The 111,727-nt window shown below is 35.1% G+C and carries 135 protein-coding genes, 6 pseudogenes and 2 riboswitches; of the genes and pseudogenes, 105 read left to right on the top strand and 36 right to left on the bottom strand.

Features of this window, described 5'->3' with window-relative positions; translation table 11 throughout:
- Positions 1-265: 265 nt before the first annotated feature.
- Positions 266-829 (bottom strand): hypothetical protein, encoded by a 564-nt coding sequence (locus PI85_RS22245; protein WP_036126415.1) that lies wholly within the window; start codon positions 827-829, stop codon positions 266-268.
- Positions 830-1,149: 320 nt separating this feature from the next.
- Here PI85_RS22245 and PI85_RS24560 point away from each other — a divergent pair, with 320 nt between their 5' ends.
- The 4 genes from PI85_RS24560 (at position 1,150) to PI85_RS22230 (ending at position 3,025) form a co-directional block, all read left to right on the top strand.
- Positions 1,150-1,311, top strand: a complete 162-nt coding sequence (locus tag PI85_RS24560; RefSeq protein WP_158499487.1) for a hypothetical protein — start codon at positions 1,150-1,152, stop codon at positions 1,309-1,311.
- Positions 1,312-1,638: 327 nt separating this feature from the next.
- Positions 1,639-1,845, top strand: a complete 207-nt coding sequence (locus PI85_RS22240; protein WP_036126411.1) for a hypothetical protein — start codon at positions 1,639-1,641, stop codon at positions 1,843-1,845.
- 299 nt (positions 1,846-2,144) lie between these two features.
- Entirely contained in the window at positions 2,145-2,426 is a 282-nt protein-coding gene (locus tag PI85_RS22235) for a hypothetical protein (RefSeq protein ID WP_036126410.1), read from the top strand.
- A gap of 293 nt (positions 2,427-2,719) precedes the next feature.
- A complete protein-coding gene (locus PI85_RS22230) occupies positions 2,720-3,025 on the top strand; it encodes a hypothetical protein (protein ID WP_036126407.1) in 306 nt (101 codons plus the stop codon).
- Between the two features lie 233 nt (positions 3,026-3,258).
- Here the strand turns inward: PI85_RS22230 and PI85_RS22225 are convergent, their stop codons facing one another.
- A complete protein-coding gene (locus PI85_RS22225) occupies positions 3,259-4,614 on the bottom strand; it encodes a lytic polysaccharide monooxygenase (RefSeq protein WP_036128042.1) in 1,356 nt (451 codons plus the stop codon).
- A gap of 906 nt (positions 4,615-5,520) precedes the next feature.
- Between PI85_RS22225 and PI85_RS22220 the strand changes: the two genes are divergently transcribed.
- Positions 5,521-5,985, top strand: coding sequence for a DUF2243 domain-containing protein (locus tag PI85_RS22220; protein ID WP_200886593.1), 465 nt, complete (start codon positions 5,521-5,523; stop codon positions 5,983-5,985).
- A gap of 13 nt (positions 5,986-5,998) precedes the next feature.
- Entirely contained in the window at positions 5,999-6,799 is an 801-nt protein-coding gene (locus tag PI85_RS22215; protein WP_036126404.1) for a cytochrome c oxidase assembly protein, read from the top strand.
- A 17-nt stretch (positions 6,800-6,816) separates the two neighbouring features.
- Here the strand turns inward: PI85_RS22215 and PI85_RS22210 are convergent, their stop codons facing one another.
- The gene (locus PI85_RS22210) at positions 6,817-7,338 is read right to left on the bottom strand and encodes a hypothetical protein (RefSeq protein WP_036126402.1); all 522 of its coding nucleotides are present in this window, start codon (positions 7,336-7,338) and stop codon (positions 6,817-6,819) included.
- A 194-nt stretch (positions 7,339-7,532) separates the two neighbouring features.
- Here PI85_RS22210 and PI85_RS22205 point away from each other — a divergent pair, with 194 nt between their 5' ends.
- From PI85_RS22205 to PI85_RS22190, 4 genes are all read left to right on the top strand, one after another.
- Positions 7,533-8,027, top strand: a complete 495-nt coding sequence (locus tag PI85_RS22205; RefSeq protein WP_036126400.1) for a GbsR/MarR family transcriptional regulator — start codon at positions 7,533-7,535, stop codon at positions 8,025-8,027.
- Between the two features lie 65 nt (positions 8,028-8,092).
- Positions 8,093-8,545, top strand: coding sequence for a GNAT family N-acetyltransferase (locus PI85_RS22200; protein ID WP_036126399.1), 453 nt, complete (start codon positions 8,093-8,095; stop codon positions 8,543-8,545).
- A 69-nt stretch (positions 8,546-8,614) separates the two neighbouring features.
- The gene (locus tag PI85_RS22195) at positions 8,615-9,118 is read left to right on the top strand and encodes a GrpB family protein (RefSeq protein WP_036126397.1); all 504 of its coding nucleotides are present in this window, start codon (positions 8,615-8,617) and stop codon (positions 9,116-9,118) included.
- A gap of 69 nt (positions 9,119-9,187) precedes the next feature.
- The gene (locus PI85_RS22190; protein ID WP_036126395.1) at positions 9,188-9,736 is read left to right on the top strand and encodes a GNAT family N-acetyltransferase; all 549 of its coding nucleotides are present in this window, start codon (positions 9,188-9,190) and stop codon (positions 9,734-9,736) included.
- 140 nt (positions 9,737-9,876) lie between these two features.
- On the opposite strand, the gene PI85_RS25305 is transcribed toward PI85_RS22190, so the two are convergent.
- A complete protein-coding gene (locus tag PI85_RS25305; protein WP_081937132.1) occupies positions 9,877-9,942 on the bottom strand; it encodes an S-layer homology domain-containing protein in 66 nt (21 codons plus the stop codon).
- Positions 9,943-10,232: 290 nt separating this feature from the next.
- Here PI85_RS25305 and PI85_RS22185 point away from each other — a divergent pair, with 290 nt between their 5' ends.
- Positions 10,233-10,952, top strand: coding sequence for a hypothetical protein (locus PI85_RS22185; RefSeq protein ID WP_036126394.1), 720 nt, complete (start codon positions 10,233-10,235; stop codon positions 10,950-10,952).
- A 179-nt stretch (positions 10,953-11,131) separates the two neighbouring features.
- Here the strand turns inward: PI85_RS22185 and PI85_RS22180 are convergent, their stop codons facing one another.
- Positions 11,132-11,671: a hypothetical protein gene (locus tag PI85_RS22180; RefSeq protein ID WP_036126392.1), complete on the bottom strand. Its 540-nt coding sequence runs from the start codon at positions 11,669-11,671 to the stop codon at positions 11,132-11,134.
- A gap of 658 nt (positions 11,672-12,329) precedes the next feature.
- Between PI85_RS22180 and PI85_RS22175 the strand changes: the two genes are divergently transcribed.
- Entirely contained in the window at positions 12,330-12,593 is a 264-nt protein-coding gene (locus tag PI85_RS22175) for a hypothetical protein (RefSeq protein ID WP_144422581.1), read from the top strand.
- A gap of 278 nt (positions 12,594-12,871) precedes the next feature.
- A complete protein-coding gene (locus tag PI85_RS24120) occupies positions 12,872-13,015 on the top strand; it encodes a RusA family crossover junction endodeoxyribonuclease (RefSeq protein WP_082011625.1) in 144 nt (47 codons plus the stop codon).
- 39 nt (positions 13,016-13,054) lie between these two features.
- Here the strand turns inward: PI85_RS24120 and PI85_RS22170 are convergent, their stop codons facing one another.
- Complete coding sequence (locus PI85_RS22170; RefSeq protein ID WP_036126388.1) at positions 13,055-13,768, bottom strand: stalk domain-containing protein; 714 nt, start codon at positions 13,766-13,768, stop codon at positions 13,055-13,057.
- Between the two features lie 446 nt (positions 13,769-14,214).
- Positions 14,215-14,337: a hypothetical protein gene (locus PI85_RS25140; protein ID WP_255350118.1), complete on the bottom strand. Its 123-nt coding sequence runs from the start codon at positions 14,335-14,337 to the stop codon at positions 14,215-14,217.
- A gap of 444 nt (positions 14,338-14,781) precedes the next feature.
- On the opposite strand from PI85_RS25140, the gene PI85_RS22165 reads away from it, so the two are divergent.
- The 8 genes and pseudogenes from PI85_RS22165 (at position 14,782) to PI85_RS22135 (ending at position 21,558) form a co-directional block, all read left to right on the top strand.
- Positions 14,782-15,165 (top strand): hypothetical protein, encoded by a 384-nt coding sequence (locus PI85_RS22165; protein ID WP_036126386.1) that lies wholly within the window; start codon positions 14,782-14,784, stop codon positions 15,163-15,165.
- A 369-nt stretch (positions 15,166-15,534) separates the two neighbouring features.
- Positions 15,535-15,669: a hypothetical protein gene (locus PI85_RS25135; protein ID WP_255350117.1), complete on the top strand. Its 135-nt coding sequence runs from the start codon at positions 15,535-15,537 to the stop codon at positions 15,667-15,669.
- A 506-nt stretch (positions 15,670-16,175) separates the two neighbouring features.
- A pseudogene (locus PI85_RS24970) lies at positions 16,176-16,368 on the top strand (phage terminase large subunit); the annotation flags it as partial.
- A gap of 120 nt (positions 16,369-16,488) precedes the next feature.
- Complete coding sequence (locus PI85_RS22155; protein WP_036126381.1) at positions 16,489-16,914, top strand: thioesterase family protein; 426 nt, start codon at positions 16,489-16,491, stop codon at positions 16,912-16,914.
- Between the two features lie 11 nt (positions 16,915-16,925).
- Positions 16,926-17,300, top strand: coding sequence for a DUF423 domain-containing protein (locus tag PI85_RS22150; RefSeq protein ID WP_036126380.1), 375 nt, complete (start codon positions 16,926-16,928; stop codon positions 17,298-17,300).
- A 146-nt stretch (positions 17,301-17,446) separates the two neighbouring features.
- The gene (locus PI85_RS22145; protein ID WP_036126377.1) at positions 17,447-18,778 is read left to right on the top strand and encodes an SPFH domain-containing protein; all 1,332 of its coding nucleotides are present in this window, start codon (positions 17,447-17,449) and stop codon (positions 18,776-18,778) included.
- Between the two features lie 14 nt (positions 18,779-18,792).
- Positions 18,793-19,896 carry a hypothetical protein gene (locus PI85_RS22140; RefSeq protein WP_036126376.1) on the top strand — a complete coding sequence of 368 codons (1,104 nt, stop codon included), beginning with the start codon at positions 18,793-18,795 and terminating at the stop codon, positions 19,894-19,896.
- Positions 19,897-20,352: 456 nt separating this feature from the next.
- Complete coding sequence (locus PI85_RS22135; RefSeq protein WP_036126374.1) at positions 20,353-21,558, top strand: EAL-associated domain-containing protein; 1,206 nt, start codon at positions 20,353-20,355, stop codon at positions 21,556-21,558.
- A gap of 87 nt (positions 21,559-21,645) precedes the next feature.
- Here the strand turns inward: PI85_RS22135 and PI85_RS22130 are convergent, their stop codons facing one another.
- Entirely contained in the window at positions 21,646-21,954 is a 309-nt protein-coding gene (locus tag PI85_RS22130; protein WP_082011622.1) for a tyrosine-type recombinase/integrase, read from the bottom strand.
- 881 nt (positions 21,955-22,835) lie between these two features.
- On the opposite strand from PI85_RS22130, the gene PI85_RS24480 reads away from it, so the two are divergent.
- A complete protein-coding gene (locus PI85_RS24480) occupies positions 22,836-22,988 on the top strand; it encodes a hypothetical protein (RefSeq protein WP_158499488.1) in 153 nt (50 codons plus the stop codon).
- A 112-nt stretch (positions 22,989-23,100) separates the two neighbouring features.
- Positions 23,101-23,439, top strand: a pseudogene (locus tag PI85_RS22125) (RusA family crossover junction endodeoxyribonuclease); the annotation flags it as partial.
- Positions 23,440-23,767: 328 nt separating this feature from the next.
- On the opposite strand, the gene PI85_RS22120 reads toward PI85_RS22125, so the two are convergent.
- Positions 23,768-23,974, bottom strand: a complete 207-nt coding sequence (locus PI85_RS22120) for a hypothetical protein (protein ID WP_036126368.1) — start codon at positions 23,972-23,974, stop codon at positions 23,768-23,770.
- Between the two features lie 230 nt (positions 23,975-24,204).
- On the opposite strand from PI85_RS22120, the gene PI85_RS22115 reads away from it, so the two are divergent.
- Positions 24,205-24,924: a DUF421 domain-containing protein gene (locus tag PI85_RS22115; protein ID WP_082011621.1), complete on the top strand. Its 720-nt coding sequence runs from the start codon at positions 24,205-24,207 to the stop codon at positions 24,922-24,924.
- Positions 24,925-25,248: 324 nt separating this feature from the next.
- A pseudogene (locus PI85_RS24965) lies at positions 25,249-25,691 on the top strand (transposase); the annotation flags it as partial.
- 93 nt (positions 25,692-25,784) lie between these two features.
- Here PI85_RS24965 and PI85_RS24555 read toward each other — a convergent pair.
- Complete coding sequence (locus PI85_RS24555; protein WP_036126365.1) at positions 25,785-26,384, bottom strand: hypothetical protein; 600 nt, start codon at positions 26,382-26,384, stop codon at positions 25,785-25,787.
- Between the two features lie 179 nt (positions 26,385-26,563).
- Positions 26,564-26,824, bottom strand: a complete 261-nt coding sequence (locus PI85_RS22100) for a hypothetical protein (protein ID WP_036126363.1) — start codon at positions 26,822-26,824, stop codon at positions 26,564-26,566.
- Positions 26,825-26,962: 138 nt separating this feature from the next.
- Between PI85_RS22100 and PI85_RS22095 the strand changes: the two genes are divergently transcribed.
- The 4 genes from PI85_RS22095 (at position 26,963) to PI85_RS22080 (ending at position 30,682) form a co-directional block, all read left to right on the top strand.
- The gene (locus PI85_RS22095) at positions 26,963-27,295 is read left to right on the top strand and encodes a hypothetical protein (RefSeq protein ID WP_144422582.1); all 333 of its coding nucleotides are present in this window, start codon (positions 26,963-26,965) and stop codon (positions 27,293-27,295) included.
- Between the two features lie 23 nt (positions 27,296-27,318).
- Positions 27,319-27,681 (top strand): hypothetical protein, encoded by a 363-nt coding sequence (locus tag PI85_RS22090; RefSeq protein ID WP_036126358.1) that lies wholly within the window; start codon positions 27,319-27,321, stop codon positions 27,679-27,681.
- Between the two features lie 671 nt (positions 27,682-28,352).
- Positions 28,353-28,493, top strand: a riboswitch (cyclic di-AMP (ydaO/yuaA leader).
- A gap of 169 nt (positions 28,494-28,662) precedes the next feature.
- On the top strand, positions 28,663-30,000 hold the full coding sequence (locus PI85_RS22085) for a TrkH family potassium uptake protein (RefSeq protein WP_036126355.1): 1,338 nt from the start codon (positions 28,663-28,665) through the stop codon (positions 29,998-30,000).
- 22 nt (positions 30,001-30,022) lie between these two features.
- Positions 30,023-30,682, top strand: coding sequence for a TrkA family potassium uptake protein (locus PI85_RS22080; protein WP_036126353.1), 660 nt, complete (start codon positions 30,023-30,025; stop codon positions 30,680-30,682).
- An 86-nt stretch (positions 30,683-30,768) separates the two neighbouring features.
- Here the strand turns inward: PI85_RS22080 and PI85_RS25130 are convergent, their stop codons facing one another.
- Positions 30,769-30,903, bottom strand: a complete 135-nt coding sequence (locus tag PI85_RS25130; RefSeq protein ID WP_255350116.1) for a hypothetical protein — start codon at positions 30,901-30,903, stop codon at positions 30,769-30,771.
- Between the two features lie 122 nt (positions 30,904-31,025).
- Entirely contained in the window at positions 31,026-31,193 is a 168-nt protein-coding gene (locus PI85_RS24475) for a hypothetical protein (RefSeq protein WP_158499489.1), read from the bottom strand.
- Positions 31,194-31,373: 180 nt separating this feature from the next.
- Between PI85_RS24475 and PI85_RS22070 the strand changes: the two genes are divergently transcribed.
- Positions 31,374-31,637, top strand: a complete 264-nt coding sequence (locus tag PI85_RS22070) for a hypothetical protein (RefSeq protein WP_036126348.1) — start codon at positions 31,374-31,376, stop codon at positions 31,635-31,637.
- 403 nt (positions 31,638-32,040) lie between these two features.
- Here PI85_RS22070 and PI85_RS22065 read toward each other — a convergent pair whose 3' ends face one another.
- Positions 32,041-32,673 (bottom strand): hypothetical protein, encoded by a 633-nt coding sequence (locus PI85_RS22065; RefSeq protein ID WP_036126346.1) that lies wholly within the window; start codon positions 32,671-32,673, stop codon positions 32,041-32,043.
- A 144-nt stretch (positions 32,674-32,817) separates the two neighbouring features.
- Here PI85_RS22065 and PI85_RS22060 point away from each other — a divergent pair, with 144 nt between their 5' ends.
- Together PI85_RS22060 and PI85_RS24100 are read left to right on the top strand one after the other, a co-directional pair.
- Positions 32,818-33,288, top strand: coding sequence for a hypothetical protein (locus tag PI85_RS22060; RefSeq protein WP_036126344.1), 471 nt, complete (start codon positions 32,818-32,820; stop codon positions 33,286-33,288).
- Between the two features lie 350 nt (positions 33,289-33,638).
- Complete coding sequence (locus tag PI85_RS24100; protein ID WP_235318528.1) at positions 33,639-33,785, top strand: hypothetical protein; 147 nt, start codon at positions 33,639-33,641, stop codon at positions 33,783-33,785.
- A gap of 349 nt (positions 33,786-34,134) precedes the next feature.
- Here the strand turns inward: PI85_RS24100 and PI85_RS22055 are convergent, their stop codons facing one another.
- The gene (locus PI85_RS22055; protein ID WP_036126342.1) at positions 34,135-34,533 is read right to left on the bottom strand and encodes a hypothetical protein; all 399 of its coding nucleotides are present in this window, start codon (positions 34,531-34,533) and stop codon (positions 34,135-34,137) included.
- A 192-nt stretch (positions 34,534-34,725) separates the two neighbouring features.
- Positions 34,726-35,046 carry a DUF4183 domain-containing protein gene (locus tag PI85_RS22050; protein WP_036126339.1) on the bottom strand — a complete coding sequence of 107 codons (321 nt, stop codon included), beginning with the start codon at positions 35,044-35,046 and terminating at the stop codon, positions 34,726-34,728.
- Between the two features lie 1,378 nt (positions 35,047-36,424).
- On the opposite strand from PI85_RS22050, the gene PI85_RS22040 reads away from it, so the two are divergent.
- The 3 genes from PI85_RS22040 (at position 36,425) to PI85_RS22030 (ending at position 38,597) form a co-directional block, all read left to right on the top strand.
- Complete coding sequence (locus PI85_RS22040; protein ID WP_036126338.1) at positions 36,425-37,186, top strand: glycosyltransferase; 762 nt, start codon at positions 36,425-36,427, stop codon at positions 37,184-37,186.
- Positions 37,187-37,382: 196 nt separating this feature from the next.
- Entirely contained in the window at positions 37,383-37,769 is a 387-nt protein-coding gene (locus PI85_RS22035) for a VOC family protein (protein ID WP_036126335.1), read from the top strand.
- 72 nt (positions 37,770-37,841) lie between these two features.
- A complete protein-coding gene (locus PI85_RS22030) occupies positions 37,842-38,597 on the top strand; it encodes a class I SAM-dependent methyltransferase (RefSeq protein ID WP_036126333.1) in 756 nt (251 codons plus the stop codon).
- Between the two features lie 110 nt (positions 38,598-38,707).
- Here the strand turns inward: PI85_RS22030 and PI85_RS24550 are convergent, their stop codons facing one another.
- Positions 38,708-38,989, bottom strand: a complete 282-nt coding sequence (locus PI85_RS24550; protein ID WP_036126330.1) for a hypothetical protein — start codon at positions 38,987-38,989, stop codon at positions 38,708-38,710.
- 169 nt (positions 38,990-39,158) lie between these two features.
- Positions 39,159-41,513: a M13-type metalloendopeptidase gene (locus PI85_RS22020; protein WP_036126327.1), complete on the bottom strand. Its 2,355-nt coding sequence runs from the start codon at positions 41,511-41,513 to the stop codon at positions 39,159-39,161.
- A 447-nt stretch (positions 41,514-41,960) separates the two neighbouring features.
- A riboswitch (PreQ1 riboswitch) is annotated at positions 41,961-42,007 on the top strand.
- Positions 42,008-42,132: 125 nt separating this feature from the next.
- Here PI85_RS22020 and queF point away from each other — a divergent pair.
- The 7 genes from queF (at position 42,133) to PI85_RS21990 (ending at position 46,715) form a co-directional block, all read left to right on the top strand.
- Positions 42,133-42,633 carry a preQ(1) synthase gene (queF, locus tag PI85_RS22015; protein WP_036126325.1) on the top strand — a complete coding sequence of 167 codons (501 nt, stop codon included), beginning with the start codon at positions 42,133-42,135 and terminating at the stop codon, positions 42,631-42,633.
- Positions 42,634-42,752: 119 nt separating this feature from the next.
- Complete coding sequence (gene queC / locus PI85_RS22010) at positions 42,753-43,412, top strand: 7-cyano-7-deazaguanine synthase QueC (RefSeq protein WP_036126322.1); 660 nt, start codon at positions 42,753-42,755, stop codon at positions 43,410-43,412.
- A gap of 2 nt (positions 43,413-43,414) precedes the next feature.
- Positions 43,415-43,888 (top strand): 6-carboxytetrahydropterin synthase QueD, encoded by a 474-nt coding sequence (gene queD, locus PI85_RS22005; protein ID WP_036126320.1) that lies wholly within the window; start codon positions 43,415-43,417, stop codon positions 43,886-43,888.
- Positions 43,881-44,609 carry a 7-carboxy-7-deazaguanine synthase QueE gene (queE, locus tag PI85_RS22000; protein ID WP_036126318.1) on the top strand — a complete coding sequence of 243 codons (729 nt, stop codon included), beginning with the start codon at positions 43,881-43,883 and terminating at the stop codon, positions 44,607-44,609. Before queD ends, queE begins: the two co-directional genes overlap by 8 nt.
- 45 nt (positions 44,610-44,654) lie before the next feature.
- Positions 44,655-45,194 (top strand): VUT family protein, encoded by a 540-nt coding sequence (locus PI85_RS21995; RefSeq protein ID WP_036126316.1) that lies wholly within the window; start codon positions 44,655-44,657, stop codon positions 45,192-45,194.
- Positions 45,195-45,351: 157 nt separating this feature from the next.
- A complete protein-coding gene (locus tag PI85_RS24545) occupies positions 45,352-45,522 on the top strand; it encodes a hypothetical protein (protein WP_162482993.1) in 171 nt (56 codons plus the stop codon).
- A gap of 800 nt (positions 45,523-46,322) precedes the next feature.
- Entirely contained in the window at positions 46,323-46,715 is a 393-nt protein-coding gene (locus PI85_RS21990; protein ID WP_036126314.1) for a RidA family protein, read from the top strand.
- A 191-nt stretch (positions 46,716-46,906) separates the two neighbouring features.
- Here PI85_RS21990 and PI85_RS21985 read toward each other — a convergent pair whose 3' ends face one another.
- The 3 genes from PI85_RS21985 to PI85_RS21975 form a co-directional block, all read right to left on the bottom strand.
- Entirely contained in the window at positions 46,907-47,152 is a 246-nt protein-coding gene (locus PI85_RS21985) for a hypothetical protein (protein ID WP_036126311.1), read from the bottom strand.
- Positions 47,153-47,385: 233 nt separating this feature from the next.
- A complete protein-coding gene (locus PI85_RS21980) occupies positions 47,386-48,423 on the bottom strand; it encodes a DUF418 domain-containing protein (RefSeq protein ID WP_039392468.1) in 1,038 nt (345 codons plus the stop codon).
- A 94-nt stretch (positions 48,424-48,517) separates the two neighbouring features.
- Positions 48,518-49,462, bottom strand: coding sequence for a YafY family protein (locus PI85_RS21975; protein WP_036126307.1), 945 nt, complete (start codon positions 49,460-49,462; stop codon positions 48,518-48,520).
- Positions 49,463-49,563: 101 nt separating this feature from the next.
- On the opposite strand from PI85_RS21975, the gene PI85_RS21970 reads away from it, so the two are divergent.
- Positions 49,564-50,094: a dihydrofolate reductase family protein gene (locus tag PI85_RS21970; protein WP_036126305.1), complete on the top strand. Its 531-nt coding sequence runs from the start codon at positions 49,564-49,566 to the stop codon at positions 50,092-50,094.
- A gap of 104 nt (positions 50,095-50,198) precedes the next feature.
- Here PI85_RS21970 and PI85_RS21965 read toward each other — a convergent pair whose 3' ends face one another.
- Together PI85_RS21965 and PI85_RS21960 are read right to left on the bottom strand one after the other, a co-directional pair.
- Complete coding sequence (locus tag PI85_RS21965; protein ID WP_200886592.1) at positions 50,199-51,221, bottom strand: serine hydrolase; 1,023 nt, start codon at positions 51,219-51,221, stop codon at positions 50,199-50,201.
- A 57-nt stretch (positions 51,222-51,278) separates the two neighbouring features.
- Positions 51,279-52,031 carry a bifunctional 2-polyprenyl-6-hydroxyphenol methylase/3-demethylubiquinol 3-O-methyltransferase UbiG gene (locus PI85_RS21960; RefSeq protein WP_036126303.1) on the bottom strand — a complete coding sequence of 251 codons (753 nt, stop codon included), beginning with the start codon at positions 52,029-52,031 and terminating at the stop codon, positions 51,279-51,281.
- 83 nt (positions 52,032-52,114) lie between these two features.
- Here PI85_RS21960 and PI85_RS21955 point away from each other — a divergent pair, with 83 nt between their 5' ends.
- Positions 52,115-52,654 (top strand): AAA family ATPase, encoded by a 540-nt coding sequence (locus tag PI85_RS21955; protein WP_036126301.1) that lies wholly within the window; start codon positions 52,115-52,117, stop codon positions 52,652-52,654.
- Positions 52,655-52,671: 17 nt separating this feature from the next.
- Here the strand turns inward: PI85_RS21955 and PI85_RS21950 are convergent, their stop codons facing one another.
- Entirely contained in the window at positions 52,672-53,493 is an 822-nt protein-coding gene (locus tag PI85_RS21950; protein WP_008177468.1) for a Ku protein, read from the bottom strand.
- Positions 53,494-53,601: 108 nt separating this feature from the next.
- Here PI85_RS21950 and PI85_RS21945 point away from each other — a divergent pair, with 108 nt between their 5' ends.
- A complete protein-coding gene (locus PI85_RS21945; protein ID WP_036126299.1) occupies positions 53,602-55,419 on the top strand; it encodes a DNA ligase D in 1,818 nt (605 codons plus the stop codon).
- Positions 55,420-55,482: 63 nt separating this feature from the next.
- Here the strand turns inward: PI85_RS21945 and PI85_RS21940 are convergent, their stop codons facing one another.
- On the bottom strand, positions 55,483-56,445 hold the full coding sequence (locus tag PI85_RS21940) for an MBL fold metallo-hydrolase (protein ID WP_039392467.1): 963 nt from the start codon (positions 56,443-56,445) through the stop codon (positions 55,483-55,485).
- A 136-nt stretch (positions 56,446-56,581) separates the two neighbouring features.
- On the opposite strand from PI85_RS21940, the gene PI85_RS21935 reads away from it, so the two are divergent.
- From PI85_RS21935 to PI85_RS21910, 6 genes are all read left to right on the top strand, one after another.
- Complete coding sequence (locus tag PI85_RS21935) at positions 56,582-58,057, top strand: methyl-accepting chemotaxis protein (protein WP_036126297.1); 1,476 nt, start codon at positions 56,582-56,584, stop codon at positions 58,055-58,057.
- A gap of 188 nt (positions 58,058-58,245) precedes the next feature.
- A complete protein-coding gene (locus PI85_RS21930; protein ID WP_036126295.1) occupies positions 58,246-58,719 on the top strand; it encodes a GNAT family N-acetyltransferase in 474 nt (157 codons plus the stop codon).
- A 46-nt stretch (positions 58,720-58,765) separates the two neighbouring features.
- Positions 58,766-59,425, top strand: coding sequence for a hypothetical protein (locus PI85_RS21925; RefSeq protein WP_036126293.1), 660 nt, complete (start codon positions 58,766-58,768; stop codon positions 59,423-59,425).
- A 94-nt stretch (positions 59,426-59,519) separates the two neighbouring features.
- Positions 59,520-60,275: an SDR family oxidoreductase gene (locus PI85_RS21920; protein WP_036126292.1), complete on the top strand. Its 756-nt coding sequence runs from the start codon at positions 59,520-59,522 to the stop codon at positions 60,273-60,275.
- A gap of 37 nt (positions 60,276-60,312) precedes the next feature.
- Complete coding sequence (locus PI85_RS21915) at positions 60,313-61,305, top strand: DUF1835 domain-containing protein (protein ID WP_036126290.1); 993 nt, start codon at positions 60,313-60,315, stop codon at positions 61,303-61,305.
- A 55-nt stretch (positions 61,306-61,360) separates the two neighbouring features.
- Complete coding sequence (locus PI85_RS21910) at positions 61,361-62,377, top strand: serine hydrolase (protein ID WP_036126288.1); 1,017 nt, start codon at positions 61,361-61,363, stop codon at positions 62,375-62,377.
- A gap of 603 nt (positions 62,378-62,980) precedes the next feature.
- Here PI85_RS21910 and PI85_RS21905 read toward each other — a convergent pair.
- Positions 62,981-63,370: a hypothetical protein gene (locus PI85_RS21905; RefSeq protein WP_036126286.1), complete on the bottom strand. Its 390-nt coding sequence runs from the start codon at positions 63,368-63,370 to the stop codon at positions 62,981-62,983.
- Positions 63,371-63,699: 329 nt separating this feature from the next.
- Here PI85_RS21905 and PI85_RS21900 point away from each other — a divergent pair, with 329 nt between their 5' ends.
- The gene (locus PI85_RS21900; RefSeq protein WP_036126284.1) at positions 63,700-64,248 is read left to right on the top strand and encodes a hypothetical protein; all 549 of its coding nucleotides are present in this window, start codon (positions 63,700-63,702) and stop codon (positions 64,246-64,248) included.
- Positions 64,249-64,529: 281 nt separating this feature from the next.
- Here the strand turns inward: PI85_RS21900 and PI85_RS21895 are convergent, their stop codons facing one another.
- From PI85_RS21895 to PI85_RS24755, 3 genes are all read right to left on the bottom strand, one after another.
- Positions 64,530-65,069: a hypothetical protein gene (locus tag PI85_RS21895; protein ID WP_036126281.1), complete on the bottom strand. Its 540-nt coding sequence runs from the start codon at positions 65,067-65,069 to the stop codon at positions 64,530-64,532.
- 222 nt (positions 65,070-65,291) lie between these two features.
- The gene (locus PI85_RS21890; protein ID WP_036126279.1) at positions 65,292-66,509 is read right to left on the bottom strand and encodes a type I restriction endonuclease; all 1,218 of its coding nucleotides are present in this window, start codon (positions 66,507-66,509) and stop codon (positions 65,292-65,294) included.
- Between the two features lie 344 nt (positions 66,510-66,853).
- Positions 66,854-67,498, bottom strand: coding sequence for an SHOCT domain-containing protein (locus PI85_RS24755; RefSeq protein WP_036126278.1), 645 nt, complete (start codon positions 67,496-67,498; stop codon positions 66,854-66,856).
- 1,094 nt (positions 67,499-68,592) lie between these two features.
- Here PI85_RS24755 and PI85_RS21880 point away from each other — a divergent pair.
- The 5 genes from PI85_RS21880 to PI85_RS21855 all read left to right on the top strand — a co-directional run bounded on the left by PI85_RS21880 (position 68,593) and on the right by PI85_RS21855 (position 74,308).
- Positions 68,593-69,813, top strand: coding sequence for a stalk domain-containing protein (locus PI85_RS21880; RefSeq protein ID WP_036126275.1), 1,221 nt, complete (start codon positions 68,593-68,595; stop codon positions 69,811-69,813).
- 583 nt (positions 69,814-70,396) lie between these two features.
- Positions 70,397-70,684: a hypothetical protein gene (locus tag PI85_RS21875; protein WP_036126274.1), complete on the top strand. Its 288-nt coding sequence runs from the start codon at positions 70,397-70,399 to the stop codon at positions 70,682-70,684.
- A gap of 11 nt (positions 70,685-70,695) precedes the next feature.
- Positions 70,696-71,418 (top strand): hypothetical protein, encoded by a 723-nt coding sequence (locus PI85_RS21870; RefSeq protein ID WP_036126272.1) that lies wholly within the window; start codon positions 70,696-70,698, stop codon positions 71,416-71,418.
- Positions 71,419-71,641: 223 nt separating this feature from the next.
- On the top strand, positions 71,642-72,097 hold the full coding sequence (locus PI85_RS21865; RefSeq protein ID WP_036126269.1) for a GNAT family N-acetyltransferase: 456 nt from the start codon (positions 71,642-71,644) through the stop codon (positions 72,095-72,097).
- 900 nt (positions 72,098-72,997) lie between these two features.
- Complete coding sequence (locus PI85_RS21855; RefSeq protein ID WP_235318527.1) at positions 72,998-74,308, top strand: IS1182-like element ISBsp5 family transposase; 1,311 nt, start codon at positions 72,998-73,000, stop codon at positions 74,306-74,308.
- A gap of 550 nt (positions 74,309-74,858) precedes the next feature.
- On the opposite strand, the gene PI85_RS21850 is transcribed toward PI85_RS21855, so the two are convergent.
- The 5 genes from PI85_RS21850 to PI85_RS21830 all read right to left on the bottom strand — a co-directional run bounded on the left by PI85_RS21850 (position 74,859) and on the right by PI85_RS21830 (position 79,959).
- On the bottom strand, positions 74,859-76,037 hold the full coding sequence (locus tag PI85_RS21850) for a site-specific integrase (RefSeq protein ID WP_042737456.1): 1,179 nt from the start codon (positions 76,035-76,037) through the stop codon (positions 74,859-74,861).
- A 138-nt stretch (positions 76,038-76,175) separates the two neighbouring features.
- Positions 76,176-76,676: an ImmA/IrrE family metallo-endopeptidase gene (locus PI85_RS21845; RefSeq protein WP_036126267.1), complete on the bottom strand. Its 501-nt coding sequence runs from the start codon at positions 76,674-76,676 to the stop codon at positions 76,176-76,178.
- Between the two features lie 82 nt (positions 76,677-76,758).
- Entirely contained in the window at positions 76,759-77,610 is an 852-nt protein-coding gene (locus tag PI85_RS21840) for a DNA adenine methylase (RefSeq protein WP_036126265.1), read from the bottom strand.
- A 56-nt stretch (positions 77,611-77,666) separates the two neighbouring features.
- Entirely contained in the window at positions 77,667-79,439 is a 1,773-nt protein-coding gene (locus PI85_RS21835) for an AAA family ATPase (protein WP_036126263.1), read from the bottom strand.
- Between the two features lie 154 nt (positions 79,440-79,593).
- Positions 79,594-79,959 carry a helix-turn-helix domain-containing protein gene (locus PI85_RS21830; RefSeq protein WP_036126260.1) on the bottom strand — a complete coding sequence of 122 codons (366 nt, stop codon included), beginning with the start codon at positions 79,957-79,959 and terminating at the stop codon, positions 79,594-79,596.
- Between the two features lie 144 nt (positions 79,960-80,103).
- On the opposite strand from PI85_RS21830, the gene PI85_RS21825 reads away from it, so the two are divergent.
- The 16 genes and pseudogenes from PI85_RS21825 to PI85_RS21750 all read left to right on the top strand — a co-directional run bounded on the left by PI85_RS21825 (position 80,104) and on the right by PI85_RS21750 (position 88,086).
- Entirely contained in the window at positions 80,104-80,325 is a 222-nt protein-coding gene (locus PI85_RS21825; protein WP_036126257.1) for a helix-turn-helix domain-containing protein, read from the top strand.
- A 165-nt stretch (positions 80,326-80,490) separates the two neighbouring features.
- Positions 80,491-80,787 (top strand): hypothetical protein, encoded by a 297-nt coding sequence (locus PI85_RS21820; protein ID WP_036126256.1) that lies wholly within the window; start codon positions 80,491-80,493, stop codon positions 80,785-80,787.
- 220 nt (positions 80,788-81,007) lie between these two features.
- Positions 81,008-81,283, top strand: a complete 276-nt coding sequence (locus tag PI85_RS21815) for a helix-turn-helix domain-containing protein (protein ID WP_036126254.1) — start codon at positions 81,008-81,010, stop codon at positions 81,281-81,283.
- Positions 81,271-81,537 carry a hypothetical protein gene (locus tag PI85_RS21810; protein WP_036126252.1) on the top strand — a complete coding sequence of 89 codons (267 nt, stop codon included), beginning with the start codon at positions 81,271-81,273 and terminating at the stop codon, positions 81,535-81,537. Before PI85_RS21815 ends, PI85_RS21810 begins: the two co-directional genes overlap by 13 nt.
- A gap of 282 nt (positions 81,538-81,819) precedes the next feature.
- Positions 81,820-82,029 carry a hypothetical protein gene (locus PI85_RS21805; protein ID WP_036126250.1) on the top strand — a complete coding sequence of 70 codons (210 nt, stop codon included), beginning with the start codon at positions 81,820-81,822 and terminating at the stop codon, positions 82,027-82,029.
- Positions 82,026-82,256: a hypothetical protein gene (locus tag PI85_RS21800; protein WP_036126249.1), complete on the top strand. Its 231-nt coding sequence runs from the start codon at positions 82,026-82,028 to the stop codon at positions 82,254-82,256. Before PI85_RS21805 ends, PI85_RS21800 begins: the two co-directional genes overlap by 4 nt.
- 68 nt (positions 82,257-82,324) lie before the next feature.
- Entirely contained in the window at positions 82,325-83,218 is an 894-nt protein-coding gene (locus PI85_RS21795) for a hypothetical protein (protein WP_042737457.1), read from the top strand.
- On the top strand, positions 83,169-83,972 hold the full coding sequence (locus PI85_RS21790; protein ID WP_036126248.1) for a PD-(D/E)XK nuclease-like domain-containing protein: 804 nt from the start codon (positions 83,169-83,171) through the stop codon (positions 83,970-83,972). The genes PI85_RS21795 and PI85_RS21790 overlap by 50 nt, the downstream gene beginning before the upstream one ends.
- Before the next feature lie 267 nt (positions 83,973-84,239).
- Positions 84,240-84,794 (top strand): hypothetical protein, encoded by a 555-nt coding sequence (locus PI85_RS24750; RefSeq protein ID WP_200886591.1) that lies wholly within the window; start codon positions 84,240-84,242, stop codon positions 84,792-84,794.
- The gene (locus tag PI85_RS21780) at positions 84,718-85,266 is read left to right on the top strand and encodes a DnaD domain protein (protein WP_036126246.1); all 549 of its coding nucleotides are present in this window, start codon (positions 84,718-84,720) and stop codon (positions 85,264-85,266) included. Before PI85_RS24750 ends, PI85_RS21780 begins: the two co-directional genes overlap by 77 nt.
- Positions 85,263-85,772 (top strand): annotated as a pseudogene (ssb, locus tag PI85_RS21775) (single-stranded DNA-binding protein). Before PI85_RS21780 ends, ssb begins: the two are co-directional and overlap by 4 nt.
- 16 nt (positions 85,773-85,788) lie before the next feature.
- Positions 85,789-85,989, top strand: coding sequence for a hypothetical protein (locus PI85_RS21770; RefSeq protein WP_036126242.1), 201 nt, complete (start codon positions 85,789-85,791; stop codon positions 85,987-85,989).
- On the top strand, positions 85,967-86,581 hold the full coding sequence (locus PI85_RS21765; RefSeq protein ID WP_036126240.1) for a dUTP diphosphatase: 615 nt from the start codon (positions 85,967-85,969) through the stop codon (positions 86,579-86,581). The genes PI85_RS21770 and PI85_RS21765 overlap by 23 nt, the downstream gene beginning before the upstream one ends.
- Complete coding sequence (locus PI85_RS21760) at positions 86,581-86,766, top strand: hypothetical protein (RefSeq protein ID WP_036126237.1); 186 nt, start codon at positions 86,581-86,583, stop codon at positions 86,764-86,766. The genes PI85_RS21765 and PI85_RS21760 overlap by 1 nt, the downstream gene beginning before the upstream one ends.
- A 77-nt stretch (positions 86,767-86,843) precedes the next feature.
- A complete protein-coding gene (locus tag PI85_RS21755) occupies positions 86,844-87,659 on the top strand; it encodes a DNA adenine methylase (RefSeq protein ID WP_036126234.1) in 816 nt (271 codons plus the stop codon).
- Positions 87,660-87,669: 10 nt separating this feature from the next.
- Positions 87,670-88,086 (top strand): DUF1064 domain-containing protein, encoded by a 417-nt coding sequence (locus tag PI85_RS21750; RefSeq protein ID WP_036126230.1) that lies wholly within the window; start codon positions 87,670-87,672, stop codon positions 88,084-88,086.
- Positions 88,087-88,415: 329 nt separating this feature from the next.
- Here the strand turns inward: PI85_RS21750 and PI85_RS21740 are convergent, their stop codons facing one another.
- On the bottom strand, positions 88,416-89,132 hold the full coding sequence (locus tag PI85_RS21740; RefSeq protein WP_036126226.1) for a copper amine oxidase N-terminal domain-containing protein: 717 nt from the start codon (positions 89,130-89,132) through the stop codon (positions 88,416-88,418).
- Between the two features lie 322 nt (positions 89,133-89,454).
- Here PI85_RS21740 and PI85_RS21735 point away from each other — a divergent pair, with 322 nt between their 5' ends.
- Entirely contained in the window at positions 89,455-89,874 is a 420-nt protein-coding gene (locus PI85_RS21735) for a hypothetical protein (RefSeq protein ID WP_235318526.1), read from the top strand.
- A 98-nt stretch (positions 89,875-89,972) separates the two neighbouring features.
- Here the strand turns inward: PI85_RS21735 and PI85_RS21730 are convergent, their stop codons facing one another.
- Positions 89,973-90,971: a DarT ssDNA thymidine ADP-ribosyltransferase family protein gene (locus PI85_RS21730; RefSeq protein WP_036126224.1), complete on the bottom strand. Its 999-nt coding sequence runs from the start codon at positions 90,969-90,971 to the stop codon at positions 89,973-89,975.
- Positions 90,972-91,061: 90 nt separating this feature from the next.
- Here PI85_RS21730 and PI85_RS21725 point away from each other — a divergent pair, with 90 nt between their 5' ends.
- The 31 genes and pseudogenes from PI85_RS21725 (at position 91,062) to PI85_RS21580 (ending at position 111,710) form a co-directional block, all read left to right on the top strand.
- A complete protein-coding gene (locus tag PI85_RS21725) occupies positions 91,062-92,099 on the top strand; it encodes a macro domain-containing protein (RefSeq protein ID WP_052323601.1) in 1,038 nt (345 codons plus the stop codon).
- 525 nt (positions 92,100-92,624) lie between these two features.
- Positions 92,625-93,194: a hypothetical protein gene (locus PI85_RS21720; protein WP_036126222.1), complete on the top strand. Its 570-nt coding sequence runs from the start codon at positions 92,625-92,627 to the stop codon at positions 93,192-93,194.
- 173 nt (positions 93,195-93,367) lie between these two features.
- Positions 93,368-94,225 (top strand): DUF456 domain-containing protein, encoded by an 858-nt coding sequence (locus tag PI85_RS21715; protein WP_036126219.1) that lies wholly within the window; start codon positions 93,368-93,370, stop codon positions 94,223-94,225.
- A gap of 205 nt (positions 94,226-94,430) precedes the next feature.
- Positions 94,431-94,664, top strand: coding sequence for a hypothetical protein (locus PI85_RS21710; RefSeq protein ID WP_036126217.1), 234 nt, complete (start codon positions 94,431-94,433; stop codon positions 94,662-94,664).
- A 26-nt stretch (positions 94,665-94,690) separates the two neighbouring features.
- A complete protein-coding gene (locus PI85_RS21705; RefSeq protein ID WP_036126215.1) occupies positions 94,691-95,227 on the top strand; it encodes a hypothetical protein in 537 nt (178 codons plus the stop codon).
- Positions 95,228-95,327: 100 nt separating this feature from the next.
- The gene (locus tag PI85_RS21700) at positions 95,328-96,083 is read left to right on the top strand and encodes a hypothetical protein (protein WP_036126213.1); all 756 of its coding nucleotides are present in this window, start codon (positions 95,328-95,330) and stop codon (positions 96,081-96,083) included.
- Positions 96,083-97,372, top strand: coding sequence for a PBSX family phage terminase large subunit (locus PI85_RS21695; RefSeq protein WP_042737459.1), 1,290 nt, complete (start codon positions 96,083-96,085; stop codon positions 97,370-97,372). The genes PI85_RS21700 and PI85_RS21695 overlap by 1 nt, the downstream gene beginning before the upstream one ends.
- 8 nt (positions 97,373-97,380) lie before the next feature.
- Positions 97,381-98,680, top strand: a pseudogene (locus PI85_RS21690) (anti-CBASS protein Acb1 family protein).
- Complete coding sequence (locus PI85_RS21685) at positions 98,673-99,452, top strand: minor capsid protein (RefSeq protein ID WP_052323600.1); 780 nt, start codon at positions 98,673-98,675, stop codon at positions 99,450-99,452. Before PI85_RS21690 ends, PI85_RS21685 begins: the two are co-directional and overlap by 8 nt.
- A gap of 48 nt (positions 99,453-99,500) precedes the next feature.
- Positions 99,501-100,289: an FRG domain-containing protein gene (locus PI85_RS21680; protein ID WP_042737460.1), complete on the top strand. Its 789-nt coding sequence runs from the start codon at positions 99,501-99,503 to the stop codon at positions 100,287-100,289.
- 43 nt (positions 100,290-100,332) lie between these two features.
- Positions 100,333-101,412: a DUF2213 domain-containing protein gene (locus PI85_RS21675; RefSeq protein WP_036126211.1), complete on the top strand. Its 1,080-nt coding sequence runs from the start codon at positions 100,333-100,335 to the stop codon at positions 101,410-101,412.
- Between the two features lie 11 nt (positions 101,413-101,423).
- Positions 101,424-101,870, top strand: coding sequence for a DUF2190 family protein (locus PI85_RS21670; RefSeq protein ID WP_036126210.1), 447 nt, complete (start codon positions 101,424-101,426; stop codon positions 101,868-101,870).
- A gap of 14 nt (positions 101,871-101,884) precedes the next feature.
- Positions 101,885-102,790, top strand: coding sequence for a DUF2184 domain-containing protein (locus PI85_RS21665; RefSeq protein WP_036126208.1), 906 nt, complete (start codon positions 101,885-101,887; stop codon positions 102,788-102,790).
- 14 nt (positions 102,791-102,804) lie between these two features.
- The gene (locus tag PI85_RS21660; RefSeq protein ID WP_036126207.1) at positions 102,805-103,116 is read left to right on the top strand and encodes a hypothetical protein; all 312 of its coding nucleotides are present in this window, start codon (positions 102,805-102,807) and stop codon (positions 103,114-103,116) included.
- An 11-nt stretch (positions 103,117-103,127) separates the two neighbouring features.
- Entirely contained in the window at positions 103,128-103,487 is a 360-nt protein-coding gene (locus PI85_RS21655; RefSeq protein ID WP_036126205.1) for a DUF4054 domain-containing protein, read from the top strand.
- Position 103,488: 1 nt separating this feature from the next.
- Positions 103,489-103,953, top strand: a complete 465-nt coding sequence (locus PI85_RS23675; RefSeq protein ID WP_052323599.1) for a hypothetical protein — start codon at positions 103,489-103,491, stop codon at positions 103,951-103,953.
- Positions 103,953-104,315 carry a hypothetical protein gene (locus PI85_RS21645; RefSeq protein WP_036126202.1) on the top strand — a complete coding sequence of 121 codons (363 nt, stop codon included), beginning with the start codon at positions 103,953-103,955 and terminating at the stop codon, positions 104,313-104,315. The genes PI85_RS23675 and PI85_RS21645 overlap by 1 nt, the downstream gene beginning before the upstream one ends.
- Complete coding sequence (locus tag PI85_RS23670; RefSeq protein ID WP_052323598.1) at positions 104,308-104,784, top strand: hypothetical protein; 477 nt, start codon at positions 104,308-104,310, stop codon at positions 104,782-104,784. The genes PI85_RS21645 and PI85_RS23670 overlap by 8 nt, the downstream gene beginning before the upstream one ends.
- Positions 104,784-105,794 (top strand): DUF3383 family protein, encoded by a 1,011-nt coding sequence (locus PI85_RS21635; RefSeq protein ID WP_036126199.1) that lies wholly within the window; start codon positions 104,784-104,786, stop codon positions 105,792-105,794. Before PI85_RS23670 ends, PI85_RS21635 begins: the two co-directional genes overlap by 1 nt.
- A gap of 12 nt (positions 105,795-105,806) precedes the next feature.
- Positions 105,807-106,211 (top strand): hypothetical protein, encoded by a 405-nt coding sequence (locus PI85_RS21630; RefSeq protein WP_036126196.1) that lies wholly within the window; start codon positions 105,807-105,809, stop codon positions 106,209-106,211.
- 100 nt (positions 106,212-106,311) lie between these two features.
- Complete coding sequence (locus PI85_RS21625) at positions 106,312-106,581, top strand: hypothetical protein (RefSeq protein ID WP_036128002.1); 270 nt, start codon at positions 106,312-106,314, stop codon at positions 106,579-106,581.
- Between the two features lie 178 nt (positions 106,582-106,759).
- Positions 106,760-106,984: a hypothetical protein gene (locus PI85_RS21620; RefSeq protein ID WP_036126193.1), complete on the top strand. Its 225-nt coding sequence runs from the start codon at positions 106,760-106,762 to the stop codon at positions 106,982-106,984.
- A 103-nt stretch (positions 106,985-107,087) separates the two neighbouring features.
- Positions 107,088-108,521 carry a hypothetical protein gene (locus tag PI85_RS24745; protein ID WP_036126191.1) on the top strand — a complete coding sequence of 478 codons (1,434 nt, stop codon included), beginning with the start codon at positions 107,088-107,090 and terminating at the stop codon, positions 108,519-108,521.
- Positions 108,522-108,641: 120 nt separating this feature from the next.
- Positions 108,642-108,962, top strand: coding sequence for a hypothetical protein (locus tag PI85_RS21610; protein WP_036126189.1), 321 nt, complete (start codon positions 108,642-108,644; stop codon positions 108,960-108,962).
- A 2-nt stretch (positions 108,963-108,964) separates the two neighbouring features.
- Positions 108,965-109,456: a phage baseplate protein gene (locus tag PI85_RS21605; RefSeq protein ID WP_052323596.1), complete on the top strand. Its 492-nt coding sequence runs from the start codon at positions 108,965-108,967 to the stop codon at positions 109,454-109,456.
- 15 nt (positions 109,457-109,471) lie between these two features.
- Positions 109,472-109,561 (top strand): annotated as a pseudogene (locus PI85_RS25300) (LysM peptidoglycan-binding domain-containing protein); the annotation flags it as partial.
- 3 nt (positions 109,562-109,564) lie between these two features.
- Positions 109,565-109,888: a hypothetical protein gene (locus PI85_RS21600; protein WP_036126187.1), complete on the top strand. Its 324-nt coding sequence runs from the start codon at positions 109,565-109,567 to the stop codon at positions 109,886-109,888.
- The gene (locus PI85_RS21595) at positions 109,881-110,681 is read left to right on the top strand and encodes a hypothetical protein (protein ID WP_036126184.1); all 801 of its coding nucleotides are present in this window, start codon (positions 109,881-109,883) and stop codon (positions 110,679-110,681) included. The genes PI85_RS21600 and PI85_RS21595 overlap by 8 nt, the downstream gene beginning before the upstream one ends.
- Positions 110,678-111,055, top strand: coding sequence for a Gp138 family membrane-puncturing spike protein (locus PI85_RS21590; protein ID WP_042737461.1), 378 nt, complete (start codon positions 110,678-110,680; stop codon positions 111,053-111,055). The genes PI85_RS21595 and PI85_RS21590 overlap by 4 nt, the downstream gene beginning before the upstream one ends.
- Positions 111,055-111,408, top strand: a complete 354-nt coding sequence (locus tag PI85_RS21585) for a hypothetical protein (protein WP_036126182.1) — start codon at positions 111,055-111,057, stop codon at positions 111,406-111,408. Before PI85_RS21590 ends, PI85_RS21585 begins: the two co-directional genes overlap by 1 nt.
- 26 nt (positions 111,409-111,434) lie before the next feature.
- Positions 111,435-111,710: a hypothetical protein gene (locus tag PI85_RS21580; protein WP_152607456.1), complete on the top strand. Its 276-nt coding sequence runs from the start codon at positions 111,435-111,437 to the stop codon at positions 111,708-111,710.
- The last annotated feature ends 17 nt before the right edge of the window (positions 111,711-111,727 follow it).

Genomic DNA, 111,727 nt, shown 5'->3' with positions numbered 1-111,727 from the left:
CCTAATAGGGAGCATATCAATGACTTGAGCCTGGTAATTTTTTATATAAAGGTAACAAGAGACTATTGTGGAGAGAATGCAAGAACGCTACATAGCAATAAAAAAAGCTGCTTAATCTGACTAGAGATTAAACAGCACATGGATATTGTAAATATAAAACATAAAAAGGAAAAAGTCAACAAATCCTCGGAAAATATAGCAGCAAGCACAATGATAAAGCAAATAACTCTTTCGGGATTTACTTATATAGTTTCTTCCATAAAAATCACCTTATAGCAGATGACGATACTGGTTTGGCTTTAAGTTCTCCTTGAATTAAAGCAACTCCAATCCCATAAACAATCGAAATAGCTAAAGGTACAAGAGTGAAAGCATAGTCAACAAAGAAACCACCTAAGATAAGGGCCGAAAAACAGGTTCCTAAAGTAACAAATAAATAGGCTTTACTTTTATAAATCCATATGTATGGAAGAAAATGAGAGCCAGCAAGTAAACCAATTGTGAAGGGAAGGTATTCAGGTATTTTCATATACACGATGATAAATACAGGTATATAAAAAGCTTGAGGAGCTGCCACTATTCCTCCTAAAATTCCTAAAGGATTGTCTGTAGAGTTTAAACTGACGCCGAGAATTTTACCAATGAACATGCCAATAGGGAAAATAGCGCCCAAACCAAATATCCAAATTAAACGGACAGCTTCTATGGGAAGAACAAAATACATGAGGGTGAACATTAAAAAGACTAGGACGCCAGATAATAAAATGGGGAATCCTTTTTTCGTTTCAGCTATAAGCTCATTTTGTAAATTTACAAGAGTTTTACTCATAAATGTACCACCTTTCATAAAATGGGGAGAAGATATTATAGTATAACAGTTCACTAATGAATTTACCTTAATTATCTCAAAAATGGTATATTTTTCTGATGATTTAGCAGAGGATATAGGGAAAAGGCAATGGAGGGAAAACGTAAAAAATCATTCAAATGAAGGGGTAGCCAGCATTACATTCGTCAGTTGTTTTTCCATCTCATTCTTTTGAAAACGAAACGTTCATAATCACCATATGAAGCATTTGGATATGTTATGATCAAATTTGTGAAAAATGTTTAGGAACGGTCAGTATGTTAAATGAATGAGGGGGACAGATGATGGATAATCAATATTTCGTAGGTTGGGGTACATTAGCATTAATCAATGCTGGATTGGCACAAGGGAAGAATAGGACGGGGTTAAATTGGTTCTTACTTTCTCTTATATTAGGTCCAATCGCCACACTCATTTTGTTATTTGCTGAAAAGAGATCGTAATATATCTTCAGCATCGAGAATTCGCCAATGAAGGTTAAAAATTTTTTACCTTGTAGTGATTTTATTGATTTCAACGAGAAATAAAACTACTATGTTTACGGGGAAATAAGTATAGAAGTATTGCTGACGGATCGCCGTATGCGATGAAAGTCGCCTGTACGGTGAAGGCTCGTTATAAAGCATCTACATGTATAAGACGAGAATAGCATTTTAGTAGGGCTAGATAAAACTTCTGTAAGTGGAACAAATGCTAATTCAGTTACATTTCAAGTAGGAGAAGACATTTATCTTTCTCATAGTCAAATTAAAATTATCGATGGGTCTAATATGATTAGCCATTTTGATGATGACTCTCAAGATCTCATTACTTCTGCAATATGGAATGACATCGATAAATCTATCGTAGTTTTACTGGACAACAATGCAAGCATTGGTCAAAAAATTACATTGACAAAGGGCAATAAACAAAATTTATCTGGTAATAAAATGACTAGAGATATTATTGCAACATTCAACGGAGTTAATTGGGAATAAGAATGGACCTCACCTTATTAGGTGGGGTTTTTTTTCATAAAATTTAAATGTCATACAGAAAAGGGGAGGTTGATGATAAAAATTCAATAGAGTAAAGGTTAAAAATTCTTTACCTTTTGAAAATCCTATTGACCAGCATATAAGCCATCATTATTATGATAACGGGGAAATAAGATACATTGCTACCGTTGACGGATCGCCGTATGCGATGAAAGTCGCCTGTACGGTAAAGGCTCGTTATAAAGCATCTGAATGTCTAAGACGAGAATAGCGTTACAGAGATTAAAAACTTTACAGCAGTGAATGGTACAGGAAATGATGTAATTATTTCTTGGGATTCTGAATTTCCTGCAGGTACTACATTCCGTTTAGGCTATAGGTACCTAACTGGATCAGGGCCGATCAATCAAAATGTTACTGTGGATGATTCACCTTACACTTGGACTGTTCCTAGTACAACAATTGATGGTTTAGCACTACATGGAAATGAATTGACATTAGAAATCTATGCTAAGGATAGTAATGGAAATTTTATACCGGGTTCTTTAAAAAGCTATACAATTACTTTTGATCCAAGTTAAATAAGTTTTTTAATGTTGGCCTCACCTATGATAATTAGGTGGGGCTCTATTTTACCTCAGTTAGGCAACCTTAGTTATGTTGTTTATGGTATTAAGAAAGTTGAGTGCGATTTTAAAAGGTAAAGAGTTCTTTACCTTGTTGAAATTCTATTGAATATATTTAGAAATAAAACTACTATGTTTACGGGGAAGTAAGTATAGAAATATTGTTGACGGATCGCCGTATGCGATGAAAGTCGCCTGTACGGTGAAGGCTCGTTATAAAGCATCTACATGTATAAGACGAGAATAGCGTGCCAGGTGCACCTTTAGTTACTTTGGGAACAACAAATAATAAAGATGGCTTTTCTATAGTATTTTCAGAAACAGTCCATATGCAATTGGCAGGATGGTCTGGCTTAATGATACTAGAAGAATTTCGTCCTGATGAGACAGTTCCATACAATAACTTTGATTTTAAAGTGGAGATCCATTCAATTACTGGTGAAATTAGCCTCCAATTTGGTGTTCAACAAAGTAATAGTACAATAAGCATGTATAAAGCCATTTACAATGAAGTTTCTGAAACATGGAGTTTGGTGGATATTACAGCTCCATAATTAATTTAGAGCTGATAGTAGGTTATTTCTTACAACAATAGTCAAAACGTTGCGGTGAAAACTCTTTTCAATCATCAAACAGTTCCTTCTTTGAGATGATATGTATCTATCTTATTGGGTAATCTCCTTGGATCATTAGGGTGTAAAAAGCAGCTTGCATGCAAGCTGCTTTTACTTCAATAATTTCTATTGAGACAAAATGATGCTGAATTCTCTTACTAGAAAACTAATTTTTATTTAATTTCTTTCCATAAAGACAACGCGTTTATCCAATTTGGATCTCCATAGCCTTGATAGCTTTGAACTGCTTCATAATTCTTACCTTGATATTCTACCTTATCACCTTTTTTGTACGCCTTGAATGGACTCCATTGCTCATAAGAAGTACTTTGCTCTTTAGTTGTTACAGTTAAAATGGAACTTTTAATAGACTCATTCCCAGCTACATCTACAGCAGCTACTGCATATATATAGGAAGTATTCGATTGAAGATTCATATCCTTAAATGATGTGATTGTTGAAGTCCCAACAGCAGTCATTTGTTCTTTTGTTGACCCTCTATATATTACATAATGGTCAACGGCTACATTATCCTCTGAAGCACCCCACATTAAGTCGACACTTGAAGAAGTGATTCCCATTGTATGTAATGAAGTTGGCTGCGAAGGTGATTCTGTATCTGGAGCAGCATGCAATGTTTCTACAACTAGAGATTCACTTACTGTAGATACATTCCCAGCTGCGTCTACTGCCTTTACTGAGTAAGTATATTTTGTATTGGAATTTAAATTTTTATCTGTGAATGTTGTTCCTGGAATAGTTGCAACTACTTTGCCATCACGTAATACTTGATATTCTTTCACACCTACATTATCTGTAGAAGGGTTCCATTTTAGCTCGGCACTAGTAGAAGTAACTTTTGTTGTATGTAATCCATTTGGCTGTGTTGGGGCTTCTGTATCTACATTGCCATCATTATTCACCAAGTTTACATCAATCACATTATAAAACGCATTTGAAGTGTCAGCGACATCCCAAACGGCTAGAATCACGTGATAGCCACTACGATCTGTTGGCACGTTAATTGTATGAGTTAAATTAGTCGATGCAGCAGAGCCATTATGTGCTACAGTTCCAATTTGCTCAAGATCAGCGCGAGTTAATGGTTTATTAGGATTCCAATCACGTTTAGTAATATAATAATGCCATTTGCTAGTTAAATGTGGCGCAGTATACTTCCATGTAAACGTATTAGGCCCTCCCGTAATTGTATTCTTAAACCAACGATCTGTCGTTTGTTGATCAAGGATACCACCAAAAAGACCTCCTGCAGAAGCAATTTTTCCATCCATCGGTCCACTTTGCGGAAATCCTTTAGGCGCCTCTAAACTCTGTGGTTCATACATTATGCTTCCACACATTAAGTTAAGTGCCCCATAATTTTGAGTACATAAGGCTGCACGGCTAGCTGGTTTTTCAACAAATCCATGTGCATATGCATTTGGAGCTGTCGAAATCCCTATGATTCCGGCTGCTAATAGGGCAGCACTCAGACCTTTTTTGCTTAATTTTGTAAATTTAGTGTTCATCATCCATCGTCTCCTTATTTTGAAAATGTATTGCGACTAGTATGATAGCAATAGATTAATAATTATTCAAACTACGGATAAATAATACAATAGTTTTATTTTGTAAAAAAACATTTTTGTGAAAATACAGGTATAAAGTACTTGTTTAGTTGAAAATGTTATTTTACAAAGCTAATTTCTATTAAAAAAAGCTATAAATTCTAATAAAATATTTAAATTTGTCTATTTTCGTACTAATTGATATTATTTCGAAATATACAGCCGATGGGGCTTGTAAAGCTCATTAGAGATGTCAATAAAGGACAGACTAAGTTTCGCCCCGTAGTAACAAACCAATAGCATCAAGAAGTGGTAGCAGTAGCGCAATCACCGCTGATGGTTGTATTTGGACTATAAAGAAAACCAATTTATGAGGTTACAGGGAAGAAGCAGGTGGACTAGAAGTAGAGGAAGTCAAACACTGGATAGATGATTCCTGAAAATAGTAAAAAAATATGGAATAAGTTTTGACCTCATTTTCGAGGTCTTTTTATTTTTCTCTTATTAGCATAGTGGATGGGTATACAATGACTGAGGTAGCTATAGTGGCCATCTATCGAGATTTTATCAGATAGATGGCTTTTTTATTTACGGACCGTTATTCCTTCCTTTAGTACTAAACAGATTACGACCAAGGTAAAAATGAGCTAAAGCGGAAATTATTTTGTAAGGTGCAGTACTAGCGACGATGAGGAGATAAAAGTTGCTCTTGCGAATGTAGGCTGATCCAAAATGTTTCTAGCACCAATAGGAACTGCGGGTTTACTACACTGCATAAGTAAAGGTGCTGGTTTGTTTAAATCCTTTTATTTCATGGTTAAACTAATAAAAATCTAAATTGAGGTGAATGGGTTGGACATATCAAAAATGTATGTGGAGAAACATCATAAACACGAAAATCGTTTTCAGTATGGGCAACGTAATATGTGGACCGGTATATTATTTGGTTTTGGCGTAGTAGCATTTATAGACGAGGTAATTTTTCATCAATTATTACATTGGCATCATTTCTATGATAAATCTACAGCTAATATGGGATTAGTCTCTGATGGATTGTTTCATGCCTTTAGTTTTTTTGCCACAATTGGTTCTGCTTTTTTACTGGCAGACCTTCATCGAAAACATGGATTTTGGTTAAAACGGTGGCTTGGAGGAATTTTTCTAGGTGCAGGAACATTTCAACTTTATGATGGTATTATTCAACATAAATTCATGAGGCTACATCAAATTCGATATGATGTTGATATTGTCCCCTATGATATTGTTTGGAATGTGCTAGCGGCTATTTTAATCATAATTGGTGTAGTCTTATTATTTAAAACTAATCAATAAGGAGTTACCAGCTTTGCAAACACATGAACCTCACATACAAAATTTTTCTATCATTGTACAGCTCATATTAGTTTTCCCGTTTTTGATTTCTTTCATATCCTATCTCGTTGCAGTCATACTCTCAAATCAGCATAAAAAACAATGGCCTTCTGTTAGGACCTTATGTTGGATACTGGGGCATTTATGTGCCATGTTAACGTTAATCGGTCCATTAGCAGAGCTTGCACATGTAAATTTTTCAGCACATATGGTTGGCCATTTATTGCTTGGAATGCTAGCGCCACTGCTTATAGCGCTATCGGCACCTATTACCTTATTCTTAAGGTCTATCCCTGTGAAAAAGGCTCGTTTTATTTCACGTATAATACGTAACTCTTTCTTCAGATTTGTGTCCAATCCTATCATAGCAACTATACTGAATGTAGGAGGTTTATGGCTGCTCTATACAACCCCTCTATTTAACATGATGCACGAAAGCTCGGTTTTATATATACTGATTCACATTCATATTTTTATAGCAGGTTATTTATTTACTATTGCATTTATCTATATTGACCCAATTCCACATCGATTATCTTATGTTTTTCGTTCAATCGTTTTATTGATAGCTTTAACAGCTCATTCGATATTGTCCAAACATATTTATGCGTATCCTCCTAGTCATGTATCTACTGAGCAAGCAGAGCAAGGTGCTATGATTATGTACTACGGCGGAGATCTAATTGAAATTGCACTTGTTTATATACTATTTTACCAGTGGTTTAAAAGGACAAGAAATACTGTTGTTGCAAGGACAAATAGCTCATTACCATAATTGGTAACGAGCTATTTTTAACTTAATTGAATAATGGTTAAGGAACGATTGGCGTAACTAGCAATTGGAGAATCTGATGCGGCACTTGCTCCCACAATGTCTCCGGCCATTAACGAAGCCTGAACGGTGTAGGCTGAACTACCTCTATTGACCACATTAAAAACGGCTATGCCTTCTAAAAAAATAGGCTGCCCATTAACTGTAATACTAACAGTGAAAAATGGTTGACTAGGCTCAGGTTCTGCTGTTGCTTGAGCATTAACGGAAATCGTGATTTGATATACGCCATTGCTTTGAACGATTAATTCGTTGCCAGATGGGCTAGCGCTAATGTTTGATAACGGACCAACTTCATGAAATGTAACTGGCGTCGATCCAGGCGATAAAAGACCTAATGTATCTCCCCGTAAGGAACCATAACCTAAAACACCTCTCTCAGGGGGAACCACAGGTATAATGGGGCCTGGAAGAGCTGTGATTTTAGGAAAATAGTTCGTTTCGCTTTGACAACACCCCTGATGTGTACGGTTACGTGACATTTCTAAAACCCTCCTATTTTACTTATTTAAAGTAGTATATGCCAATCTCTCAACATGATTTGAATTAATAACCATACAATAGTAATTCTAAAGAGAATGGTACCAAATTAAATAAGTGCGTAAGTTGACATCTATATATAATTATATTATCGTTAATAACGTTAACAACTTCATTAACGTCGGGGGATAAAATATTGAATTTACAAAAATTACAAGATCAATTTAGTGATGAATTAGTGAAAGTAAGTGCGGACGGTGGAAATTTATTAGCTGCAAGACTTTTTACTCTTTTATTGTTTTCATCTAAACCATTAAGTTTACAAGAAATGGCTAATCAATTAGAAGTCACAAAAGCTGCAGTCAGCATCCGAATACGTGATTTAGAAGCAGGTGGTTTGTCTGTGAAAAAGTCGAAAATAAGTGATCGAAGAGATTATTATTATGTAGCGGATGATAATAGTCTAATAATGGCTGAAACACTTTTAGCGAAAATGAAGCAATTTTTATCAGGTACTGAAAGTATATTAGCAAACTGGCCAGAAAAGTCCGAAATTCAGGAAGACCAATTAGATGACTATCATGTAGCTAAAAAAAGAATACAGGATTTCCATTTAATCTATCAGCTTGTTTTTCAGCGAATAGAGGGGATCGAGGATGAATGGAGATCTAAAAGAGGTAATAATGGTTAGGAAAATAGGAATTTAAAACACTTAGCGAAATTCATTATAGAAAAGCATTCATAGGAGGTATTTACATGTTCTTTCGAAGAGCTCAGGTTGCAGATAGTAATATATTAAGTAATTTAGCTTATAGATCAAAAGCTTACTGGGGATATACTGAAGATTTTCTTCAAAAATGTAAAGAAAAAGATGCTTTAACTGTAACAAAAGACTATATAGAAAACAATTCTGTTTATTTAATTGAAAGTGATAACAAAGTAGTTGCATTTTATAGTTTTGCCATTAATGAACAAAAATTAGATGCACTATTCTTAGATCCTGACTATATTGGTAAGGGGCTAGGGAAAATAATATGGAATCATTTATTGAATAAAGCTAAGGAGTTAGAGTTACGTGAATTTACAATAGATAGTGATCCCAATGCAGAAGGATTTTATTTAAAAATGGGCGCACTAAATATTGGTTCTACGCCATCTACAGTATTTCCTGATCGGAGCCTTCCTCTCATGAAGGTTAAAGTTAATTAAAGAACGCTAAAAGAATGGAGTTATCCTTTGATATAGGGGAAGCATAAAAATTACAGAATGGAGATTCATATGGAAAAAGTAAATTTTTATGATAGTGAACTATTTAATGAACAAGCTGAGAAAACTTTTTTATTACAAAAAAATAAGATAAAAATGCTTTTACCCGATGTAGATATACAGCACGTCGGCAGCACAGCAATTCCAAATACCATAACTAAGGGTGATCTAGACATTCAGGTCCGCGTTTATGCTAATCAATTTGCGAAAGCTGTGGAACTTCTTTCAAATCTATATGAAATAAATGAAGAGAGTATTAAAACTGATACTTTTAGAGCATTTAAAGATGATGCAACTAATCCACCTTTAGGAGTGCAATTAACAGTTATTGATGCTGATTTTGATTTTCTATGGAAATTTAGAGATGTCTTATTGGAAAATAAAAATTATCGTGAAGAATATGATAATTTAAAGAAGGAATATGAAGGTAAATCAATGGATGATTATAGAGAAGCAAAAGATGAGTTTTTCCAAGGATTGATGAAGACACCTGAGTTTGAAAAATACGTTAAATAAAATTCACTACAAGTATAGAATCCTGAAAAGCCTAAATATTAATCATATTATTAGAGAGGGCAATTGTCTATGGAAAGGAATTTCCCAACACTTGAAACAAAAAGATTATTTTTAAGAGAAATAACGACAGAAGATACGTATGATGTATTTACCTATTTATCTGATAAAGATGTTGTTAAATTTATGGGTATTTCACCCTGTCAAAACATAGAAGACGTTGAAGAAGAAATTAAGTGGTATAAATCAATATACAAAGAAGCTACAGGAGTAAGATGGGGAATAACAATGAAAGATACAGGGACGGTTATAGGTAGCTGTGGTTTTCTCAATATGCTTACAAAACATTATCGAGCTGAAGTCGGATATGAATTAAGCAAGGTTTACTGGGGGCAAGGGATTGCAAGTGAAGCATTAGAAGCAGTTGTTCACTATGGCTTTCAACATCTTCAGTTAGAAAGAATCCAGGCATTGATTGAACCAGCAAATATATCTTCGCAAAAGCTAGTAGAAAGACAGGGCTTTATAAAGGAAGGGTTGTTAAGACATTATGAATATACATGTGGAAAATTTGATGATTTATTGATGTACTCTATCCTGAAAAATGATAGGAGTAAATAACAATATGGTTTAGATGGTGCGTTGCCGTCGAAAACTTACGGAGTTTTGATGGTGATAGCTTTAACAAATACCCAGATGCTCAAAAGAGTACCTAGTTTAAAAACTTTAATTGCCAAGAACTTCGCCAACATTTTTGCGAATTAGGATTCTGTTATTTCTACATTTGGTTTGAATGTACCATCTGGATAGCCACTTGCAATGCCCACTTAATCGCTTCATAAACGTAATGATTTTTATTTACATCTAAAAAATTCTCAACTACAGTGTTAAAAAATGTCCAGCAATCAATTAATTTTGAGCCAGGGCATTTTTTAATGAACATATGTTACCACTATCATTTTAGAAGATAACTACAATTTATCTACTTATTATAATGTCATTGTCCAATTTCCATCGGCTGATATATCAAAGAAATAAATTTAGCTATTGTAACTATCATTACAGCTCTGGTGAATTCTCCCCGAATTATGTATATTTGTGTATAAGGAGGGATTAGATGAAAAGAATTCTTCACCTAATAATCATTTCATTAGTTGGAATATATTTCTTGTATGGTTTGTCTAGCACATTTTTAAACACCAAAGGATATAATGGTGAGGACATTATAATTTCAGCTATTGTATCGGTACTTGTTGCTCTATTTGGGGGATTTTTAATTCTACTTTATGGAAGAACATATAGTGCTGAAGCTATAAAAGCACGCAAACAAAGAGAAGCTAATAGAAAGAGAGAACAATTCGATGCAGAGAGTAAAGTACTTGGTTCAAGAGCTCGACAACAACTATTCAATGCAGATTTATGTATTAAAGTAAAACATACAGCTGGTTTACCAATTGCTGAAGGTGCTGAAATCTTTGTTTACAGATGCACAGATAAAGTCATTTTTGAAAGGGGTCAAGACACAATCGAGTTAGAAATAAATAAAGTTACCGATATTCTAATAAAAACAGATGTTGAGATTCAAAAAAGTTGGGTAAGTAGTGCTGGAGGAGCTATAGCGGGGGATAATGTTTTTGGTTCGTTAGGTGCTATAATTGGTGGACGAGCAAAAGAAAAAACGAGCACTGTCATAGAAAAGTATTTAATTTTTGCTTATGAAAAGAATGATGGACAAAAATATATATCTTTGGAAGTTACTAATGAACCTAATGCAAACTTATTTAATTCAAATTATTACAATCTCTCCAATAACGAAAGAAGATTTACGAGTCTTTAGAGTGCCAAAATTGGTGCTCTTTTTTGTATTGGAAATTAGCTTTGAAAAGTATAGAAAAGAATTGTAAATGCGGCTATAGAACAACAAAGACCAAGACAGCTAAATGATATGCCGTCGTGGTCTTAATATAAAAAATTTCTTCTATATGTATTGTAAGAAATGATTTATAGATATCCATATTAATATTTCCTTTTTGTAATCAATCCAAATTCATAAATAGCTTCTAGCTTGCCATTATTAAATTCTAAACTTACCATAGAATTTTCTTCTACACCGTTTTTTCCTCTATAATTAAGTTTATTTTCATCTTTGTGCAATGCACCATATCCTACGATTTCTTTTACGGTATCTTCACTCATACCAATTTTGAGCTTTTGAAACATTTCCGGCGTAATGGTTGAAATTTGTTTTGTCGGTTTTTCCTCTTCTGAAAAGATCATTTCTATCGATTGTCCGATTATCAATAACCCTATTATACTAATCACAATTAAGGCGATTTTTTTAGGCCATTTTGATGGAGCTACCTCTCTATAATAATAGGTTTTGTTTTCGGACTCCCTGACTTTTTCTGAATGATTATATTCTAAATAAGTTTCTTTTTCTATTATTGTATAATCTTCTGAAACTGCACCACAATATTCACATACGTATATATCTATATTTTCTTTGTAGAATTTTTTATATGAATTTGCAGCTAAACAGTTAGGGCAATTTTTCATAAATCCCTCTCCTTAACTTTTGATGAGCCATTTACCATTTTAAGCAATCTTATTATGTGTGTACATAACGAAAAAGTATAGGTATTCACTAATTTTGCCTTCTAAATATACTAGTTTTTAAAATTAAAATAACTTAGAGAAGGTTTCTATAATAAAATATATGATCATAAGTGCTGTCGCAATTGCTAAAGCCTACGTGAAGAATTTCTTTTCTTTCCATCATTTTGGATTTCGTTTTGTACTCTTACCGTCACTTCTTTCTGTGTTGTATCTTCAACAATCGTATTACAATATTCACATTTTTTTAATACTAAGCCATCTTTATATATTTATACTTTCTTTAACGGATGACTGGCTAAACAATTAGGACATTTATTCAACAAAATACACCTCTCAATCTCTTCTTCTAATTACTATTTTAGGAAAATCAGTATGAATTGTATAGTTGTAAATTGAGCATAAAAAATTAGACTAGTAAGGTGGGAGAAAACTGATGAATATTTTTGATCTCATTGTTGCCATAGTTGGTTAGGATCAGTGATTACTTATGTGAATATGGCTTTAAAGACAGCGAAGTAAAGACCAGAGGCTCAATTGAGTATCTGGGTATTTGGTGTGTATTATTTAATAATAGGGATTTAAGACATAGGCTGTTTATTTGCAAATAATGTTAAGTTATGTAATTAGTGCTGGTGTAGCTGTAGGAGGCTATGTTCTGTTTGGTGTATTAGGTGCTATTATAGCCGGTAGAGCAAAGGAAAAGAAAAGTATGATTGAAGAAAAATTCTTAATTTTTTCTTATGAAAAAAATGGAGAACTAGATTATATATCTATGGAAGTCACAAACGAACCTAATGCAATTCTATTTAATCCTAATTATTATAATATCTCCAATGCTGAAAGAAGATTTACAAGTCTTTAAAGAGTGAGTGCCTTTTAAAGGGTGCTCTTTTTTTATGAATCAGAAAGTAATATACATATGCTTATGAAGTTTATAATGAACTTCCAATTTTATAATGTATATTAATTTGAACACTTATATTATGTTGAACTTATGTAAAAATGAGTGAATTCATAAATGAGAATTTTTATAAAACGATTCACCATAAGAAAAACATGTTAACTAGATGTATATACTTTGCAAAAAGCTAACCTATTCTTCTTAACTATGACTGATAACTAGACCCTAATGCGGATAACCTGATAAAGGGCATAAAAGATGGGTGTAACAAAGTTATTTGGCATGATGATTCACAAATAGTTGAGATGAATGTACGGAAGTTTTATTCAGAGCAGCGGAGGAGGGCTGAGGTGCGATTGAATGGGGGTAATAAAGGTACGTAAGGAAGTTGGAGGGAGGATTATCCCCCCCCCTGATATCAATTACTTGTAAAATCTTGGATCGAAAAGACCTACTTCTGCGATAGATGAGTCAGATTTTTCTTTAATTACTTTAAACCCAATTTTATTTGCACCCTTAAGGTTAATTTCAATATCTTGAGGCATATCACCAGCAGAAAGTGGGTAACTCTTACTTAATTTTTCGTCAAGGTAAATTTCAAAAGTTAAATCATTTGGTGTTGATTTACCTTGTTCAGTTAAACCTAAAGAAGATTTAAAAGTGCTGAAGTTACCATTCAAAGGAAATTCAACTAAGTTATTTCCACTACTTCCCCATCCATATTTAAATGCAATGTAATTACTGTACTTGTTTCCAATATTATCTAAAATAGTATCTTTATCATATGAATACCTAGATGTAATACTATAACCATCACTTTGAGAATTCATATATTCTAGATCTCTTCCAGGATAAAAGGCAGATTTATCACTTGTTTTGCCTATATTTATAGTTTGGTTGGAGCTATCCCATTCCACTGGATACCCGAGTTCTTCACTAATGTAGCGCAAAGGAACATAAGTAGTTCCATTGTATGTAAAAGGCTTATCTTCTGGCATCCTAGAAACCTGGTTAATTTTTATATTTTTTACATTATAGAACACTTCGAGTGTCTTACTATTGGTGCTTGCGTAAACACCCGCACTTCCTAATAGAAGCGCACCTGCTACTGAAAATCCGATTAATTTTTTTTTCATAAATTCTTATTCCTCCATAAATTTAATTAGATAAGACTTATTACTCATTATCAATAATTCTTTATTCATTGTTAAAATATGTATTGTGTGAATAATTTTACTTATCTTTTGAAAATATCGGACATTTTTTACAATTTTTAATATTGTTTTTTAAAATATGGTACACTTTGAAATATTTACTCAACTGTTATTTAATTATTAGATTTTTCAAGTAAATAAAAAAGCCGCAGCGTTTGCACACGCTACAACTTTCTTAAGTGAACAATATGAGAAGGGTCACCTGGGATAGTAGTGGCCCAACCAATAAGAGAGGTTCTGTTAAACTAGTTTAGCTTAACACTACTATTTATATGTTGAGTTAACTTAGGTTCTATAGTTTATTGCCTTTGAATCAGAAAAAGAGCGACTAAAACATCGCTCTATAAACCTATTATGTATTAAAAAAATTACTTGATTCTTTCGAGTTCTTCGATTCGTTTTTCTAACTTTTTGATTTTAGAATCAGCTGAAATAGCAAAGACAAATGACAAACAAGCAAAAGAAAAAGCCATAAGTGCAAAAGAGTCCATTTAAATACCTCCAATACTAAAGAAAAGTGTTTTAATTAATTTACGGATGCAAAAGGAAAAGGTTTCAAATAGCTCATAACGATTGAGAAGGAAAAAGCCGAAGCGTTTGGATACGCTACAGCTCAAATTGGTTTATGCACTTTTAGGCTAGTTAGATAAGTAATTATAAAACAACTTAGGAGGCAAACCTATGTTAACAGAGAAAACCCACCCAAATCGCTACCAACTAGACAAGGCAATTAAGAAGTATCATGACAACATATGCAAGTAATGAGAATGAAAGACGAGCTAGATTGTAAATATGAGCCATACAAGCTAACAATGAGTGAGAGACCGAGTAATTGATAAGATGATAATGTTGACCTTCGGGTTACTTCTTTTATATTAATTTGAGAAGGAGATCTTTTTTTGTAGAATATATGTTCTTTAAAGGAGGATATTTTTATGAACACAATGACAAAAGAGAAAAAATATAGATTAAATTTTATAGATAAAGCCTTTAGTGAACATGGAGATGAAATTCTAGAATGTTTAGAAGACTATGGAGTGTTAGTTGAAGATCAATTTGGTTTGCATTCAATGGTGTTTAAAAATGAACAAGATTATTTGGAAACGAAGTTACTACAACTTGGATTACCTATAATACAAGAAGATGACGATGATGAAAATATTAACAACTACCTTATTTTGGGTGGGTATCACAATGGCAGTGATGAAACTGGAGGAAACCATTTCTACTATATTTATTACGTAGGTCATGATAATGCTTCAACTATCAGTACTGCAAAAGAAACAGCTATAAATGTTTATTTAAAATCGCTAAAATGAATTTGTCATTGCTATGTTATGATGTTCCAAATAAATCATTTTAAGTATTCTAGAGTTTAAAATCGTAGGTAATACTGTGAGGTGATATTTTCCTATTTTAGTATTTAAATTAAATGTTAGGGAAAGACCGACCGACGAGCGACCAGCGCTGAACAATTCGTTCGGAACATGACATGACATACTTGGCCGGCCCATACATAAGCATAAGGATCCGAATGGGGGGAGGAAGTCGAATATGAATTCCAATTCGCGTGGGAAAGACAGGCGCAACTACTCACTGCTCAATCGAGAGCGATCGGGGAGTTGCGTTCTTCTATTCGTCAGTTTGTTGAGATGGCTGATCAGGATGATGAACGCAGGCTTTAGCATATGCAACTGTCAATTGATAAAACGAAAGTGGAGATCGTTGAGTTTGATTCTTATGAACAAAATGAACTGATTGAAATTAAAATTGTGGGTAAAAACGTGAATAATTTATTCAAGAAATATTTGGAAATGAATTAGATCTATAAGTTTAAAGCATGAATAAAGTTGAATTAGTATTTAAATTACGAATCTACTATTTTAAATAAAATAGGACCACTTTATACCTCCTAATTTGTTATGGTATATCTAAATTATTCAAAAGGTGGAATTAAAATGGAATTTTTGAGGTAATGACTGCGATTTTCTTAGGCTTTTTTACGGGAGTTTTGCTTAGCGAAGGGGGTATAAAACTACATGAAAGCGGGATTCATATTTTATTAGGTTGCATTTTTTGGATGTTAATTTTCATTTTTTTGCGTATGCCTTTTTCAAAACGCACTAAAGTAAATAAAGAAAATAGTATTGGTTAAATTTATATACTAGAGGGATTTAAGTTTGATCTAATCTCTTATTCTTTTTGAAATGAAAGGCGTAAAAACAAAATAACCTTGAGATTATTACTTTTTCTAGATAATGTATGCGAAATGTGAATGTGAAATACAGGGAAAGGAGTAGAGTAAAAGTCGCTTGCGGTTGAAAAAGAGGTGAATCCACATTTCGAAGACTTTCTTTTCGAGCGTTGTAAAACTCAACTCCTAGTCGGTGGGTATGATTCATCGAAATCCTATCATGTAGCACATAAAATTACTTGAAGAAAAACGTACAGCTCTTGTCGTTCGTGAAGTTTACGATACACACAGTACATTCTCTTTGTTTACTGATATCATTAGAAAAATCCACACTTATTTTAAATACCAAGAAAAGTACCCCTCTATTTTTCACAGTTAGCATTAACTTAGAGCAAAAACCCCACCAAATCAACATTTTTACGCTATAATGTAGGTCGAGGTGAAGAAAATGTTTGTGAGTGAAAAACAGATTGAAATTCGATATGCAGAGACAGACCAAATGGGCGTTGTCTACCATGCAAACTACATCATTTGGATGGAAATTGGACGTACGCAGCTTGTAAGTGATGCGGGCTTTAAGTATGCGGCGTTAGAAGAGGATGGTTATGTGTCACCCGTTATGGATTTATCGATTTCCTATAAGGCTGCGATGCATTACGGGCAGGTGGCAACGGTTCGCACTTGGGTGGAAAAGCATGACCGTTTACGAACAACTTATGGCTATGAAATTTTACATGAGGATGGTACGGTGGCGGCCACTGCACAGTCTGTACATATTTTAGCTCATAAGGATACATTGCGTCCGGTATCGTTAAGTAAAGTGGATCCTGCTTGGGATGCAAAATATAAAGAAATTGCCGTTGTGGCAAAATAGGAGAGCCATAAATGGAAATGTTTTTAGCGTTAGGCGCGATTTTGGCCTGTCTGGGTGTTATTTTAGGTGCTTTTGGGGCGCATGCTCTCAAGGATAAATTTGCATCGCCTCATTATGCAGCCATTTGGGAAACAGCTGTGCAATATCAAATGTATCATGCATTAGCGATTATCGGGTTAGCTATTCTTTCGAATGAGGCGCTTTTAGGAAGTTCTAGCCTGCTTTCATGGGCAGGATATTTAATGTTTACAGGGATTGTTTTCTTCTCTGGTAGCCTGTATGTCCTTGCAGTGACAGGTGTGAAAAAACTTGGGGCGATTACACCCATAGGCGGAATGCTATTTATTGTCGCTTGGGTACTTGTAGCGATTGCGGCATTCTCATAAAAGAAAACGAGACAGTTCTCACAGGAGCTGCTCGTTTTTTTATGCGTGAATCAAGAAAAGTGAAACAATTTGGCTGATTATGCGTATTACATATTGTTTATAGATGATAAAATAAGCTAAACATTAATGTGAAGGTGGGAAATTAAATGGGTTTATTAAAAGCGGGAGTTGGCGCATTATCTGGCGTTTTAGAGGATCAATGGCGTGAATATTTCTATTGTGAGTCATTATCGACAGATGTGCTGGTGACGAAAGGTGTGAAGCGCACGTCCAAACGTGGGTCGAATAAAGGCAATGACAATATTATTAGTAATGGATCTATTATTGCGATAAATGAAGGGCAATGCATGATGATCGTTGAGCAGGGGAAGGTCGTAGAGTTTTCTTCAGAATCAGGCGAGTATGTTTATGATACCTCAACTGAACCCTCTATTATGTATGGCTCAGACCTGTCTCAGGGAATTATGGAGACGTTCAAGCAAATTGGCAAACGTTTTACATTTGGCGGAGAGCCTGCAAAAGATCAGCGAGTGTATTATTTTAATAAGAAAGAAATTGTAGGTAATAAATATGGAACACCTGCACCTGTTCCTTTCCGTGTAATTGACCGCAATATTGGCCTAGATATTGATATTGCCATTCGCTGTCACGGGGAATATTCTTATAAAATTATAGATCCACTATTATTCTATACAAATGTTTGTGGCAATGTAGAGCGTGAATATACGCGTGACTCTATTGATAGCCAGTTAAAATCAGAATTAATGACAGCGCTACAACCGGCGTTTGCACATATTTCAGCAAGTGGCGTTCGATATAGTGAAATACCTGCCCATACAGTTGCATTAGCAGATGCTCTTAACAAAGTATTATCAGAGAAATGGCTTGCGACACGAGGATTAGCGGTGGTGTCATTTGGCATTAGTACACTAAAAGCATCTGAAGAAGATGAGGCAATGATTAAACAATTACAACGCAATGCTGTGATGCGTGATCCTGGGATGGCTGCTGCTCATTTAACAGGGGCACAGGCAGATGCGATGATTGCGGCTGCCAACAATGATGCGGGTGCAATGTCAGGGTTTATGGGTATGAACATGGCAGCACAAGCTGGTGGCGTTAATGCAAGTCAGCTTTATCAACTGAATGAACAAAATAAGCAGGCTCAAATGGCTCAAGCAGCTTTGCAAAATCAAACAGCAAATGAAGCAAATGCGTGGACATGTACATGTGGTCATGAAAATACTGGAAAATTTTGTTCGAATTGTGGAATGGCAAAACCGGCTGAAGAAGGTTGGTCATGTGCATGTGGTGCGATAAATAAAGGAAAGTTCTGTAGTGAATGTGGGACAAAAAAGCCTACAGGAGCGTTAGTATATGCATGTGATAAATGCGGATGGGCGCCAGAGGACCCTACCAATCCGCCAAAATTCTGCCCTGAATGTGGCGATGTGTTTGATGAAAACGACGTGAAGTAAGGAGAGGATGATTCATGTCAACGCAAGAGGTTGAAAATGTCAAACAAGTAAAGCTTGATTTTGATGCGGAATGTCCTTCATGTAGTGCATCAATTGAATTTAATCCTGCGACCGGTAAGCTTTCTTGCCCTTATTGTGGCTTTGAGTCAGAAATAGCTACGCCAGAGCAAGAAGAAGAAAAAGCTGCTCAAGAAATGGATTTTTTAACAGCGGAGGAACGAGGCAATTTCAATTGGGGTGTGGAGAAAAAAACAGTGGTCTGTGAAGCCTGTGCGGCAGAAACGATATACGATGCACTACAGGTGGCTGACAGTTGTCCTTATTGTGGTTCCCATCAGGTCATGGAAGCAAGTGCTGAAAACACACTAGCCCCAAATGGTGTATGTGCATTTGAAGTAACAGATAAGCAAGCTGGGGAACATTTTCAAAAGTGGATAAAAGGTAGATTGTTTACACCGAAAGCTGCCAAGATTAGTGCTAGGCCGGATGCCTTTAAAGGGGTCTATCTTCCATACTGGACATTTGATACAAAAACAAGCTCCAGATATTCTGCCAGATATGGACGACATCGCACCGTTACAGATAAAGATGGGAAAACACATACAGAAACAGATTGGTATTCAACAAGTGGCTTTTATCAGGAATTTATCGACGATCATTTAATAAGTGCAACGACTCGCTATGATCAGAATATGATGCGAAAAATCGAGCCTTTTAATCTTTTAAACAATAAGGCCTATAAACCAGAGTATGTATCGGGCTTTTTGTCTGAAAGATATAGCATTGGCTTACAGGATGGCTGGAATCATGCCAAGAGGGATATCCATGACCATCTTCATGCGCAGATCACTTCAAAAATTCGTTGGGAAAATAGCGCGGATGTCGTATCGAATTTACGTTTTTCGACCAATCATGATGATATTACATACAAATATTTAATGTTACCGATTTGGTTGTCGTCCTTCCGTTATAAAGAGAAAATTTATCGCTTTATGGTCAATGGGCAAACAGGTCGAGTAGGTGGGGATGCTCCAATATCACCACTACGTGTAACGATAGCTGTTATCTTATCAATCCTAGTGATAGCTGCCATTTGGTATTTCTTCATGTCTGAATAACGATAAGCAGTATTCCATCAGGGGTTTAGTTGACCATTTGGAATACTGCTTTTTTCATAAAATTGTCCATTGATGCTAGGTAATTGACTACTTTATGAATCATTATCATCCTTTATCCCAGCCGCTAGGGAAGCTCATAGCATAAATTATAATGAATAGTAAAAAGAGCGAACAGCCTTGAATAAATAACATGTTAGGTAGAACGAAAGCATAAAATGACAAGATGGCGTAAAAAAGGAACCTATTTCATTAGAAATGATGGGGAATTATAAGGATGACAACGAAGACGATGAGAAACTTTCAGACAGATACGCCAGAAATGTTACTAAGTGAAGTTGCGATTTTACAATAAACAACTTATTATACAGTCAGAGAGCATTTTTTTAGCTATTAAAAGACATGTAATGTTATTTTTGAATAACAAATAAAAGGTTATTCATAATGGAGGTTTCGAAGATGGACGCAATTGAAGTGTTAACGAATTTAGATCAAATACATGGGTATTATCAGCCGATATTTAGCGCAGACGCGCATACGGTGATAGCCTACGAAATTTCCGGACATCTACAAATTGAAGGTCAGCAAATTAATTTAAAGGATTTCGTCAATAATGAAGATATTCCAGAAGAATATCGAATAGATATGGAACATAAAATTTTGCATGCAGCACTAGCTCAAATTGAGGAAATTGCATCAGATATTGATATATACATTCCTAGTAACCCTAATTTATTGATGCAAGATTTTGGTGAAAGCCATTTTAATATCATCCAACAATATATTGGAGAAGAAGATTTAAATCGCATCGTATTTGTCGTATCTGAGCATCGATTTTTAGGAGATATTAATAAACTGCACCATGCACTGAGGTATTTTACGACGTTTGGGGTAAAAATCGCAGTTCAGGAAGTAGGAGCTGAAAGTCATTTAGAGCATATTGCGTTATTGGCGCCCCATATTTTAAAGGTGAATACACGTGATTTAAACTATGATTCTTGGTCTGCTCAATCCGATATGATTTCTGCAATTGGCAGTCTTGCCTATAAAATAGGTGCGAATCTATTATTCGAAGATATTGAAACGGTTTATCAGCTACAATTTGCTTGGAAAAACGGAGGACGCTATTATCAAGGTCCTTATTTAGCCAATCCTGCAATGAACCTTGTCGATAAAGAGGTATTAAAAGAACGCTTTAAAAAAGAATGCCAGCAATTTATTACATCTGAAAAGAAAATGCTAGAGGCACAATTTTTACAGCTCAAGAAATTAAGAGAAGAATTGGAGGCGATTGTTCACCGTGTGAAACCAACGAGTGATAATACCTCACAATTAGAACATTTAGCTGAATTACTGGATAACTATTCTTTCAGACTATATATTTGTAATGAGGATGGCTTCCAATTAACCCCAAACGTCATGAGAATAGAGGGGAATTGGGAGTTGCAGCCCCGTGCCATCAACAAAAATTGGAGCTGGCGCCCATATTTCTTACAAACGATTATTAAAATGCGTAACGATCAAAGTGGGGAAATTTCTGAGCTTTATCGTGATATTGAAACAGGTGAAATTACAAGAACCTTTTCAATCGCTATCAACGAACATGAATACTTGTTTGTTGATCTTTCCTATGACTATCTTTATGAACACAGTATTTTTAGGTAAGCTTAGAAATGCTTATATAGCAAGGGTTGAGGGGTATAACTATGTTTGTACCCCACTTTGTACCCCAAATTTGATGTATATCATGATTTATTCAATTTTAATTAAAGAAGAAAGAATTTGTGTTGCCTTTAATTCCTCATCCGCAAGGGAATGTGCATAACCCCTCATCACCATTTCAGGAGTAGCCCCAATTATTTTTGCAACTGTAGTTACAGCGGTTCCCTCTGCAATCAGAATACTTACAAATGTATGACGAAGAATATGTGCTGAGAAACGTTCAAAATTATGTTTCTTCTTTAAAGCATTAAACATTTTTAATATATAATTACTGCTAATTGGTTCTAGGTTAGCCGTAATAAATAAATAATGATCTTCTTTTAATTTAACGTTGTAAATTTTTTCATTTCAATACTCCATATTTTAAAACTTTTTAGATGCTCCGATAATTCTTCACTCATATTAATAGTACGGATACTATTTAGGGTCTTGGGTGAAGGAACTCCGTATTCATCACGTGTTCTACTAATTGATATGGTATTTTGCTTGAAATCTAAATCGTTCCATGTAAGGCCTGCTAATTCACCTTTACCATCCCAGTAGTAGCCAATGTTAGTAAAATTGCATAACGTGTAGCATTTTCAGTAGATTTTGTAGTCAATATTACATTTTCGAGTTTTGGAGCAGTTAAGGCCTCTTTTTGCGTGTAGGCTTAGCGAGAGATCATTTTTCAAAATACAGGGCGTTACTATGATCCATACATTGTGGCAGTTACAAAAAATTGAATATCTACTAGATTAGATGGGGCAGTTAGATGAATAAATTACCTCAAAAAGTCCTTCTGTCTGCATGGATATTCCAATAGACAAAGGATAATGATGAAATCAGAAGTTGGGTGCTGGAGTACAGGACTAGGTATCCGAATTATCGAATTGTCAAAGTGAGTGGTAGTTTTGCAGTTTGTGAGAAGTTAGAGAGCTTTTTAAAGAAGCTCTCCATACTACATTACTTTTCTAACTTGTCAGCAATTCTTAATAGAATTTCAGTTTGTTCTTTTTGGATATTAATGATTTTAAGCACGAACCAGACTATAAATACTACTGGTACAAGATAAAAAACTAATAAAAAGAAAATAGGTATAATTCCAAATAATATTTCCATAACTGTATAAAAACCTCCTTGCTGGATTATTGTACCATAATTAATTGAATATTTGTGGTCAATTTCAGGCTATTAATTTAAAATTAAAAATTTGAAAATTTCGAATATGGAGGGTATTTATGACTGGGATATTCAGAGAACGCAAACGAGAGATATTCTCTGCGCTTTGTAGAGAGCTTGGGAAATCAGATGCTTATGATCAGTATTCTTGGGGCTATCAAGAAGAAAAGTGTATAGTGTGTGGTTCAGAAGTGGAACGTACTCACATTTGAAATACCAGGAGTCAACAACCGCAAGAACAACCTCGTTTTAGTAGACGTGGTAAAATGTTGTCACACATGACGCGGCCAAAAAGGAAGGACTTCAAAGACAAAGCTCGTAGCATGGCAAAATAAGCCGTCTGAATTGATTACAGGACCGATAAAGCTACAAGCTGATATTTATCTCATGCCACCGAAGAAATACCATACAGGACCAAAAAGAGCATTAATAGCTAGTGGTGAAATACGACTTACAACGAAATCTGATACAGATAACCTGATTAAGGGCATAAAGGATGGGATGAGTAAAATCATCTGGTATGATGACGCGCAAATCGTTGAACTAAATGTTCGTAAGTTTTATTCAGATCAGCCTAGAGCCGAGGTGACGATTGAATGGCTAGAAAAGTATAGAATCGATACATCTTATCTACTGGTGAGGTTCGTGAAATCGTTAAACTAAATAATAACGGTAAGGTAAAGGTACTGGCCTTTCGTGTGTTACTGAACAATATGTAAAAGGGTCACTCAAGATAAAAGCGACCCTGTTGAGGGATGATGTGACGGTCAACTAGCGTCACAATCTGGTAAGTGCGTGCGATACACTCAACGTTAATTTGTGCAAATCAAAGTTCCTTATACATTAAGAAAGCCGCAACGTTTGCAGACGCTAGAGCTTTCTTAAGTGAACAATATGAGTAAGGTCGCTTGGGATAGCAATGACCCTACCAATAAGAGAGGTTTTGTTAAACTAGTTTAGCTTAACACTACTATTTATATGCTTAGTTAACTTAGGTTCTATAGTTTATTGCCTTTGGAACAGAAAAAGAGCGACTAAAACATCGCTCTATAAACCTACTATGTATTAAAGAAATTACTTCTTTTCTTTCGAGTCCTTCGATACGTTTTTCTAACTTTTTGATTTTAGAATCAGCTGAAATAGCAAAGACAAATGACAAACAAGCAAAAGAAAAAGCCATAAGTGCAAAAGAGTCCATTTAAATACCTCCAACTAATAAAGAAAAAGTGTTGTAATTAATTTACGGATGCAAATGGAAAAGGTTTCAAATTGCTTATAACGAGTGAAAAAGAAAAAACCGTAGCTTCTAGCATGTTATAGTTTGAATTGGTTAGCCCTTTAAACAAATTCTCGAAAATAAATTTAGCATTAGAAGGAGTTTCTTGTACATGCTATTATTCAACAACGTTTTAAGGAGCTAAATATTGTATGGATCACTTTTTCACACTTAATTTTTGGGAGATGACTCTTAGAACATTATTTTCGTTTTTTACACTACTTATTTTGGCACGAATCCTTGGAAAAAAACAACTTGGCCAACTTACTTTTTTCCATTATATAACAGGAATTTCGATTGGTTCAATAGCATCTCAAATTGCAGCCGTTGCTGAAACACCTTTTTTAGATGGATTGATATCATTAATTTGGTGGAGCTTTTTAACTTTTTTCATAACCATCATTACGTTGAAATCTAAAAAAGCACGAGTACTGTTTGATGACAAACCGACTATTGTCATTCAAAATGGCCTAATTTTAGAATCTGGATTAAAGAAAAATCGGTTGCATATGGATGAACTAACAATGATGTTAAGGGAGCAAGCAATTTTTTCTGTACAAGATGTACAATTTGCAATACTAGAGACAGATGGTAAGCTTAGTGTTTTACACAAAACTTCAGTACAATCAGCTACAAAACAAGATGTTAAAGCAGATGTTACGCCTCCAACATACTTGCCAACAGAGGTTATTTCAGATGGGCAGCTTATTTACGAAAATTTGGTTGAACTTGAATTGACTGAAGACTGGCTTAATAAGAAATTGAAAAAGCAAAGGGTTCATAACGTTAGGGATGTTTATTTTGCCCAAGTTCAAACAAATGGTTCATTGTATATCAGTCTGAAAGATAATAAGGGACAAACTGACCTTTAATACATCTTGTCCTAGCTATTCATTTCGGTCAGTCATAAAAAAAGAAACATTTGAAAGCATGTAATATTAAAAAGCAACAACTAAATCTTTCTCCAAAATAAGAACAAAAAAGCCGCAGAGAGTGAGTATCTCTGCAGCTCCTTTAAGTAGTGGAACACTACGCAAACTTATTTTGATTGTTTATTGAAAATTTATACTTCTTACTTCATTAGTAAAGATTAACAATCTCAGAATAAAAAAATGCTATAACGTCGTCACACACTACAGCTCGAATTGGTTTATGCCCTTTGAATAATGGCTTAGTCATTAGCATTATACCACAACTTTGGAAATGGGAAAAAAGCTTATTTAAGTCCAATTATCGATTTATATGATGGTTCAATTGTGAGATATATGTTCGGTCATTCGAATAATAATTCCCTTGTTTTCAAAACAATAAAATCAGCTATTCAATCATTACAATTAGGCGAACAGCCATTAATACATAGTGATCGAGGTTTTCAATATACATCGAAGGAATTTAAGCGAATTGTGGAAGCTGCCAATATGACACAGAGTATGTCCCGTATTGGTCGATGTATTGATAACGGACCAATTAATCATTTTGGGGCACATTGAAGTGTGAGAAGTATTATTTACATAAGTACGATTCATATGAAGAGTAAAAACTAGCGATTGATGATTATATTCATTTTTATAATTACCATCGTTATCAAAAAAGATTAAGCGGCTTGAGTCCGTTAGAATTCAGGACTCAAGCCGCTTAATACATTTTTTATTATTTCCACTGTCTACTTGACGGGGGGCAGTTCATAATTGCTTTCTTGGTCTATATTTATTTTTATTCTTCTACATTATTTTCAATTATCTGATACGCCTGTAAAAGTTAAGGAATCTGGATCCCTGATAACCATTGAAACAAAAACATCCTCTTTTTTATATTTAACTGCATGGTATGCAATTCCGTCTAATTCGAAATCTCCTTCCTTTTTAATTTTCCACCCATTCTTCATTATAATAAGTTTATAATCGATTGGGATTCTTTTACCAGAAACTCTATCCCATGTTATTATATATGAACTTACTGAACCAATTTTGCTTTTAGATTTTATCTCCACATCTTTTGGTACTGGAAAACCATATAAGAATTCTTCTTTTTCATATCTTGAGTCTATAATATTGGTATATATATAAAATGTTCCTACAGCTACTACTAAAGCAAGTGCAACGACTATTGCTATTTTTTTCATCAAAGTGAACATTCCCAACGAGAGAAAATCTGTTTCGTTTGAGGCTTTGTTTTGGACTTCGTTTCGTACTCTCTCTGACACTACTCTCGATTTTTTCGTTGAAGTATCTTCAAAAATCGTATTACAATATTCACATTTCACAATTACTAAACCATCTTTATATACTTTCTTAAAAGGATTACTGGCTAAACAATTAGGACAATTATTCATTTGTATTCACCTCAATATATCTAACTACTATTTACCATTTTAGGAAACTTCATTATGCCTGTACATAAAAAAAGTACAGGTACTTAAATATTTGTGCCTGGGCTTTTTTCATTCTTTTAACAGAAAGACCGAGATAGCATAAATACCCTTGTTCATAGAACAAACTTTTATTTTATAATTTAATAAAGTTTAGATATAGTATCAATAATAAAATAAAGGATCATAAGTCCTATCCCAATTGCTAGAGCCTTACCTGAAGATTTTTCTTTTTGCACATCATTTTGTACTTCGTTTCGTACTCTCTCTGACACTACTCTCGATTTTTTCGTTGAAGTATCTTCAAAAATCGTATTACAATATTCACATTTCACAAATACTAAACCATCTTTATATACTTTCTTAAAAGGATTACTTGCTAAACAATTAGGACAATTATTCATTTGTATTCACCTCAACATATCTAACTACTATTTACCATTTTAGGTAATTAGATATGTTTTGTACAGACGAATATTTTAGTGATGTGCATATAGCTACTTAAGGTCCAAATCTTCAGATTCTATTAAAATGCAATTGAGATGTTTTTTAAAGGTAAAGAGAGAGTAATTGAGGGTTTCAAAAGCATAGTTGAAACTGCTTTTGACACTTTGATTGGAAACAGTTCTATGGGTGAATATGAAGAAAAAATGTTTTTTGTTTATCCTGAAAACTTCGTAATTGTTCGGGTAGATGTTAAATTTTATAAGTATACATTCTCATCCAAAGGTATTATTGCTGAAACTGAAAATATTTTCTGCTATACCATGGCAAAATCAATTGTTGATCATAAGAAATTATCTGTCGATGAGCTTTTGTATTTGGTGACAGAAATGATGGCGCGGAAAAGATTAGTGAGGTTAAAGCATTTATAAAAGAATTAAGAGATATATGGAAGATGCTAGAAACTGAAGATACAGAAAGTATCCTTTTAAATTACCAACTTGCAGATGCACCACAAAAAGTTTTAAAATCTAGCTCAAATAATAATTTACCTTCAGTTTCGAATATTAATGAATTAAAGAAATTCGCAGAAGATAGAGATTGGATTGTCAAGGAAGTGTTATCTGATAAATTAGAAATAAAGAATTACGAAATTGAAAAATTATTCTCTCAGGAAGAGAATCCGAAGTTTGTTCTTGCTAATGATTCAGCATCAAACGAAGATTATCAAAGATGGACAAAGATGATTTATGAAATTGATGAAGCATATGGCGAAGTTATAAGAGAAAGAGAAACAAATCCAGTGATCCATTCTTAACTAATATTCTACAACAATTGACCAGTTCACATCAAATTGAACTGGTCTTTAAAAATTTTATTTGCTAAAACAAGAACACTTTTGGATGAGTGACCTAAATGAATACCAAAACCCTGGTACTCATTAATTTGAGCATTGACTTTTTTATTTCCACAAATATTAATACTTGCCAAAAATCTGTTTTGTTAATTTCTTTATATATAATTGTAGTACAGATACAAAATTAAATTGCATATATTCGAGTTCTCAGACCCAAATTCAAGAGCAAATAAATATAAATCTCAAATTCAGGCCCAAGTTCAGTCTCAGATTCTAGCGCAACTTCAAGCTCCGGTTCAAGAGCAGGCTCAAACTGATACCGATACAATATCAAATGTTGGATATCCTAAATTAAACGTAATTAACGTCCTAAATTCGTAAATTTAGTTTGACAATAAAAAAAGGCCAACTATAAACATAAATCAGGTGACACCTTATATAAAAAAATTATAATTAAGGAAGACCGAGAAATGTTTCTAGAGCTTTATTTTGAATATTAATTGAATTCCTCCGATATTTAATATGTTACAACATACACCAATGGAGTGATTAGTTTAATAAGCATAGATAAATATTTTCCTTGTTTACAAAATTTATATGAAGGAGTACAATAATTCCGTAAATCAGAACTAATAAAATATCGGCCAAATCTCAACAATTGAGAACGGAGGACCCATTATTTTGGGGTTAATTCTGCCTTGCAGAAAGGATGAGATATTCTCTTTCGCCATCCTACCCGTCAGCTAACTTCGTCGGCTAAAGCGAAGGAGGTCATAAAGAAGACCGCCTAACTCAAGTAATTTTTTATTGCTTGTTTAGATCGGTCTTTTTTTATTTTCCAATAAAAGGGTTGCGAATGGTTTTTATTCCGCACATGATTCATATAAATTCAAATTTTGGGTAAAGTAATGTATTACTATGTACCACACTTAGGAGATAAAAATGAAGAGCTTAAAAGAAAATCTTGATCCTGCAAAGATTCTTGTTTTGGGATTCGCTATTCTAATTTTTATAGGTGCTTTTTTATTAACTCTACCTATAGCAACAGAAGATGGTAAAGGTCTAGCATTTTTAGATGCATTATTTACTGCTACGTCGGCTACATGCGTTACAGGTCTTGTGGTTGTTGATACCGGTGAAACATTTTCATTGTTTGGAGAAATTGTAATTCTAATCCTAATACAAGTAGGTGGGCTAGGATTTATGACATTTGCAACCTTTTTATTTGTTCTATTAGGGAAAAAAATTTCTTTAAAAGAAAGGTTGTTATTGAAAGAAGCTTTTAATACAAATTCAACTGCTGGCGTAGTTAGATTAGTTAAACGGATATTAATTTTCACTGTCATAACTGAATGTATTGGTGGTATATTGCTTGCCGTTCGTTTTTCATTTGATATGTCTATTGGTCAAGCAATCTATTATGGATTCTTCCATGCCATTTCAAATTTTAATAATGCTGGTTTCGATTTAATGGGAGGGTTTAACAGTTTAACTGATTATGTTGACGATCCCATTGTAGTTTTAACAATTAGTTCTCTTATCATCTTAGGGGGATTAGGTTTTATTGTGATTAATGAACTTTATGAATATCGTGAAATTCGTACTTTCTCGGTACATACAAAGGTTGTTTTAAGCACAACGCTTATCCTTATTGTTGGAGCAACTATTTTAATATTCTTATTTGAGTATAATAATGTAAAAACATTAGGTTCCTTATCTCCAACAGGAAAAGGTCTTGGCGCTTTATTCCATAGTGTTACACCTAGAACTGCTGGTGCTAATACATTATCTATGGGAGATTTAACTCATGCAACCTTGTTCTTAACCATCTTTTTGATGTTCATTGGAGGAGGATCAGGTTCGACTGCAGGTGGTATTAAAGTCACTACGTTCGCAGTATTAATTATAACTGCCCTTTCTCAACTAAAAGGAAAAGAAGAAGTAGTTTTATTTAAACGTCGTATTGTTATTGAAAATATCCTAAAGGCACTAACTGTCGCAATGAGTGGTATCATGATAGTAGTTGTTGTCACTTTCATGTTAAGTATTACGGAAAAAGGTCATGTATTTATAATGTATCTATTTGAAGCCACTTCAGCATTCGGTACTGTTGGTTTATCGATGGGGTTAACGCCTGAGCTTTCACCAATTGGTCGTTTTATAATTATTTTAACAATGTTTGTGGGGAGATTAGGACCTCTTACATTAGGTTTTGCAATTACTAAAAGACGTAAACAGGAAGCATACCGACGTCCAAAAGGTAAAATAATGATTGGATAAATAAACGGGGAGTGTATAGAGAGTGGATAAAAAACAATATGCTGTGATAGGATTAGGAAGATTTGGAACCAGTATCGCAAGAAGATTACATGAAGCTGGGCAAGAAGTTTTGGGTATAGATTTAGATGAAGAGAGTGTAGAAGATGCTGAAACTTTTTACACACACGGAGTTATTGCAGATTCTACGGATGAGAAGGCACTTAGATCCTTAGGAATTACCAACTTTGACTGTATAATTGTAGCAATTGGTGATGATATTCAAGCAAGTATTTTGACTTGTATGCTACTTAAAAATCTTGGATTAAAAAAAATAATCGCAAAAGCTATTGGAAAACGTCACGGTCAAGTTTTAGAAGCAATAGGAGTGGATTGGATTATCTATCCTGAAAGGGATATGGGAGACCGAGTTGCCAATCAACTTCTTTCACCAAACACTCTCGATTATATTGAACTTTCTAAGGATCATAATATAGAAGAAATTATTATCCCTTCAAAAATGGTTGGTAAGAACTTAAAAGAGCTGAACATTCGTGCTAAATTCAACGTTAGTGTAATCGCAATTATAAGAACTGGAGATATTATCGTATCTCCATCCCCTGAGGAATTACTGCAAAGAGAAGATCTGTTGGTAACTATTGGTAAAAGAAGTGATTTAGCAAGGTTCTCAAGTTTAAATGACTAAGAGAACATGTTGATTTAGCTTTGACAAGTATATAATGTAGCAAACAAATAACCAGGTGCTCGAATGAGTACCTGGATTTATTTAAACTAAACCTCTAATTCATCATGTTTCTTCTTTTTAGGTACAACTTTCATTACTACAGTAACAGCCTCATCTATAGTTTCTCCAAGCATCGATTTCAGATTATACACCAAGTTTTCAACCTTATCGGCTACCCACAAAACAATGATGCCTCCGCATAATGTAAACCCAATAATATCATGGGCCATCGCCTTTATAATTTGAGTAATCGAAAAATCTTACGTATTTCCATTTCATCTAAATGGCGAAGAAAATTGGACAATTACCATTGCATAACCTTCTTATTACCTAGTGTCACCCGAATTAGTACAGCAGCCGTTGTGGTTGGTGTTATATCGAGAGCGAATGCCAACACACTCAATTGTTCGAAATCTCGCTGTTTGAATTTAATCGTCACTTTGCCTTTGTTAGGCTGAACCGTTATCCTCAATTTCGGCCTTTCTGGATATCCCATGGTGTTTGTATCTTTCCATCGATAATCTCTCCTGAACCACTTTCTGATCTCTTCGACAACGAACTCTGACACTGCCCCAGTATTACATAACCTTTCTGCAGCATCCTTTACAGGTTCATCACATATATCTGCAAATTTGTATAAGGGGGCATTTGGGTGAGTAATGAAGGTAGGAAGAACAAACCTGTCAGCTTTAACATCAGTGATGAACACGATTTCGCACTATTAAATCATGCAGAACAAACAAACCCGTTGACTGGTAAGCCACGAAACGTCAGTAAGTATGTAAAGAGGTTAATTGAAGAGGATATGAAACGACCACCTCAAAGTAAATTTAGGATTGAGCGAAATGAGCCTATCATCATAGAAGAAGAAACGTACTCAATTGAAACTAAAGAGGCCATGAACAGTTTTATATAAAACAAAAAATCACTCTCTAAATGAGTAGTGATTTTTTTATACACCTGCCATATAATAATTATTATGCAAACTAATAAAGTGGGGTACAAACTTTCAAAAACGGTAGTACCTCACTTTTACCCCAGTTGATTTACTTTTATAACCCCTTATTACAAAAAACCTGGCATTTATGAAAACAGTATTTTTAGGTAAGCCTAGAAATGCTGATATAGCAAGGGTTGTGGGGTATGACTTATGAGTGTACCCCACAATTGACGCATGGATTTATTCTATTTTAATGAATAAAGATTTTGCTTGAGTTGCTTTCATTACTTTCGTTAATTTAAAAACCCAACTACAAAAAAATTTGTAGTTGGGTTTTCGTAACATGATATTTATACTTGTACTACTTTTAAATAGCTACTTAATTTCTATACATTAACTCCGTATACGTATCACCATATGGAGTTGCAGTTTCAGTGATATACGTGTTGATAATTGTACCCATAGGATTTCTTACTACATTTTTTACTTTGTGGTAAATAACATCTTTTCTAACACCAACACGGATATATTTAGTAGGGTACTGCGATTCATAAGTCCTTGTAGATGTAAAACTATGTGAAAATGAAATACCGAACGTTGATGAACCTTGTGCAAAGGAGCCGTTTATACTCCAAGTGATTCCGCCAGCGATGGATACACTTTTCACTTTATCCCAACCTGGTGTAGCGGGGTGATAACCAATAAATGCGCGTGAAACAGTGTATTTTTCAAGTGTTGTCTGAGTTGTCTGATTACATGTAGCACATAAAGGTTGTATGCTGTTATTCAGATAAGATTGGTAATCTTCTTCTGATTCAAACAAAATCATGCCACCGTCTTCTGTTGGTACGCTATACCTATCATCTGTCACAAATTCTAAATCTTCAAAGGGTAGTAATTCTGAATCACTTTCGGCTGCATGGACTAAAAGGCTACTGCAACTAAAAACTAAAAATAACACAAAGCTAAAGAACAACGAACTAAGTAACTTATTTCCAGTTATTGCTGTCATCTTTTAACAACCTCCCCTGTATTTGTAATTCAATTTCCATTATATACTAAGTGGCAATATTTGTATATACTAGTTTAGATTATTGTATAATATGTAAGTATTAACTAAAGTTATTAAATTTTAAAAGAAGGTGGAAAAAGAGTCGTGAAAAAGAGGTTAACAGTTTGTGCTTTACTTGGATTATTGTTAATGCAAACGGCTTGCAGCTATAGTGTGGATGTTAACTATGAAGAGAACAATCCCGAAATTGTTCTTTCTGAAAATACAAAATTAAAAAATTTAAGAGTACTAGAACTGGATGCTAATCATGAAGAAAGTAAGAAGGTTCTTAACATATTTGGAGAAGAATTAAAGGATGGAATTTATGCTTATGATGAAAATGAACATAAAACATATATTTTAATAAATTCAACTACAAAGAATTACTCTGATTACTCCTTTAAATATAATAAGGAAAAGAAAATTTTAACTTTTACCTATACAACTACAGAAGGAAGTAGCACAAATTACAAAAAGCTATTTCTTTTAGAAAGTAACAAGAAGAATCCCTATGAGGAAATCAAACTTCTTAATAATGGGAATGATGATGGTTTCATAGGTGTGTATACACGATAACAAAAGTTTATAAATGATTTACGTGGCGGTCGAACATAGGGGAGTCCGTTCTTCAAAAAAATGGTCGACAATTCTACAAATGAGGATAACCGATGAGCATGGGGTACCAGAGAAAGGAATATGTATCATTTTGCGCTTTGGTAACTGAGAATGACAAAGGGGGGAACACTGAAGCCTCGAGCTTGGAATTTTCTATCTCATAATATGTAGGCTTCTATAAAACCAGTAAGGCACAGGATGATGTGTTTTACTGGTTTAGAACCATGGTACTTCCAATTTAAAAGAAAAATTTACAGATTTTGAACGAAATGAAGAATCGCATCGTCTAATGGAGGAAGGAGGCGAAAAGGATGATATATGAATTAGAGCAGCGTGCTATACGCGGGGATCATAAAGCGATACTTTCCCTTATTGAAATGGATCAGGATATTTTGTATCGTCTGGCCATTACATATATGAAGAATGAGCAAGATGCTATGGACGTGATGCTATTTTAATGGTGATATTTCCGCGTCGCAGCAAAGTGTATCCGTAAAGATGAATCAGGATCATCAAGGTAAATTTTTAATGTTTTCTGCTGCAATAAAAGAAGATGGTACGCTGTGAGAGTCCAAAGGTATTTCGTTTTCACGAGATGAGCAATACGTAGTGGAAACGACACAATTTGAAGATTAAAATGGAAAGCCAAAAATATTTAAACTATTACGCCAATCCTATTGGGAAAAATATTGAACTGAATATTCCTTTGCAATAAAGTAAAGATGTTCAAAAAGGCTCTCCTTTTTGGGCATCTTTTTTTCATTCTTTCATTCTTTCATCATCAATGAAAAACCTCCATACCTTCTATTAAAGATCAAAGCTACCGAGAACCATAAAGTCGACAATAACGCCGCTTACAGGATTTTCAGACCCTAATACACTAATGCCTAATACCGTTACACCACTAATATTTGTCACATTTGCAGAGACATATTTTGCGGCAATATTCTTTTCTCTCATTTGTACTCTAGGTCTTAAATTAATCGATGCATTTGTGGAGTATACACTTGATACTGCGAAATCAATAGTTGATAATAAAGGATTGCCATTCGCTAATGCATTGTTTGTAACATAAAAGGTAGCGATCCCATTTGCGTCTGATGTAGCTTGTCCATAAATAATGCGCTTTTCTTTTTTTGGATTCGACTCACCAGCTTTAAATACATGTAATAGTGTTGGTGCGAGTTTAATTATTTCAATGCTCATAGTCATTCTCCTTCATTTAATATTTTAGTATCCATCCTATTCATGCAATGCTATTCTATGAACTTTTTATTCGTTTATTACTTTATTAGGGATGAGAAAAATGGATGTGATTTCTCCTTTAAGCAATTTAAGGGTCACTTGGGGATGTAGTGACCCTCCATCAAAAAATAAGGGGAAATACTAGCTTACTAATTACGTTTGTGTAACTAATTCTACCGCTTCGATTACTAAAGGCGTACCTGCAGTGAGTGTACCTGTAACGTCGTTAAAGGTTAACTCTGTTGCAGAAACTGTATAGGAGCCACCTTCCTGTAATACCCCATTAATATAGAAATTATAGTAGCCATTTGTGACTACTGGGAAAGCAGTAGCGGCATTTCCACTATCATCTAAAAAGGCAGTTGCAGCAATAGTCGTGCCATCAGTGACAGCTAAATTTGCTGCTAAAATATTAAAAAATTTAGTGGAAGTTCCTGTAACATTTACATGGATATTTATAATTGAAAGTGCCATTTTTTCACCTCCCTTCAAAAAAATAATCTTTAGTGAGTTGTTATACGAGTCAAAAAGTAGATTGTTTTCACACCAGAAAATGAAGGTTTTCAAGAAAATACAACTTATTATATTTCCACTAATAGTATATGAATTGAATATGGAGGATGGTTTGGCGATAGGTCTATTAAAGAAAATTTGATAGAGGATAAAGGGAGAGCGGCAGATACTCGACCAACACTACATTAATGTACTGATGGCAAGACATTCTTGGTCAGGAAATAAATATAATTCATAGGGAAATTAATTATGAAATAGAATAGTGCGAGGGAAAATGCTTGCTTTAACACTTAAGCAAGTCATGGATAATGATGAAATCAGTCGCTTAGTGTTGCTAGGGAAGACTAAACTTGTCATTTCTTGCGCTTACCCGGGAAATTATTTTTTATTTCCAAGCAAGATGCTTTTTGTAAGGGCAAGATCATGGAAAGAAAGAACAGTATACTAACAGGAAATAGACATATTCGTCTATTTCCTGTTCCATAGCTATTAATCTTGCTTTATGTTTGGCTTTTGGGATCGAGTGATATTGCTCGTAGCGGCACATTCTACAAGAGCAATGCACTTTACCTTTGCTCAATGTACCCCTTATAGGCATGTATTCATTTTCCCTTAACATAATATTTTGTAAAATAGCCCATTTCTTTTGAATCTTTCGCTCTCTTTGATGGCGAATATAGGCCCTTGATCGATTTTTCATCCATATCAGCTCCCTTGAGAAACCCAAGCTTGCAGAGAGGTCAAGGGATGTAGCAGCACTCCCTACAAGCTTGGTATGTCGCTGATAGTCCACATAAATCTTTTCATCTAATCAGTCCTTTTTACGAAAAGCCGCAGCATCATCGTACGTTACTTCTCAAAATAGTTTATGGTGGAGCTCATTCAACACAAAGTACTTTCATGCCCTTTTAATGTACCATTTTTGGTTATAAAAGAGTACTTTCTTTTCCAGATGGAGAATATAAGACAATCTTAGTCGCGAGACCAGAAAGTGAATTACACAAACCTTGGTGATTTTGAAGAGCTAAAATGAGAGGGTATGGCTCCCAAGGCTGAAAGACTAACTTCCATTATATTACATTTTTTAGGGAGCTACTGATTTGTTGCGGATAAGACTTCTAAGTGTCTTGAAACTGCAATACATAATAATTAGAAAAAATTTCAAATTTTGATTCGTTCAGGTCCATCTTTAATGAGATAATATTCCTTATAAGGGTGGTGTTTGGAAGCGTAAATTAAATAGATAGTGTCACTCCGATGTCATTTCCACAACATTCACGCTTGTGTCAAGTCACTGTTACAGAAATAAAAATGGTTTCATTCGAAGGGGAGATAATGTATGGGCGAAAAGGAGAATTCTTTAGAAGAAAAAAATAAGGAGGCTATAAAATTTTCAATTGTAATACCCGCGCATAATGAAGAACAGTACATTGGGAAATGCATAGAATCCATCTTAAAAGCTTCTAAACCATATGAAAATCAAGTTGAAATCATTGTTATCTTAAATCGATGTACGGATAAAACGGAGGAAATTGCAAGGTCGTATCATTGTATCGTATTAAAGAATGACGACAAGAACCTTTCTAAGATAAGGAACGCAGGTGTTGAAATAGCAAGAGGTGAAATCATTGTTACGATTGATGCAGATACACTGATGAATGATCATGTGTTGTCAAAGGTAGAGGAGTATTTAAGCTCAGGAAAGTACATTGGAGGCGGAGTTACAGGAAAGTTTGAAAGAATGTCCTTAGGAATTTTTGTTTCAGCATTGTTATTAATTGGCCCATTATTCTTTAAGTATGGAGCTATTTCTGTGGGGATTTTTTGGTGTTATAAAAAGGACTTTAAATTGATCAATGGTTTTAATGAAGAAATGCTTATGGCGGAAGATGCAGATTTCGCTAAACGATTAAAAGTGTTGGGCAAAAAGAGTGGGAAAAAATTTGGGACCATTCAAAATGGAATGATCACTTCAAGTAGGAAGTTTGATAAAAATGGAGATTGGATATTACTTAAACGTCCATCCATTATCTTAGCCTATCTGAAAGGAACAGATCGAAAGTATGCGGATGAAGCCTATTATGAAAATCAAGATAGATAAAGAAGGGTTCTTAAGCTAGATTTCAAGTATGAGAGATAAAAATAAAGAAACCATTGTGCCGTTAATCCTTATTCGATTAACGCTTTTTTTTACGTTTTATTGATTGATAGTGATATACCTATTACTAATAGAGGTGAAAAATGAGGGGATGTAGAATTCAACAGTAAATGTAAAGTTTTATGAAAGGAGAATGTAAATGACTACACCTAATAATCGTACGCCCATTAAAAACAGAATCGGTGCTGTATTTATTCCAGTTCGTAACTTAGAGAAGGCAATAGAATGGTACAGAAAAATACTTGGTTTGGAAGGAGGAGAAGAGCATTTTGGACATTTATTCGTGGCACCTATGGAAGGAACGGCAGGATTAATTTTAGATGCTATGCCAAAGTGGAGAAAAAAGGATGGGGATATTGCCACCTACCAAGTTCCATCCATTCAGCTTGTAACGGATGATCTCCAAGCTTCATATCAATTTATGAAGGAGCATCATGTTGAACTTGTGACAGAAATACAGGATGATTTTTATTTTGTGTTCAAAGATCTAGATGGGAATGTATTAATGATTTGTAAAAACACTTAGCACTTTATATAGGCAGCTATTTTTCTGGATAAAGCCAATCGTACTGAATAGTAAAGGGAGGAAAGTAGTACTATGAAAACAACTGAAAATTTTACAGATAAGGCTGAAATATATGCGCAATATCGTCCTAGTTACCCTAATGAATATATTGATTACTTGCTTTCAGCTAATCAACTTAAAGAAGAACAGATCGTGGCCGATATTGGTTCGGGTACGGGGATATTGAGTCGTCAGCTGCTGGAAAAAGGTATGAATGTTATAGGAGTAGAGCCAAATGATGACATGAGAAAGATGGCTGAGGAGTCATTAAGCATACATTCTCGTTTTAAATCAATAAAAGGAACTGCCGAAAACACTACTTTAAAAGGTAATAGCGTTGAGTTAGTAACAGTTGCACAGGCATTTCATTGGTTTGATAAAAAAGCATTTAAAATTGAATGCCAACGAATAGTAAGGGAAAAGGCTAATGTTGCTCTTGTGTGGAATAGCAGAGATTTAACTAGTCCGATTATTCAAGAGAATGCAGAAATTTGCCAAAGGACATGTTCAAATTTCAAAGGATTTAGCGGTGGAATGGAAGAAACCCAAGACGTTTTTAATAGCTTTTTTAAGGATGGGAAGTATGAGTTTAAAAAGTATCAAAATGATTTAGTATTTGATTATAAAGGTTTCTTGGGAAGGAATTTATCAGCATCGTATGCTCCCAAAAAACATGACGAAAAATATCAAGAATTCGTTTACTTACTGTCGGCGTTATTCGAAAAATACAGTAACAATGGAAAAATAGTTCTCCAAAATATAACGCGAAGCTATTTAGGTAATGTCTAAAAGAGTTGCTAAAATCAACCTAACCAGAAATGATTTTCATTTTTTTGATAGTCATAAAAACCCCCAATATTCAACTTTATAAAGTGAATATTGGGGTAATTCCACATGAATTACTTATTTTTTTCATTTTGAATACGACTGAAATCTACTTCCTCAGCGAACTCTTCTCTGTTTTCACGCTCTCTGTTAGCATTTTGATTTTGATTCTGTTGTTTTTTGTTGTCTTGAGTTTTATTATTCTTATGTTTATTATTACCCATGATCTTCTCACCTCCACCATTAGTGTGGGTGAAAGATGTTTTTTTATCCGCATAAAGTACAAATTGTGATGCTTCATAAGCTATGGATTGAGTAACATTTACTCGTTTGTCAAAAATAAAAAAAGTAGCCAAGGTGAAGCACCTTAAATTTAAAACAAAAAGACAGAGTTTAATCCACAAGCTCTGTAGATTAAATCTGCCTATTTGTTTTAATGACAACACTCATAGAGAAAGCAGTATTACTCTAAAAAGAGCTTCTCCAGACAGTCCTTGAACTTTTTTACAAGCTCTACTGTGCGTTTTACCAGATGGAAACTCGATCCTCTGGAGCTATATACATGCCATCTCCAGGTTTAATTCCATAGGTATCATAGAATTCCTGGAAGTTTACAATCGTGCGGTTTACTCGAACTTTATTGGCTGAATGTACATCGTTTTTGCTCAGCATTGCCGCAAATTCTTTTGTTGTTGTGGATTTCCACATTTCTGCATTACTTTCGAAATATGCTTTATAGTCTGGATTACTCATTTGTGATACAACTTGCAGTGAAGCGGCCATTCCACCTAAATCAGCGCCATTTTCGCTTAATGTAAGCTGACCGTCATTGAAAACACCAGGGATAATCTCAATGGCATTATAAAACTCAATCAGTTTCTGGTTTTTCTCTTCGAACTTTTTAAAGTCCTCTTCTGTCCACCAGTTATTGGCATTGCCATTTTCGTCGTATGCAGATCCGTTGTTATCAAATGCATGGCTGATTTCATGGCCAATAATCATGCCAATGGCACCATAATTTTCTTCAGGTTTAGCATTTATATCATAGAAAGGTGCTTGAAGAATACCAGCAGGGAACGTAATTTCATTATTAAGAGCGTTGTAAAAAGCATTTACCGTATATACGCTCGTTACCCATTGCGTTCTATCTACCGGTTTATCTAGCTTGGCTTTCGTGTTATCAATATAAGCTTTCGTTACTGTGAAGGTATTAGAGAATAGCGAACCACCTTCGTCATATGTTTTGATCGCTACTTTGTCTAATGTCGTATCCCATTTGTCCGGATAACCGATTTTAACAATCATCGTATCCAGTTTTTTAATGGCTTTAGCTTTTGTTGTTTCTGACATCCAATCAAGAGATTTGATTCTTTCCTCATACGTAGCAATTAACTGATCTACCATTTGTTCTACATCTTCTTTAGCCTTTGGGGAAAAATGTTGTTCGGCATACATTTGCTCCAAATAGCCGCTCATTGTGCTAGTTGTCTTAGCTACTGCGATTTCTTGATCTGTTTTTTCTCCTGTAACTCCGTATAATGTTGCGGCAAACTCATTAGCAGCATCTCCGAATTCATCTGACAATAGACCGCCAGTTGCCATAAGAAGTTGTACTTTAGAGTAGGCTTTAAGCACATTAAGATTAGTGTCAGTTAAGAGCTCTGCGCCTTTTTGTGCCAGCTTCACATCAAATACGATTACTTTATCAACACTGTCAACTTTCATCGACTTCAAAACTTGTTTCATATCTACGGTTTTGAACATGTCATCGAATTGTTCGATTGAATATGGATTATAGTATTTAGTAACGTCGCCTTGTTCATGAGGATCAAGGGATACGGAAGCTAAGGCTTTTTCCATTTCGTAAATTTTCTCGGCAAGTGCTATTGCAGTAGACTCTTTCTCGCCTGACACGACTAAAAGCTTAGTCATATATTGAATATAGGCCTTTTTCGCATTAGCGTCTGCACTTACAAAACTGTTCTTATCTAAACCAGTAGCTAATCCAGTGTAATACAGAGCATTTTTACTGCTATTCTTTGCATCGTTCATGATGGCAAAGCCAAATAGTGAGCTTAGACCCAATTCTTTCTCTAGGGTAAGATCTGCTTGCACAAGATCATCAAGGGTTGTAGCATCGTCAATTGCCTTTACATATTTTTGAATAGGCTCAATCCCTTGTTTATTTCTATTGCTTGTATCCAATGCCGTCGAATAGAAGTCGGCAATCTTCTGTTCTTTCGTTCCTTCTGCAAATTGTTTGCCAGAAAGCTCAGTAATTATTTTTTCTATTTTATCTGTATTCTGTTTTTGAAGCTCAGGAAAACCACCGCCCATGATTTCTCCTACTGGAATTGTCGATTTATTTAACCATTTTTTATTGATTGCTTCATAAAAATCGTCATGTAAGTGGGAGCCTTTAAGTGTCCATATTCTGGCGATCAGATTTTGGAACTCATCAATCGTAATAGGGTCATTTGCGCCTAATTTGCCGTCAGGGTTGCCCGTCAGTACGCCTGCTTTAGTCAGATTATCGATATCTTTTTTAGCCCAAGTAGGTACATCAGTGTACTTAACTCCAAATGTGCCACTGCGAAGATCATTGCCAACAGGCTCTGGCAATTTGCCGAACGCTCTGCTCAACATAACTAAAGCTTCAACTTTCTTGGCTGGTTCATTTTCTCGTAAATCCTTGTTTTTTGAGCCTTGTATAATCGCTTCTTTATTTAGCCCTGATTGATATGCATCTGCTGCTACCAATAAGGTTTTAACAAGCTCTCCTCTTGTCGCTGGTGGGGATTTTTCATCGGCATACACCGCTACACTTACTGATAGGACCATTGTAATGGCCATGAGTAAGGATAAAAACTTCTTTTTCATCTTCGTGCTCCTTCATAGTGGATTTGTATAAATAAAGGTAATTGGGTAGATTTTAGAATTTCTACCATTTTTCCATTGTAGTTGATTTTTTTTTGTTTGAAAATATGTTAGGAGCTTTTTCATTTCAAGAGAGCATTATCTAGCTAATTTTGCGCAAATAGAGCGGAGAAAGTTCACCTCCTATTGAAAATCTTACTATAAGAGCGAATGATAAGGTTCAAATAATAATGCACTGAGATATATCGATGAAATAAATTGTTAAGATTTTATTTTATACGAATAGTAATAATTCTATGCTCAGTTGAAGGTTTCATATACTTCTAAATGGGTAGTATTACAGTGTTTGTTTACCAAAGAGGTCTTATAGAGAAATTTGCATGAAAAAATCCATTTGACGTTTCGTACTATTTTTCGTATTATATGGAGGAAAAGAATGCCCGGACTTAAACGGGAGAGGTTCATAGCTGATACCCTCTATAAAAAACTATGGAAACATGACACTATGCCATGTCCATATTGGACGTGGCTTTTTTTTATGTTTAGACGTATGTTTGAATAGATGAATGGGTGAAGCCTCTCTTGAAAAGTGTTGGGAAACATTTAACAAGGAGGTTTTTTTATGTCTAGTCGAAGCTATGAAGAAGGACTAAAGGATTTAACATTATTAGGTAATCAAGGAACGAAATATTCATTTGAGTATGCCCCTGAGGTATTGGAGGCAGTGGATAATCTTCATTCCAATCGGGATTATTTCGTCAAGTTTAATTGTCCTGAGTTCACTAGTTTATGCCCGCTTACCAATCAGCCTGATTTTGCAACGATGTACATTTCGTACATTCCGGACAAAAAAATTGTTGAAAGTAAATCACTAAAGTTGTACTTATTCAGCTTTAGAAATCACGGTGATTTCCATGAGGATTGCGTTAATATCATTATGAATGACTTAATTACATTACTGGACCCACGATATATCGAGGTTTGGGGGAAATTTACTCCACGTGGGGGGATTTCAATTGATCCGTGGTGTAACTATGGGAAGTCAGGAACTAAATACGAGGAAATCGCAAGTTATCGTTTAATGAACCACGATCTTAATCCGGAAAAAATTGATAATCGATAAATGAAAATTGGTAAGTCCAATTAAAAAAGAGGTTTTTAGCTACCCTCTTAAAAAAACTAAGGGGAAGGCAGCACTTTTTCTTAGAGTGCTGTTTTTTCAATCAAAGGGAGTTTTTATGGATGAAACAGGAAAAAGCAATTGTTGTATTTAGTGGAGGTCAGGACAGTACAACTTGTTTGTTCTGGGCAAAAGAACGTTTTGCAGAGATTGAGGCAGTCACTTTTGATTATGGTCAAAGACATCGTCTAGAAATTGATTGTGCGAAGCTGATAGCAGAGGAGCTCGGTCTCAAACACCATATTCTTGATATGTCTCTCCTAAATCAGCTCGCTCCGAATGCATTAACACGACAAGACATTAAGGTGGAAGACGGTGAAAATGGTGAGCTTCCATCGACGTTTGTACCTGGACGGAATCTTCTTTTTCTTTCATTCGCGGGCGTTTTAGCGAGCCAGGTAGGAGCTAAACATATCGTAACTGGTGTGTGCGAAACGGATTTTAGCGGATATCCGGATTGCCGAGACGTTTTTATTAAGTCTTTGAATGTAACGTTAAATTTATCGATGGATCATTCCTTTGTAATTGATACACCGCTGATGTGGCTGAATAAAGCACAGACATGGGAGCTTGCTGATCAGTTTGGGGCACTAGAATTTGTTCGGGAGAGAACATTGACTTGCTATAACGGTGTAATAGCAGATGGTTGTGGGGGATGCCCAGCTTGTATACTGCGAAAAAAAGGGCTTGATGAGTATTTAAGCAATAGGAAGGAGTTTTAGACATGTTAGATTTTAAAATTGTCGATAAGCTCCAAAAAATTGGTGAAGATATTCAGAGCAATCAATTGAACTATCATGCTAAGCGTGTACTTGTAAGCAAAGAATTTACCTTCGATGCTGCTCATCATTTACATCAATATGAGGGGAAATGCAAAAATTTACACGGTCATACGTATCGTGTCGTATTGGGACTGAGTGGATATACAGATGAACGTGGCTTGATGATTGATTTTGGCGATATTAAAAAAATATGGAAACAAAAAATCGACATTCATTTGGATCATCGTTATTTAAACGAAACGCTTCCACCTATGAATACGACAGCAGAAAATATCGTTGTTTGGATATACGAAAAATTGGTAGAGGCCTTGCATGAAGAACAAAGAGAAAACGGTGCGTGCGTAGAGTTTATCAGGCTTTATGAAACTCCGACAAGCTATGCAGAAGCAAGACGGGAGTGGATGGAGCTTGAGTAAGGTACCTGTTATCGAGATATTTGGACCGACAATTCAAGGTGAAGGAATGGTAGTTGGCCAAAAGACCATGTTTGTAAGGACGGCGGGCTGTGATTATTCCTGTTCTTGGTGTGATTCTGCATTTACTTGGAACGGGAGCGGAAAACATCTTATCGTTCAAATGACAGCGGAAGAGATTTGGTCTGAGTTGAAGCGCCTTGGAGGTCATGGCTTTTCGTTTGTTACGATTTCAGGGGGTAATCCTGCCCTTTATCCCAATTTAGAAGCACTAATTGCCATTTTAAAAGAAAACGACATAAAGATCGGAGTGGAAACACAGGGCAGTAGGTGGCAAAACTGGATGTCTGACATTGATGAATTGACAATTTCACCAAAGCCACCTAGTTCAGGAATGACCACTGACCATTCGGTGCTCGCTGATATTTTAGACAAACTTAAAAGGCAAAATAGCAAGCACAATATTTCACTCAAAATAGTCGTTTTTAATCAACTAGATTACGATTTTGCCAAACAAATTCATCATCTATTTCCAATGATTCCTTTTTATCTGCAAGTCGGAAATGATAATCTCACAACGATTGACAATTCACGATTAATAAACGATTTATTAGAAAAATATCATGCATTGATTGATAAAGTGATGAAAGATGATGAATTAAAAGATGTCAAAGTATTGCCACAGCTACATGCCCTTGTATGGGGAAATAAAAGAGGTGTATAGTGTGCCAATACAAAATGTCCATACATTTATTGGAGGAGTAGTAGGTTGAGAATTTTATTTTATTTATTATCGATTGTCATCGCTAATGTGGTAACGGCGGCATTTGCGCCATTGCAGTTTGGGATGTTCATTGTTCCAATGGGAACACTTTTAATTGGGGCGACCTTTATTTTTCGGGACCTAGTGCAAAATAAATATGGACGAGCAAAGACGTATATATTTATTAGTGCAGCTTTAATTTTATCAGCAGTCGTGTCATTCATACTGGGGGATACACTTTTAATTGTGGTAGCATCGGCTGTCTCATTTGTTGTCGCTGAAACAGCTGATACTGAAATCTATACTCGATTGAAATTACCAATGGCTTGGCGAGTGTTATACAGTGGAATCGTTGGCGGCTTTCTAGATTCTGCAATTTTCGTTGTCCTTGGTTTAAGTCCACTTGGAGCTAATATATTACCCTGGGAAGCAGTACCAGCCGCTATTTTAGGACAAATTATTGTGAAGACGATTATACAAATGTTCGGTGCCTTAATTCTTGGTCAAGTGGGAGCAATAAAAGAAAAACGTCTTATTTCGGGCTGATTTTTTGTAGTAGAGGGCTACTCGCGTCTTATCGGAAAAGTGAGTAGCCTGCATTGAGTAAGTTATATGACATTGATTTTTCCATTTTTATGCCAAATCCAACTCAAGTATGCTATGATTTTCTCTATAGATAGAAAAGATAGGGGGATTTTTGGTTTTGAATAAATATAATAGTGCTGATATTATTTTTAGTTTATTTTCTATTTTAGGACTGCTATTTTACATAATTCCGATTGTTTTTATTATTTGGTTTGCTATTAGTACGACTAAGCAACTTAAAAGACAAACAAAATTATTAGAAGAAATTAAAGAAAGTATAAAAAAATAACAAGAAACTATCAAGGGACTTGAAGTCGAAATCACTGCAAGTCCTTTAGTTATGCTTGTCAACACGTAGTAAAATGTACTGTCCTAAAAAATATAACAAAAAACAGGTACTCTTATGAGACCTGTATTTTTTAAGAATGGTAATCGCTATGAACTAGGGGATGGAATAAAGGGTTTAGTCACATTAGTGTTCATAGCGATTCCCCCCTTACAAGACATATCATTTACTTATTTTGTAAATTTTATACCATGCAACTAAGATTATTATGGTTGTACATAGACTATCGCTCTCCATTTTTGTTTAGTACAAACATGGTAACTATGCATACCGCACTTATAGGTAGTTTGTTAAAAAATTGTAGAGGTTGATATAATATTCTATGGATGAACACGCATACTAACAAAAAACTAGGTACTCCACAAAGAGAGCACCTAGTTTTTATTATGAAAAAAGGAAGGGTCACTTGGGATGGAGTAACCCTAGTAACAATTCGGAGGTGTAAGGCTAATTTAGCTTTACACTATTAAGTATATGTTAGGTACGCTATCGTTAAATAGTTAATTGCCTGAAAGATCATAAAAAGAAACTCCTGAATAGTTTCAGTTATAAATTGAAACTATACGGATAGAAATGGTAACATGGAAATAACTTTAGGTAGAGGGGGAGAAGGCTTGTGAAAAAAAGATCTATACGTTTTTTAAGCATGGGCATTGGATTCTCCACGGCTGTTTTTTTCTAGAATAGTTGATGAAGGGATAAGTCTGTCCTTTTTTAGAAAAAAAACCTAAAGGAGATTCAACATGAAATCAAAACTAGTGCGTAAAAATCCAATGCAGGCACCTCAACCTGTCGGGAAATATAGTCATGTCACAATTATTCCAAAAGATGCGACAATGTATGCTTTTTCAGGTCAAATTGGTTTGGACCAAGATGATCAATTACCACAGACATTATGGGAACAAATTATAAATACTTTTCAACATATTGAAACAATTTTAGCTTCAGAGGAAATGGATGCCACTCACGTTGTAAAGGTCAATATTTGGGCTACGGAGGAAATAGATTGGGATCATTTCTACGAGCAATGGGAAGGTATGTTTGGCGAATCCTATCCATCCATGACCATAGCCTACGTATCGGCACTAGGTTTACCAGAAATTAAAATAGAGCTTGAAATTTGGGCGGCTAAATAATTTGATACTTCGTAATTATCGTTTATTACCTTAAACGTTTATTTTTACGAGGATGATTGGAACGAAGGGCGGTCCTGTTGGCGGAAAGTGTCCACCAGTAGTGACAATCACTTGCTTAACTTTATCATTGTACAATTTAAAGACGACAATATCAGTTGAATATTGTCGTCTTTTTTCGTCCATAGCCATCATTATCGGAACATTTTTTTTAATTGCTTCATTTCATAATTTAAATCGTCAATTTGTTTTTGCAGTTTATCCATATCATTATTTTTAGTTTCGTTTTCCTTTAACTCATCTTCCAAAGCAAGACCTGCTGCAATGGTCGCTAGCGCATCACCTAGTGTGGTGATGGCTCCCGCAATAACAGCCAGCTTAGCTGCTTGACTCACTGATTCAGTTCCTTCACTATTCCGATAGCCTTTGTTATTTTTCATACAATCCTCCCTGCAAAAAAGGGTATTATTTACATAGTATGCATGCTGTAAGAGACAGGTGCAGAACAACAAAGATGAATAGCAGTCAAAAAAAGGTCACTTATTGAAAAATAAGTGACCAAATAAAATGGGGATGTGTATCTTGCTGAAGATATGAGCAAAGATGGAAAGCGAGTAGGGTACATTACCAATATATGACGTTTCACTTTAGGTTAATAGGTATATATCCTTGGCTAAGAATCTTTTCTTTTTCTTAGGGGAGGGACTGTCCAATAGGTCCCCATTCGCCACAGCCACTCCATTGGTCCGAAGCGGAAATAGTGTAGCCATAGCTTACTACAAATCAATTGGAAAATATAAATACCTAGACAAATCCATAGTGACTCAATGTATCGAAGTTGCCCGATTAGTTGGAATGTATGACCAATGATTAAAATGAGTGCTGTCTGCCCTAAATAATTTGTTAAAGCCATGCGTCCATAAGCCTTTAATGGTGATAATAGTTGTTGGAATAGTGCACTCTGTAGACATAGGATAATGGCTCCCATGTAAAACGCTGAAACAAACGGACTAAACTGTAATCCAATTAACGCAAATTGCTCCATATTCGTTATATGCTCTTCCAGCTGAATTTTGGATAATTGATCGATATTCACATTGGCTGTAGGGACATACTGCCATTGATACAACCAGCTACCTATGCTAACAAGGAACATGACAATTGTCGCTAGCAGGATTTTTTTTCGATGTAGTCGGGTATTTTCAAATAGGCGATATTGGCCAGCAGCTAAACCTAGTAAAATTAGTGGGAAAGGCATGAGAATTTTCATTCCAAAATAAGCTGTAAGGGCTAATAGGAGGAGCCCAATTAATAAATTAATTTCTTTCCGCACTTTATAAAATGGTAAAGCTAAAAAGCCAAAGATGGCATAGACAGTTAAAGCTTCTCCTGGTTGAAAAAAGAAATGAATAATACCCATTAGTAATAAGATCAGAAGTCTGCGACTAAATAAAACATAGGCTCTATCGTTTCTAGCCATTGCACGGGAAAGAAAAAGATAAAATCCGATTCCAAATAAAAATGAAAATATAATGAAAAATTTACCTTCTATAAAAAGTGTAAGAAATTGACTATAGGCAATATCACTAGCTAATTGAGGTGGTGCAATCCACATCAATGCAGGGATATTCACTAAAATAATACCTAGTAAGGCAAATCCTCTTAAGTAATCTAATGTATCAATACGTTTGTTATTGTCGGTTGGTTGCAATGTTATCTCCTCCTTACAACCAAGTATAAAGACATTTCCTAAAAATTAGTAACGATGAATGTTACGTGAATCTTACAAAATCGTCATATTGGAATTAGCTGTCCAGAGGGTATGTCGCTAATATGGTTTGCGCATGTTTCCGCAAAAGCTGAATTAATTCAGTGGGTTCTTGGACAATCGCATCTGGACCTAGGCGATAAAAAAAGGAGCTAATAAAGTGAATCTCTCCTTGATCAATCATCATATCGATATAGCCAGTTCCATTGCTATTAGTAACCAATGCCTGTTCAAAGTTTGGCTCACTTCTACACTGTCTTACACCTTCTCTTGTTAATTCTACTTGTAAGCGTATTGGCTGCTGAGGTTCATGGGGACTCTCTAGCCATTGTTGTAAATGAACAGTTGTCTTATAGCCTTTATCGCTTACATTCATTGAATGAATGCGATCGACTCGAAATAGAAGGGTTTTTTCTGTTTGTAAATGAATGGCAGGCATATACCATAGGCCGTCATGCGCATACACCCCAATAGGATGGACATGCTTAGTGGTGATGCCTGATTTTGATTCATATTGAATGTCTAATTGTGAATGGTTAATAATCGCTTCTAATACGTCTGATAATAGTGGTGTAGATATAGAGCGTTTAGGGTTCCAAAAGGCCATATAGGATTGCAAACTATCTACCTTTTTTTGAGCATCCTTCTGCAAGGATTCATATAGTTTTTGTGACACAGACTTCATTTCCGTATTAAAAGGTAAATCACGATAATAGTGCAACGATTGGAACGCAAAGAAAATAGCGACCGCTTCTTCCTCTGTAAATAAAAGAGGGGGAAGTATTGCACTTGAAAGCACAGTATATCCTCCATTTCTTCCTTGCTCCGCATAAATTGGTAGCCCCATATCACTTAAATCTAACAGATAGCGATGTACAGTTCGTACCGAAATGTTGAAGGCATCGGCAATTTCCTGAGCTGTAAATTGCTTTTTAGCGCTGACAAATAACAAAATATCAATTAATCGTTTAGCTTTGGACATATTTTTTCACCTTTTTTATTTAATCATGTCAATAGTTGTCATGTTTTTTGTTTAGTATAGACGTTGTACAGAAGATTTTCAAAAGAAGAGGAGCTGACATAATGTCACGAGAAATAGTGGTATTTATCGGAATAAGTTTAGATGGGTTTATAGCGAAAGAAAATGATGATTTACAGTGGCTGGAAGAAACAGAGGGAGAAGGGGATAATGGCTATACGGATATGTATCAAACCATTGATACCGTTATAATGGGAAAACGAACATATGATTATATCTTGGAACATATTGATACATTCCCATATCCTGATAAGAAATGTTATGTGTTCAGCAAATCTCAAACGGGAAAAGATGAGCATGTGGAGTTTGTTCAAGGGGATGTGGTGGCGTTTACTAAGAAATTAAAACAACAACCAGGCGCAAAAATTTGGATGGTTGGTGGTGCTGATATATTGGATGCTTTTTTACAGGAGCAGTTGGTTGATGAATGGATCATCACTATTACCCCACATTTATTAGGGTCAGGTGTTCCATTATTTAAACAGCCCCGACCTTTTGAAGATTTAAAACTGCTTGAGACAAAGCGATACGGTCAAATGGTTCAAATGCATTACAAGGTGAAGAAAGAAGTGTAAGATACTATGGATTAAAAGGAAAGGATAGATGATGTAAATCTATCCTTTTTTTCATGGATCATTTATATAAATGTAAGAAGTCTTATGTAGCCATTCACCTTACGCTAAACCGACAAGACAAAGGAGCGGTAAATATCACCCATGATTCCTTGCATTTGATGAACACCTGAATCCGTGTTAGACATTACAACAAAGCCTTTTTCTAAATAGGGGTAAGCAACTAGCATGCACTGATAGCCAACACCCCAGCCTAATGAGGAAATTTCAACCTGTTCACCAAGGCCATCTAGAAATACGCCAAGCCCTACAGATTCATTACAACCTTGTGCATGCATGAGTTGATGCATGGTAGGAGCTGTCAGACCTAGTTTTCCTTTTCCTTTAAGTGTTTGCATCATATCAATTAACAACTTAGCCAAATCCGAGGGTGTCGTCCAAATGCCACATGCTGCATCATAAGGATACAACGGGTGGCTTGGTATCGTTCTAGTGCCATCCCTATGGTGGCCACTTGCAGTATGAGCTACTGGGAGTGAAGATGAAAAAAAGCTATGATGCATGGCTAATGGTTGAAAAATTAGGTCGTCCATGAGAGAGGAAAATGGTGTGTTTGTGACGTCCTCAATAAGCAATTGAATGATGCAATACCCTGCATCAGAATAATGAAATTTTTGATTAGGTTCAAGTGTGCTAACAATTGGACTCTGGCAATAAGGCGTTGAACCTTGTAATAAATCCTTCATAGATGGCCATTGAGCCAAAGAATGTAGGGGAGGAAAGCTATCTGCTGGATCAACAATACCAGATTGATGACTTAATAAGCTCCGTATTGTTACCTTTTTTGTCCGAGTATGCTCACTCTCTAGCAGCTTCCAAGAGAGAAGATTACGATTAATATCCTCATCTAAGTCGATTTTTCCTTGCTCTGCTAGCTTTAGCACTAAAATGCTTGTCAATAATTTACTCATCGAACAGGCATTAAAAATGGTTTCCTCATTTACATAATCGAATGATCCAATTTCTAAAACTCCAAGGCATTCAGTTCTTTGAATCTCTCCATGTTCAATAAAAGCAAGACTAAGCCCTGTAATTTGCTTCTGCACCATATGGTCATAAATTGTCAGCATATAATATGCACTCCTAGTTTTTCTTGTATTATACTCAGGGGGAATGTACGTTCTTATTTATAGTGAGCGTACATGAACAATCATGGAGGGGCTCTGTGCATGAAATTCATGTTTTTGCCATGTACCATATAGGTGTACCAAATCAAAGCCATTTTGCTGTAATAGTCTCGTCATTTCCAGTGGGTATGTATAGCGCAGTAAAATGAAATCCTCATAGATTTTTCCACCTTGTTGATGGACGGCATGGCACGTTAAAATTTGCGTGACAGGGTTATATTCCTCACGATGGAAGGTGATTCGTTGTTCACCATTGCTAGTGACCGTTTGTTCCTCATACTTATCAATGACTGAAAGCTCACTTAAAATTGTATTTCTTGTATCGAAAAGAAACTCGCCTCCTGGCTGTAAATGCTTTTTAACAGATTGCAATAAGGCATTTTGACTGTCATTCGTTAAAAAATGTTGAAAGGAATTGCCGGTCATATACATAAATTTTGTGGTGATAGGCAATTGTAGCTGTGTACAATCTTGTACGATAAATTGCACTTCTACATTTTGTTTTTGTGCTTTTTCGATAGCATGCTGAATCATCCCTTCATGAAGGTCTATCCCAAAGACAGGAATTCCATGAGTTGCTAATGGAATAGCAATTCGGCCAGTGCCACAGGCTAATTCAATAATGGGGTCTTTTTTCGTACCAAGATAGCGTTGAATATAGTGAAGGTCGTCTTGATAGTTGGCATAGAGAGCGTCATAATCAGATGGATTATTATAAGTCTGTAAATTATTTTCGAAATTGTGTGGCTTCATCTTGTCCTCCTATTTTCTATTATGAAGGTTATTGTATAATAAAGGGAAAAATTCTACAAAGATACATGAGAGGTGTTGCTACAATGGCAATGGAAATTCCGCAAAAAATACATATTATTGGCTCTGTTGGTAGTGGGAAAACGACATTAGCACGATCATTATCCAAAACTCTTCACCTTCCTTTTCATGAATTAGACAATGTCGTTTGGATTCGCAAACCATCAGGGGATATGAGAAGGACGGAGCAAGAAAGGCAGGAATATCTACAAAGTATTATCCAAACGGATGGGTGGATTATTGAAGGAATTCATCAAGAGGAATGGGTGACACAAAGCTTCCAGCAAGCGGATTGTATCATCTTTTTGGATACGCCTTATAAAATTCGTACTGCTCGAATTATTAAGAGATTTTTAAAACAAAAAATAGGGATTGAAAAAGCCCATTATGAGCCAACCTTTTCGATTTTTTTTAAAATGTTTAGATGGAATAAACGTTTTGAGGAGGTGGGGAAGCCTAATTTTTTTAACAATCAAGAAGACATAGTAGATAAACTAGTAGTCGTTCGGCATAAAAAGGATGTAGAAAATTATTTTCGTCAACCAATAAAAAGCGTATCCCGATGAATGGATACGCTTCTTGTTTAGGCATTTTTCTTCGTGCGTGTTGTACGCTTTCTTGTCGTAGGTTTTTTCGTTTTATCTAAGGATGCCTGTAGCGCTGTCATTAAATCTGTGACATTGTCAGGAACTGGTCGTTGCTGATCACTAGTGGCTACCATATTGGTTGCTTTTTTCTCTTCGATTAATTCCAGCAATGCATTGCGGTAGTCATCAGTATATTTCTCTGGGTTAAATGTAGTGGTTAATTGATCGACAAGCATTAGAGCTGTCTCTAATTCCTTTGGTACAACGTCTTGCTCGCTTGGAACATTCGGGACATCACCCACACTTCGTACTTCATCAGGATAATGAATGGTCTCCATCACGAGGGCATTTTGATACACTCGCACGACCGCAAGCTGCTCTTTTGAACGAATAATGATTTTAGCAATGCCAATTTTACCTGACTGCTCTAACGTTTTGCGCAATAACGAATAGGCTTTAGCACCAGTAGAATCAGGGGATAGGAAATAGGTGCGTTCAAAATATATCGGATCGATTTCCGTTAATTGTACAAAATCGATAATTTCTACGGCTTTCTCTTCATTTTCTTTTCGTAGGCTCTCTAAATCATCTTGATCCAGTACGACAAATTTATTTTTTGTATATTCATATGCTTTTACAATATCCTCATCTTTTACTTCCTGATTGCAGCCCTCGCAAACCTTTTTATAGCTAATTGGTGTATGGCATTCCTTATGGAGCTGACGCAGCTTAATATCTTTATTTTCCGTAGCGGCATGAAGCTTTACTGGGATATTGACAAGTCCAAAGGAAATGCTTCCTTTCCATACTGTATGCATATAATTGTCACCTCGTTTTTCTTACTATGATATATTTTGCAGTTTTTTATGTATCGTAAATCGAAATCGTCAAACACTGTAGATAAAAAGCAAGGTAGGTATTGTGTCATGAAACCAATGCTTTTAACGGAAGCAAATGAAATTCCATTAGGGGATGACTGGCTTTATGAAACGAAATATGATGGCTTTCGATGCCTCTTACTATGGGATGAACAACCGATGCTTATTAGTAGAAATGGACGCAATTTAAATCATTCGTTCCCGGAAATTATAGAGTATTGTCACCAAATATATGCCTCAATAAAAGCATTTTTACCACTCACCTTTGATGGGGAGCTAGTGTATTTAAGCAATTCATATAAAAGTGAATTTTCAGTTGTTCAACAAAGAGGGAGAATGCAAAATCAAGATGTCATTGCCAAGCATGCACAAGCTTTCCCGATGCGGCTTCTAGTGTTTGATGTTTTAACGTTGAAAGGGGAAGCATTCAGCAATCGTTATTTAAAAACTCGTAAAGAGCAATTGGCGAAGCTAGCAGCAAAGGTAAAGCTTCCAAATGTAGATTATGAAGACAGAAGAGCCATACAAATGGTGCAGGCAAGTGAGGAAAGTAAAATTTTATGGCAGGCCATCAAGGTCTACAATGGGGAAGGGATGGTGGCAAAGAAAAGAACAAGTAAATGGCTGGATAACACACGTTCAAGCCATTGGTTGAAAATTAAAAACTGGCGTTATGTGACGGTTATTGTGACGCAATATGATCATAGTAATGGTTATTTTCAAGGTTCGATTTATGACGAAGGACATTTACGAGAGGTCGTTACATTTAAACATGGCATGAAGGAGGAAGAGCATCAAACCCTCGTTGCTTTTTTCCAGGCTCAAGGGCAACGTATGAAAGAATTATGGGAGCTAGAGCCCTCTATATGTGTGGATATTGCCTGCATAGATTTTGATGGTAGTAAGCTCCGCGAGCCAAAATTTCATGCCTTTCGATTGGAATTATCACCAGATAGTTGTCAATGGCAGCATATGCAGCGTCAGCTGTTTCCTATTCCTGAAACAGTTCCCATTACACATCCCGACAAACCTGTATGGCCAGAAATAGGTGTGACAAAGGATCATTATTTATCGTACCTACAAAGTGTTTCGCCATACTTGTTACCATTTCTTCTAGATCGACCATTAACAGTAATACGCTATCCACATGGTGTGCCAGGGGAAAGCTTTTATCAAAAGAGTAGACCAGATAAACTACCTAACTTTGTAGCCACAGCGATGATGGATGAGATTGATTATATTGTCTGTAATAATCTTGAAACATTGTTATGGCTGGGCAATCAATTGGCATTAGAATTACACATTCCATTCCAAACACGACAAACCATGTATCCGACAGAGATTGTCTTTGATTTAGATCCTCCTACAACGGACCATTTTTCTTTTGCGATTGCAGGTGCACTAGATTTAAAAAAAATTATTGATTACTTTCAGCTACAATCATTTGTCAAAACTTCGGGCGGGAAAGGCTTACAGCTCTATATCCCGTTACCCGCAAACAAATTTACCTATGAGGAAGTTCGTGTCTTTACTGAATTTGTTTGTCGTTTTTTATGCCAGCAAAAGCCACATCTATATACGATTGAGCGCTTAAAAAAGAATCGTCATAATAAATTATATTTAGACTATGTCCAGCATGCTGAAGGCAAGACAATTATTGCCCCATATTCCACTCGTGGAAATGAATTAGGCTTAGTTGCAACGCCACTTCATTGGGAAGAGGTAAATGATGACTTAAAACCTTCTTACTTTACGATTCCTGCTGTTATGGAGCGAATGAAGAAAATCACTAATCCCTTTAAATACTTTCGAGAAGTAGGAGAACAACAGGATTTTCAAGCGGTTTTAGAGCGTATGAAAGAGTAAATGCTCTATTTTGAAAGCGTATTTTCATCCATATTAAAAAAGGAGATGCTTGAGACATCTCCTTTAAAGTGGTACCTGTGCTTTCACTTTTTCTAAATAATCCAATATTCCCATCGATGACACAATCGTATCGAAAGGGATGGTTTGATAGACGGGGTGATCTGGCGGTATATCATTTGCTTGTAAATAGCTAAATAAAAGCTTTTTTAAGCGAGCATCTAAATAGTGAACTTGTTCCTGAAACTGGCTGGATGCTGCTTGTGCTTTACGGCCTTCTTCTAAGAAGAGAGGTGTCCAATAGCGTACTTGACGGTATGCCTCAGGTGGATTTTTATAAGCCCCATAATGACCAAAATATAATTCACTTGCCTGTAGCTTTTCGTACAATTGAATGGAGTTTTCCATCGTTTCAGGATTGTACTGGTTTGGGGAAGTGGAAGGTATGATTAAATCAATTGCTTCACCGTCCATTTCTGGGTAACGTACACCCGTTGTATCCCCCACAAAAAGGCCGTTAGTAGCGGAATAAAGCATAGAAACATGATGCTTTGCATGACCTTCTGTATGATAAAACGTTAAATGATGCTGTCCTAAATGGAGTTGTTGTTCATGGCTTACTTCAATAATTCGTGCTGCATCAATGGGCACAATCGGATCAAAAAGACGGTCAAATTCGGTCCCATACACTCCTTTCGCGCTGGAAATAAGCCTGCTCGGATCAATCATATGTGCCGACCCTCTAGGGTGAACGACTAATTTTGCATGAGGACAGTTTTGTAAAAATAAGCCTGCTCCACCAGCATGGTCCAAATGGATATGTGTCACAATGACATAATGAATATCCTCTAAAGCAATATTTAATTCCTTCAATACTTCCATGATGTAAGGAACGGATGGACTAGCAGATGTTTCGATTAAGGTTATTTTTTCATCAATTAATAGGTAGGAGCTTGTTCGCTGTTCCCTATTTAAATCATGTGTATCAATACAATAAAAATTTGCGGCGATTTGTTGGACTCTACTCAAATGAATTTCCCCCTTTAATTTCGAAAATGTGAAACATATGCTCTAAAAGGCAAATTTTAGCTACAAAAAGTAGTAGTTATACTATATAATAATAGAAAGTTAAACTGAATGTCCATTCATTTTTAGGGGGAGCGTTATGGAGAACAAAATTCGTTATGATACAAGGAAGGTGCACCGAGTTAATTTGGCAATAATATCGATTTTAGCCATTCTTATTTGTGGACCTATGATCCTATCAAAAGGAATACTATTTTTATTTGTCGGACTAGCTGTCATCGCTTTAGCAGTGTGTAATTATTTCTTGCCGATTAAAACATATGTGAAGGGATTTATCTTTGGTCTTATTCCTTCAAGCGTAGTGTTTACTTTATTTTTACTAGATAGTTTTTCATTGAATAAGCATTATATTTTGCTGTGCACCATTGCTATTATCGCCCTTTATTTTAAGAAGGAATTAATCGTGTTTTTTGGAATACTGACTAATGTTAGTTTTTTCATTTTATATATGGTCAACTCGTCATCTTTGTTAGGGCCGTTTGACGACATCATTGTTTTCGTCACACTTCTAGCAATTATGAACGGTGTCATTATTGCTTTTTTCTTATTAGCTAAATGGGGCAATGAGCTAATTAAACATGCAGAAATTCAGCAAAATGAAGTCCAAGCTTCCTTCAATCAATTACAAAATACATTTCGGGAAATAGAGAAAAGTAGTCAGGCATTGGACGAGCATGTGACACAATTCCAACAAACTATGCAAAGTATTTCAGGCTCTAGTAAACAAATATTGGTAGCGACTGAGGATATTTCTGCAAGTATTCAGCAAGAGGCTTCTAGCTTACATATGATTCATGGCACTATGAGTGATTCTGTTCATTTTGTAAATGAAACTTTGACGATTTCCAAAGACACAGTGGTGAAATCTACTGAACTTCAGCAAGAGGTTTTAGCAGGATGGGCTAAAATGCAAGACGCAATGGCTCAAATGGGCGTGATGAGTCATGCGATGAGTTCAACCGCAGAAACCGTCAACGAGCTTCAAAATAGTTTACAAACAGTGGATAGCTTGTTGCAGGGGATCACACATATTGCACAGCAGACAAATTTATTGGCACTCAATGCAGCCATTGAAGCGGCTAGGGCTGGGGAGCATGGGAAGGGGTTTGCTATTGTAGCGGAAGAGGTGCGAAAGCTAGCTGAGGAAAGTGCAGCCATTACAGTCAATATTACGAATGTGACGAAAACCTTATTTGAGAAATCGACGGAGGCTCATCAACGTTCTGATGATGGTGAAAAAGCATTGAAGCACGGGGAACAGCTTTTACAGGATGTCAGTTATTTCTTTAATATTTTAAAGGATTCATTTACGCAAACGAACACAGATTTGACGAGAGGTATGCACGAATTAAGCAGTGCCATCTCACAGTTTGAGGCAATTCAAATGCAAATTGAAAGACTGAATAGAATGACAGAGCAAAATGCTTCATCAACAGGTGATATATTGCTTTCTGTGGAGGACGAAAATCAGCTCTTATTGAAGATGACGGATACGACAAATCGCATTCAGGCTTTAAGTGATACATTAAAATCATTGGTCATGGCAAAGATTTGAGGGAAATATTGAAATTGAAATAATTGGTAGGGTAAAATAACAGTATGATTAAACATCTTAGATCGAGGGTATAGTGTTGTTATTCATCTGAGATATCCGAATGACAATTTAAACTCATATACATTGGTAGTGTGTTTTCTATAATGCTGACCAATTAAAAGGTGAAGTCGAAGGGGAGGAAGTATACCATGAATATTCGTAGTTTACAGAGTGCAGATTATTACACGTTATCGCCAGTGATTAATGAGTGGTGGGGCGGAAGGAATATGTCAGATAAACTGCCTAAATTATTTTTCGATCACTTTACGAACACAAGCCTGATTATGGAAAAGGATGGCGAGATTATTGGTTTTCTTGTCGGCTTTTTATCGCAATCCAACACAAATGAAGCGTTCATTCATTTTGTAGGGGTTCACCCTGATTTTAGAAAACAGAATATTGCAAAAAGGTTGTATGATGTATTTTTCCATGTGGTGAAACAGTATCATCGTAATATCGTTAAGTGTGTGACATCACCTATAAACGAAGTGTCCATTGCCTTTCACACAAATATGGGGTTCAGAATGGAGAAGGGTGACAAGGTGATGGATAATATGTCTATCCATAGTGGTTATGGCGGGGAAAATCAAGACCGTGTGTTATTTTATAAAATTCTACCGTAATTTACGGTACTAAACTTGCATATAGTCCCGAATAAGGGGGCTATAAATGTTTATCAAAAAACTATTTACCTTATGGTTTCTTCTTTCCATCATCGTTTGTGGTGGCTTTTTCTTTTTTGCCAATGTGCCTATTCAATATGCAGAGAAATCAAATGTTTCTTTAGCGCAACCTACTAACGATGAATTATTAGGTTATATGCAGCACTACCAATTTCTAATGAGTGATATTGCTATGGCCCTGCAAAAAGAATCTTATATCTTTTATGTAGATTATGGTGTACTGCCGAATGGAAAAATAGAGCTCCTTGTATCAATACCTGAAAAAATAGATCAGTTGTCCAAACAAAAAATAGAGGAAATGATGCTTCAATGTATTCAAAAAAATGATTTTAATCCAATATCGTTTCAAATAACAATTAAAAATCTTTATGATCCTGTGACCATGAACTCGACCAGACTTAGCTATAATGATGTTATGGCTCATTTATTTGAAGCGATGACCGCACAACAAGTTGGTTCCTTTAGCATCGACTACACGATTACATCAGAAATTGTCCACATCATCATCAATTTAACAGAAGAGAAAGATGATGTGATACAAAAGAAAGCTCGACAAGTAGCCGAAGATATCATCAAGCTTCATCAACTTGATGTACAGCAATTCCATATAGAAATACAAAATAAAATGTTTGCGTACGATAAATGAATAAAGAAATGCCAGATTTCGAGCGCTCATTTTTAAATGCGGAGCAGACCATTATGGTTTTGCTCTTTTTTTGTAGAAAGAAAGGGGAAAAAGAATGAGTAAAGTCCAAGATACTATTGCCATCATAACAGGCGCAAGTAATCCAAGAGATATAGGAACTGCCATTTGTAGAAAATTAGCGGTCGAAGGTGTACATATTTTTTTCACTCACTGGCAAGCAGACCAAAATTGGATAGACAAGTTTAAAGAAGAGATTTCTAGTGAGGGGGTCTCTTGTGAAGACTTAGCCATTGATTTATCTATTCCACTGGCGGCACAAACTATTCTGCAGACAGTCGTTGAAAAATTAGGTGTACCTTCTATATTAGTCAATAATGCGGCCCATTCTACACAGGATGGCTATTTATTGTTAGATGCTCAAATACTAGATCAACATTATGCAGTAAATATGAGATCAACATTCCTTCTTTCAGTTGAATTTGCCCGTCTTTATCAAAATGCACAATTAAAGTCAGGGAGAATCATTAATATGACGTCTGGACAGGATTTAGGTCCCATGGTTGGGGAGCTAGCCTATGTTGCAACAAAAGGGGCCATTTCCTCGTTTACAAGAACATTAGCACAAGAATTAGCTCCTATAGGAATTACTGTGAATGCAGTCAATCCCGGGCCAACCGATTCGACTTGGATGAATGATGAAATTAGAACATATTTGTTACCAAAATTTCCGATGGGACGTATAGGATCACCAGAAGATGTGGCAAAAGTGATTAGTTTTCTTGCGAGTGAAGAAGCAAAATGGTTGACAGGGCAAATCATCCATTCAGAGGGTGGATTTTTCAGAGGCTAGTAAGTTGGAAAAAATTTTGTACGAGGAGCCAAACAAGTTGATAAATGAAATAAAAGACCTAGTGATGGAGTCAAGTGAGGATGAAGTGAAGTCATTATTATTCCAGATATTACTTAGAATGAGTACGGAACAGAACGATGAAGATCTAGTAAAAGACCTGAAATCAACTTATAGTAATTTTCTTGGCTATAAAAAAGAGCAAAAAAAATCGGAAGATGCAAAAGATATTAAGGTAGTTCACGTTGTTTTCGGTGATTCTCCTTCAGGTAGTTTGAAAAACGCTCTTAGTGATATGAAGGTACTAGATGAAGAAAAGATCATCCATTTTTCGGATAAGTTTTCAGTAGGTCCCTTATGGAAATTAGAAGAAGATACGGGACTAGCACTAAGATATAAATGGTTAATGAATCATCTCAATCTGGACGAAGAGTATGTATGTAACTATCAGCAAGTTTTTAAAGAATCTCTTTTTAAGATCAAGTCTATTCCTGAACACGTAAAAATTTTTATTTGGTTTGGTGAGAACTCTGATGAACAAACGGCCTTACGATATGTCCTTTATTTACTGAAAGGAAGAACAAACAATATTATTTTAATTCATACAACTAATTTAGCAGATACTCCTATCCATACAGGTGAAATTGAACCAGATCAGTTAAAGCGGATATATGAGGAGAATAGAACATGTCTGCCTTTAACGCAAGAGGAACGAAAAAATTACGAACACGACTGGTTAACATTATCTAATAGCAAAGGGAATCTCAGAGTTTGGGAGAATAATTCTTTATACCAAGTGGCTGATGATTATTACGATGACTATATTTTACAAACGGCAAAAAAATTACAGCTTGACCGTCGGTTTATTAAATCAGCTAGACTAATAGGGGAGGTTATTGGTAATTTAAATCAAAGTATTGGAGATCCATACGTTGAATATCGATTGATACATTTAATCTTCAAAGGGGTTTTTGAAATGGAGGGAGTGCCAAAAGCGATGAGGTATTACAGTGTGAAACTTCGTGAGGTTTAATAATCAGATACCCTAGGAGGTTGAGCTACTATAAAAAAGAGAGGGGGTGTTTAGGGTGACTGTATCATTTGAAAAAGTAAGGAATTCTGTGGAAAATACATTTCATACCCTTGATTGTACAGGAGCTGCTCTCATTTTATTTCACAATAATGAGATGCAAGTGGAACAATATTGGGGGAGACAGTCAAATAAGGAAAATGTACGTTCTATTCAAGCTGATACAAAGTTTCATCTTGCTTCTTGTCGTAAAAGTTATATAGCGTTTGCTGTGGCGTTTGCAATCTTTCATGGTTATATTCAGTCTATAGATGATGAAATTTCTCTCTATCTAGCACCTGAGCATCAAAAGGAAGTTTTCAAAGGGATTACTATTCGCCATTTAGTAACGCACTCACATGGTCTTGCCTATATAAATGGGGAAGATATCCGAACTTTTGCTCCAGGCACAAATTGGGCTTACCGCGGTAGAAATATTGAGTTAATCGCAGCGATAATACAATTCGCTACAAAGCGAAATATTGCTGATATTGTCAATGAAGAAGTATTCAAACCATTAAATTTAACTGAAACAAATTGGTACAACGAATTGGATGAAACATTTGCGGAGGTCATACGAGAACAAAATGGGAAATTTTGGTCAGTGTCGTCTAATATAGATGGTAGTCAGATGAATATGTATGCATCAGCACGTGAATTTGCCCAGTGGGGGCTCCTTCACTTGAATGCAGGGAAGTATAATGGAAAACAGTTGATTCAACCAGAAATTTTAAAATTAGCAACAACCATACATAGTCCTAGTTTCCCTACTCCAAATCTTCCAGAAAATGGTTTTCTATGGTATGTAAAAGGATCGGAGCGAAAGCGTTCAGAGATTGGAGCACTTGTCCCAAAAGGAGCCTTTCAAATTTTAGGATATACAACGGTCACACTTCTCGTCATTCCGAGTGAAAAAATCGTAGCAGTTAGAGCCTTTAATAGTTTTGGATCACCGGAGGGGTATGATTACTTAGCGGATGTACGAAGTTTTGGTGATTCGATTATGGTAGAGGTCACATTTTCACCTGAAAGTTAATAGTAAAGTGGCGACCACTGACATTATCTGACTTGCTTTAAATGTATTTACTAAATGAATAAAGAAATGCCGGGTTTCGAGCGTTTATTTTTAAATGTGGAGCAGACCATTATGGTTTTGCTCTTTTTTTGTAGAAAGAAAGGGAAAAATGGGATTGAGATTACATTGAATCCCAGACTAATCATAACAAACGATTAACTTTTACTTGTAATCCTCGGTAACACAGCTGACCAAAATAAAATTCCTGCAACTAACAAAATCAAAATACCCCAAATACCCCAAATACCCCAAATACCCCAAATACCCCAAATACCCCAAAATCACTACCTCCTAACTAAACGATAGCCCATCCCACTTTCCTGTAAAGATGAATATGCACCTACCGTCTACTGTTTCACCATAAAAACCCATATGGTTGTTCAACTAAACTGCGCCGTTAGTTAAAGTGTAATTCTTCACAATCTCACCTATATGTTAACATAAATATCCAGATCTTTTAAAAGTGGTGTTCATTTATATGGCTCGATTGTGGAATAAGAAAAGATCCTGCCGATTAACACAGGATCTTTAATCAATAATTGATTACTTGTTTTTATAGCATTCTTAATTAATGAAATTCTGAGGAATACATTCACGAACACCAGAATTTCTCAATGAGTTAAATAAAGCTGCACTGATTCTTAAAATAACAAAGTTGTCAGTACCATTTTCTAATTCATAGATGACAAAGTATGAATTATCGACTGTAAAAATACATTTTCGTTCTAATTCAAATCCTGGTGGTACAGGTGGAAGTTTAAAAACTGGTACAACGACAGGTGTATCTCCTTCTTCTCTTATAAAATTGAAAGTTTGTTGGTCAATCTCATATATATTAACTGGATCAATCTCCACACCTTTATCTGGAACTGTAATTTCATCTTCAACTAATAGGAAAAAGCGCTCGTTTCGAAAATTGAAAAGACCTCTTGCTCCAATTTCAAATGATGCCATTTTATTTTCACCTCCATTCCTATAAATAAGGTATTCATATGGAATATGATTCGCTAGACTATAAGGAAGGAAGAGTAAAAAATAATTAATAGAAATATTCTTATGAGTCGGTTTCAGTAGGACTACTAAAGAAAGATACGTTGAATATATGATTTTACTATTTATTAACGAATGGTCATCTTGAATGAAAAGTCGAAGGAATTTAACTGATTTGTACACAGATAATAGCGATCGATGAAAAGAGTTTTCTATATTAATAAATGTTTTTTGTATTAGTTATAGTGAAATCCCTTCATTTTCTGTATATTTGTGTATGAGGAGGAGATTTAATGACTAGAAAATGGATGTTACCATTACTTTTATTACTAGGTGCTTTAATGGCTGCATGTAGTGAGGATCAAAAAAAAGATGGGGACGTGGAAGTAACCATTCCTGCTTTATTTTTCGAAGGACAGGACATCGATTCTGTTATTTCTAAGGCGAAAAATAGTGGAATTAAAGAAGTCATTAAGAATGATGATGGTTCTTTAACTTATAAAATGGCTAAACCAGAGCACGAAGAAATGATGAAAGGTTTAAAAGAAGGTATTTTAGCAAATGTAGATGAAATTAAAGCTAGTGATGATTTCAAATCTGTCAAAGATATTACATATAACAAATCCTTTTCAGAATTCACTCTATCTGTAAACAAAGAAGAGTTTGAAAGTAGTCTTGATACAATGGCTGCAGTCGGGCTTGCTTTAACGGGTATGTACTATCAATTATTTAATGGGGCAGACGTTGATAATTATAAAGTCACAGTAATTTATAAAGATGCATCAAGTGGAGAAGTATTTAATACGATTGTTTATCCGGATGATGTGAATAAGAAGAAATAATGTAAATAATATTTACATAAGTGTTAGTTCAGCCTTTTGACAAAAGTTGTCGAGAATTTCATACTCGATGGCTTTTGTCATTTTTTTAATTACTACAATACGCTCAATCGTTCCCTTATTTTGTTTGAATGCTTTGCCATCAAAAAAAGTCGCCCCGTCCGCTAGTAGGGGAAGAGGGCGGCTCTAGATTATGGGCAGAATTTTATGGCTTATATACGAAAAGGTCACTCAAACTTAAACGTGAGTGACTATTCGTGTTATTTATATTTTACTTCAAATCATTATGTAGCATGATAATAGGTAGCTATCTCTTTTAAGTCAGACGCTTTAAAATTAGCTACATCGATCTTATCAAAATCTCCTTTTTTGAGCAGGACAGTCATAGCAGATCCAGGATTGATGTTTCCATATGCATCTTTAAAGTTAGCTTGCCAATTGATACGGATATTGCTCAAATCCTCTATACCTTTTAATACTCTAATTAATTCAACCGTATTTTGTTGAGCATAATCTATTGCTTTCTTTTGTGTTATTGCATCGTCATTCATCATCGATAAATAATAGTAATCGCCCATGCCTTCAACAATAATGTTTCGATCACTTCCATCAGTCGTAGTAGTTCCGAATAAATCAGTAGTTATTTTGGCAATACGCTCTTCTAAAGGAATGCTTTTATCGTTTGCAATAGCCATATCGATAGCCAACTCATTCTCTGTAGTTTCAACAGGATTGGATGTTGAAGCATCTTCCTTTGCTTTTTCTTCACTACAGCCTGCCAATAATAATGTTGATAATGCTCCTATGTATAATAATTTCTTCACAGTGAAATTACCTCCTTAAATGTAATATACTACCTATTTTAGAGGATTTGTAGGTAGTTGTATATACAAAACCCCACTTTTGGGGAGTGGGGCTACTTGGAGATTTAATAAAAGGTATATGGCAATCGTTGCAATTAAAGTCTCTTTGTTGTGGGCGTAAGCCTTGAACTCAGCATCGACTTTTTTCAGGTTGTCATTTAAGAGTTCGACTACATGAAGTTTCTAAAAAAACTTCTCTGTGTCTTCAATTTTAGAAATAAGGTTAGGTATGTCTCTAAATGATAGGTTGTTTAGACAACTTTTCAAGAAGTACGTAGTCTCATTATTATTTTTATTAAATCTGGAACCTAATCGGGCGTTAATGAAACCAGTCTCTTTAAGAATAGGGTTTTCATCCAAAAATTTTGCTATTTCGTTTGATTTAACTGTATATAGTTTTATATCTTCCTTTTGATTTACATACTGACCAACTAAATAACCTACGATTGTAGAACCCTGTGTTACAACTGAAGAAATAAAGAAATCACTTAATGGATTACCTTTTTCAACTGAGTATTCTTCAGATGTTAACTTTAATAATTTTATGTAGGAGTTTGGATTTGGTAATACAATCGTTACTCCCTCAAACTCTTCAAATTTCCCTAGTGAGTCAATTTCATCTTGAGTATAGTAAATCCTTTTCTCTTCTTTAGTAATATCATCTATGCTAGTAACAGCAATCTCTTGAGAAGGTCGTGATGTATCTATATTAAATTTTTCACTAATCACTTCAGATATTGCCTCTTGAATACTCTTTACTATTAAAGGGCGAGAGGTGTTAATAAACTGTTGAGTTACCTTAAATTTAAACCGTTCTTTAATAACAAATTTGATAAAATCATCATTTGGGGATTCAAAAATTTCTTTAATTACAGATTTAAATGATTGAAAATATATTAACGATTCAGCGAGGATTTTTACTGTTTCTTCATCATATAAATTTTTAGAAAACTTAATCAGATTTTCAAAATCCTCCTCATTATGATTTATAATATTGAAGATAAAAAAGGGCTTAGAATCCATTATATTTGAGTTATTTAAATCAGTAAAAAAGTGATACTCAATCCCATTTGTTAAGATACCTAATTTGACACTAGGGAATGTACTGAAATACCTACTTAATTGTGGGGCGCTTTTATTAATTTTCATATTGATCGATTTTGCCTCAATGAAAATTCGAGGTTGCCCATTGATTGAAATAGCATAATCTACTTTTTCATTTTTTTTATGAAAATCAGCTGTGAATTCTGGAGTGACTTCTTGGGGACTATAGGTGTCGTAACCTAACCCTTTAAGCAATGGTAAAACAAGAAATTGTTTTGTAGATTCTTCGTTTTTAATTAGTTCACTATTTTCGGATATCACATTGTTTAATAATTCTATAGTTTCTTTTAAATTCATTTGTACACTCTCCCTTTGTGGTTAATACAAGGCGCAATCTTCGGAATAAAAAGAATTTCTTATTGGATTAAATCCATTTTCATATTAATAGTCAATAATTGTTGCGTAAATATACCTATAGTGTTGACAAAAAATATAACATAATTAAATAATTTTTCCAATAATAGTTCTATAACAGGACATGTTTTTGTCATGTCCTGTTAATAGAATGTTCAATAAAGCTCACCTTTTTCTTTCAATATCGCTCACATCTTATCCAGTTTCTCAAATATTTTCGATAATTTTACCAAAGATTTGTAAGTTAAATCTAGTATTGATTATTATTTTCCACATGGCATACTGAGCTATCCTAAAATTTTTTTCTTTTCTTCTAAAAATTCTTCTTCAGTTAAAATTCCTTTATCTCGTAAATTCGCAATTTTTTCTAAGTCACTATATGGATCTGCTGAGGTTGATAATTTCTTTTTATCATTAGGCAATCGATGGTTATCTTTGCTATCTTGAATTTGTTTTTGCACAACATCTATAAACTTGTTTAAACGATCATCATTTAAAATATCATCAAATGTTGCACGTAAAGCAGGAGTGAGGATTGTCAATTCTTTTTGAGCAATACCATCAGAGGCAAGTAAAACTCCTTCCATATATTTATAGTTAAAGGGTGTATATAATTGAAGATTACCAATTTTTGTTACAAAAACCACTCGCATATTTGTTGCTATCAAAAGACCTTTTTTTTCTAAATTTCCACAATCATATTCAGCTGGTAAAGAGGAGAGTACAATTTCATTGGCCAATTGCACAGTGTTTTCGAAATAATCGATTGCTGGCTTATAAAAGGTGTACTTCATCCCTCTATATAAACTAGTCCCCACATATTTCTCTCGCTGTTGAATATCCTCTTGTTTTGTACGTTCTTTTGCATCTATAACAGCTTGTCTTTCTGGAGTATTTTCAAATGTCCCCATTATCTTTTTGAAAAAGCTCATTTTGTCACCTCATATTTATTTTCCTGAAATGATTAGGTAAAAGAATAGTATATAAACATAAATAAGTAAATTTCCCAATAGTGGTGCTATTAAAGGACATGTTTATAACATGTTCTTTTCATAGTTATTATTATGTTACTTTTAGTTTTAATTAAAAATCGAATATTTGTTACTCTCCAAATAACGATTACAATTTCCCTTTATCCTTCAAAATTCCCACAGCTTACGTAGCTTTTCTAAGTTCTCTTCCTTTGATTTCGGTAGCTCCTTGTACCATTTTTCAAGAGTAGGATTGTTTGCGAAAGCCTGGAACTCTGCTTCGTCATTTTCGGTTTGGGTTTCGTCTGTAGAATTTGGTTCTAGGTAACCAGCCTTAACTATTAACTCTTTATAGTCCTAATTGTATGCTTTTGATAAAAGTTTCAGTGTTTCAGGGGTAGAGTTTACATGTTTTCCTGAACGTCTATTAAATCCTTTTTCAATAGTGTCTAAGTATGTATGACTAATACCAATACGTTTACTGGCGTTTCGTAAAGACTCACTACCTCTTAATTCATTCAGCAATTCACCTAGTGTGTTTTCATGTAATCACCACCTGTAATACATACTTTACAATACTTTAAATAATTTATGTATTTATTTAACTAAAATAAATGTTAATCATTGTTGACAATTAATTGTATTACACCAAGAGCACAGTAGGTGTTATTCTTGGTTACCAAACTAAGGGATATAAGAATAAAAACAGGGATGTCAGTTTCAACTGGCTCGAAAATCTGGTACAACACGTTAAACGATTACAAATATTAAACTTTATGGACAAGAACCTGGTATTAAATTAGCATTACAGATTGTTCAAACTTTAAATAAGATTGTCATTCAGGCTAATGAGGATGAACCAACCCTATCAATGGCTGATAAAGCATGTGTCATCGCGTCACTACAAGTCATAATTGAAGATGACAAAAAGCAGGGACGCGAAGTGAAACGTGGATCTCGAAATGGTAAGAAGAGTTAAAAATTAGATAATTATGCTAGATAGCTATAGAGTAATCTCTTCTTATTATGTATATTTGTGTATAAGGAGGGGGATTATGAAGAAAATTTTAATACTTATATTCACTGTAGTTATAACAATGAGTATATCTACTACAGCTTTCGCAATCGACGTATTTTACCAAAATAAAAAAGTGGAAATGGACGTGCAACCAAAAGTTGTTAATGGTAGTACATTAGTTCCGATACGTGCTATCAATACCGCTTTAAAAGGCGAAACAAAATGGAATCAATCCAAACAACAGGTGGAAATTGTTAAAGATGGCCATAAAATAATTTTAGAGATTGGGAAAAATAGTGCATTAGTTGATGCTAAGGTTGTAAACTTAATAGCGCCTGCACAAGTAATATCGAATCGTACTTATGTGCCTTTACGCTTTATATCTGAATATTTTGGGCACGATGTTATATGGGATAGTGCCACCCAGAGCATTTTAATCGATACAGATATAGCTATAATTGACAAACAAGCATACGTTTCAACTCAGTTTGATACTATCATTGATATAAATAGTATTGATTTCGGAAAAATTTATGAAGTCAATGGAACAGGGAAATATTCTGATTATAAAAAGTTAATTGGCTATCCATATGAAAATCTTTATTCTATTTACTATACTGGAAACTCTTCTTCTTACAGTGTTACCTATGAAGATTTAAAGCCGAAAGATTTGAAAGAGAAAATCAGTTGGATATACGATGGGAAAACTTATACTCATACAAGAAGTCAACTATATAGTTTTTTCTCAGATATTACTACCCTAGAGCGTTTATTGGGGCAGAATGACGGTATAATAAATCAAAATTGGTTAGCAAAAACATTCGGTGAAACATACCGGGATTGGTTTACCCAAGGTTTATATTCACAAGAAGCCACTAGAATAGTTGATAGATATCTAGAAGTTAAAGAAGGTATTAATATTATGGATAGAGATCCATTTAATGATATTGATTTAGAAAACATAGAACCCAATGAATGGATTTCATTGAAGGAGTTTCATATGAATTCAGAGGGAATGGATTTCTCTGCACATGCAAAACGAGTAGGGGATAAAACCGTTTTAATAATGGCTTTCTCAATAATTAGCCCTCTTACTGGCACTGTTGAAAAAGTAATATACGAAGTTCCAGATATGCCTATAGATTATCTGGATAATGAAAAAGATATTGAAAATACTTTTAACGGAATACGATTTAAAAATTATAATGGAGATACTTACATTAACCGAGAAGATTTAAAAAATAAAGGCATTTTATAATTTGCAACTAAAGAACACCAAAACAGTGATTTTATGGTGTTCTTTTTATTTATGCCAAAAAGAGGTGAGATCATGGCAACAATTTACACTGCGATACAAATTGAAAATCGTTTGAGTCAACCTATTAGGGCTATGCACAAAAGCTTGCATTAGCTGAATCAGCAGAGGCATAACAACAAGAAAAAATAGAAAATTAATTAGCTATTGTAGAATGGGCGGAATTAATAGCAACTAAAGAGGTTATATAATGAATGTTGTGGCGGGAGGCTGTACAAATATTATTCGATAACGAAAACAAGTAGTCGTAGCATTAAGCTAGCGTTATTATTTATACATTAATCTAAACTATTAACATTTTTGAAGAACTATTAACATTCATCAGTATATTTTCATAGATTTATTTATATAATTAATAGTGGGGAAATAAGTACTATATTTACTGCTGACGGATCGCCGTATGCGATGAAAGTCGCCCGTGCGGTGAAGGCTCGTTATAAAACATAGAGACAGAGAAGGATAAGGCGAGAATAGCAATGTAGCTCCACAAATAACAAGTATTTATATCTATAAGGATATTAACAATTTGTACACTAAGGCAGAAATAAAGTTTTCACAGCCTGTTCAAGATTCGACTGTAGTGGCAGGGGAATTTCAATTTGGAGATATTTCAAACCAATATTTTATGGGTTCTTCATTTAATACTTTACGCCCAAACCTACCATCTACACCAGAACAAATAAATGATGAGTTTATTACTGTAGAGTTTACACCAAAAACTACAGTGGCTACAGTAAAATATACTAAGGGATCCTTAAAAGGTATAAATGGAGTAGAGGTTGAATCACAATCTGTGACACCAGTGGTAGAATAAGGTGAAATATTATGAAATATCAACAGAATATTGAACAAGAATGGTTAATTGATGAACAAGAAAATTCATTAAATATTGTCGTTACTACTAAAGTAAGTAGTTCAAAGCTAGTAGAACTGTTAGCTCATTTTGCAGCTGAATATGGAACAAGTAATAAGGATATCTATGTCCAAGTATCTGAAGTACAATTTTCTAAGGACAATGAGGTAGCTGCAGATAAATGGAAGAAGGAAATATCCCAGCATGTTTTTATACTGGATGCTTTGAAAACCAAAGACCTGCCAATCTTTAGTCGCAATCATTTAAAAGAAGGATTTACTGTTCATTCAATTCAAGAGTTAACACCACAAGAGGTTGATTTTATTCAAAAGGGTGAAAATGTTTGGTTTCCAACTAGATACCATCCACTTTGTTATGAAACAATAGCAGATAATAGCTTGATTTTACGCCGACATAATGAGTTAATAGGCTGGTGTGTTGTGTTACCATCTACGAATCAATTGCTGATGTATGATAATCTTTTCGTTAAAGAAAGATATCAATCATTGGGAAGAAGCTTGTCATTGTTTTGGCACGCTATATCGATACAATTAAAGAGAACACCAATGAAGTATCTTACATTTGTAGTAGATGGGGAAAATGAAAAGATGTTAAAAGTCTTGCAAAATAAAGTTCATGTTCCACTAGTTGACTATCAAAAAGTGACTGTGTTTAAATTAATGAAGACTGATTAAAAATGGGCATAAACTGTAATAATAAAATTAATTTCTGTTAAGGATGCGTCAGATTGACGTGTCCTTTTTTATGCCTTTCACATTCATCTGTGGAGGGCTGTTTTTATACAACAAGACTAAAGCAAGGCACTGTGCCTAGTTGCGCTAAAAACTAATTATAAATGTAATTATGGAAAGCTTGATAAAATGTTAAGATTAAAGGATAGATTAGGAGGGGAATAAAGTGATTTCATTAAAACCTATGAACCACGAAGAGTTCAAACAATATATTAGTTATGCAATTGAAGACTATGCAAAAGACAAAATCGCTTCCGGAAATTGGAGTGAAGATGAAGCAATTGACTTGTCGAGGGAATCATTTGAACGACTACTACCCAATGGTGAGAAGACCGAAAATAATCATTTATCGTCTATCTTCCATGACGATATTTTAGTTGGAATGATTTGGATTTCGCAAAAAGCCCCTAATGAAGGTTTTATTTATGATTTTGTGATTTTTGAACAATATCAAGGGCAAGGGTATGGCAAGAAAGCAATGAAAGAAGCTGAAATTATTGCTAAACAGTTAGGTATGAATAAAATTGGTTTAAACGTTTTTGGTCATAATAAAATAGCTCGTGGGTTATATGAAAAAATGGGTTATGAAATTACGAATATAACAATGGCCAAAACAATTTGATTTTGTAAGTAAATGCCCGTTATCTAAATTGGTAATGGGCATTTTTATGTTTTTATTTACTGCCTATCTTACTTCTTTATGTAAAACCAGAAAATCTTTAAGTGACCAAATGAAGAAAAGAAATGGTAAACCAGTGATTAATAAAAATCCTAAAATGAATGAAACCATAGGGATTTCTCCGCTATCAGTTGCCATAACACCGATAAAAAGCCCTAATGGACTAGTCGCACAGAAAATCAAGAAATTGGTCACGCACGTAAATTCGTAATACTTTAAGGTGGATTCTTTAGGTTCTTTTTTTCTGAAAAAGAAGTAAAAGATAATTTGATAAAGAATCATTGCAACGTGATTTCTCAGTAAATGAACGTTTGAAAATGAGTACAGTTTATTTACCAATCCTTGAAAGATTACTTAAAGAAATAACCCATGATTATTAAAAGTTTGGCAAAGAGAAAATAAGATTATTTAAAGTAGAAAAGATTGGCGAGTATTTTAGGTGGATAAATTATTAATCAGTCATTTGAATAATCAACAGGCACTCGAATGAGGCCTATTTTTTATGTGCAAAAAAAGTCACTCGATTGAGTGACTACAGGCTGTAGACAAACTCAAAAAATTCGAGAGTTTGCCTATAGTCTTTTTTCTTTTACAATAAAATAAAGTAAAGCCGTTGATTTCCACTACGGGCGGACGCTTTCCGCGGGCGGGGTCGAGCTGCTTCCCTCGCTCCGCTCAGTCCAGGATCTCGACTTTCCCGCTTTTCCCGCAGGAGTCGCCGCCCTTCGTTCCAATCAACTTCTACATAAAGTACTCCATCTACATAGGGTGTTGAAAAGTAAATTTTTGAGGTGATAAACGATGATGACGAAGAATTAAACCAATGAACGAGAACAATTAGAAATGTTAACGATTGATCAATTAGTTCCCAACGATCATTTAGTGCGAAAACTAGAGGCTGCTATTGATTTTTCATTTATCTATCCTTTAGTAGAACATCTCTATTCACCTAATGGGCGTCCTAGTATTGATCCTGTTGTTCTCTTTAAAATGACATTTATTCAGTACGTTTTTGGTATTCGGTCCATGCGTCAAACCATCAAAGAAATTGAAACGAATATGGCGTATCGTTGGTTTTTAGGATTTGGCTTCCATACAGAAGTCCCGCATTTCTCTACCTTCGGTAAAAATTATGTCCGTCGCTTTCAAGACACCGCTATATTTGAACAGATCTTCTATCGTATATTAAAAGAGATTATGCATCAGGGACTCCTCCATGCAGACCATCTATTTATTGATTCTACGCATGTGAAAGCGAGTGCGAATAAACGGAAGAAGTATGATAAAAAGGTTGTGCGAAAAGAAACACGGGCATATGAAGAAAAACTTCAATTAGAGTTAAATATAGATCGTGAAGAACACGGAAAAAAGTCCTTTCCCCCGGAGAAGTTTGAAAAGGAAGAATGGAAAGAAATAAAGGAAAGTACGACAGATCCTGAAAGTGGCTATTACGTGAAGGATGAACGTACGAAGCAGTTTGCATATTCCTTCCATGTTGCGACAGATGAAAAGGGCTTTGTCTTAGGTGCCATTGTGACTCCGGGAAATGTACACGATAGCCATGTATTGCAGCCACTTGTTGAAAGGGTCATTCAAAACGTTCAAAAGCCATTAGCTGTTGCGGCAGATGCAGCCTATAAAACACCAGCGATTACGAACTTTTTGTTAGAGAATCAAATGTTGCCTGTTCTTCCGTATACACGTCCTAAAACGAAAGATGGACTCTTCCGAAAGCACGAGTATACATATGACGAGCACTATAATTGTTATCTTTGCCCACAAGGGCAGATATTGAAGTATGCGACAACGACGAAGGAAGGATATCGCCAATATAAATCGAATCCTTTGATTTGTGCGAAGTGTCCAAGCCTTTCCCAATGTACAGAAAGTAAGCATCATCAAAAACTCATTCAACGTCATATTTGGGAGTCGTATGTGGAGGAAGCTGAACATTTACGCCATTCCTATGACATCAAACAGATTTATGCAAAGCGCAAAGAAACGATTGAGCGTGTCTTTGCGGATGCAAAAGAAAAGCATGGTATGCGATGGACAACCTTAAGAGGTCTAAAAAAATTGTCCATGCAGGCGATGCTTACTTTTGCTGCCATGAATTTAAAGAAACTGGCTACTTGGACGTGGCAAGTAGCTTAAAAGAGCAACTATACTCGAAGAGTAAGTTAAATTTGGTAGTATATTACCAAATGTTAAAGATAAAATAGGAAGAAAAATGACAAAAGCCATCGAGAATGAACTTCTCGATAGCTTTTGTCTACAGTCTGAAGTCACTCGATTGAGTGACTAGTATTAATGATTTTTAATAAGTAATTATAAACAGTACATAATAATCCATAAGTAAAAGGTACTGTAAATAAAATTTTTTCTTCTATATAATAAAATAGTTCTTGTCCAAAATTTTTTACATTTACAGTTTTACTAAATGGGGTACCTTTTTTAAAAAACTACGAGTACCACAGTAAGTGCCCAGTTAAATACATTTAAATACACTTAGTTAGATAGGTATAGAAACCCTTATAAAAACAAACCCTTTTTATTATGCACATCAAAAAATTAAAAACATCAGGATAGCAACCAAGGTCATAAGTTATGCTTATCAGTATATTTTTCTAAACCCCTTGATACTAAAGGGGTTAGGGGAGGTAAGTATAAACTGTACCCCAATCCGTACCCCAATTTTAATTGTTTATAGAGATTTATCAAAATTTAAGATTTGGTTCATCACTTGCATGGCCTGTTTTTCTCTTTCAGCAAAAGAATGCGCATATGTTTTTAGCAATGTTGAATTAGTCATGCCGAGAATTTTTGCAACTGTTGTAGGTGGTGTTCCTGAAGCGATAGAGATAGTAGCAAATGTATGTCTCAAGCCATGCGGAGAAATTAATTTTACACCATAAATCTCATGCCTTTGTATCAAAGTTAATCTGGCAGCCTCCTGATTTAAAGGTTTACAAGTATTACTGATAAAAACTAAGTCATCATCTTGATGTTGTTTCCCATAGGCTAGTTTTTTTTCAATACACCATTTCCTAAATCGCTCTAACTGCTTTGCTAAATCATCTGTCATATCAATGGAACGTATACTATTAATTGTTTTTGCAGATCTTTCCCCATAAAAATCGCGAGTTCGACTAATATAAATAATTTTTTTTGTAAAATCCACTTCAGACCATCGTAGAGCCTTCGCTTCTCCTCGTCTCATCCCTGTAGCAGCTAGAAGTGCTATTAAAGTATATCTTGAAATATCACAAGATTGTCTAATGCAGTTTAACAAATGTGTTAACTCAGTCGGTGTTAAATAATTTCCTTCAACTTCATCATTATTTTGTTTCTCCACACGTGGTAACTCAGCCTTCGCTATTCGATTTTTATCGATTATTTCATCTTCCACCGCTGCATTTATGCAGCCTATAAAAAAATTATGATATGTTGCAATGCTTTTTGGGGCAGCAATAGGTATTAATCTATCAATAAATTGTGATTGATAGATGCTTTTTGTAAGTCGAGAAAGTTTAAATTGCCCAATAAAAGGCTTTATAAAAGAGTCAATAATATTACGATATGTTTTAGGTGTAGTTCCTTTCCACTTTGATTTTTTTCGATCATAATATAAGTCTACCCAATGTGAGACGGTCACGTTATCATTTAGCGCAATCTTTTCTCCTCCATTTAAAATTGTACCTTTTAAAGCAATTAGAGCTTTTTCAGCTTCAAGTATAGTGTCAAAATTATATTTCGATTTCTCTCTACGTTTACTGTTATGATCGTAGTATTTGTAACGATATGCGTATTTCTTTTTTTTATCGGTATCAATATACCAATATATGTCCTCTTTTTTTGTTGCATTTAGTTTGTATCTAGCCATTTTCGTCCACTTCCTATCTAACTGACCCGGACAGGTACATAAATTAGAGTTTAAGGACAATTAGAACATCACTCCTTTCACGGTAACTATTAAGTAGATAAGCCATATTAAACTTACTTATGAACTGTCCTATATCCATCATCTCATATTTAAAAATGACATATTATGCAACTTCTGCATAATATGATTATTGTTATATTGTGTTAATCTTCTATAAGCAAAATCGTACTCTACGTTAAAGATTTGCATTACTTGCATAATTGTTTGTGTTGTATGATTATGTATCGGCAATGCCTCCAACATATAAGTAGGAATACAAGCGTGGTACATAAAATTGTCTGCCTTGAATTCCTGGTATTCACGAAATAGGGGATACATATGAAATTGATCGCCTGTATGAAACAGGACATGTGATAGTTCATGGCAAAAGTCTTGCCATTGTTGCTGTGGCGATTGATTTTTATTAAGGAAAACATAATAACGACCATCAATAAATAAGGCTTGACTCTTATCTGACCAATAAAAAAATTTCAAACCCATTCTAAAGGCTATTTCTTCAAAACTCAGTAGAGTAGGGTCTGTAATACCCAAGCGAGTGTAGAACTGTTGAACATAATCTTCAAGATGTGTATAGTGCATGTAAATCAACCCCTAAAAAGACAACAAAAGAACGTATGTTCTTATTTAATATACAATAAAACCCCACTTTTGGGAAGTGGGGTTACAAAGTTTTTAAATACAAAGAGATATCTTTTGGATCTACTTTTTTTGAAAAGAAAATAAATTCTTCTCCTTTATTTGGCTTGGCAATTGAATAATTCAAACAATATTGATGTGGCTTATAGTTTTTATACATTTTTTCCACTTGTTCCGCTATATCATACGTTAAGATCCAATAACGATTTCTCATTAATTTCTTAATATTTTTAGCCAATTCAACATGATCATCATGTTCATAGAAATTTGTGTAAAGATCAGGTCCTTTCACATAGTATGGGGGATCGAAGAATGTAAGTGAGTTTCTCGTGTGCTTAATGACCTTAGAGATAAAATGCTTTGCATCTTCGTTATATACTTTTATATCATTAGCTCTAGTTGCAATCGCTTTTATGCGTTTAATTATTGTAACTTTATTAAATCGACAATCAAGTTTGTAATCCCCTTGTTGGTCTTTTCCACCGATTACACCAGCCTTTATAATCCCAGAACGATTTGTACGATTTAAAAAAAGGGTAGAAAAGGCCAAGTCTAATTCATATGCAGTATCTTTGTTCAATTGAACTTCTCTTTGCCTATACCATTCTTCTATTGTAATTTCTGTATTTTCTATAAGATTAATAAGTGCTTCATGATTGGTTACTATTGTATTCCAAAGTGCATAAATACTTCTATCATAGTCATTAATAATAATCCGTTGTACATCATTATTTAATAAGAGCCTAAGAGCCACAGCTGCCCCACCAGCAAACGGTTCTATATATGTTGTTAAATTATTTTCCTTTATTAAATATTGAACATATCTGTACGTTTTATTTTTTCCACCAGGGTAACGTAAAGGAGAAGGGTTAGCCATATTTATCACCTCACTTTATATTTTAAATAAATAAATTTTTTTAACCTATACAATGGTTAAGGCCAAAGAGTTACTCTAATACCATGAGCTAGCGCAGTTTTCTTAAACATACTCCTGAAATCTTCAAAAAACGAATTTATTGCCTTAGAATTTTGTGGGTCTTTAACCCAAAATTTAAATAATTCATTAAAAAAGTAGTGATGTTCATTAAATAATTTTTTATACGCTTCTCTTCTTTTACCTTTTGACTTAGAAATTTCTTTTAATTGTAAAAGCCCTCTTTCTATTTCTTCATGTTTTAAAATGATATCTCTGCGTACCACACTTTTTTGATAGCCATTTTTTATTACCATACTTGTAGCATCCCAAAAATTTTTATAGTAGTCTTGTGTCTCATCATAAACATCTGATAAGTATTTTAACAGAAGTGCTTCAGGATTATCATTACCTGGAAGTACTATAATGTTATTAGTTAATGACTTTCGTGAATGTTGATCACCATCTAAAATACATATAGATCGTAAAAATTTATTTGATAAAATATAATCATTAAATATATTTAAAAGTGCTTCAGAGCTTAAGTTAGCTTCAACAATATGAAAATTTCGAATAACTCCAGGGAAATAATCTGTATTAGCTTCAGCGTAATGATCAAATAAAACTTTTAACATCATTCTTGCTTCAGCATCTTCTGTAAAAATAGGGATTTTACTATTTTGTTTCATCTGCATTGCTGTTTGTTCTTGTAAAAACATTTTAATGGACATTATGTCTAAATCCTGACTAAATGGAATAACGGTGTTACCTGAATCCAATAAGTAAATAACATTATCTTTCATATCTAAAGAGTACTCTAAAAGTGAAAGACTATGACTTGTACCAATAAATTGAATTTTATATTTCTCAGAAAAATCACGTATTAGCTTTAACAATTTTACTTGATAAGAAGGGTGTAGTGTAGCATCAATTTCATCAATCAAAAGTATACTTTGAATCGGACTAATTTCTTTAGTTTGAATAGCTTCATAATAAAATTTTAAAGAAATTAAAGCTGTAATAATCATATACAGATTATCTTCTCCAGCTGATATAGTATTCGAATCTACACCTTGAATATCGGATTTGAAATCAGCTCTATGTTTTAAATTTGCCACTTTATGGTATGTATTTTCTGTAACTGTAATACCTGTGAACTCGTTGAATATTACATTAATCTCTTGTTGATAGTTTTCAGGTAACTTCTGCTTAATATTTTGTAATTTTAAGTCGCGTATTTCTTTATTTAAGATAGCTTCAACTGTTGATAGATGCTCATCTGGGATTTTTTTCTCAAGTAATTTTTTTATTCTTTCAACATCAATATCATTATACTCGCCAAAGGAAATCAATCTCGATAAACCTAAATAGATAATTGGTATTTCAGGTAATTTGTCAGTACCTTGTTTTTTATAAGCTGGCTTTAATGAATATCGATCAGAACTTTGAGAATTATGTTTTCTGAAATCTAAAGTAGAATCATCTGTATAAGTTACCTCAAATAATTTACCTTTATAGTTCGGAGCTGGATCATTGTACTCTTTATCTCCTCTTGTCAGTGTCTCAACTTTCGGATTCATTAAAGTATTGATGTCCTGAATAATGTTTAGACAATCTTGTACTTCTTTAGCAACTTTTGTTTTCACAATTTTTTGATACGAGTTGCTGACCAAGTATAATATAGAGGTTTTACATGTTCCGTTTGTTCCAGAAATTAAATTAATTTGTTGATTAAAATCAAATGTAAGGTTTTCAAGTTTCCTATACTTTAAAATGTCTAGGCTCTTAACCATATTCATCACTCCCTAATTCTATATTAAATTCAAATTAGTCTTTATTTATCGGGTAAATATACCTACTTTAATAGCAAAAAAATATGTAACAAAAATACATAATATTTACAAAAATAATGCTGTTTAAAGGACATGCTACCTCACATGCCCTGAATTAGAATTCCCCATTATCCTTCAAAATCTCCCACATCTTACGCAGTTTTTCTAAGTCCTCTTCCTTAGATTTAGGTAGCTCTTTGTACCATTTTTCAAGAGTAGGATTGTTAACAAAAGCCTGAAACTCAGCTTCATCTTTTTCTTGTTGTGAAAGGGGAGCTGGATTATTTGTATTACCTAATAGGTAATCAGTTGTTACATTAAAAAACTCTGCTAATAACTTTAAAGTATCGAAATCTGGTTGAGTTGACGATGTTTCGTAACGGGCATATGTAGATCTGTTAATAGCTAATCTATCAGTTAGTTCTTTTTGAGATAATCCCCGCTCAATACGGAGTTTTTTTAGAATTTCACCATATTTCATAATCAAAACATCCTCCTCTCCTCTCATTATAGGTGAAGTTTTTGCACATTAAAATATTTGTGAAGAAAATACACAAAAAGTATTTACTGTGCAAAAAATGCACGTTATTATATGTGTAATAAATGCACAAAGGTGGTGGTAATTATGTGGCACAAAATTGTGCAAGAACGTCGTAAGTCATTGCAGATGTCACATGAACAAGTTGCAAATTTATCTGGTATTGAACGTTCATATTATACAAAAATTGAAAATGGCCTACGACCAAGTGTAAAAGTTGCACAATCTTTAAGCAGTGTATTAGATATTGAATGGACAATTTTTTTTGATGAAAATTGTGCAAAAAATGCACAAAATGTATTTGCATAATACCTCAAGTATTTTTTCGTCGTAATAGCTTCCAAACGGCAGTTATGCTAATCATCAGCGAAAGGGCAATGTTCTACGGAATATTGAGGGGTTGCTTAAAAAATGAGCAGACCGAAACATCCGCAAAATAAGCAGTCCTATTGAAGGAAGGGGGTGCCATCTGAAATGGCTATACAAGAAAATGATTTATCTCTAATGGTTTTAGAGAAAACTGGCCTTAATAAAAAGGTTTTATTAGATAGGTATGATCGTATGGCACAAGACACGTTCCGAAAGAGAACAATGTATTGGGATATTGATGATCTAGTTAGAGAAACTAGATACAGTAAAGCTTCATTAGAAAAATTTATTATTTGTGATCCTCGTATGAAGGAAAATCAAAGGCAGCTTGGACCAAGATTTAAACGAGTATGGTTATCTGAGCCAACTGCCATTGTTTTAGAAGAAATACTTAATAATTAATTTCAATAAAACTACCCGGACAGGTACGTAATATTTTGAGGAAACAAGGTAATAGGAGAGGCCAGGGCAAATGGCCTCTAGATAAAACAAACTACCAATCTAGTAAAAATTCAAGAGGTAGGGGCAACTACCTCTCATCTCAATACTAAAGCTAACTTCATAAAGAAACTATGCAACGGTTGCATAGTATGCACAATACGCATAAAAAGGATGGATAAATATGGACTTTGACATTGGGACATTAATAAAAAAGTGTCGTAAGAAAGCCAAGCTTTCACAAGAGGCTTTTGCAGATTTGATGCACACGACACAATCAACGATTAGTCGTATAGAACAAAATTTAATTGCTTGTGAGGCTAAATTCTTAGCTAGAGCAGCAGCAGTCACAAATTCACAAGATGTTGTTGTAGCTACATTGTTTAGTACTGATGCAGCACTTCAATTTTTACAAACAGTACCTATGTTTATTGGAGGAATGTTCTTATGGATATTGTAGAAAAATTAAAACTGAAAATAGCTATGTTAGAGGCTTGTAATGAGGATTTATTAGTGGCTATTGGCGTTCATAACGAGAGAGGGGAGTATCATCTTTCAGCAGAATGCATGAGAAAAATCAAGAAAGCAACATATGATATTGAGAGATTAAAAGCCCATTTACTTGACCAACAAAATTTCCTTTGGGTTATTAAAGATTTACAAGAAAGAGGACTACTTAGTGAGGTGATTAAAAAGTATGCGTATCAAGCCTAGAGCGTGGCGCCACATGACATTAAAACAGAGGTTAATTTATGTACATTTCTTTTGTGATAAAAAGTTGTTGGAGAAATTAATTGGCAATAAAAAGACTGTTTAATCATTGCGGGATTAAACAGCCAATAAACTATGGAATATAGGAACATTTTAGCATGAAAATTGAACGTTTGCGAGTGTTATCTCGCTCTCGTCAAGCAGCTTACAGTACCGTCTCCCTACGGTATAGCTTTGCCACTGCGAGTTGCTTGATGGGACGCCATAAGAAAGAAGGTGGGAATCATGAGTATTGATCAATTCAAGCCAAAGGTGCGAGAGGTACGTATAGACACAGAAGTGTTTGAGGAACGATTTGCTGAGTATGACATCATCAGTGAGTTTACCGGGATCATACTTACATTAGTAGCAATTGAGGACAATGTACGCTACACAAGCTTTGTCACAAAATCATATGCAGAAGTTTTACGTAAACAAAAGGAGGTTATAGCGTGAGACAACTTATTGAAGTCGAGAATCCGATGGTGTTAGGAAGAATTGAAGATGTAAATAGTGTACCCACATTTCGATATATAGAGACAGATTTCCGTGATATCTATGGTAGTTTAATAGTTTTCAATGATGATTACATGGAGTTTTCAAATGGGGATATCGTTCATCTAGATAACATCCATACTTATTTAGAGGATAATTATAATGCCAAATTTTGCACAAAAAAATAAACCACTTGGCAGAGTGGCTTACAAATCAATTATTAGAGCAATTATAGCGGACTATAGGAGGAATTTCAATGAGTAACTTAGCAGAACAATTTAATAATCCAATTCCTTTTCAACAACCACAAGGGGTACTAGCACAAGCTAGTTCCTCCCGTGAGATGGAAGAAGTTAAAGGACAAATCTTCATGGCGAAACAGTTTCCTAGAAACGTATTCCAAGCTGAGCAACGTGTATTAGACACTTGTAAACGTCCGGCACTAGCGCAGGTTGCAATGTATCAATATCCTCGAGGTGGACAACGTATAACAGGTCCGTCTATTAGATTAGCTGAAGCTATTGCACAAAACTGGGGCAACTTATCCTACGGCATTCAAGAACTAGAGCAACGTGAAGGTGAATCGGTAGCAAAAGCGTTCTGCTGGGACCTTGAAACGAATGTCCGACAAGAAAAGGTTTTTACCGTCAAGCACTCTATGAAAGCCAAAGGGACTATAAAAAAATTAGATGATCCACGTGATATTTATGAAAAAGTAGCAAATGATGGTGCTCGCCGTTTACGTTCATGCATTTTAGGTGTAATACCAGGTGACATAATTGATAAAGCGATTGTTCAATGTCACGAAACTTTAGCAGGAAATAGTCAGGGGCCATTAAAAGATCGTATCGCAAATGCATTACGTAGTTTTAAAGAACAACATCGTGTAACACAAGAAATGATAGAAGCAAAGTTTGGTTACAATGCTGACTCGTTCACTGAATACGACTATGTAGAGTTAATCAATATTTTTAACAGTTTAAGAGATGGAGTAAGTAAGGTAGAGGATTGGTTTAATAAGGAGATTGCTAAAAACCAATCAAGTGGTTTAGGGGCTGATTTCCAAGCGCAATCAGATTCAAAAAAAGAGGTGAAATCAGATGCACCAAACGACATTCCAATTGAGCAGCCAGAATTACCACTCGAATGAGGCAAATCAACAATACATGTCTGTGTCACAGTTTAAGAGCGCAATGGAATGTGAAGCTAGAACATTTGCAGAGATAAGGGGCGAGTTTTCTCGTCCTCCTTCTACAGCATTATTAATAGGTTCCTATTTACATGCAGCATTTGAGAGTGACAAGGCATTTACTGAATTTCTTGAAAAGAACCACAACAGCATTTACGGTAGCAGAGGTGGTAAATATAAGGATTATGAAAAAGCGGATGACATGATTGAGACCATTAAAAATGACGAGTTTTGCATGTTCGCATTACAGGGCGGAAAAGAGGCCATTTACACAGGAGAATTATTCGGAGTAGAGTGGAAAATCAAAGTTGATAACATTAATCATGATCGTGGATTTTTCAGCGATTTAAAGAGTACGCAAGAGCTTAGTAAACGATACTGGAGTGAGAAATATAATACTTGGGTTTCATTTGTACAAGCCTTTGATTATGTGCTGCAAATGTGGGTCTATCGAGAGATCATTTTTCAAAATACAGGGCGTTACTATGATCCATACATTGTGGCAGTTACAAAAGAATCGCCACCTGATAAAGCCGTTTTACATTTCGATTCAGAGCGTTTCTATTTCGAGAAAGAATATGTTCAAACAATGTTGCCAAGCATCATAGATGCCAAGCTAGGGCGTAGAAATCCACACAGGTGTGACAAGTGCGAATTTTGTCGAGCAACTAAGAAACTTAATGGCACATTTGAAATTGAATATCTACTAGATTAGGTAGTGCAGATGGATGAATAACATACAACACAAAGTCCTTCTACATGCTGGGATATTTGAGCAGACAAGAGGGAACAACGATGAAATCAGACGCTTGGTGTTGGGATGTAGAGCTGAGCTTGTCATTTCTTGCGCTTACCCGGGAAATTTTTTTACTTATTTGCTAACGTGCTCCTAGTAGTTAAGAAAAAAATAAAAAATTGCACTGGTTAATGCTTAATAATATTAATAATTAGAATATTGCGATAAATGGAGAGTCGAGGGCTAATGGCTAAATTCAGATATGTCTATACAACTTTTTGGAACGATCCTCGTGTGGTTGAGGAAATGACAGCAGAGGCCAAGTACTTCTTTCTGTATTTGCTGACAAATGAAAGTACGACTCAAATTGGCATCTATCAAATTACTAAAAAACAAATAGCTTTTGATATGGGCTACTCAATGGAAAGTGCTGGCGCGTTATTACAACGCTTTAGAGACCATCACGAGCTTATTAAATACAACGAGGATACTCGGGAAATAGCAATTAAAAACTGGGGTAAATACAACCTGAATCGTGGTGGTAAACCAATTCTTGATTGTGTGAGATCGGAACTAAAAGAGGTCAAAGATACTTCACTTATTCAATGGGTTGGTGAGGGAGTCCCGAATGATTCAGTACGTAACGTTTACGAATCGTACTACGATACGTCAGAAAATGAAGAATCCAGTAATGATGCGGGTTCTTACGATACGTCGACGATAAGTGGACAAAAAGAAAAAGAAAATAAAAAAGAAAAAGAAAATAAAAAAGAAAAACAAACAACAAACAACAGAGGGTGAAGTCGGTCAGTCGTCAGTCACTGAGGAACAATTAACTTTCTTAACTAAATTCTATGATGAAAACATTCAAAGGGTATCAGGATATATTTGCGAATGCATTGAACATATGGCATTTGAAAATGATCCAGCTCTTGTTTATGAAGCCATGAAAATTACTGCACTTCAACAACCAAACAAACCAATGCAGTATACGGGACGGATTTTAGCAAACTGGAGAACGGATTTTATAACAAATGTTGAGCAACTAAAGGCCAAGGAAGAAAGAGAGAAAAACAAGCGACAGCAATCCAGTCAATCCTCTTATCAAAAATCAAAAGGTAGAACAGAGGTAGTACCTGAGTGGTTTGCTAATCGAAATGATAGTGAAGAACCAAAATTAGCTACTGAGAATACTAGCAACACCATAGATTTCGAGGCTGAGAGACAAAAGGTTTTAGAAATGTTAGGTAAGAAAGAGAGTGTAGAGGCTTGATTAATCGAGTAGTTTTAGTTGGCCGACTTACAAAAGATCCTGAGCTTAAATATACACCAAACGGCATTGCATCATGTCGCTTCACGGTTGCAGTAAACAGGACATTCCAAAATCAACAGGGTGAACGTGAGGCAGACTTCATCAATTGCCAGGCTTGGCGCAAGCAAGCTGAGAACCTAGCAAACTTCATGAAGAAAGGTAGCTTAATAGGTTTGGAAGGGTGAATCCAAACAGGCAGCTATGAAGGGCAAGATGGCAAGCGTGTGTACACTACGGACGTTGTAGCTGACAGCATCCAATTCTTAGAGCCGAGAAACAGCACAGGAGGCTCACAGGGCACATCAAACCACGAATCTAGTACAAATACAGGTGGACCAAATCAAACGGCTCCACAGGGGCAATACGGCGGTAATAACAACCAGCCAAGTTATACAAGAACAGATGAAGATCCGTTTGCTAATAGTAAGGGACCAATTGAAGTTAATGAGGATGATCTCCCATTCTGAAGTAGGGGTGTTACTGATGATAACGAAAAAACCTAACAAGAAAATCATTGGAGCTAAAACAAGGGCAGCGCTTGAGAAACAAATCAAAGTTGAGGAACGTGGCCGTTGGTATCCAATCAGTGATATTAAATTTTATGATCATGAACCAAAGCCATATCAAGTCTTAATGAAATTCGGAAAAGGGGCAGGGAACATTGAACTTAACAAAACTATTTGAAACACAAGCAGCATTGGACGAGCACATCATGCAGGAGCATCCAGAGTTACGAGGGCAAAACAATCTTGATTGGAAGCTGTTAGCGTTACAGGTGGAGCTTGGTGAATGTGCTAATGAATGGCGTGGTTTTAAGAAATGGAGTAAGGACCAGGAGCCACGGACTTACGTAAGTGTAGATGTTTGTAAAAATTGTGGAGGCACAGGTATTCCATTAGGAGGTATTGAGGGTGGAGTAGATTGTTGGAATTGTGATGGAAATGGAGAAATTACTAAAAATCCTCAACTTGAAGAGTATGCAGATGTTCTGAGTTTCGTTTTATCTATCGGTAATGAAATGCAAGAGAGCCTAGATTTATTTAGTTATTTATTTTCTGATGAATACAAGCAAGAAATAGATGTATGTGATCAATTCAGAAAACTGTTTAGAACAATATCTTTGTTAGAAATGCATAGAAATATGGTGAATTTCGGTAATGTGCTAGCTGATTTGATGGGGTTAGGGAAAGTGTTAGGATTTACAACTGACCAAATTGAATCTGCTTACTACGCTAAGAATAAGGTCAATCACGCTAGACAGGAGAGTGGGTATTGATGAAAAAAGACCTCACAAATGCCCAAGTCTCAATCCTACTTGAAATTGATGGACAAGTACATTTAGTTGGTTTCGAAAAAGAACTTTTAGAGACAATTACATCACTCGTAAAAATTGCAGCCAACGTAGCAGTGCCAACAGGTAAATCACAAGTTGAATTAAGAGAATTTTTGAATTGTAACTAAAATACACGCTGCTGGTAGAACGGCATTAGGTTGTTTTATCAGCAGACTTCTAAGAGTGCTAATAAGGATGTGGAAAGATGAAAAGGATATTAAACTATCCTGGCTCGAAATGGACCATGGCGAATTGGATTATAGATCATATGCCTGCGCATGAAGTATACCTAGAGCCCTTTTTCGGAAGTGGAGCTGTATTCTTTAATAAACAAAAAAAGGTTGTTGAAACAATAAACGATATAGACTGCAGATTAATAAATATGTTTACGCAAATGCGTGATAATCCTACAGAATTAGCTCGCCTTACTCATTACACCTTGTATTCAAGAAAAGAGTATGAATTATCGCAAGAAAAGGCATCGAATCCATTAGAAGATGCTCGCAGGATGTTAGTCCGATGTTGGATGGCGATAGGAGGTAAAACTAACTCAAATGTTGGATGGCGCAGAAACGTAAGTGAGAACGGTCCATACAACACTTACGAATGGCATGATTTACAAAATCGAATATTTGATGCTGCAGCTAGATTAAAAGATGTGCAAATCGAATGCAAGGATGCTGTACAGCTTATCAATGAGTACAATCGTCCAAATGTTTTGATCTACGCTGACCCACCGTATGTGCATTCTTCTAGGGTATCTAAGCATTACGAAAACGAATACTCAGATACAAATCACATTCAGTTACTGCAGGTTCTAAAGGAACATCAAGGTCCAGTTTTACTTTCTGGTTACGATAGTGATCTTTACAAAGATATTCTGCAGGGATGGAATCACAAAACTTTTGAAATTAAAACAGGATTCACTGGTGATAAACGGAAGACTGCAGTTGAAGTTTTGTGGATTAATCCAATTGCTTTCGAAAGTACAAAACAAATGACTCTTTTTGAAATCGTTTAGGAGGGCAAACATGAGCAAAGCAAAATACGGCAACAAGAAAGTTGTACATGATGGAATTACATTCGATTCAGCAATGGAAGCAAAATATTATGATCATTTGAAGCATTTACAAGGACAAGGCATTGTGACCTCCTTTGAATTACAGCCTAGATTCGTATTGCTGCCGAAGTTCGAAAAGAATGGCAAGAAATATCGTGAGATTGGTTATAACGCAGATTTCACAGTGCATTATGCAGATGGTCATACAGAAGTCGTTGATATCAAGGGAATGGTTACACAGCAATTTGAATTGAGGAAAAAGTTGTTCGAATACCGTTCTCCTCACACATTAAAGCTTCTAACGTATTCAAAGATTGATGGTGGTTGGATAACTCATGATGATCTTAAAAAGGCTAGGAAAGCGCGTAAAGAGGCAAAAGCAGGGTGATGGAAATGAATACAGTTCGCGAGGAAATCAAACAACGTAGAGCTAGGCTAATCAATCAGCAGGACCACATAGCTTCTCTAAAGTGTAAAGGGTGCCCGAAAAAGAGAGCCTATGATCCTACCAAGAAATGCAGAGGATGCAAGGTATATAGGGAGCTACATAGCATCGGTAAAGAGCTGGAGCAGATTAGTAATTTGCGTAGGTGGGCTAAGTGAATATTCGAAAGATTGCTTGATGAGATGATGATTTGATAATTATTGGAATAATAGATAAAGAAATATGTGTATTGAAGAGTAAAAGGGAGGATTTTTCTCCTCCCTTAATATGCCTTACTTATAAAATCTTGCATCAAATAGACCAACGGTAGCATCATTTCCAGTACGTTCTTTTTTAATTAATTTAAAGCCAATTTTATTGGCACCTTTAAGTTTTAATTCGATATTCTTTGGCATTTCACCAGCAGAAATTGTATAGGTTTCTTGTAATTTCTCATCAAGATAAACCTCCAATTTTAATTCTGTAGATATATTTTTACTTTTTTCAGTCAATCCAAAAATAGTTTTAAAAGTGTTGAATTGACCATTTAAAGGAAATTCAAGCAATGACCATTGATCACCCCTATAATTAGCTGAAATTGTAATGTAGTTGCTGTAATCATTTCCAATATTATCAGAAATTGTTTTTTGGTTAAATGAATAACTATATAAATCGTTAAAACCTACTTCGCTTTGGAAGTTCATATAATCTAGATCTCTTCCAGGGTAAAAAGCAGATTTTTCACTAGTTTTCCCTATATTTATTGTTTGATTAGCGCTATCCCATTCCACTGGAGATCCAAGTTGCTCACTAATGAAGCGTAATGGAACATAAGTAGTACCATTGTATGTAAAAGGTTTGTTTTCTGGCATCTTAGATACCTGGTTAATCTTGATATCTTTGACATTATAGAAAACTTCGAGTGTTTTACTATTAGAACTAGCATAAACACCTGCACTTCCTAATAGGAGCGCACCTGCAACTGAAAATCCGATTAATTTTTTTTTCATAAATATCATTCCTCCATAAATCTAATTGAATGAGACATATTGCTCAAGTGTAATGGTTCTTTATTCGTTGTTTATTAATAAGATTAAAGAACCTTTTTACTCATAATATTATAATGTATTGGACAATTTTAGCAAGTTTAATATTTTTTTAAAAATAAGGAAGGTATATGTGTTTACTTTGTTTATATGTATTAGCTCTGTTTAATCGAATGAATCATTAAAGAAAAGAAAAAGCCGCAGCGTCGTCACACGCTACAGCTCGAATTGGTTAATGCCCTTTGACGGTGCTTACAACATTATTATAACACGGGAGGGCAACCCAATGTTAAAAGAGAAAACACAACTAAATCGCTACCAGCTAGACAAGGCAATTAAGAAGTACCATGACAACATGTGCAAGTACATGAGAATGAAGGATGAGCTTGATTCTTTAACTGCTGCAGCATCTACAGCTAAGTATGGTATTGAGGCAACAATGCCAAAAGCAGTTGGTGGCACAAGTGACCCAGTACATGCACATGTTCAAATTAGAGCAGCTCGAGAGGTACGAATCAACAAAATTAAAGAAGAACTATTTATGGTTCAAAATCTAACAGACAAGGTTACTGGCGATGTCGAACAGGAAGTTCTTTTCTGGTTGCTAGAGGGCATGCCTTTCCGTTGGATAGGCGCAAGGCTGAATATGAGTCATACAAGTGTACAGCGTGTAAGGGAACGAATATTAGACATGATGTCGAATTGACGTTCATATCTTTTATAATAAAAATCCCCCTTTAGTTTTGCAAAAAACAAAAAGGGGGTTTCAAAATAAAACAGATTGCAGATAAAACTTCGTCAAATTTATTCTGCAACTATTTTTCTACTACTACTATAAACAAGATTATCATCAATATAAATACAAATCTTAGCTACAGGTATATGCTTTAGTTTATCTTTGGAGAAGTGTTCGAGATTTATTTCATTTTGATTAAATTCAAAACCATAAGTTTCACCTGTAATGATTATTTCATTGGATAGTGTGTGTATTAAAATTTTTATGTGCCTTTGATATTCATTCGGATTAAAAATCTTTATATTTAATTTTTCAAGTGTAAGCTCAACTGACTCTATTATTAAGTGTTTTTTAATAAACATATTTTGTAGTGCAAAATTTTTAATGACTACAATTTTGTCCTTGTATTTAGAAAATGTAGCAGGTGAAAGTAAATCTATAAGCGTTTCCTTTTCTGCGATAGTACGACATACAATGTAATTTAAATCCTTTAAATCACATTGATTAGGGATAATTAACTCAGCTTGACGATTTTTTTTTATGAAGCCTTCCGTTTCTGGATTGTAAGACCCTTTATGATAGATATACTTAAATGGTGCTTGTATAAAATCTTCAATTGTATTATATATTTCAACATTATTACTTGCCAATCCTTCATATGTGAAATGTGAATCTTTTCTTTCTAGCATTTTTATGCTATCAAATAATAAGAATACTGGAATAGGACAATGTGCTTGATGGTCAATATGAATTTCGTCTTTTGCTCTTATACCTTCATTACGAAACTGTGTGGGTGTTAATGGACGAAAGTAAAATCTTACAAAATCTTTTATATCATTACTAGTACCATTCATAACAGGTTCACTTGCATTATTATTTCTCATAAGGTCTAATAGAATTGCCATATTTCGACTATACAAATAACCAGATTCCAATATATTTACAATATTTTGTATATCGCTAAAATGATAAATATAATCTTTCCACCATTCACAATTATAAGGTAAAAATTTAGTAACAAGATCGCTATTTATAATTTGTTCGTATGTTAAAATAGTACTACTCATGTAAAAATCACCCCTAATTACCTATGTTGATATATGATACCATGTTATCACAACCAAGTAATTAATATCCATATAAGGAGTTCATTTAAAATGATTGAATTCAGAAAAGCTAATTTTTTTAATGAAATAAATAATTTTGAGGCTATTATAAATACAGTTAATTGTGTAGGCGTAATGGGAAAAGGAATAGCTCTTGAATTTAAAAAAAGGTATCCTGAAAATTTTATAGCTTATAAAAAAGCCTGTCAGTCTAAAGAATTAATAATTGGTAAAAGTCTGGTTTTCCCTTTAATGGATGATTTAAATACTAAATTTATTATTAATTTTCCTACCAAATTACATTGGAGAAATCCTTCGAAAATTGAATATATTGAACAAGGATTAGATGATTTAGTTGAAATAATCAGAGAAAAAAAAATTAAATCCATTTTAATGCCTGCATTAGGATGTGGTAATGGAAATCTTGATTGGGATATTGTAAAACCTTTAATTAAGAAGAAACTAGAACACTTAAATGATATTAGAGTGACGGTCATTGAGCCAACACCAACAGTAAATACAAAATTAAAGAAACCTAGACTTACAACAACTAGGAAAAAGTTGCTACTTTTAATGAATGATTATAATAAAAGTTCAACTAGTAGTTTAATAACATACAAAGAAGTAAACCTATTAAGTTATTTACTGACATATGTAGATCCAAAATTAAACCTTGATTTTTCACTTTCATCAGTTGGGCCATATTGTAAAGATATTAATTCTATTTTGCTTAGTTTGAATGGATATTATATTAGCCCACAGAAAAACAATACATCCAAAAATTCAACACCTATTAAAGTTAATACAATAAACTTTCCGAAAAAAACAGAAGTGCTACAAGATAAAGATTATTTAGAAGTAAAAGAGCTAATTAAAGGTTTTGAAAGCCCAACTGAATTAATGTTACTTTGTGTAGTACATTGGTTTAAATTTAATGAGGGTGTATCAGAAGAGAATCTGTTGAATAAAGTTCATGATTGGTTAAAATGTAGCTCCGATTTAAATGTAGAGGATAAATTAATTAATAAAGCTATTAATAGAATTATTAAAATATCAATTCACACTACAAATCTTAAATTAGACTTGTGAAAATTTAAGTGTTTAAATCTTACGTAGGTGCCAAATGTGACGGATGTTCCAAATGTTCCAAACGTATCATTTTAAGCAATATAGAGTGTAAACTTGGAGGTAGGTTGGTGCGGTAAGGTTTTCCTCTATTGGTATTTATAAAAACCTAAATATTAGGGAAAGACAGACCGACGACCGACCCGCGCTTCGAAAACTTTTTCGGAGCATGACATACATGGCCGGCCCATATTTTTTAAGAGATTACCACGATGTCAAAAGTGATCTCTGGACTATTTATTCGAGCTTTCATCTTAGGATGGAGGCTTTTTCTTTTGCTTTGAAAACTACATCAAACAGCCATACAAATAACATGGACTAGTTTACGGGTGACCAAGTATTTCAGGAACATTAGATACCGAGGAGCGCTGGCATGTACTAGTAACCGATAGTGCGGAGTTTGGTGTTGTTTTGAGAGTGAAATAGAATTTGTAGAAAAATGTTCCAATAAATTTCTTTTAATCGTATCATTGTCAATGGGTGATATAGATGAAAAAAGAAATTTTTGAATGGGCAATTTTAATATGGACTAGTTTATTAGTGTTACTGATTACTGGTTGGGTAATGATTGAATTCTATGACTGGAAGGATACTATAGTCGCTGCAATTATAGCATTTGTTGGCGCAATTATTGGAGGATCAATTACATTAATAGGAGTTATAAGAACAATTGAAGCTAATCAATTAATTGAAACTAAAAGAAGATTAAGAGATGAATTAATGTTTTTAAATCCTTTGTTAAGAGAAATTGAAGATTTAAAAGTAGATCTTTTGTTTGAAGTTTATGAAAATCGTATTGATACTGAATCATTAATTAGAAAAGTGTATAAAAAATTTTCAACAGAAAAACAATTATTTGATTACGCACAACGAGGAAGCCTTACAATATATTCTGAACTAATTAGTTATAAAAACATGGTAGATTATATGATGGAGTTGATTTATCATAATGATGAAATAGAAGAACATGCAGTAGTCAAATTAATTAGTGGTTTAAGGGACATTGAAGAAAGAATAAATCAGGGAATTAATAACAAATTGAAAATAATAGATAAATAATACCAACATCCATCGGGATGTTTTTATTTTGCCCTGAAAAGTGAGTATCGAGCAGTTTCCTCCCCTTTGATTTGTCGATACTAGCTTTTGAGAGTGAAATCTAATATCAAAAAATTATTGAGGTTTTGTATATACGTTTTACTCTATTATGAAGTGAGAGGAGAGGTTACAAATTGGAATCAAAACAAGATAAGATAAAAATACCCTATTTTAAAGTTTTAATTTTTTCAGCGATCCTATCATTTGGAGTACTTTTTGTTATTTCATTTGTCATTCCATTTACAGTGAATAAATGGGTCATAGGCAGTGTAGGAAATAATGATAGTAGTTTAGCTGGCAGTTGGATAAGTTTTTGGGGGAGCTTTTTAGGTGGTATTGTTGGTATGTTTGCAGTAATTTCGACAACCCACTTTTTAATAAGTAATCAAAATAAACAACATCAGGAGTTATTAGAACAACAAAAAAATGATGTTCAAATGGCAGCTGACCTTAATGATAAGAAGGAAAGAGAGAGATATTATTTTTCGTTTTTAATTGGACAAAATGAAAAAATAATCGAACTTTTAATTGAGTTAAGAGGCATAATAACTCATCGAGTGAATTTGATTCTATCTATTAGTCATGCTAGAAAAGACTTCGATGGAATGTCAGATTTAAAAACAATGTTAATAGAGCAAGGAGATCCTCAAGAATTATTACAGAGAATGGAACCTAAAATCTTTGAGAGAATGGAAGAGGTAGATAGACTTAAGCGTGAAGAAACTCGAATTAAAACTAATATAATAGAGAAACTAGCAGAGTTAAATGTGAGGATACTTCATTTGAATGTAGGTATTGATGAGGTATTGGAATTTAAAAAGAAACATGAAAGAAATATTAGTGAAATGTATAATTTTGTGAATTCTAATAATTTCAACGATGAATTCGAAGAAATTTTGAATAATTATAATAACAATAAAGATAATGATTTTAATAACCTATTAGAACTATACTCTAAGAATCTAATTACATTATTAGAGCATTTGAAATAAATGTTTTAAACTTCCTTTTTGGAAGTTTATTTATTTTAAAAAGCAATTAGCATAATGGGGTGATGTCATTGATTGAACGTAAATTAAATGCAAAAAACAAGCATTGGTAGATTACTACAATGAATAGTATTGTGGTTTTGTGAGCAAAAAGTTATTACATATATTTCATCTTCTGGTTTATGATAGGGGTGAGGGGGTGATTTTAATGGAAACTGTATTTGTACATCTTCATGACAAAAATGATTTTAATTATGTTAATGAATATTATCAGTTCAAAAGAGTCCCGGTTGAAGGTGAATACCTAGTAACAAAGGTTGATGGAGATTGGTACAAGGTTGAACTAGTTGTTCATACTCCTACTTCTAAGGAAATGATTGCTGAATTATATGCAGTAAAAGTAGATCATAACGAAGAGATTAATAAGAAAACAAAGATGTAAAAATTACTTGTATTGGAGGGCTATGAATGTCAATTACAAACTATTTAGAGAAACTTGATGGAACAGGAAAAAGGCATGTTTTATTGATTGTAACTTCTAAAGATTCATATCCTACACAGTTTTCAAGAGAAGAATATGCTAATCTAGAAAAAGCGATATTAGATAAGCCTAGCTCATATATTGATCTATTTGAACCCGAAATGCCAGAAATTATGCAATTCACTGCTTTCAGACTATTTTTAAAACCAATTATTTGTGATAAAGAACGTTTATCTGATCGCTCGATAACAAAGGTTAATAGATTAAAAAAGGATCAAATCATTAGCTTTTTTGTAACAAAACACTTCTATAACACTGTTCCAGGAGGGAAACTTACTCAAGATGAAGCGATAAATGAAGGTTTAATTATAGCTGAACAATTTTTAGAAAAATATCCTGTTAACATTTATGATTTTGCTTCAGTGAAGTTAGGTAAGGATAGTAATGAAGCTAACATCCTAATAAAGCTAGATTTTAAGAACGACAGTAACGAACATTATTTTGATTATGTATATATTAATTAAAAATTAGAAAAGTACCCGTGAGGTGCTTTTTTTTATGCCTAAGAAAACTTAGCAATGTAAGTGATTACAAAGTAAATGGTGGAGGTGGTGTTTATGATACATGGCTAATTGGGATAAAATAAAATATGAGTGGGAAACCACGAAGATTACGCTTGCTGGTCTTGCTGAAAAGCATGACATAAAGCTAGGGACATTGAAGAGTCGTAAGAGCCGTGAGAAATGGTCTAAGGATGCAACCAAAACTAAGAAAGTTGCAACTATTTCTGGTAAGGATGCAACCGAACCTGATACTGATGAAATCCATCAAGATGAACCACCTAAGAAGGATGGCAGAGTGAAGAGAAGTGGCAATCCTAATCCGCAGAATCAATTCACCAAACGGAACAGGGCTGCTATGATTCATGGCTTGCGAAGTAAGTTCTTATTCGATGAACAAGTAGAAATCATGGAGGCTTTGCAGGACTTCAATGTGGTTGACCAGCTTTGGCTACAAATCGAGTTAAGCTTCTCGGCTATCATCCGTGCTCAAAAGATTATGTGGGTTGAAGACTCATTAGACCATTTGAAAGAAACAAGTGGTTATTCATCTGGCGAGGGTGGTAGTGGCGAAACATTTAAAGTCATCTATGCTCACGAACGTTATGAGACCTATATCAAAGCTCAAACAAGGGCATTCGCTGAACACCGAAACTTGGTTAAACAGTTTATGGACCTTACAACAGAGGATGATGAACGTAGGCTTAAACTCGAGCAAATGAAGTTGAACATTGATAAGACTAAGGCTGAAATCGAAAAACTTGATAAGAAAGATGATGGACCTATGGAAATTGTCATCAAACGAAAGGGTGAGGATTAGTGGAGAAAGAGATTAATCCTCGTTTTGACGATTTCCTTTTCGATTGGTCAACTAAGTTTCAGTTTCTTGTAGGTGGCTATGGTTCCAGTAAGTCATACCATGTGGCATTAAAACTGATTTTGAAGTTGTTACAAGAAAGACGGACAGCATTAGTTGTTCGTGAAGTATATGACACTCATAGGGATTCAACATTTTCTTTGTTAGAGGAGATAGTCATCGATTTAGGGTTGGACGGTCGAGTGAAATGTTTATCGTCACCTATGCAAATCAGGTTTCCAAACGGCTCGAAGATTATCTTTAAAGGGATGGATAAGCCGCAAAAATTAAAGTCGATTAATAACATATCGATTGTATGGTTAGAAGAGTGCTCAGAAATCAAATATGCGGGTTTTAAAGAGTTACTTGGTCGTTTACGCCACCCGACTTTAAAACTGCACATGATTCTATCCACTAATCCGATAGGCACTGATAACTGGTCATACAAACATTTCTTTAAAGATGACTTGAACAAGCGATTAGTTTTAGATGACGAGCTTCTGTATGAGCAAAAAACAATTATAAAGAACGACACGTATTATCATCACTCTACTGCTGATGATAATTTATTTTTGCCTGAAAGTTATATTGCACAACTTGATGAGTTGAAGGAATATGACCCAGATTTATATCGTGTGGCTCGTTTGGGGCGTTTTGGTATCAATGGTGTGAAGGTGTTACCCCAATTCGAAGTGAAACCGCATGAAGAAGTGATGGAGTTTATTGAAAGTAATCGTCCTTTCCTTACATTCCGAGTTGGAATGGACTTTGGGTTTGAAGATTCGTACAATGCTTTGATTCGTGTGGCAATAGATAAGCAAAGAAAACATTTATACATCTACTCAGAGTACTACAAGAACAAGATGACAGATGATAAAACAGCTATTGATATCGCGGAGTTCAAAGAATCAAAAGAACGCATTAGAGCAGATAGTGCAGAACCTAAAACTATTGAATACTTTTGGCAGCAAGGTTTCAATATGGTTGCGGCTAAGAAGTTCAAAGGTTCGCGCTTACAATACACTAAAAAAATAAAACGATTCAAAAAGATATTCTGCTCAAATCAATGCGAGAACACAGTTTTTGAGTTACAGACACTGACGTACAAGAAAAACAAGAATGACGAGGTTATACCAGATGAGTTTAGTATTGATCCGCATACATTGAGTGCTATATGGTATGCGCTTGATGATTATGAAGTATCAGACTTAAAGAATCCAATTGATCGCTATAAAAACTTATTAGGAAAGTAGGTGAAACGATGAAAACAATTGACCAAGCAAAGCAATATAAAGAGGATTTCATGCAGGGTAATGGTAAGGCAAATCAAAAAGATAAACTAACCAGACAAATTGCTGGTGTAGGGCGTAAATTATCGCATGATGAAATCACGAACTTATACGGCGATAGTCGTATCGTTCAGAATATCATTGATATTCCTGCAGAGGATATGACACGTAATTGGTTCACATTGAAGATGAAAGATGAGGAACTAGCACGCAACATTATGAGTAAGCTTGCTGATCTAAGCATTTAAAGAAATGCTCACTTATGACCGTCTTCGTGGAGATGGTTTTATTAGTTTGGGAGTGACACAAGCCTCTAAATTCGAATTAAGTGAAGAGTTGAAAACAAATAATCTGTATTCAGTGGATTATTTGCATGCTTTCAGCTCTTTAAAGGTAAATGAATTCCTGATTAATGAAGATGTATTTGATATTAAATACGGGCAACTGGAACAATTACGTATTAATCGAGCATCTAGTCATGGATTGCATACACAAACAACAGAATCATCTGTACACGTTTCTAGATTGCTCCATAGCCAGACAAGGCGATTCGAGGGGGAAGCACCAGGACGATCACTCTTAGAGCCGTTATACGACATTCTGACGGTTTTTGATACGTCTGTTTGGTCAGTTGGTCAAATCCTTCATGATTTCACTTTTAAAGTGTACAAATCAAAAGATATCGAAAATCTATCGACTCAAGATAAGCAGCAACTTTCCATGATTATGGATTTCATGTTTAGGACTGAGGCGCTTGCAATGATTGCGAATGATGAGGACTTAACAAAACAAGGAACATCAGTATCAGGTATTAAGGATTTACTAGATTTCGTTTGGGATTTACTTTCTGGTGCTGCACGAATGCCTAAAACAGTTATTAAAGGGCAAGAGTCAGGTACCATAACTGGCGCGCAGTATGATGTAATGAACTATTATTCTCGCATCGTAGCAGACCAAGAGAACGAAATGAAGCCTCATTTAGAAAAGCTCATTCGTATGCTGTTGATGGCTGAGAAAGAGCTTGGGGGACGGATTGATCCTGAAACACTAGAATGGGAGATACAATTTAATCCGTTATGGAATGTGGATGCTAAAACAGATGCTGAAATACGGATTTACTTACTTAATAACATTATTACAGCTGATGAACTCCGAGAGGCACGTTTTGGTCAGTTTGGTTTATCAGATACTCTTAAATTTAGTGGAGATGAAGCTGATCTAAGAGAGTTAGCAAACAGCGTATATAAAGGTTGGAGTGGTGCAAATGGCTAAAAAAGTGCCAATAACTCGTTTCCCAGATGCTGCAACTGTTAGTTATAGCCGAGCGATAGAAAAGATGATTACAGCACTTGGAGCTGAAACCTTAAAGTTATTCGAAAAGCACATTGTGCCCCAACTAACTAGAAGACAAGATGCCTGTTTCGTTGAAGACGGCATACTAGACGGCCTCAAGAAAATTTTTCATTCCCTGAAGAGTAAAGCGAGTGAGATTTTCTCGACTACGCGAAGTGAACTCCCAGCATCAACTTTCGTAAAGAACATCAATCGCTTTAATCGTCATAACCTTGAGCAACAAATGAAGGTAAAGGGGATAGACCTTGTAGCTACAGAACCATGGTTAAAGGATTTCCTGCAAACAAAAATTTCAGAAAATGTAGGCTATATCAAAACTATCCATGAAGATTATTTCACTAGTGTTGAGAATGTTGTTCGTGATGGTGTGAATGAAGGGCGCTCGATTAAACAAATACGTGAGCAGCTTGTGGAAGAAGTCGAAATTTCTAAGAATAAGGCGCAGTTTATTGCTGTTGATCAAGCAGGTACCATCTTAGGACAAATGACAGCTCAACGCCATCAGAATATCGGAATTGAAAAATTCACTTGGTATGATGCTTCTGATGAACGTGTGAGAAAATCGCATAAGGAGCTTAGCGGTAAGGTATTTTCATATGATGATCCACCCACGGTAAATGGTAGGGAGGTATTGCCTGGTGAGGATTATCGTTGTAGATGTGTTGCGATTCCTGTTTTTAATGATGATTAAATATTTGTTTATATGTTAAAATATCCCTTGTAATAAAGGGAGGATTTTATGAAAAAATTTGAAAGTCCAATATTTGGGCAGTTAGACGAACCTGAGAATATATTTGAGCTATTTGAGCTATTGATTGGTGGGAGTTATGATAATAAGCGATCTATTAAACTATGGCGAGGTCAATCTAATATTGATTGGAGAATTGACAGTGGTGCATATCGAAGGTTGTTATTGAGGAATAAAAATATAAAAGAAGGTGATATTGTCCATTATGAGAGTTCATTACTCAAAAGGGCACGTCATAAAGGCTATGGTAATGAAGATGGGATTATACTTAGCGATATGGAACTTCTAGCGAAATTACAACATCACGGCGCAGCTACTAGATTGGTTGATTTTTCAAAAAACAGTTTAATTGCTTTATGGTTTTGTGTTAATAATATGAGTCAAGATTACGGACTGTTGTTAGGTTTAGATACTAATCAACTTGGAGGAATGGAGGAAATATTAGACGAAGATCAAAGGGATTATGATTCAGCAACGCAAGATTTAAGCTTATATGATCACCCACTTCTTATTGAAGCACCTATTGTTTCTAAAAGAATTGCTGCACAACATGGGCTTTTTTTATATAGCGATAAATCTAAGAGTAATATGGGTAGTTTGAAAATTCCAACAGAAGGTGAAAATGTTTTTATTGCAATTTCACCAGAGTTGAAAAAGCAGTCTAGGAAAGTATTAATTGAAACATTTGATATAAGAAAAGAAACTTTATTTCCAGATCTTGATGGGTTTTCTTCGGCAAATAGTTTTCATGTAAACCCAAGAGAAGCTTATCGGTGGTAAATCTTTTTTAGACTGAATTTGGTTATAGAGAGGAGGTGAAACATTGAAACTACAACGCTACGACACATCTTATATAAAAGACTACATGGAAACACCAGAAGGGTATTTAACGGTAAACGTACCGATTACCCGTCCTGGTGTTTTTCCGTATCAACGACAAGATGGCACAGTTCAAATGGAGGCCAAACTACCTGAGGATATTTTTAGTGACCGTACTATTTATTCTGCACGATCCAAACCTGTAACAGATGGTCACCCAAATGAACCAGTAACTATTGATAATTATCAAACCTATGCGAAAGGTATGAGTCACACAGATTCGCGTGTGGAGGACTTCAAACTCTATATCTCATTGACTGTGACGGATAAAACACTTATTGAAAAAATTCATGAGGGTTACAATGAAATCAGTATCGGTTTCTTATCGGATGTTGTTGCAGAAAGTGGAACATATAACGGTGATCAGTACGAATATGTTCAGCGTAATGTTGAAATTAATCACATTGCAATCGTAGAAAAAGGTCGTGCAGGCCCTGAAGTTGCTATACGTTCTGACTCAGACGCATGGCAAATTGATGAAAAAGAAGGAGGAAACACTAAGATGGCAAAAATCAAAATTGAAGGTACAGAGTATGAGGTAGACCCAGCAGTAAAAGCTTATATCGATGCATTAAAAGCAAAAGAGGAAACAGCGAAGGTGAAAGGTGATAGTGCAGATGCGCTGCAAGGGCGCCTTGATGCATTAGATGTGACATTAAAAGCAAAAGATCAAGAGATTGCTAGCTTAAAAGAAAAATCTCTTTCTGCTGATGAATTAGATAAGAAAGTAGAAGAAAGAGTAGCTTTAATTAATGCGTCACAGCCTATTCTAGGCGATTCATTTGATTTTACAGGTAAATCAGAGCGAGAGATTAAAGAGGCTGTTATATCAACTGCAAAGGCAGAATTTAAAGGTGATGGTAAGTCAGACGACTATATCAACGCCTTTTTTGATGCAACTGTTGAGCAAGTACAATCAAACGGTTTCTCAAGCACAGGAACTAATAGTGCTTACACTGGTGATACTAGCGGAAACAAAGATTTAGAAGAACTAAAAAATAAACGCTTGAACATGCGTTCATAGGAGGAATTTACATGCCTATTACTAATTATCCTGATTATATGCAACCAGCAGGGAAAGCCGGTCAGTTATCAAGTTACCAAGACTACACAGCAGACACTTACGCAGTAGAAGCAAAAGTACCTTTTGGTGCAGCAGTACAACTTAATGCCACAGGCACCGCGATTAAACCAATTGCTACAGGTGGTACCGTAATTGGTATCGCATTAGCACAAAATATCCATGATTGGGTAGAAAAGAAAGACGATCAAAACTATCCAGTAGGCGAACCAGCAGCGATTGTAAAACGTGGACGTATCTTTGTTATGGCTGGTGGCGACGTAATCAATGGCCAAGCTGTTAAAGTAGATCCTACAACTCAAAAATTTACGGTAGATGGGGCAGTAGCCATCAATGGTGCTGTGTTTAAAGCTAACGCTGCAGCAAATCAATTAGTCGAAATCGAAATTAACTTACCTTAAGGGGGAAACTTTACATGACAATTCAATCATATCGCGGAGATGCTTTAATCCGCCCACAAGACTTAAACGCAATTGATAAGCGTGTGTATGAACCACACGCATCAGAATTAAAGGCACGATCTATTTTTACTGTAAAAACTGATATTCCAGCAGGGGCAAAAACGTATAGCTACGATGTATTAACACGTTCAGGGGCTGCTAAAATCCTCGCTCCTGGTGCAACTGATGTACCTTTAGTAGATGCAGATTTAACAGAAGAAACAGTTAAAATCTATTCCATTGCTGCTGCTTTTAATATCAGCGTACAGGAAGTACGTGAGGCTCAAATGGCAGGACGCCCAATTGATGTAACAAAAGCAGATACAGTACGTAAGGCAATTGCAGAAAAGGAAAATCAAGTCGCTTTTTCTGGTGATAAAACACACGGCATTAAAGGATTAACAGATGCGGTGGGTATTCAAGTATATGCAACTCCACAAAACGAGGCGGGCACATCTACCAAATGGAAGGACAAGGCTGGTAAAGAAATCGTTGCTGATATCCGAAAAGCGAAAAATTTAGTTAACAAATTAAATGGACATGAAGCTGATACATTGTTGTTAACGCCAGACTCAAATGAGGAGTTAGAAAAAACGTTTAATGAATACACTCAACAATCGGTGTTGGAGTACATTAAATCTCAAAACTGGTTTAAACGTATTGAAACAGTAAATGATCTTGCTAAGAAAGGGTTAGCAGGTTCAGAGTGTTTTATTGTCCTTGATTCATCACCTGATGTTGTGGAACTTGGCATTCCATTGGATATTACACGTCATCCACAAGAGTACGCATTCCCGAATACGAAAGTACCTTTCGAAGAGCGTACAACAGGCTTAATCATTCGATATCCAATGGCTATTTGCCGTGCGGACGGAATTTAAAGGGGGCTTAATCAATGTTAGTACAAAATAAAGGTAATCACTCATATACAGCAAATGATTTAACACTTAATCCTGGTACAAATAATGTTGATGAAAAGGAAATTGAACATTTTCTTACTCACCCACTGATGAAACATCTTAATGATATAGGAGAGTTTGTCTATGACAGTGAGAAAACAAGACCATCTGCAAAGGATGCAATTGCAATGGTTGAAGATGCGTTTGACATTGACATGCTTGAGGAATTGAAGGGTGACGAGGACCGTAAAACTGTCCTTGATGCCATCGATAAGCGCATTGAAGAATTGAAAAATCCCGAAAAATAGGAGAGATACACATGTTGTTAACGTCAATTGAGCGTATACGTATGCTAAGTGATGAATTCACTCTAATCACTGATGAACGACTAACAATGTACATTGAGGATGCTTCACTTGAAGTGTCCTCTTTGTCTGTTCCAGAGTTATACCAAGAGCGTTTAGCTCGTTATTTTGCTGCTCACTTAGCTGTTTTAAGTGTAACAAAAGACCAAACAGTAATTCGTGAGAAAGTTGACGTTATCGAGCGCCAATATAGCGAGCCAAACAAGAATATTGGCATGCTAGCGACAAAATATGGGCAAGAATATCAACGTATTTTAGAAGAGTTAGAAGAGCAGTTAAAGCCCAAAAAGTCAATTAATTTGGTGGTGCTTTAAGATGGCTAGAATCAACGTGAGGTTTACGGACACGAATAACATTAGTCGTTTAAAAGACGTGTTGAAAGAACTTAAAAACTACTCTGTCGAAGTGGGCATATTTGGGAGTGATGAATATGTAATGGTTGCAAGTGTTCATGAGTTCGGAGCAACGATTCAACGCGGGAAAGGTTCATTTTCAATTCCTGAACGTTCATTTTTAAGAACCACTTTCGACGAAAAAAATGAGGAATGGACGAGCTTTTTTAAAAATCAACTTAAGCACGTTCTTGCACTACAAATGGATGTACAAACGCTTTTTAATCGTTTAGGCGCTCGAATGGTTGGTGATATTCAAGAAAATATCACTGATTTAGATGCTCCACCGAACGCTCCTGCTACTATTGCTAAAAAAGGTTCCAGCAATCCACTGATTGATACAGGAGGCTTGCGTATGCGAATAACTTATAGGGTGGTGCGTAAATAATGCCTGATTTAATGATTTTTAAAGAAGTTATTGAGCAAAATAGTGTTCCTTTCACTGCTTTAATAGATCAAGAGGGAAAATACATTAATGGGAAATGGGTTTCAGGTAAATCTAAAGAAGTTCCAATGACAGGTATTGTATTGCCACTGAATAATGATGATTTAAAGTACATTGAAAGTGGCTTGTATACAGTTAAAGAAAAGAAATTATACGTTGTAGAGCCTATTAAAATAGACACCAAAGTGAGGTATAAAGGTGCTACTTACACAATTCAGGCGTTTAAGGACCTGACTGAGTATACAGATGTTCACATATATCTCATGAGGCATAGAGAAAATGCACAAGGAGGGACCAATGTATAAATACGATGATATATGGATACCTACACAAAACGGACTCTCTAATTACACGAAAATCGAAGTAATTCAAGCGGAAGGAATGGGGAAACAACTTCCGTACCCCTTTTTCTCTATCAAAAGTATTTCACCTGCAATCAGTATGGGGAATGTAACTGAATCAGTCGATGATAACCTAATGACTATTGAACAAGATATAGAGATTGTTTTATCAATCACATGTAATGCTGAGAAAATTGAAGATGCAGAGAATTACTCAAATAAGGCTAGAGGTTACTTTTTAGGTAAAGCCACAATTGATCTATCAGACGCAAACATCACAGTTGTTGAAGTGCTTAATGCAAACAACCATGATGTTTTTTTAACGGTCGATTATGAACGTCGTGTTGGATTTGATGTTCGTTTGCGAGTAAGAGGTAGAGAAACGTTTGAAATCGATGTCATTGAAAGTGTTGAAATGAAGGAGGAGATTTAATGCCATTACAAGACGTCACAGTCACGATTGACATTAGTAAGCCGTCATCACTGACCGGCTTAGGTACACCGTTAATTTTAGTGAAAAAAGATGGAGCAAGTTTTTACAAAGAATTTGATGATCTAGAAGATATCAAAACAGCAATTGGAGAAGAATCGGATGGTTATAAAATTGCGAAACAAATTTTCAATCAGGGTGATAGTAGACCTGCCAAAGTTGCAATAGCGACTTATAGCCCATCAGCAGAGACCCCTATCACGCCCGTATCGGTCCTAGAAAAATATTTTTATAATGATTGGTATTTCGTGATGTTAGATACAGGAGCAGTTACAGACTATAAAGAAATTAGCGATGTAGTTGAGGAAAAAGAATTAAAGATTGCTACTCATGTGGTTGATAGTGCAACCGATTTAGAAACATTAAAAGTAGGTAAGTATGATCGTACATTTGTTATTCAACACAATAAAATATCTGAGTTCCTTCATGCTGCACTCATAGGACAAGTTGGTTCAAAGCCTGTCGGATCTGTAACTTGGAAATTTAAAACGTTGAAATTTGCTACACCTCAAGATATTACGCCTGTTCAACTTGAGGAAATTCACAGAAACGGCGGTATTGCCTATGTTACTAAGGCCGGCATTGATCAAACTTCTGAAGGTAAGGTAATCAGTGGGGAATATATCGATGTCATGCACGGTAAGGATTGGGTGAAAATCAATATTGAACAGCAGGTGCAACGTTTATTTGCAACAAATTCTAAAATTGCCTATTCTGACGCTGGTATAGCTCAAATAGAAGACGCTGTACGCACTGTGTTAGAAGTAGCTGGTCAGAATGGTATTATCGCTACTGATGAAGCTAATCAATATTTATATACAATCAAAACTAAAAAAAGAGCAGAAGTTTCAGCGTCAGATCGTGCAACTCGAAAATATGATGGTTTGTCATTTAGTTTCGAACTAGAAGGAGCCATTCATGAAGCTAAAATCAAAGGTGAAATATCTGCATAAGGAGGTTCTTAGATGACTGGACATATTGGCACATATGATGCACGAAAAGTTACTACAACAGTGAATAGTACGTTTATCACAGGTTATGCAGACGGCACGATGGTTAAGTGCTCTAAGGATAACGATAACTTTGAGGCTAGTTCTTCAGCTCAAGGTGATGCAGTTGTATCAATTAATGGAGATCAATTGGGCACAATTGAAATCACATTGAATCAAACATCACCATCTATAACAACATTAAACAAACTAGCAAACGAACGTACGATGTTCCCTATCTGGGTGAACAGTAATAACGAAATCAAAGAGGTTGTTGGTGGAACAAAGGCGATGGTTACAAAGGTGCCTGACATTGATCATGGTAAGTCTGTAGCTAACCGTGTTTACACAATCAAAGTATTTGACTACTCAGTTAAATAAAACGAAAGGAGAGTGAGCCCTGAGCTCACTCTTTTAATTTGCAATGAAAAAAGGACATATCACAAAACAATTAAAACGAAAAGAAATGGAGCGAAAAGCGATGGCTAAAAAAGGCGAACAAATGGAGTTTACAACTCAAAAGGGACAAAAATATGTATTTCAACACCCTGGATTACGAGAATCATTTCGAATGCGGGATCGTGCAAAAACTGAAACAGGAACATCATCAGAACTACTTTATAGCGAGTTCATGGAACATGTCGTTTTTACTGGCGATGGCGGTCGTGTGAATTGGGATTACTTTGAGGAAAATGGCGGATTATCTGAAGTTATGAAGGCGGCAGCGCAGTTCCTCTTTCAAGACGTGTAAACCTTATGAAGTCTATAAAGAACAAGTTGAAGAAAATTGGTTTTTCTGGCGCCCTGTTATGGAGCGCTTTTTAAGTTTTGAGCGAGCTGAAACTATGACACCAGATGAACTACATGAATTCAATGCTGCAATGGACGTATATATCGAACGAAAAAATGCGCAAAAAGGGGGTTGAATTGTGAGTATACGTGATCTATTTGTTGAAATTGGCATGGATATTGACGATGGCCCTTTAGCTGATTTAGACAGAAGAATTGACCAAGTTATATCGGCTATAACCCACATGGATTTTAGTGGTTTTAATAGCATGGAAAACGATGTAGACAGTTTAGTAGATGATTTTGATGATTTAGGAAATCACATTAATGATGTGGACCGTGAGTTAAACAGAATTTGGAGATAGCATAAATGATGTCGAAAGAAGCGCAAATGAAGCAGAAGGTGCTTTTGGTAAATTAAGAGGTGCTGTAGTTGGTTTAGGTGCTGCAATTGGTGCCTATATAGCAGTGGACAAAATAGTTGAAATAGGGGTAAGTGCTTTAGAAAGTGCAGCAACTGCCAAAGCAATGGCCTCGCAATTTGAACAAGTGTTTGCAGGCATGGAAGATGCTGCAACAAAAGCACTTGATAAAATTGCAACAGAAACAGGTATCCTTCCTAACCGTTTGAAAGGCAGTTACATTCAAATGGCAGCCTTTGCGAAAACTACAGGTGTAGATACAGCCGAAGCGTTGAAATTAACTGAGCGAGCCACTTTAGCGGCAGCAGATAGTGCAGCCTTTTATGACCGTTCTATCGAAGATGTTACCGAGAATCTTCAATCGTTCTTGAAAGGTAACTTTGAAAACGATGCCGCGCTTGGTATCTCAGCAACAGAAACCACTCGTAATACCAAAGCTACTGAATTATATGGAAAGTCGTTTATTAAGTTATCTGAGGCACAAAAGCAATTAACCTTGCTTGCAATGGTTGAGGATGGGAATAAACTTTCTGGTGCTATAGGGCAGGCAGCGAGGGAATCCGACAGTTGGGAAAACCAACTTGGAAATTTAAAGTCTGCATGGGATGGATTCTTAATAAAACTTGGTTCTCCAATACTTGATCAAGCAGTTGCTGTATTGACTAAAGCGAGTGAAGTTATCAGTAATGTAGATCCAGGACCATTTATGGAATTTGTTTCGGCCGGTTTCAATAAATTGGCAGGTTTGAAGGATGTAATTTCAACTGTATATAACACGATTATGTCATTGGTATACGATACTGGAGAAGTATCAGACTTGTGGCAAAAACTCGGAGTGCCCGCTTGGGTTGCTGATGGGATAGAAGCGTATGTTACTAACATTTTTATGATAAAAGACGTGGTTATGGCTGTTTATAACAGTATCATGTCCGTTTTTTATGACACCGGAGAAGTTGCTGACATATGGGAGAACCTAGGTGTACCGTCGGATGTAGCAGAATCTATAGAACGGTATATGCAAAGCTTTAGAGAAGGTTTTGACTTAGCAAAATCAGTATTAACGAATTTTATAGAAAATGTAGTAGTTCCTTTAATGCCAAAAGCTCAAGAATACGTAGGAACGGCCATGGAGTACATTGGCAGAATTGTTAAGGGTACTATAAATATTTTTGAGACATTAAAGGGGATTGTAACTGGCTTAATCGAAAACGTGATTGTTCCCCTATTCCCAGTTGCACAGGAAGTGATTAGCGTTGCGATAGATATCATTTCACCAGTATTAAGAATACTCGGTTCTTTATTCGAAGGAATTACTTCAGTTATTAAATTTTTAGTAAATGAAGTGATTGTTCCATTGTTCCCTTTGGCCGTGAATGCGATTGAAGGTTCATGGGCAATATTAAAACCTATTCTTAATGCTATATCTAAATCCTTTAATGCAATTGCTGATGCAGTAGAGTGGGTGATAAATAAACTTTGAGCAGTTGGAGAAGCAATCAAAAACTTCAATGTTGGTGAGAAGATTAGTGGAGTAGTTTCTAAGGTAACAAGCTTCTTACCAGGATTCGAAATCGGTTTAGGACGAGTTCCTTATGATGAAATGCCAGCTTTACTACACAAGAACGAAGCTGTTTTGCCAGCAGATGAAGCAGATAAATTACGTGATAGAGGTATTTTACAAGGTAATGGTACAGATCCTGAAATTAATTTAGATCAGGCTACTCAGTTTGAACCTGCAAGGGATTACTCAGCTACAGAGACGGTTAGCAATACGTCTAATAGCTCTAAAGTGTCAGCACCTATCCAAATTATCGTGCAAGGCAGTGAAAGCCCTCAGGAAACTGCATACAGCATTAAAGATGCACTTGAAGAGTTATTCGGTGATTTATTAAGTGTTATGCCTGCATCAAGGGAGGGCTAATATTGGCGGAAGAATTAGTTGGTAAAGCGCGATTAAGTGGCTATTTAATACATGTAACTAGTGAAGATGCTGATTTTGATGTTGATATACCTACTCATAAGGTTGAGAAAGGGATAGATTTATCTGATCATGTTGAACGAAAACCTGTGGTTGTAAAGTTATCTGGTCTCTTGGTACGCCCCACTAACGAGCGAGTTGAAACATTAGTCAACAAATTAAAGAGCTTTGAGTATAAAGGGCAACTACTTACTTACGTAGGGCGCCGTATATACAAAAATATGCTCATGCATGGTTTGTCTATTAAAGCTAGTTCTAAAGTGATGAATGGCTATAATTTCAGTTGTACATTAACAGAAGTTCGCATTGCCCAATCATCTTATGTGGACCCGAAAGTAAAAGCAGTTACTGCTCCATCCAAAGAGGCAGGTCGCAAACAGACTACAAACAAAAAACAGTCGCCTGTTTATCATGTAGTTAAAAAAGGTGATACCTAAGGTTCACTTGGTCAAAAGTACGGTACTAAGTGGCAGGATATCCAGAAATGGAATAGTTATGATCCAAAGAAAATCCCTCTCGGTGCTAAATTAAGGGTGGTGTAATAAATGTTAGACTTTGAATATATAGAAATCGAAAAAGTGCTCATTCCCTATCGTTTTGAAATGGAATTTGGCGCTGAATTATTTTTGATAGAAATTAGATATAACAAACTGCATGACTATTTCACGTTGGATTTACAAAAGGGTGATGAAGTATTGGTGTATGGTGAGAAACTTATATATGCTACTCCTTTGTTTAGCGAAGTATTTGATGGCCGTTTTCCAGCACCAACAATTATCCCTCTAGATACATCAGGAAAAGAGACAAGAGTATCCTTTGCGAACCTAAATGAAACAGTATTCTTAAAGTTGGTGAATGACAATGAGTAAATTATTTAAGCGTTACATTGAGGTTGTAACAGGAAATCTAAAGTTTAATAATACCGATTTAGATATTGAATTTGATGTACCTTTTGATGATGATCTTGAGCCGAACATCAGCGAGATCACGATTTATAATCTATCAGAATCAACAAGGAACAAAATAAAACGTGGAGAGGTTATAACGATTAACGCTGGATATGTTGAAGATAAGGGTTTAATACTTAGTGGACGTATCAATAGTATTAGTACAACACCATTAGGGGCTGACCGTGCAACGGTAATTAAGGTATTGGACACTTATCCATTCAACAGCAAAAAGACCCTCAAACGCTCATATAAAGGGAAAATAAAAGCTGATGTAATTATAAGAGATTTAACAAAAGCATTAGGCTTAAAAGTAGCTGTTTTGAAATTACCTAAAAATAAGGTGTATGAAAAAGGATTCTCTGTTAGTGGAGAAATCTTTAAAAAAATACAAGACATTGCCAATGACTGTGGGGCTTCTGCTTATATCTCAAGGCAACAAACTTATATCAGACCAATTACTGAAGGTGATAACCATCGATTTATACTCAGTCCAGATACTGGACTTGTTGGATCACCAGAATACTTTGAAAATGAACGTAAAGGCAAAGTGATGAAAGGCTATAAAGCCAAATCTCTACTTCAACACAGAATGAATACAGGGGCAATTATTCAACTACAATCAATTGTTACAAAAAGCACTGTACGCGTCAAAAAGGGTAAACACATTTGCAAAGGTAGTTCATTTTATACAGAAGTGGAGGGGATAATATGACGAATGCCACTGAATTTTTTCGAGCTTTACAACAAGGTGTATTCGTAAATTTAAACACAGCCATGCCTTGCAAAGTATTGGCATATGACGAAACAAAACGTTTGGCAAAAATTGAACCTCTTTTTATGGTAAAAGAAACAGGTGAGGAGCCATCAAAACTAGCTCCTATTGAAAATGTACCTGTTTTATTTCAGAAATATCGTGTTAATGGTAGTGAACCTCAAAATTATGAGCCTTTTATAGAACCAACAGATACAGTTCTAGCTGTATTTTGTCAACGAGCGATAGACGAGGCCGTGAAAGGAAACAATGTATATCCAGGAACGGCTCGTATGTTTGATGTTCAAGACGCTGTAATAGTGGGGGTGTTTTAGTGAAAACACTAGCTTTATTAGATGGCGATTTGGTTTTTGAAAATGGCGACTTCAAATTAGCTGAAGGTGAAAAAGAAGTAGCTCAATGTCTAGCTATATCACTTGGTACAAATATAAAAGAATGGTTTCTTAATGAAGAATCTGGTCTTGATTTCAAACGAGTTTTAGAGAAGTCAACTAAAGATAAAGCTAGGGCTGAAGTTATACGTGTTCTTTCGCAAGAAGAACGGGTTAAAGATATTGAAAGTGTCGAAATTAAAGATGTTAATAGAGTTAGGACAGTTGTTTTTTCCATAACTCTTTTAGACGGAACTATTATTAATGAGGAGGTGGCTGTAGGTGGCGTTGGATAAAAATGGTTTTAAGCGTAAATCGTACAGTGACCTGGTTGATAGTATGTCTGCGAAGGCGAAAGAAATTTGGTGCTGATGCTAATACTACAGAACGGTCATTTTTGGGTATTATCATTCGCATTATGGCGTGGTTTTTCTCATTGTTATGGCAAGACACAGAAGATGTTTACCACAGTGCATATCGAAAGACTGCTGAAGGTGTCCAGTTAGATATGCTTTTACCATATGCAGGTATCACGCGTAATTTAGCCGACTTTTCTTATGGGCAAATAGAAATAATAGGCACACCAAACCACTTCTGAAGTGACCCCAAAAAGTT

Origin of the sequence: Lysinibacillus sp. A1 (genome assembly GCF_000801965.1) — a bacterium.
Classification (GTDB): domain Bacteria; phylum Bacillota; class Bacilli; order Bacillales_A; family Planococcaceae; genus Lysinibacillus; species Lysinibacillus fusiformis.
This window is presented reverse-complemented; position numbering and strand designations above follow the sequence as displayed.

What these genes read in the sequence shown, in the direction of transcription:
- PI85_RS22245 (WP_036126415.1), bottom strand. Translation starts at nt 829, where the DNA reads ATGAGTAAAACTCTTGTAAATTTACAAAATGAGCTTATAGCTGAAACG.
- PI85_RS24560 (WP_158499487.1), top strand. Translation starts at nt 1,150, where the DNA reads ATGATGGATAATCAATATTTCGTAGGTTGGGGTACATTAGCATTAATC.
- PI85_RS22240 (WP_036126411.1), top strand. Translation starts at nt 1,639, where the DNA reads ATGATTAGCCATTTTGATGATGACTCTCAAGATCTCATTACTTCTGCA.
- PI85_RS22225 (WP_036128042.1), bottom strand. Translation starts at nt 4,614, where the DNA reads ATGAACACTAAATTTACAAAATTAAGCAAAAAAGGTCTGAGTGCTGCC.
- PI85_RS22220 (WP_200886593.1), top strand. Translation starts at nt 5,521, where the DNA reads ATGTATGTGGAGAAACATCATAAACACGAAAATCGTTTTCAGTATGGG.
- PI85_RS22210 (WP_036126402.1), bottom strand. Translation starts at nt 7,338, where the DNA reads ATGTCACGTAACCGTACACATCAGGGGTGTTGTCAAAGCGAAACGAAC.
- PI85_RS22200 (WP_036126399.1), top strand. Translation starts at nt 8,093, where the DNA reads ATGTTCTTTCGAAGAGCTCAGGTTGCAGATAGTAATATATTAAGTAAT.
- PI85_RS22195 (WP_036126397.1), top strand. Translation starts at nt 8,615, where the DNA reads ATGGAAAAAGTAAATTTTTATGATAGTGAACTATTTAATGAACAAGCT.
- PI85_RS22190 (WP_036126395.1), top strand. Translation starts at nt 9,188, where the DNA reads ATGGAAAGGAATTTCCCAACACTTGAAACAAAAAGATTATTTTTAAGA.
- PI85_RS22185 (WP_036126394.1), top strand. Translation starts at nt 10,233, where the DNA reads ATGAAAAGAATTCTTCACCTAATAATCATTTCATTAGTTGGAATATAT.
- PI85_RS22180 (WP_036126392.1), bottom strand. Translation starts at nt 11,671, where the DNA reads ATGAAAAATTGCCCTAACTGTTTAGCTGCAAATTCATATAAAAAATTC.
- PI85_RS22170 (WP_036126388.1), bottom strand. Translation starts at nt 13,768, where the DNA reads ATGAAAAAAAAATTAATCGGATTTTCAGTAGCAGGTGCGCTTCTATTA.
- PI85_RS25140 (WP_255350118.1), bottom strand. Translation starts at nt 14,337, where the DNA reads ATGGACTCTTTTGCACTTATGGCTTTTTCTTTTGCTTGTTTGTCATTT.
- PI85_RS22165 (WP_036126386.1), top strand. Translation starts at nt 14,782, where the DNA reads ATGAACACAATGACAAAAGAGAAAAAATATAGATTAAATTTTATAGAT.
- PI85_RS25135 (WP_255350117.1), top strand. Translation starts at nt 15,535, where the DNA reads ATGCAACTGTCAATTGATAAAACGAAAGTGGAGATCGTTGAGTTTGAT.
- PI85_RS22155 (WP_036126381.1), top strand. Translation starts at nt 16,489, where the DNA reads ATGTTTGTGAGTGAAAAACAGATTGAAATTCGATATGCAGAGACAGAC.
- PI85_RS22150 (WP_036126380.1), top strand. Translation starts at nt 16,926, where the DNA reads ATGGAAATGTTTTTAGCGTTAGGCGCGATTTTGGCCTGTCTGGGTGTT.
- PI85_RS22145 (WP_036126377.1), top strand. Translation starts at nt 17,447, where the DNA reads ATGGGTTTATTAAAAGCGGGAGTTGGCGCATTATCTGGCGTTTTAGAG.
- PI85_RS22140 (WP_036126376.1), top strand. Translation starts at nt 18,793, where the DNA reads ATGTCAACGCAAGAGGTTGAAAATGTCAAACAAGTAAAGCTTGATTTT.
- PI85_RS22135 (WP_036126374.1), top strand. Translation starts at nt 20,353, where the DNA reads ATGGACGCAATTGAAGTGTTAACGAATTTAGATCAAATACATGGGTAT.
- PI85_RS24480 (WP_158499488.1), top strand. Translation starts at nt 22,836, where the DNA reads ATGACTGGGATATTCAGAGAACGCAAACGAGAGATATTCTCTGCGCTT.
- PI85_RS22120 (WP_036126368.1), bottom strand. Translation starts at nt 23,974, where the DNA reads ATGGACTCTTTTGCACTTATGGCTTTTTCTTTTGCTTGTTTGTCATTT.
- PI85_RS22115 (WP_082011621.1), top strand. Translation starts at nt 24,205, where the DNA reads ATGGATCACTTTTTCACACTTAATTTTTGGGAGATGACTCTTAGAACA.
- PI85_RS24555 (WP_036126365.1), bottom strand. Translation starts at nt 26,384, where the DNA reads ATGAATAATTGTCCTAATTGTTTAGCCAGTAATCCTTTTAAGAAAGTA.
- PI85_RS22100 (WP_036126363.1), bottom strand. Translation starts at nt 26,824, where the DNA reads ATGAATAATTGTCCTAATTGTTTAGCAAGTAATCCTTTTAAGAAAGTA.
- PI85_RS22095 (WP_144422582.1), top strand. Translation starts at nt 26,963, where the DNA reads ATGTTTTTTAAAGGTAAAGAGAGAGTAATTGAGGGTTTCAAAAGCATA.
- PI85_RS22090 (WP_036126358.1), top strand. Translation starts at nt 27,319, where the DNA reads ATGCTAGAAACTGAAGATACAGAAAGTATCCTTTTAAATTACCAACTT.
- PI85_RS22085 (WP_036126355.1), top strand. Translation starts at nt 28,663, where the DNA reads ATGAAGAGCTTAAAAGAAAATCTTGATCCTGCAAAGATTCTTGTTTTG.
- PI85_RS22065 (WP_036126346.1), bottom strand. Translation starts at nt 32,673, where the DNA reads ATGACAGCAATAACTGGAAATAAGTTACTTAGTTCGTTGTTCTTTAGC.
- PI85_RS24100 (WP_235318528.1), top strand. Translation starts at nt 33,639, where the DNA reads ATGATATATGAATTAGAGCAGCGTGCTATACGCGGGGATCATAAAGCG.
- PI85_RS22055 (WP_036126342.1), bottom strand. Translation starts at nt 34,533, where the DNA reads ATGAGCATTGAAATAATTAAACTCGCACCAACACTATTACATGTATTT.
- PI85_RS22050 (WP_036126339.1), bottom strand. Translation starts at nt 35,046, where the DNA reads ATGGCACTTTCAATTATAAATATCCATGTAAATGTTACAGGAACTTCC.
- PI85_RS22040 (WP_036126338.1), top strand. Translation starts at nt 36,425, where the DNA reads ATGGGCGAAAAGGAGAATTCTTTAGAAGAAAAAAATAAGGAGGCTATA.
- PI85_RS22035 (WP_036126335.1), top strand. Translation starts at nt 37,383, where the DNA reads ATGACTACACCTAATAATCGTACGCCCATTAAAAACAGAATCGGTGCT.
- PI85_RS22030 (WP_036126333.1), top strand. Translation starts at nt 37,842, where the DNA reads ATGAAAACAACTGAAAATTTTACAGATAAGGCTGAAATATATGCGCAA.
- PI85_RS22020 (WP_036126327.1), bottom strand. Translation starts at nt 41,513, where the DNA reads ATGAAAAAGAAGTTTTTATCCTTACTCATGGCCATTACAATGGTCCTA.
- queF (WP_036126325.1), top strand. Translation starts at nt 42,133, where the DNA reads ATGTCTAGTCGAAGCTATGAAGAAGGACTAAAGGATTTAACATTATTA.
- queC (WP_036126322.1), top strand. Translation starts at nt 42,753, where the DNA reads ATGAAACAGGAAAAAGCAATTGTTGTATTTAGTGGAGGTCAGGACAGT.
- queD (WP_036126320.1), top strand. Translation starts at nt 43,415, where the DNA reads ATGTTAGATTTTAAAATTGTCGATAAGCTCCAAAAAATTGGTGAAGAT.
- PI85_RS21990 (WP_036126314.1), top strand. Translation starts at nt 46,323, where the DNA reads ATGAAATCAAAACTAGTGCGTAAAAATCCAATGCAGGCACCTCAACCT.
- PI85_RS21985 (WP_036126311.1), bottom strand. Translation starts at nt 47,152, where the DNA reads ATGAAAAATAACAAAGGCTATCGGAATAGTGAAGGAACTGAATCAGTG.
- PI85_RS21975 (WP_036126307.1), bottom strand. Translation starts at nt 49,462, where the DNA reads ATGTCCAAAGCTAAACGATTAATTGATATTTTGTTATTTGTCAGCGCT.
- PI85_RS21970 (WP_036126305.1), top strand. Translation starts at nt 49,564, where the DNA reads ATGTCACGAGAAATAGTGGTATTTATCGGAATAAGTTTAGATGGGTTT.
- PI85_RS21965 (WP_200886592.1), bottom strand. Translation starts at nt 51,221, where the DNA reads ATGCTGACAATTTATGACCATATGGTGCAGAAGCAAATTACAGGGCTT.
- PI85_RS21960 (WP_036126303.1), bottom strand. Translation starts at nt 52,031, where the DNA reads ATGAAGCCACACAATTTCGAAAATAATTTACAGACTTATAATAATCCA.
- PI85_RS21955 (WP_036126301.1), top strand. Translation starts at nt 52,115, where the DNA reads ATGGCAATGGAAATTCCGCAAAAAATACATATTATTGGCTCTGTTGGT.
- PI85_RS21950 (WP_008177468.1), bottom strand. Translation starts at nt 53,493, where the DNA reads ATGCATACAGTATGGAAAGGAAGCATTTCCTTTGGACTTGTCAATATC.
- PI85_RS21945 (WP_036126299.1), top strand. Translation starts at nt 53,602, where the DNA reads ATGAAACCAATGCTTTTAACGGAAGCAAATGAAATTCCATTAGGGGAT.
- PI85_RS21935 (WP_036126297.1), top strand. Translation starts at nt 56,582, where the DNA reads ATGGAGAACAAAATTCGTTATGATACAAGGAAGGTGCACCGAGTTAAT.
- PI85_RS21930 (WP_036126295.1), top strand. Translation starts at nt 58,246, where the DNA reads ATGAATATTCGTAGTTTACAGAGTGCAGATTATTACACGTTATCGCCA.
- PI85_RS21925 (WP_036126293.1), top strand. Translation starts at nt 58,766, where the DNA reads ATGTTTATCAAAAAACTATTTACCTTATGGTTTCTTCTTTCCATCATC.
- PI85_RS21920 (WP_036126292.1), top strand. Translation starts at nt 59,520, where the DNA reads ATGAGTAAAGTCCAAGATACTATTGCCATCATAACAGGCGCAAGTAAT.
- PI85_RS21905 (WP_036126286.1), bottom strand. Translation starts at nt 63,370, where the DNA reads ATGGCATCATTTGAAATTGGAGCAAGAGGTCTTTTCAATTTTCGAAAC.
- PI85_RS21900 (WP_036126284.1), top strand. Translation starts at nt 63,700, where the DNA reads ATGACTAGAAAATGGATGTTACCATTACTTTTATTACTAGGTGCTTTA.
- PI85_RS21890 (WP_036126279.1), bottom strand. Translation starts at nt 66,509, where the DNA reads ATGAATTTAAAAGAAACTATAGAATTATTAAACAATGTGATATCCGAA.
- PI85_RS24755 (WP_036126278.1), bottom strand. Translation starts at nt 67,498, where the DNA reads ATGAGCTTTTTCAAAAAGATAATGGGGACATTTGAAAATACTCCAGAA.
- PI85_RS21880 (WP_036126275.1), top strand. Translation starts at nt 68,593, where the DNA reads ATGAAGAAAATTTTAATACTTATATTCACTGTAGTTATAACAATGAGT.
- PI85_RS21870 (WP_036126272.1), top strand. Translation starts at nt 70,696, where the DNA reads ATGAAATATCAACAGAATATTGAACAAGAATGGTTAATTGATGAACAA.
- PI85_RS21855 (WP_235318527.1), top strand. Translation starts at nt 72,998, where the DNA reads ATGTTAACGATTGATCAATTAGTTCCCAACGATCATTTAGTGCGAAAA.
- PI85_RS21850 (WP_042737456.1), bottom strand. Translation starts at nt 76,037, where the DNA reads ATGGCTAGATACAAACTAAATGCAACAAAAAAAGAGGACATATATTGG.
- PI85_RS21845 (WP_036126267.1), bottom strand. Translation starts at nt 76,676, where the DNA reads ATGCACTATACACATCTTGAAGATTATGTTCAACAGTTCTACACTCGC.
- PI85_RS21840 (WP_036126265.1), bottom strand. Translation starts at nt 77,610, where the DNA reads ATGGCTAACCCTTCTCCTTTACGTTACCCTGGTGGAAAAAATAAAACG.
- PI85_RS21835 (WP_036126263.1), bottom strand. Translation starts at nt 79,439, where the DNA reads ATGGTTAAGAGCCTAGACATTTTAAAGTATAGGAAACTTGAAAACCTT.
- PI85_RS21830 (WP_036126260.1), bottom strand. Translation starts at nt 79,959, where the DNA reads ATGAAATATGGTGAAATTCTAAAAAAACTCCGTATTGAGCGGGGATTA.
- PI85_RS21825 (WP_036126257.1), top strand. Translation starts at nt 80,104, where the DNA reads ATGTGGCACAAAATTGTGCAAGAACGTCGTAAGTCATTGCAGATGTCA.
- PI85_RS21820 (WP_036126256.1), top strand. Translation starts at nt 80,491, where the DNA reads ATGGCTATACAAGAAAATGATTTATCTCTAATGGTTTTAGAGAAAACT.
- PI85_RS21815 (WP_036126254.1), top strand. Translation starts at nt 81,008, where the DNA reads ATGGACTTTGACATTGGGACATTAATAAAAAAGTGTCGTAAGAAAGCC.
- PI85_RS21810 (WP_036126252.1), top strand. Translation starts at nt 81,271, where the DNA reads ATGGATATTGTAGAAAAATTAAAACTGAAAATAGCTATGTTAGAGGCT.
- PI85_RS21805 (WP_036126250.1), top strand. Translation starts at nt 81,820, where the DNA reads ATGAGTATTGATCAATTCAAGCCAAAGGTGCGAGAGGTACGTATAGAC.
- PI85_RS21795 (WP_042737457.1), top strand. Translation starts at nt 82,325, where the DNA reads ATGAGTAACTTAGCAGAACAATTTAATAATCCAATTCCTTTTCAACAA.
- PI85_RS21790 (WP_036126248.1), top strand. Translation starts at nt 83,169, where the DNA reads ATGCACCAAACGACATTCCAATTGAGCAGCCAGAATTACCACTCGAAT.
- PI85_RS24750 (WP_200886591.1), top strand. Translation starts at nt 84,240, where the DNA reads ATGGCTAAATTCAGATATGTCTATACAACTTTTTGGAACGATCCTCGT.
- PI85_RS21770 (WP_036126242.1), top strand. Translation starts at nt 85,789, where the DNA reads ATGATAACGAAAAAACCTAACAAGAAAATCATTGGAGCTAAAACAAGG.
- PI85_RS21760 (WP_036126237.1), top strand. Translation starts at nt 86,581, where the DNA reads ATGAAAAAAGACCTCACAAATGCCCAAGTCTCAATCCTACTTGAAATT.
- PI85_RS21755 (WP_036126234.1), top strand. Translation starts at nt 86,844, where the DNA reads ATGAAAAGGATATTAAACTATCCTGGCTCGAAATGGACCATGGCGAAT.
- PI85_RS21750 (WP_036126230.1), top strand. Translation starts at nt 87,670, where the DNA reads ATGAGCAAAGCAAAATACGGCAACAAGAAAGTTGTACATGATGGAATT.
- PI85_RS21740 (WP_036126226.1), bottom strand. Translation starts at nt 89,132, where the DNA reads ATGAAAAAAAAATTAATCGGATTTTCAGTTGCAGGTGCGCTCCTATTA.
- PI85_RS21735 (WP_235318526.1), top strand. Translation starts at nt 89,455, where the DNA reads ATGTTAAAAGAGAAAACACAACTAAATCGCTACCAGCTAGACAAGGCA.
- PI85_RS21730 (WP_036126224.1), bottom strand. Translation starts at nt 90,971, where the DNA reads ATGAGTAGTACTATTTTAACATACGAACAAATTATAAATAGCGATCTT.
- PI85_RS21725 (WP_052323601.1), top strand. Translation starts at nt 91,062, where the DNA reads ATGATTGAATTCAGAAAAGCTAATTTTTTTAATGAAATAAATAATTTT.
- PI85_RS21720 (WP_036126222.1), top strand. Translation starts at nt 92,625, where the DNA reads ATGAAAAAAGAAATTTTTGAATGGGCAATTTTAATATGGACTAGTTTA.
- PI85_RS21710 (WP_036126217.1), top strand. Translation starts at nt 94,431, where the DNA reads ATGGAAACTGTATTTGTACATCTTCATGACAAAAATGATTTTAATTAT.
- PI85_RS21705 (WP_036126215.1), top strand. Translation starts at nt 94,691, where the DNA reads ATGTCAATTACAAACTATTTAGAGAAACTTGATGGAACAGGAAAAAGG.
- PI85_RS21700 (WP_036126213.1), top strand. Translation starts at nt 95,328, where the DNA reads ATGGCTAATTGGGATAAAATAAAATATGAGTGGGAAACCACGAAGATT.
- PI85_RS21685 (WP_052323600.1), top strand. Translation starts at nt 98,673, where the DNA reads ATGGCTAAAAAAGTGCCAATAACTCGTTTCCCAGATGCTGCAACTGTT.
- PI85_RS21680 (WP_042737460.1), top strand. Translation starts at nt 99,501, where the DNA reads ATGAAAAAATTTGAAAGTCCAATATTTGGGCAGTTAGACGAACCTGAG.
- PI85_RS21670 (WP_036126210.1), top strand. Translation starts at nt 101,424, where the DNA reads ATGCCTATTACTAATTATCCTGATTATATGCAACCAGCAGGGAAAGCC.
- PI85_RS21665 (WP_036126208.1), top strand. Translation starts at nt 101,885, where the DNA reads ATGACAATTCAATCATATCGCGGAGATGCTTTAATCCGCCCACAAGAC.
- PI85_RS21660 (WP_036126207.1), top strand. Translation starts at nt 102,805, where the DNA reads ATGTTAGTACAAAATAAAGGTAATCACTCATATACAGCAAATGATTTA.
- PI85_RS21655 (WP_036126205.1), top strand. Translation starts at nt 103,128, where the DNA reads ATGTTGTTAACGTCAATTGAGCGTATACGTATGCTAAGTGATGAATTC.
- PI85_RS23675 (WP_052323599.1), top strand. Translation starts at nt 103,489, where the DNA reads ATGGCTAGAATCAACGTGAGGTTTACGGACACGAATAACATTAGTCGT.
- PI85_RS21645 (WP_036126202.1), top strand. Translation starts at nt 103,953, where the DNA reads ATGCCTGATTTAATGATTTTTAAAGAAGTTATTGAGCAAAATAGTGTT.
- PI85_RS23670 (WP_052323598.1), top strand. Translation starts at nt 104,308, where the DNA reads ATGTATAAATACGATGATATATGGATACCTACACAAAACGGACTCTCT.
- PI85_RS21635 (WP_036126199.1), top strand. Translation starts at nt 104,784, where the DNA reads ATGCCATTACAAGACGTCACAGTCACGATTGACATTAGTAAGCCGTCA.
- PI85_RS21630 (WP_036126196.1), top strand. Translation starts at nt 105,807, where the DNA reads ATGACTGGACATATTGGCACATATGATGCACGAAAAGTTACTACAACA.
- PI85_RS21625 (WP_036128002.1), top strand. Translation starts at nt 106,312, where the DNA reads ATGGCTAAAAAAGGCGAACAAATGGAGTTTACAACTCAAAAGGGACAA.
- PI85_RS21610 (WP_036126189.1), top strand. Translation starts at nt 108,642, where the DNA reads ATGCCAGCTTTACTACACAAGAACGAAGCTGTTTTGCCAGCAGATGAA.
- PI85_RS21600 (WP_036126187.1), top strand. Translation starts at nt 109,565, where the DNA reads ATGTTAGACTTTGAATATATAGAAATCGAAAAAGTGCTCATTCCCTAT.
- PI85_RS21595 (WP_036126184.1), top strand. Translation starts at nt 109,881, where the DNA reads ATGAGTAAATTATTTAAGCGTTACATTGAGGTTGTAACAGGAAATCTA.
- PI85_RS21590 (WP_042737461.1), top strand. Translation starts at nt 110,678, where the DNA reads ATGACGAATGCCACTGAATTTTTTCGAGCTTTACAACAAGGTGTATTC.